Origin of the sequence: Streptomyces sp. NPDC048566 (genome assembly GCF_043199735.1) — a bacterium.
Taxonomy (GTDB): domain Bacteria; phylum Actinomycetota; class Actinomycetes; order Streptomycetales; family Streptomycetaceae; genus Streptomyces.
This window is the reverse complement of sequence record NZ_JBICWL010000010.1, coordinates 54,256-164,008: the sequence shown is the minus strand read 5'-3', so window position 1 is coordinate 164,008 and position 109,753 is coordinate 54,256. Positions and strand designations below refer to the sequence as shown.

Sequence of the window (109,753 nt, the reverse complement as noted above, 5' to 3'; positions counted from 1 at the left end):
GTGAACTCGTCCACGGGGTCGGAGAAGACGTCGTCGACGACGAGAAGCCCGCCCTCCGCGACATGGGTGCCCGGCCCCGGCTCCGGGAGCGCAGTCCGCGCCCTCTGGGGGAGCGGACGTGGCGCACGGCCGGACGCGGGCGGACCGGGCACAGCGTATCCGCTCCGTCACCGCCGCGTCACAGCCCGGTCCGGGCGAGAACCGCGTTGGCGCGGGCGTCCTCTGTAGGGGTGCGTGCCGGCGCGTGACCGGCAGTGGGTCGAGGTATCGGGGGATTCCATGCGCACCACAACGCTGTTCGCGGCGGGCACCCGCCGGGCCGCCGGGACGGCCGTCGCCGTGTCGGCCGCCGCGCTGCTCGCGACCGCCTGCGGGCCGGACGTCGCCGGGGCCGGCGCGTCGCCGCCCGCCGGCACCCCGTCGCCCACCGCTTCGGCTGCGGCCACGCCCGGCTCCTCGGCGGGCGGCGCGGGAGCGTCGGGCGGGCCCTCGGCCGCCGCGTCCTCGGCCGGACCGGGCACCGCCTCCGCCTCCTCGGCCCCCGAGGTCCCGCCGTGCCCGGGATCGGCGCTGGAGGTCTCCCTGCGCCAGGCCGACGTCCGGCCGCAGGGCACCGGCACGGGTGCCGCGCTCGTCGCCCTCGCCAACACGTCCGGCACCCCCTGCTCCCTCCAGGGTCACCCGATCGTGGCCGGTGCCGCCGCCGGCTCGCCGGGGAAGGGCCGTCCGCTGGCGGTGACCCCGGCGGGCACCGCCGCCCGCGTGGTGCTCGCGCCGGGGGCGAAGGGCTGGATCAAGCTGACGTTCGTGCAGGTCCAGGGCGAGGGGGACGGGTACTGCGTGTCCGGGACGGAGCCGGTCGCCTACCCCACCCTGGTGATCGGGCTGCCGGGCGCCGGTGCGCACCAGGTGGCGCTCGACGACGGGGTGGTGGCCGAGTGCGAGGACACGGTGACCGCCACCGCCGTCACCGCCTCGGTGCCCACCTGAGTCCCGCGGGTCCCGCGCCGGGCCGTGGGGGCGGCCGGGGCGGCCCCCACGGCCGGCGGGCATCCGGTGACCGGCGGCGTGCGACGTCACTGGCGCGGCGCCCGGGCGCCGCGCCGTGGCCGCGCTCGGCCGGGAGCGCGGCCTCGTCCGCGCAGTGTCGCGACGGTGCACGCCCCCGCGGGAATGCGGACGGGGGGTGTGCTGTTACAGCTCACGTAACTGATTGGCATGCGCGAGTCAAAGGCTCGGGTGTGGTGGGCGAAGGAGGACCTCATGGCACGCAGCACCGCGCGCCCCGTCGTCACGCTGAGGTCGACGGCCGGCACCGGCGTCACGTACGTGACGCGCAAGAACCGCGGGAACGACCCGGACCGGCTCGTCCTGCGCAAGTACGACCCCCGGGCGGGCCGGCACGTCGCGTTCCGCGAGCAGCGCTGACCGGGCGCCGGCGATGGCCCGCACGCCCGTACCCGCCCCGGCGAATCGAGGAGGACATCCCATGAGGCCCGGCATCCACCCCGTCTCCCGTCCGGTCGTCTTCCGGGACCGTGCCGCGGACGTCGCGTTCCTGACGCGCTCGACCGTGCGCTCGGACCGCACGATCGAGTGGGCGGACGGCACCGTGTACCCGCTGGTCGACGTCGAGATCTCGTCGGCGAGCCACCCGTTCCACACCGGGACCTCCCGGGTCCTGGACACCGCCGGCCGGGTGGAGCGCTTCGAGCGCCGCTACGGCCACGCCGCGAACCGGGCGTGAAGGGGCCCGGCGGGTGCCGGGAGGTCCCGGTTACCGTCGGCGCCCCGCGTCCCGCCCGGCAGTGAGGAGAATCCCGTGAAGGTACGCACGTCGCTTCGCTCGTTGAAGTCCAGGCCCGGCGCCCAGGTGGTGCGCCGGCGCGGCGTGGTCTTCGTCGTCAACCGCAAGGACCCGCGCCGCAAGGCCCGCCAGGGCTGAGGGGCTCCCCGCGACAGACGCGTCCGGCCCGGCCACCGCACCCGCGGCGGCCGGGCCGGACGCGTCCGCGTCCGCCGCCGAACCGTCCGACCGCCCCGCGGCCGTCCGGTCCCGGAGGCGGCCGGGAGTTACGATCACGCGTGTGACGCGTCCGCTCCACCGGTGCCCCGGTCACCCGCGGCGGCGGCGTGCCCGTGGAGGGAACCGGTGCGTGCGGTCGCACCGGTGGCAGAACCCCGAAGGGAGCCGTTCGTGACCACGGCGAAGGACCTGTTCATCGTCACGATGGACAGGGAGCCGGACCACCCGGTGGGGCAGGGAGACCTCTCGCTCGCCCTCGCGGGCGCGGAGGTGATCGACCTGGTCGGCACCGAGATCCTCGGGCTGGACGGCGACCGCATGGTGCCGCGGCCGGCCACGGCGACGGACGACCGACTGCTGGACGAGGCGGCGTCGGCGCTCGACCGGCGGGCACCGTACGAGCGGGTCGAGGACTGGCTGTGGCGCAGGGGCCGCGATCTGGCCGCCGTCTACCAGCGCGACCTCGAACAGTCGGGGCAGCTCGTCCGGCAGAAGCGCGGCCGGCTCTCGTTCAAGGGCGAGCGCATGGAACTCACCGACTCCCCGGCGCGTACGCGCGCGCTGCACCGCTGGGCGGCGGACGAGCCCGTCCTGCTCGCTCTGGCCGCGGTCGTCGGAATCCCCGCCGAGCAGGCGGAGGACACGCCCGCCGTGGCCGACGAGAGCGCCACCACCGTCCTGGTCGCCGTGCACGACGCGGTGATGGAACTGGAGGCGGTCCGCCAGCGGCGGTCCATCGAGAAGGCGGCGTTCGCCAACATCTGGCGCGGCTGAGGCGCCGCCGGCCGGCGGACCGGGCGAACCGGTCCCGAGGCGGGGCCGACCGCTTAGCCGGACGTCTCCCGGGCCCGCCGCAGGCTGTCGCGCGCCGCCTCCACCTGCGCCTCCACCCGGGGCGCGCGCCGGGCGCGCAGCGTGTCGGAGACGCGCTGGAGGGTCTTGGTGAGCGGGTTCCGGTCCTGCCCCTCGGCGGCGGCCCGCACGGCGGAGGCCGCGTCACGGAACTCCTCCATGTCGGCGAGCGCGGCGTGGGCCAGTTCCGTCGCCTCCCGGTACAGGTCGCGGGACCGGGTCATGGCCTCGAGGGCCTCGGCGTAGGAGGCCGCCTGGGCGCGCGCCCGGGCCAGCTCCTCCTCCAGTGTCAGCAGCCGCCACTCCTTCCGGAGCGCGGTGAGGGCCGCCGCCGCGTCGTCCGGCATCGGCCAGGGCAGGGCGGCGAACCGCGCGACCTTGTCCAGCAACTCCGTCGGTGCGGAGCCGTCGAGGAAGACGCTCCGGACGCTGTGGTCCTCCGGGTCGTAACCGACGCGGGCCGGGGTGCCGGGCAGGATCACGGCCCCGCCGCGCGGCACCGACGCGTCCAGGTCGCCGAGGGCCCAGTTGACCGCGTGATACTGCTCCGGCGAGGCCCGGTGCTCCACCACCCGGTGCCGCAGGGCGGGCGGCAGCAGCCGGACCAGCGGCAGCCGGCCCTCGCGGTCGGGCGTCATCGCCTCGTGGACGACGACGTGGATGCTCCAGCTGTGCCGGCCGCTGTCCTTGATCAGCCGGCGCAGCACGGCGTCGTCCTTCGGCAGAGGGTTGACGTCCCGCAGCCGCAGCCCGGTCGCCGCGTCGCGTTCCCAGTCCAGGCCGCCGTCCGCGGGCCAGAACACCTCGGCGGGGGACTGCCACGCCTCCTCCCAGGCCCGCTCGGCCTCGGCCGCCAGCGTCCAGCGGCGGTCGCCGCCGACCTCCTCCCGGGCGTCCGTGACGAGCCGCGCCCGGACCGTGACGCCGTCCGCGGCGAACCAGCGGGCCTCGAAGACGTGGCCGCCGGGGACCGTGGCGTCCCCCGTCTCCAGGAAGTCCTGGATGCGTTCACTGCTCTTGAGTTCCCGCAGCCGCTCGCGGACGGCGTTCTGCGGTGCGGGGCCGCTGTGGCGTCCGGCGGCCAGCCAGACGGTGTCCGGAGCGGTGGGACGGTCTGTGGAGGACTTCGGCATGAGTCACTTTGCTGGTGGGTGGTGGTGTGCAGTCCCAGTATGGTCACCTCGCGCCGCGATCCGGGGACGTGGCCCCCAGGAGGGTCACGGACGTCCGCCCTCGCGGGAGAAGCGAGCACTTCAAGGCCGTCTACGACGCTTTGTTCGCATCGGGCGAGTTCGTGGACGCCGGTGCCCGCCGCCTGCTGCGGTGATCGCCGCGGGCGCCTGTTCCGGGTATCGGCTTTTTCGCCCTTTTCGGGTTGTTTTCTGCGGAATTACCGGTCCTCGGTTGTTGACTTTTGGTCACCTTCGTTAGGAGGTCGGCTGCCTCCCCGGCCGTTCCGCCGGTTGGGGCGCCCGGTGTCGGTCACGTTTCGAGCACGTGAGGTGCGGGGTCTTGACGGCGGTCGGGTGATCCGGCTGTCATTACGCCCACGTTGTTCGGTCAAGTTGGTTTCTGATCGATTTTAGCGGCTTGCCTGCCGCTCATCCGCCTGGCCGAACCCTGCCCTCAGGAGCCGTCATGCCCCTTCACCACCCCGGTCCCTCCGTCCCCGCCCCCAGCCGTCGCACCCTGCTCCGCGCCATCGGTGGCGCGGCGGCGCTGGGCGCGGGCATACCCCTGCTCGGCGCCTGCGGCGGCAGCGGGAGTTCGGCCGACCCCAAGACGGTCACGCTCGGCTCCAACGCCTCCGACGCCGTGCCCAAGAAGGCGTTCGCCGACATCTACGCCGCCTTCAGGAAGCAGTCCGGCATCACGGTCGACGTGAACACGAAGGACCACAACACCTTCCAGGAGCAGATCAACTCCTACCTCCAGGGCACACCGGACGACGTGTTCAACTGGTTCGCCGGCTACCGCATGCAGTTCTTCGCCTCCAAGAAGCTCGCCTCTCCGATAGACGACGTGTGGGACGAGATCGGGGACGGGTTCCCCGACGCCATGAAGAAGCTCAGCAAGGGCGAGGACGGCAGGTACTACTTCGTGCCGCTCTACACGTACCCCTGGGGCGTCTTCTACCGTAAGAGCGTCTTCCGGCAGTACGGCTACGAGGTCCCCGCCACCTGGGACCGGCTGGTCGCCCTGTGCAAGCGGATGAAGAAGGACGGCTTGGTGCCGATCGCCTTCGCCGACAAGGACGCGTGGCCGGCGATGGGCACCTTCGACCAGATCAACTTCCGTCTCAACGGCTACGACTTCCATGTCGAGCTGATGGCCGGCAAGGCGTCCTGGACCGACCCGAGGGTCAAGGCCGTGTTCGACCACTGGGCGGAACTCCTTCCCTACCACCAGGACGGCTTCATGGGCCGCACCTGGCAGGACGCGGCGCAGGCCCTGGTGGCCAAGAAGGCCGGCATGTACCTCCTCGGCTCCTTCGTGGCGCAGCAGTTCACGGACCAGGCCGATCTCGACGACCTCGACTTCTTCGCCTTCCCCGAGATGGACCCCGCCCACGGCCAGGACACCGTGGAGGCGCCCACCGACGGCTTCATGGTCAGCAGGTCCCCGAAGAACCGCAGCGGTGTCGTCGAACTCCTCCGCTACCTCGGCACCCCCGCCGCCGAGCAGATCTACCTCCGGGCCGACTCCAGCGTCGTCGGCGCCTCCGCCAAGGCGGACACCTCGTCCTACAGCGCGCTCCAGAAGAAGGCCTACGACATGATCAGCGGCGCCAAGAGCCTCACCCAGTTCATGGACCGCGACTCCCGTCCGGACTTCACCTCCACGGTGATGCAGCCGGGCCTGCAGAAGTTCCTCCAGAATCCCCGGGGTGTCGACGATCTGCTGTCCTCGATCGAGCGCCAGAAGAAGACGATCTTCGCGTCCGCATGATCGCCGAGACCGACATGAAGACCCCGGAGGCCGCCGCCGCGCCGCCTCCCGGGCCCGCACCCGAGCGGACGGCGGCCCCGCGGGGCCGCCGGCGTCTGCTGACCCGACGCGACCGCGTCACGCTCGCCCTCATGGCCGGTGTTCCCACGGTCCTGCACGTGACCCTCGTCTGGGTCACCGCGCTCGCCTCGATCACCTTGGCCTTCACCACCTGGGACGGCATCGGATTCGACTCCATCACCTGGGTCGGTCTGCGCAACTTCCGGGAACTGTTCACCGACAACCCGCAGTTCTGGCCGGCGCTCCAGCACAACGTCATCTGGTTCGCCGCGCTCATCCTGGTCCCCACGCCGATGGGCCTGTTCCTCGCGGTACAGCTCGACAAGCACATCCGGTTCAGCCGCGTCTACCAGACGGCGTTCTTCCTGCCGGTCGTCGTCTCCCTCGCGGTCACCGGCTTCGTCTGGCAGCTCGTCTACAACCCCGACACCGGCCTGATCAACAGCCTGGCGGGCACGAACAGGCCGGGCCACTACATCGACTGGATCGGCGACCCGCACCTGAACCTGTGGGCCGTCCTCGTCGCCGCCTCCTGGCGGCACACCGGGTACATGATGATCCTCTACCTGGCGGGCCTCAAGGGAGTCGACCCCTCACTGCGCGAGGCGGCGGCGCTCGACGGAGCGGGCGAGTGGCAGACGTTCCGAAGTGTCGTCTTCCCGACCCTGCGGCCCACCAACACCGTCGTCCTCGTCGTCACGATCATCGAGGCGCTGCGCGCCTTCGACCTGGTCTTCGTCTTCAACAAGGGCGCGCAGGGCACCGAACTGCTGTCGATCCTGATCACCGACAACATCATCGGAGAGTCCAGCCGGATCGGCTACGGATCGGCGATCGCCGTCGTCCTGCTGGTCATCTCCCTCGCGGTCATCATCCCGTACCTGATCGCGACCTTCCGGAAGGAGCGGCGCGCATGAGCACTCCTACCACCGCACTCGGCCGCGGGCGCCCGCCGGTCCGCCCGGCCCGGCTGCTGCTGCACGTGTTCCTCGTCGTCACCTCGCTGGCCTGGCTCGCCCCGCTGCTGTGGGCGGTCCTCGCCGCCCTGCGCCCGTACGCCGAGACCAGCGACAGGGGCTACGTCTCGTGGCCGCACGCACTGAGCACGGACAACTTCACGACCGCCTTCCGGCAGTCCGACATGGCGCACTACCTCGGCAACACGCTCCTGATAGCGGTCCCCGCCGTCCTCCTGACACTGTTCCTGTCGTCGATGGTGGCCTTCTACGTCAGCCGCTTCGACTTCCGGCTCAACGTGTTCCTGCTGCTGGTGTTCACCGCGGGCAACCTGCTGCCCCAGCAGGTCATCATCACCCCGCTGTACCGGATGTACCTGCTCGTCGACCTGCCCGGCATCACGCAGAGCGGCAAGCTCTACGACTCCGCGCTCGGGCTCGTCCTCATCCACGTGGCCTTCCAGTCCGGCTTCTGCGCGTTCGTGCTCAGCAACTACATGCGCATGCTCCCCGTGGAACTGACGGAGGCCGCCCTGGTCGACGGCGCCTCGGTGTGGCGGATGTACTGGCAGATCGTGCTGCCCCTGTGCAGGCCGGCCATGGCGGCCCTGGCCACGCTGCTCTCCATCTGGATCTACAACGACTTCTTCTGGGCCATCGTGCTGATCTCGACCGGCGAGAACATGCCCATCACCTCAGCGCTGAACAACCTCTCCGGGCAGTACTTCACCGACCCCAACCTGGTGGCCGCCGGTGCCCTGCTCACCGCCGTGCCCACGCTCGTCGTGTACTTCGCCCTCCAGCGCCAGTTCGTCAGCGGCCTGACCCTCGGCGCCAACAAGGGCTGACGCCGGGGACACGACCGAAGGGGGCCCGCACCGCGGAGGTGCGCGCCCCCTTCGCGTCCCGTTCGCCGTGCTGCCGGCCGGGCGCTGTCAGCGTCCGGCCCAGCGCCGTACGCGGGATGTCGCCGTTCGGGTCATCTCCTGGGCCCTGCCGCGCAGTTGCTCCCGGCGTCCGGCCCGCTCGACCGCCGGGTCGCCCATGGCCCGGCCGACCGACTCCGTCACCCTGCCCTTGAGCTGTGTCACCTTCGGATTGCCCTTGAACCTCATCGCCGTCCTCCCGGGGGGACCTCCGGCGCCGCTTCGCGGCCTCCCTCACCGTCTGGCCCGCCGACGCCCCCGCAAACCGGCCGGACCGCCGCGAGCCGGATCGCGGCGGGTTTCCGCGCGCCGACTGCGGGGACCCGGAGGAAAGGAGCCCGGAGGCGCAGGGAAGCAGGTCCCGAACGGGCCGGACACAGAAGGAAGATGAAGCGTCGTGACCGCGGACACCAGCAGCAGGACCATCATCCGGACCGAGACGGAGTGGGCCGAGGCGCGCCGTCGGGGGAGTGGTCCGCGGACCTGTGTCCCCGCGACCATCGACCGGACGGCCCGCCCGGACCGGCCCGTCCCCGAGGGCAACATCGTCCGGGGCGAGGACTGAGCGCCCCCGCGGAGGACGACCGTCCGGGCGCCGGGGACGGGGGCGGGCGGGGGGGGGGGGCCCCGCGCCGCGGCCCCCCCCGGGGCGGGCCGCCCCCCCGCCCGGCCGCGGGGGGGGCCGGCCCCCCCCGGGGGCGCCCCCCCGCCGGGGGGCGGGGGCGGGCCCGGGCGGGCCCCCCCCCCCCCGGGGGCCCCCCCCGCCCGTTCCCGTCCCCACGCGCGGGCCCTGTCCGCGGCGGTCACCGGCGCACCGGATGGGGGCGCCCTCCCGCCTCGGGAGGGCGCCCCCATCCGGTGGGCTCGGCGGTCCGGGTCAGGCGGAGCGGGTCACGCGCCGCCGTCCGCCTCGGACCGCAGGCGCCGGACCTCGTCCTGCGGCGCCTGCCGGAGGCCGTCGTCCTGCGGCACCTCCGGCACGTCGTCGGGGACCAGATGGACCGCCGCCTCCTCGGCGGACGCCGCGGCACCGTCGATCCCGACGTCCTCGGCGAGCATGTCGTTCTCGGCGTCCTCCAGGGCGTCCCCGTCGTAGCCCACCAGACGCCCCGCGCGGTCCCCGCCCACCTCGCCGTCCAGCGGCTCGCCGGCACCGTCCTCCAGGTCGCCCACCCCGTCGTCGGCCGCGTCCGGTTCCTCCAGCGCGGGGTCCCGCCGCTCCTCGGCGAGCCGCTCGTCGAGGGTCTCGCCCTCGCGTTGCTCACGCTCCGTGATGCCCTGGTGTTCGACGCCCAGCGGGCGCTCGGGCGGTGACCATCCCTCGTCGTAGGGGTCGGCGCCCCGGTCCTCCAGGGTGTCCTCCGCGTCGAGGATGCCCTCGTCCTCGCGGTCGTCGAGGCCCTCCGGCTGGTAGACCTCGTCCCCCATGGCGTCGTCCTCGCTCTGGCTGCCCATGTCGTCAGCGACCTCCGGATGGTTCGAAACGTGTCATCGCCCCGCGTACCCAGGCTCGCCCGGCCCACCCGTTCCGGCACGCCGGGCGAGCCGTGCGCACCCACGGTGACCGTTCGCGGCGGGCGGTGATCCGCGGCCCGGATGTTTGGCCCCGGCCTGGACGGTCACCCGGGTTCCAGCAACCGATGTCGAGCCTGATGGGGAAGTGAGCAGTTGTGGCTGGCGACCAGAAGGCCAAGGCCAAGATGGAACAGGCCAAGGGCAAGGCCAAGGAGACCACCGGACGCGCGGTGGGCAACGAGCGGATGACCGCCGAGGGCCGCGCCGAGAAGGCCAAGGGCGACGCACGGCAGGCCAAGGAGAAGACGAAGGACTCCTTCAAGCACTGACGTCGCACGGCCTCGGGCCGTGCCGGGTGGGGCCCGTTCCCCGGAACGGGCCCCACCGGCCTGTCCGGGCACCGGTGCGCCCGGCGTCCGTGTTGCCGTCCGGCCGCGCGGGCCGAGGATGGTGGGGAGCGGCGGAGAGGAGCACCCGGCGTGGGAGCGGTGCACGCGCGGACAGGCGGGCGGGGCGACGGTGCGCGGGAGCCGGCCGAAGGAGCCGATCCGCGGCGCTGGCGCGCCCTGTGGGTGACCCTGGCCGCCGGGTTCATGAGTCTGCTCGACGTCACCATCGTCGCCGTCGCCCTGCCGTCCATGCAGCGTGACCTGCACGCCTCCGCCCCGGCCATCCAGTGGGTCGTCTCCGGATACGCCCTCACCTTCGCCCTGGTGCTGGTGACCGCCGGACGCCTCGGTGACGCGATGGGCCGGCGGAGGATCTTCCTGACGGCGCTCGCGGCCTTCGTCCTGTGCAGCGCGGCGGCGGGTGCCGCCGGGGGCATCGGCTGGCTCGTCGCCGCCCGGCTGGCGCAAGGGGTGGCCGCCGGATGCCTCGCCCCGCAGAACTCCGCCCTCATCCAGCAGATGTTCCGCGGCGCCGAGCGCGGACGGGCCTTCGGCCTCTTCGGGGCCACCGTCGGCATCTCCAGCGCCGTCGGCCCCGTCGTCGGCGGACTCATCCTGAACCTCGCCGACGGGCCCGGCGGATGGCGCTGGATCTTCTACGTGAACGTGCCCGTCGGGGCCGTCGCCCTCCTGCTGGGCCTGCGCCTGCTGCCCAGGGTCGCCCCGGGGCGCCGGGAGCGCCTCGACCTGCCCGGCGTTCTGCTCCTCGGGTGCGGGGTGCTCGCGCTGATGCTGCCGCTGGTGATGGCGGAGTCCGGCGGCGTCCGCGAACTGTGGTGGCTCTTCCCCGCGGGAATCGCTTTCCTCGGGGTGTTCGCCCGCTGGGAACGGCACCTCGCGGCGGCCGGCGGCCGCCCGCTGCTGGACCCCCGGCTGGTCACGAGCACCCGCGGCTACGCGGCCGGCGCGTCCATCGCCGCCCTGTACTTCGTGGGGTTCAGCGGGGTCTGGCTGGTGTTCGCCCTGTACTTCCAGGACGGTGAGGGGTTCTCCCCGCTGCGCTCGGGGCTCGCCGTGACACCGTTCGCGCTCGGCTCGGCCGCGGCGGCGGTGATCGCCGGACGGCTGGTGGAGCGGTTCGGACGGCTGCTGACGGTCTGGGGTCTCGGTGCCGTCGCACTCGGGCTCGGCGGCGCCGTCCTGGTGCTGCGCTCGGGAGCCTCCGGCGGCGCGGTCTGGTGGACGGCCCCCGCCCTGTTCGTGGGCGGGCTGGGCAGCGGGTGCGTCATCTCGCCCAACGTGACCATGACCTTGCGCGACGTCCCCGTGCGGATGGCGGGCGCGGCGGGCGGCGCGCTCCAGACGGCCCAGCGACTGGGCGGCGCGGTCGGCACGGCCGCGCTGCCGGGCCTGTTCTACCTGGTGCTCGGCACGGGACACCGCGACTACCGGTCGGCGGTGGCGGTCGCCGTCGGGACGGGAACCCTCGTCATCCTCCTGGCGTTCGCCCTCGCCGTGCGCGACTGGCTGCGCGACCGCCGCCCCGGCCGGCCGCCCGGCCCGCCGGAGTGGTCGCACGACCCGACGCACGCCAGTCACTCCTGAACCCGGACGGCCGCGCGCCCGCCCGGGGCTGCCGCGGCGGCGCCCGGGAGGCGCCGCCGTCACCGGCCCGCCGCGACTGCCCGCCCGGTCGGGGCGCCGGTCGCGCACCCGTGCGCCGGACACGGGCGGGGCCTTCGGCACCCCGGCTTCCGCGCCGTCACGGTATCGGGCGATTCGGGCGGCGCGACGCGTCCCGCATGCCCCACGATGGTGAGGTCGGTGCCCTTTCGGCAGGGGCCGGGGAGGACGGGGAGAACGGTATGGAGTACTACGATCTCGGCACCCACGGCCGGCCGGTCACGACCACGTCGCCCGAGGCCCAACGGTGGTTCGACCGCGGCCTGGTGTGGTCCTACGCCTTCCACCACGAGGAGGCCGTCCACTGCTTCGAGACCGCAGCCGCCGCCGACCCCGACTGCGCGATGGCCTACTGGGGCATCGCCTACGCGCTCGGCCCCAACTACAACAAGCCGTGGGAGTTCTTCGACGGCGACGACCTGGTCCGTACGGTCGAGCGGACGCACTCCGCGGCGCGGCTCGCCCGGGCCAAGGCGGCCACCGCCACCCCCGTCGAACAGGCACTGATCGGCGCGCTCGGACACCGCTATCCCCGGGCGGACCCGGTCGAGGACTGCTCGGTCTGGAACGCGGCCTACGCGGAGGGCATGCGCGCCGCCCACGCGAGCGCCCCCGACGACCTCGACGTCGCCGCCCTCTACGCCGACGCCCTCATGAACCTGACCCCCTGGCAGCTCTGGGACCTGCGGACCGGCGAACCCGCCGAGGGAGCCCGGACGTCCGAGGCCAAGGCGGTGCTGGAGCGGGCGCTGGCCACGGAGGAGGGGGAGCGGCACCCCGGTCTGCTGCACTTCTACATCCACCTGATGGAGATGTCCCCCACGCCGGAGGCGGCCCTGCCCGTCGCGGACCTGCTGCGCGGTCTGGTGCCCGACGCGGGCCATCTCCAGCACATGCCCACGCACCTGGACGTGCTGTGCGGCGACTACCGGCGGGTGGTGGCGGACAACGCCACCGCGATCGCCGCGGACGAGAAGTACCGCGCGCGGTCCGGCGCCATGAACTTCTACACCCTGTATCGGTCGCACGACTACCACTTCCGGATCTACGGGGCCATGTTCCTCGGCCGGGAGAGGATCGCGCTGGAGACCGCCGCACGCCTGGAGGACTCCATTCCCGAGGAACTGCTCCGGGTGGAAAGCCCGCCCATGGCGGACTGGCTGGAGAGCTTCCTCGCGATGCGGGTCCACGTGCTGATCCGGTTCGGCCGCTGGGAGGACATCCTGCGCCTGCCGCACCCCGCCGACCCGCGGCTGTACTGCGTGACGACCGCGATGCTCCACTACGCCCGCGGTGTCGCCCTGTCCGCGACCGGCCGCACCGACGAGGCGGGCGCGGAACGCGCGCTGTTCCGCGAGGCGGTGGCCCGCGTGCCCGCGACCCGCATGCTGTTCAACAACACGTGCGCCGACATCCTCGCGATCGCCTCGGAGATGCTCGACGGAGAACTGGCCTACCGCCGGGGCGACCACGCCACCGCCTTCGCCGCCCTGGAGCGGTCGATCGCGCTGGACGACGGCCTGCCCTACGACGAGCCCTGGGGCTGGATGCAGCCGACCCGGCACGCCTACGGCGCCCTGCTGCTGGAACAGGGCCGGGTGGCGGAGGCGGAGGCCGTCTACCGCGCCGACCTCGGCATCGACGACACCCTGCCCCGCCCCTCCCGGCACCCGGGCAACGTCTGGGCTCTGCACGGCTTCCACGAGTGCCTGGTCCGGCTCGGCAGGGCGGGCGAGGCGCAGATCGTGGCGCAGCAGCTCAAGCTGGCACTCGCCCAGGCGGACGTGCCGATCGAGGCGTCGTGCTTCTGCCGCCTGGAGACGTCGCGGTCCGCACCCGGCACCGGGGCCGCGCGGCACGACTGCTGCTGACGGCCGGCGCCGCGGCCCGGGGCCCGGGCCGCGGCGCGTCCCCCTCCGGCGGGCCGCGGCCGGGTGCCCGCGGCAGCCGCGCCTTCACGGTGTGAAGGAACCGTCCGGGGACCGCCGGGAGGTCCCGGCGGTCCCCGTCCAGGTCACGCCGCTCGCGGACACCCGCCATGACGCCCGCCATGACACCCCGCGGGACGGCGAGTTGAAGAAACTCGCGTCACGGCTCTTGCCACCCCAATGGTTCATTACTTAAATCAAACCGTGAACTAAGCGCGCCGGAAGGCTAGTTCACGCTCACGGGCCGCACGGGCAGAACTCGCTCCTGCGCCCCCTTCCCGTGCGCCCGCTCCGCTCGTCACCCCACCCGCATGGAGTCACGGCATGAAACTGAGAACGTTGGGTGTCGCGCTGGCCGCCATGGCCGCGCTCGTCACCCTGCCCCTGAACAGCCCGGCCGCGGCGGCCGATCTGCCGCTGTCCCAGGGCAGGACCGCCACGTCGTCCTCCGACGAGAACGGGGGCACCTCCGCCGCCAAGGCCGTCGACGGCGACACCTCGACCCGCTGGTCCTCCGCCGCCCTGGACACCCAGTGGCTCCAGGTCGACCTCGGCTCCTCGGCGACCATCACCAAGGTCGTCCTCGACTGGGAGACCGCGTACGGGAAGGACTACAAGATCCAGACGTCCCCCGACGGGACCACCTGGACCGACATCAAGACCGTGACCGGCGGAGACGGCGGCACCGACAGCCTCGACGTGTCCGGCCAGGGCCGCTACGTGCGGATGTACGGCGTGCACCGCGGAACGCAGTACGGCTACTCCCTCTGGGAGTTCCAGGTCTTCGGCACCGCCGGCACCACCCAGCCCGCGGGCTGCGACAGCGCCAACGCCGCCCAGGGCAAGCCGGCGAGCGCCTCCTCCACGGAGAACGCCGGTACCCCCGCCTCGGCCGCGTTCGACGGCAACACCGGGACCCGCTGGTCCAGCGCGGCCTCCGACCCGCAGTGGCTCCAGGTCGACCTCGGGTCCTCCATGTCCCTGTGCCGGGTGGACCTCGACTGGGAAGCGGCGTACGGCAAGGCCTTCAAGATCCAGTCCTCGGCCGACGGCCAGAGCTGGACCACGCTGAAGTCCGTGACCGACGGCTCCGCCGGCTCGACCTCCTACGACGTGTCCGGCCAGGGCCGCTACGTCCGGATCTACGGCACGACCCGCGGCACCGGATACGGGTACTCACTCTGGGAGGTGGCCGTCCACACCGGCTCCGGCGGAGGCGGCGGTCCCGTCCAGGGCGGCGGCGACCTCGGCCCCAACGTCATCGTCGTCGACCCCTCGACCCCCAACCTGCAGGCGAAGTTCGACCAGGTCTTCGCCCAGCAGGAGTCGAACCAGTTCGGCACCGGCCGCTACCAGTTCCTGATGAAGCCCGGCACCTACAACGGCATCAACGCGCAGGTGGGCTTCTACACCTCGGTCTCGGGCCTCGGCCTGAACCCGGACGACGTCCACATCAACGGTGACATCACCGTCGACGCGGGCTGGTTCAACGGCAACGCGACCCAGAACTTCTGGCGTTCGGCGGAGAACCTGTCGATCACCCCCTCCAACGGCACCGACCGCTGGGCGGTCGCCCAGGCCGCCCCCTTCCGCCGCATCCACGTGCAGGGCGGGCTCAACCTCGCGCCCAACGGCTACGGCTGGGCCTCCGGCGGCTACATCGCCGACTCCAAGATCGACGGCACGGTCGGCCCCTACTCGCAGCAGCAGTGGTACACCCGGGACAGCTCCGTCGGCGGCTGGACCAACGGCGTCTGGAACATGACGTTCTCCGGTGTGCAGGGCGCCCCGGCCACCAACTTCGACTCCGGTCCGTACACCACCCTCGACAACACCCCCGTCTCGCGCGAGAAGCCGTACCTCTACCTGGACGGCAACGCGTACAAGGTGTTCGTGCCCGCCAAGCGCACCAACGCGCGCGGCGTGTCTTGGCCCAACACGGCCGGGTCGTCGATTCCGCTTGACCAGTTCTACGTGGTCAAGCCCGGCGCGACCGCGGCGACCATCAACACCGCCCTCGCCCAGGGCCTGAACCTGCTCTTCACCCCGGGCGTCTACCACCTCGACCAGACCATCAACGTGACCCGGGCGAACACCGTCGTCCTCGGCCTCGGTCTGGCGACCATCATCCCGGACAACGGCGTCGACGCCATGCACGTGGCGGACGTCGACGGAGTCAGGCTCGCCGGGTTCCTGATTGACGCCGGCCGCTCCAACTCCGGCACCCTGCTGCAGATCGGCGCGCCCGGCAGCTCCGCCGACCACGCCGCGAACCCCACCACCATGCAGGACGTGTTCGTGCGCATCGGCGGCGCGGGCCCCGGCCTGGCCACCAACTCCGTCGTGATCAACAGCGACGACGTCGTCGTCGACCACACCTGGCTCTGGCGCGCCGACCACGGCCAGGGGGTCGGCTGGGACACCAATCGCGCCGACTACGGCCTCGTGGTCAACGGTGACGACGTCCTCGCCACCGGTCTGTTCGTCGAGCACTTCAACAAGTACGACGTGCTGTGGAACGGCGAGCGCGGACGCACGATCTTCTTCCAGAACGAGAAGGCGTACGACGTGCCGAACGCCGCCGCCGTCACCCATGACGGCATCGTCGGATACGCGGCCTACAAGGTCGCCGATTCCGTCAACGTCCACGAGGCGTGGGGGCTGGGAAGCTACTGCAACTTCACCTCGGACCCCTCGATCGTCCAGGCCCACGGCTTCCAGGTGCCGGTCAAGACGGGGATCAAACTGCACGACATCCAGGTGATCTCGCTGGGCGGCAAGGGCCAGTACGCCCACGTCGTCAACAACACCGGCGCCCCCACCTCGGGCACCGACACCATCCCCTCGAAGGTCACGCTCTTCCCGTGACCTGCGCACCCCTCCCCGGGGCCGTGACCGCGGCGGCGGCAACGGGCCCGGGGAGGTGGTGGCGCCGAGGGTGATCCCGCCGTCGGCGCCACCGGCACCCGTGCGCCGTTCCGCGGGGCGGCGCCGCGCCGTGCCCGGTCCGCCGGGCCCGGTTTGCCGGGCCCGGCGTTCTCAGGACACGGGGCGGCCGAGTCGCTCCGGCCGCCGCTCCCGCGGCGGCACGCCGTCCGGTCCGGGCGCGGCGAGCGGGCCGTCGTGGGTCCGCGCGCCCTCGTGGTCGGGTGGCCTCGCCGGCTCCACCAGCGCGGCGTGCGCGAGGAGTCGGCGGGCCAGCTCACGTGCCTCGGCCGGGGTGAGCGAGGCCCAGACCCCGTGCTCGTCGCCCTGATCGGGCCCCACGTCCAGGGTGACGCGCCCGACCGGGTGCTCCGGACAGAACAGCCGCAGTTCCTTCACGGCGATCCTCCGGCCGCAGGACGTCACCAGCGGTGCGTCGGCCGCCCTCGCTCCGCCCAGACCCTGTCCGGACCTCGTCATCGCTCTCACGCCCTTCCCTGGAAAGCATCGTCCGCCGGCGCCCCGTCCGGTGCGGGACCCGGTCGCCCCGGTCGCCGCCGGCTGTTCGGATCAGCGCCCGTGGGGCCGGATTTGTTCCCACCGTCCGCCCGCGGGCCGCACGGCCGTGCGGGCGGAGGGCGTCTCACACCGATGGCCCGTCCGAGTGGCGGCCCGCCCGCCGCGCCCCTAGTAATGGGCAGCGGGCCGCGAACGGATTCGGGGACCGGAGAGCGGTCGCACCGTGCGTCGCCTGCGCGGCCGCAGCCAGTATTTGGAGCAAAGAAGATGAGCACCCCCCTTTCCTCTCCCGCCCCGGACCGTTCCGGCACGACCCTCGACGCCCACGACACACCGCCCGCACCGCCGCACCCCGACCCGTTCCAGGGACTGGTGCACGCGGCTGTCGCCGACCGGTCCCTGGACGAGGTCATCCAGCTCATCAAGCTGCTGGAACAGTCACCGGACCACGCCCGCGCCGCCGTCGACGCACTCCGAGCCGCGGGGGTGGACCGTTCCGTCGACGACGTCGGCCGGCTGGTGGCCGAACTGGCCAGCCCGCCTCGCGATCCCGGCAGCGCGGACGAGGTGATCCGCTCGGCGGCCGAGTCCCGCCCCGTCGAGGACGTCAGCCGTCTGATGGCGCTGCTCCACCGGCCGTCCGTCGAGTCCCACTGCGCCGAGGAGGCCGTACGGGCCGTGGCGGCCGGCCGGCCGGTCGAGGAACTCGTCGAACTCATCGGCCGGTTGTCCGACGAGCGGGCCCGCGGGGACGGCACGGTCGCGGACGGCACCGGGCCGGACCCCTTCGACGGCGCGGAGCCGTCCGGAACTCGGCCCGCGGAGACCGGCACCGTCCGCGCGGCCGAGCCCGGCGGACCGGCGCCCGCCGCCTCACGCGGACCGGGCAGGCCCACACCCCGGGAGCGCGGCGCCGCCGCACCGCGGACGAGCGGGGAGCGCGATCCGGTGAGATCCGCGGCGCCTCCGGACTGGCCGCGCCGGCTCGCCGCCCTCGCCCTCGTCGCCTGCGGAGCGATGTTCCTGCCTCTGCGCCACGACGGCGCCACGCTGCCCGTCCAGGGCTTCGGCGTCGCGGTGTTCGCGCTGTGCCTGCTGCTCGGGGTCTGTCTGCTGCTGCGCGGCGCGGTCCCCCTGCTGGCCGGCGCGGTGCTGGTGCCGTCGGCCCTCGCGGTCCTCGAACTCGGGCGCGACAGCCTCCGATCGACGTCCCTGTCCCAGGCATTGGCCACCACGGCGGCACCACCGTGGGCCGCCGCGGCGGCGTCGGCGGTCACGGCTCTCCTGGCTCTGGCCGCGCTGCTCGCCGCCCTCGTCGCGGGCCGTGCAGCCCGCGGGCGTCCGGCACCGGCGACGGCGGAGGCGACGGCCGCCACGCCGGAGGGCACGCCGACCGGCTGACGGCGGCGGCGCGGAGCCGTCCGCCCGGCGAGCGGCGCGCCGACGGCGTGTCCGCTCCCCGGGCGGAAGCCGGGCGGAAGCCGGGCGGAAGCCGGGCGGGAGGGGAAACCGGTCCGGCGGTCGCCGGGCGGGAGGCGCCCGGGTCGCGGCGGACGCCCGGCCGATCAGCGGGTCGCGGAGCCCTTCTTGGTGCGCAGGGCCCCGAGTCGTTCCAGCAGCAGACCCTCCCGGGTGGACCACGGGGAGATCTCCACGCTCGTGGCACGGCAGGCGCTCATCAGCGCCTCCGCCACCAGGGCCCCGGCCAGGGACTGTCCGGCGCGGTGGCGTGAGATGCCGGGCAGCCGGCTCCGGCCCTGGGAGCCCTGCCCGGCCAGGACGCGCACCGCGGCCCGTACCTCGTCGATCGTCAGCCGCTGCCGGCCCGACGACCGGGGGCGGCCGGCGCTGGTGTAGCGGGCGAGCTGGGTGAACGTCTTGGAACAGGCGAGGACCCGCCCGTCCGGGTCGGCCCGCGGCAGGTCGCTCACCTCGGCCAGGCGGGCGCCGAGGTGGTCGCGGACCTCGGCCAGCCGCCGCTTGGAGGACACGGCCTCGTTCAGGCGCCACGCACGCGTGACCGTCCGGGCGCCCAGGGGGAGGGACAGCGTGGTGCGCGGCTGTCTCGCGCTGCCGGCCGCGATCTCGACCGTGCCGCCGCCGATGTCGAGGACCAGCAGCGACCCCGGCTCACCGCCCGCCCAGTGGCGCGCCGCCACGTAGGCGAGCCGCGCCTCCTCCTCGCCGGACAGCACCCGCAGCCGGGTGCCGGTGGCGCGGGCCACCTGGGCCAGCACTTCCTCCCGGTTGGGCGCGTCGCGGATGACGGAGGTGGCGAACGCGTACACGTCGGGCAGGCTCTCGCCGTCCTCGGCGAGGGTTTCGGCCACGGCGAGCTGCACGCTGCGCACGCCGGTCTTGTCCAGCCGGCCGTGGGCGTCGAGCGTCTCGTGCAACTGGAGCCGTACCTTGCGGGACAGCACCGGTTCCATGTCGGTTCCGCCGCGTCGGCGCGCCACGGTGAGCAACGCGCTGTGACACCCGACGTCGAGTACGCCTGCCTGCCGCACGTGGGGACCCCCGTATTCCTCGGATGAGAGAACATCGAACGCACCATTGTCGCGCACGGCGCGCCGGGAGTCCCGACAGGATGCCGCCACGATGGCCGGAACCGGTCGTCGTCCGGTCCGGAACCGACCGGGCACGAGGGAAAATGAGGGCGGTGCGTCCCGCCCGCCGGGAGGCTGTCCGCACGGCCCGGGGTCCGGACCCGGCGGTGCGGGGCCCGGACCCGGTCGTGCTGCGTGTGTGGTGCGGCGCTCCGTTCCGGCCGCGGGGGAGTGTCAGGCGGCGGACCGTGCCACGTCGCCGTCCGGGGCGTCGGCGAGCCCCACGACCGCGGTGATGCGCTTGCCGACCGGTTCGCGGTGCACCTCGAAGGCCTGGCACACGCCCATCACGATCTCCAGGCCGTGCTGCCCGACCCGGCCCACGTCGGCGGCGCGCGCGACCGGCAGCGTCGGGTCGGAGTCCCAGACGGTCGCCCGTACGGCGCCCTGCTCGACGCTCAGCGACAACAGGCAGGGCCCGCCCGCGTACTTGACCGCGTTCGTCACCAGTTCGCTGACGACCAGGGGAACCATGCCCATGACGCGCCCCGAGACGGGCAGACCCGCGACGGCCTGCACCTCGGCCAGGAAGTCGCGGGCGAACGCGCGCGCCCGCGCGATGCACGCGGAGTCCCCGTCGTACGCGACGGACGCCTCGATCAGCGCACCCCGTTGACTCCGCTGTTCCGCTTCACTCACCGACCGGCCCATGTGTCCCGTCCCGCTTCCGCCCGTTCCGACGTACGGGCGTCTGCCCCGAAAGCCGTGCTTCACTCCACCCGGTCGCGGGATCGTCCGCGACGCGCCGGACCACGGCCCCGCCGGCGTCATCGCCCGTTCAGCCGTCCGTGACCGTCGCCGTGACCGGGGTGCCGATCTCGACGGTGCGGCTGACCGTGCAGAGCCGGTCGTGCGAGGTACGGACCGCGCGCGGCAGGATGGCGCGGGCGCGCTCGGCGGACTCGCCGTCGGCGAACGCCACGTCGAAGGAGACCGCGAGGCCGGTCAGCCGGTTTCCCCGCTCGTCGGAGACCTTGTCGCCGGTCACGGTGACCGTGAACCGCTCGGGCTCCGCGTGCCGGGTCGTCGCCACGTCGACGTCGACCGCGCTGCACCCGCCGAGCGCGGCGAGCAGCAGTTCGACGGGTGTGAAGGAGTCGTCGCCCGCCGCGCCGGTGCCGAAGGACACGGTCCCGCCGCGTTCGTTCCTCGCGGTGAACCGCCCGGCCCCGGTCCGCTCGACGGTGACCCGCCGCTCGTTGTTGTCCGTCATGACCGCGACCCTACGGCGTCACGGTCCGGAGTGCCTCGCCGGGAAATCCGCTGGAGCGGCCCGGCCGTGCCGCCCATACTTCCCGCATGGAACCCGTGACCCTGACGACGGAGCGGCTCGTCCTGCGACCCTTCACCGGCGACGACGCCGACGCCGTGTACGCGGCCTGTCAGGACCCGGACATCCGGCACTACACTCCGGTACCCACTCCCTACCGGCGCGACGACGCCGCGGTCTTCGTCGGCGTCACCGCGCCGCGGGGGTGGGCGGAGAACCGGGACCACATCCTCGGGGCGTTCCGCGCCGACACCGGGGCGCTGGTCGGGTCGTTCTGCCTGACGAGGTTGTTCGAGGGGGTCTACGAGCTGGGGTACTGGGCGGCGGCGGAGCAGCGCGGCCAGGGCTACGCACGGGAAGCGGCGCGGGCCCTGTGCGACTGGGGCTTCCGCGCGCTCGGCGCCCACCGGCTCGAATGGTGGGCGATGGTCGGCAACGAGCCGTCGCGCGCGCTGGCGGAGCGGCTCGGCTTCACCCTGGAGGGGACGCTGCGCGGCCGCGACAAGGTCGACGGCGAGCCGCACGACTGGTGGGTGGGCGGACTCCTCGCAACCGGCCCGGCCCCGGCGCCCTGAACCGGCGGGCCGCCGCGCCGTCCGCCGGCCCACGACCGGCCGCCCTGGCTACGCCCTCCGCCGGTCGTCGGCCGACCACCCGCCCTATGTGGCAGGGGTGACAATTGACAGACCCGGCGCGGATGGTCAGGGTGGCTCCATGCCAGAGACGAGCCGGCCGCCCGGTCTGCGGGAGCGGAAGAAGGACGAGACCCGGCGCGGACTGCGCGAGGCCGCCGGGCGGCTCTTCGCCGAACAGGGCTTCGCGCAGACCACCGTGGCCGACATCGCGGCCGGGGCGAATGTCTCGGAGCGGACGTTCTTCCGCTACTTCGACAGCAAGGAAGCCCTCCTGCTGCCCGACGGGGCCGAACTGTACGCGCGGATCGAGCAGGCGTTCCTGGCCCGGCCGCGCGGCGAGGAGCCCCTCGCGGCGGCCTGCGGAGCCATCACCGATGCCGTCGCCTACTTCGCCTCCAGCAGTCTGACGGCGCTCGCGCACCCCCTCGGGGAGATCCGGGAGCAGGCCCGCGAGGGCCTGTCCCGGCAGTTCCAGCAGTTCGAGGAGCGCCTGACCGAACTCGTCCTGGAGCGCCTGCCGCAGGATGCGCCGGACGCCGATCTGCAGGCCGCCGTGATCGCCAACTGCGCCCTGTCCGCCGCCCGCGCCGTCCTGCGGACGCTGCGCAACCGCCGTACCGCCAACATTCCGGCGGAGCCCGACCGCCTGCTTCCGCAGGCGTTCGTGTTCCTCTCCATGATCGGAGCCACCAGGCCGTGAGCCGTCGCCGTCGAGTCGTCATCACCGCTCTGTGCCTCACAGCCGTTCTCGCCGCGGCCGGCACCGCCGACGTCGTCGTGGAGCACAGGGTGCGGGGGAGGGTCGCGGAGGCCGCCGCCTGCCGGCTCGGTGCGACCCGGGGGGTCCAGGTCGACCTGGACGGCACCCTCGCCGGACTCCGGGCGCTGACCGGCACGATCGGCACCGTCCACGTCGGCGCCGACGGTGTCCGCCGCCGGGGCGCGGACTTCGACGTGGACGTCTACCTGCGGGACGTGTCGACCGGCGGATCGTCATCCGGGGGTACCGCCACCGCCACCGTCGGGTACGCCGCCCTCGACCGGACCGCGGACGCGCGTGGCGCCGCGGACGGGCTGAAGACCGGGACGGACGGCACCCACCTCACGCTCAGCGGCACGGCGGGCGGTACCGGCATGCCCGTCACGGTCGTGACGAAGCTGACGACGACCGCGCACAGCCTCACCATCACCCCCGCCACCGTCCGCGTCCTCGGCCGGGACCTGCCGGTGTCGACGCTTTCCGCGCTGCCGGGGGCCGGGGCGTTCGCGGACCGACTGAAGCCGCGCACGATCGACATCGGCAAGCTCCCGGACGGTGCCACGCTGACCGGCGCCCACGCCGCGGAGGACGGCCTCGTCCTGGACTTCGACGTGGCCGCCGGGGGACTGAAGGCACGCGCCGGGGCGTCCGGGTCGGCGGCCTGCGGAGCCGGCGGGGGCCGGATCGACGGCTGACCGCCGCAGCGCCGCCCACGGGGCGCCGCGGTCCTCCGGGACCGCGGCGCCCCGCCGTGTTCCCCGGCCCGCCGGTGTCCCTACGGGCCCTCCGCCCCGCGGGGAACGGGTCTCCGCCGCCGGCCGGCCGGAATCCCGCAGGGCCCGGCACGCGGCCGCGTGCGCCGAGCGGCCTCGCACCCGCCAGTAAAGTGGCACAACTGACAATTGACGGCCATGCCACTTTGGCGCTTAGGTGGTGGCAGCCCTGTCACATGTCCTGGAGGCGTGGTGTCCCTTCCCCCTGCCCGGCGGCCGTCGCTTCTGCACCGGACCGGCGTCCTCTGCGCCCGCCATCCCGTCCGGGTGATCGCCGTATGGCTGCTGGTCCTGGCCGCCTCCTTCGCCGGCCGGCACGCCGTCGGAGCGTCCTACGGCGACGAGGTGAGCCTCCCGGGCAGCCAGACCGCCCTCGGCGCCGACCTGCTGGAGCGGTCCGACCCGGCGGCGGGCGCGCCGAACGGCAAGGTCGTCCTCCACGTCGGCTCCGGCACCGTGGCCGGCCACGGCGGCGGACTCGACGCCACGCTGGACCGCCTGCGCCGCCTGCCGCACGTCACCGCCGTCTCCGCCCCGGTGACCAGCACCGACGGCGCGACCGCGTACACGACCGTCTCCTTCGACGAGAAGACCAAGGCCCTCGGGCACGCCTACACCGAACGGCTCGACGCGGCGACCGCCCCCGCGCGGGACGCCGGGATATCCGTCGCCTACGGCGGCGATCTCCACGACGTCGTCCGCGCCCCCGCAGGCGACGCCACCGCCGAGGCCGTCGGTGTCGGTGCCGCCCTGATCGTGCTGCTGCTCGCCTTCGGCAGCGTCGCCGCGGCCCTGATGCCGCTGGCCACCGCCCTCGTCAGCGTGGGCGTCGGGCTGGGCGTCGTCGGCATCGTGGCGGGCACCCTCACCTTCGCCACCGCCGCACCCACCCTCGCGACGATGATCGGGCTCGGGGTCGGCATCGACTACGCGCTCTTCCTCGTCACGCGGTTCCGGCAGTACCTCATCGAGGGGGAGGACCCCCGGACCGCCGTCGGGCGGACGACCGCGGTCAGCGGCCGGGCCGTCCTGGTCGCCGCGGTCACCGTCGCCGTGGCCCTGCTCAGCCTGTACGCGTGCGGGCTGACCATGGTGGGACGGCTCGGTCTCGCCGCCACCATCGCCGTCGCCGTCACGGCCGCCGCCGCCCTCACCCTGGTGCCCGCCGCCATGGGCCTCGTCGGCGGACGGGTGGACGTGCTGCGGGTGCGCCGCACCCCGGTCGCCGAGAGCGCGGGACACCATGACGGCTGGCACCGCTACGCGCGGCTCGTCGCGCGCCGCCCGTGGACGTTCCTCACCGCCGGGTCCCTCCTCGTCGCCCTGTGCGCGGTCCCGCTGTTCTCCCTGCGCCTCGGGCACATCGACGACGGGGCGGACCCGGTCGGCAGCAGTACGCGCACCGCCTACGACTGGATCGCCGACGCGGAGGGCCCCGGCTTCGGCCCCGGCGTCAACGGCCCGTTCACCCTGGTCGTGGACCTGACGGGCGCGACCGCGCCGGCCGACGCGGTCGCCGGCCGGGTCACCGGCGCCCTCGCCCGGACCCCCGGCGTGGCCCGTGTCACCCCGCCCCGGACCAGCCACGACGGCAGCATCCTGGTCACCACCGTCGTCCCCTCCACGGGCCCGCAGTCCGCCGCCACCTCAGACCTGTTCGAGGACCTGACCGACACGGCCGTGCCCGGCGCGCTGGAGGGGACCGGCGCGGTCGGCCGCCTGACCGGCACCACCGCGGGGCAGCTCGAGTTCCGTGACACGGTCACCGAACGCCTGCCCCTCATCGTCGGCATCGTGCTGGTCGCCGCGTTCCTGCTGCTCATGGTCGTCTTCCGCAGCCTGGTGATCCCGCTGAAGGCGGTCGCCCTGAACGTGCTCACCACCGCCGCGTCGTACGGCGTCCTGGTCGCCGTCTTCCAGTGGGGCTGGGGCGACGGCCTGCTCGGGATGAGCGAGCCCGTGCCGATCGAGTCCTACGTGCCCATGATGATGTTCGCGATCGTCTTCGGGCTCTCGATGGACTACGAGATCTTCCTGCTGTCCCGCATCGCCGAGCAGTGGCACGCCGGCCACGACAACGAGCGTGCGGTCGGCACCGGCCTGGCGCTGACGGGGCGGGTCATCACCTGCGCGGCCCTCATCATGACGGCCGTGTTCCTCTCCTTCACCGGTTCACCCACCGTCGTGGTCAAGATGCTCGCGCTCGGCCTGGCCATCAGCGTCATCCTCGACGCCACCGTGGTGCGCCTGGTCCTGGTCCCGGCCCTGATGTTCCTGATGGGCCGGGCCAACTGGTGGCTCCCGCGCCCGCTGGACCGCATCCTCCCGCACACCACCGTCTGACCGCCGTCCCCGCCCGCACACGGCATCGCGGGCGGGCGGCGCGGCGGAACGCGCGGCCGGCGGCCCCCGGCAGTGCGGCGAGAACGGTCCTGCCGTCCGGACCGGCCGGCGCCCCCACCCGCGCTCCGGGCGAGCCCCGGTCCCCGGCCCACCGATGTCGGTAGGGCGCCACAGGTCGCTATCATCCGATAGAAGGCTTTCAGTCAGGTTCCCGCCGTGTTCCTCCTCCGGGGTGGCCGATGACCCACAAGCCCCCGACGGGCGACGACGACGAGTTGCTGGCCAGGCTCGGGTCGCTGACCGCGCAGGCGCGCGAACGCGCGGAGTTCCAGCGTTCGCAGGTGGAGCTGGCCATCGCCCTGCAACGCGGCATGCTGCCGGGAGACCTGCCGGACATCGCCGGGTACGAGCTGGCCGTCCAGTACGCCCCGGCCTGCTACGGCCTCAACGTGGGCGGCGACTGGTACGACGCCTTCGTCCTGCCCGACGGCCGCATCGGGCTGTCCATAGGCGACGTGCAGGGGCACAACATCGAGGCCGCCGCCTTCATGGGCCAGGTGCGGGTGGGCCTGCGGGCCCTCGCGTCGGTGACCAGCCAGCCCGGCGACCTGCTGGCCCGGACGAACGAACTCGTCCTCTCCCTGGGCGCCGACCTCTTCGCGACCTGCACCTTCATGCGGCTCGACCCCGCCACCGGACTGCTGGAGAGCGCGCGGGCCGGGCACATACCGTGCGTCTGGGCCACGGCGGACGGACGGTCCGGCATCACCGACGACGAGGGCGGACCGCCGCTCGGGATCGCGGCCGGGACGACGTACCCGGTGACCCGGCACCGGCTCACCACCGGCGGTGTCTTCGTCCTGCTCACCGACGGCGTCGTGGAGGGCCCGTCGATGAGCGTCGACGAGGGGCTGGACCAGGCGGTCCGGCTCGCGGGGGTCGCCGCCGTGGCGGGCCTGTCGGCCGGATCGCTCGCCGCCGCCGTGATCAGGGGAGCCGAGCGCGTGGGCCACGAGGACGACGCGGCGGTGCTCGTGGTCGGCCACGACAGTCCGGCCGACCACGCACGCTGAGCGCACCCTTTGCGCGCCGACCGGGTGCGCCCGTCGCCGCGAACCGGACACCGCACGTCGCCCGCCCGCGATCCGACCCGGTCGGCCCACGCCCCTGCCGCCGAACGCCCGCTCGCCTCGCCGCGCGGCCGGGACCGGTGTCTGATGGCACGTGTGGTGGGTACGCACGAGCTGCGCAGGCCGGCTGTCCTGGCGCTCCAGACGCTGGCGATCACCGCCTGCTACTTCGGAGCGGGACGGCTTGGACTCGTGCGGCAACTCTCCGTCGATGGGGCGGTCTTCACCCCCATCTGGCCGCCCACCGGCGTCGCCGTCGCCGCCCTGCTGCTCCTCGGCATGTGGGCCTGGCCCGGGATCGCGCTCGGCGCGTTCCTCGTCGTCCTCTCGATCTCCTCGTTCTCGTCGATCACGCCGTCCGTGGCCGGCATCGTCGCCGGCAACACCATCGCCCCCGTGTGCGCCTACCTCCTGCTGCGCGCGGTGGGTTTCCGCAACGACCTGGGCCGGCTGCGGGACGGCCTCGCCCTGGTCTTCCTGGCGGCCCTCGGCAGCATGGCCATCAGCGCGACGTCGGCCGTCGGTCTGCTCATCGCCACGGACAAGCTCGCCGCGGGCGGCTTCTGGCCCGTGTGGCTCGCCTGGTGGGTGGGGGACGCCGTGGGCGTCCTGATCGTCACCCCGGTCATCCTCATGGCGTACACGCTGCGCACCACACTGAGACCGTCCCGGTGGAAGGAGGCCGTGCTCCTGCTGGTCGCGGTCGCCGTGGTCGTGCCGTACGCCACCCGCAGCAACCTCAGCGTCCTCTACCTCGTGTACCCGCTGCTGATCTGGGCGGCGCTGCGCTTCGAACTGGTGGGCAGCATGGTGTGCGCCCTGTTCGCGTCCGTGATGGCCACCGTCGCCGCGACGGACGGGAGCGGTGCCTTCGCGAACCTGAGCGACACCTCGGTCATGATCAAACTCCAGGCGTTCAACGGGTCCATGGCCCTGACCGCGCTGCTGCTGTCCGCCGTGATCACCGAGCAGCGCAACACCCGGCGCTCGGTCGAACAGGCATGCCAGGAACTGGTCCAGGTGCTGGAGCACCTGACCGCGGGCAACCCTCCGCCGCCGCCCCGCTCGCCGCCTCCTCCGCCCGAGGACGACCCGCTGAGGTGACGGCGTCGCGTACTGCGCCCGCCGGGGCGGCCGGTGGCGCGGGCCGTCGTCCCGAGGCGCCGTGCCGCCCGGCCCGCCGGTGGGGAAAGATGAGTCGACACACGAAGAACCACCGATGTGGAGGTGCGGGCACATGCAGCACGAGCGAGCGGGTAAGCCGGCCGGCCCCGAGGATCTCGTCGACACAGCCCGGTTGGTCACCGCGTACTACGCGCTCCACCCCGACCCGGCCGACCCCGGCCAGCGCGTCGCCTTCGGTACGTCCGGGCACCGCGGCTCCTCCCTGGCGACCGCGTTCAACGAGGACCACATCGCCGCGACGAGCCAGGCCATCTGCGAGTACCGCGACCGCCAGGGCACCGACGGCCCGCTCTTCCTGGGGGCGGACAGCCACGCGCTCTCGGAGCCCGCGAAGGTCACCGCCCTGGAGGTGTTCGCGGCGCACGGTGTGACCGTGCTGCTCGACAGCGAGGACGGCTACACCCCGACTCCGGCGGTGTCGCACGCCATCCTCACCCACAACCGGGGCCGCACCACCGGCCTCGCGGACGGCGTCGTCGTCACCCCCTCGCACAATCCGCCGGGTGACGGCGGGTTCAAGTACAACCCGCCGAACGGCGGCCCCGCGGGCTCCGAGGCCACCTCGTGGATCCAGGACCGCGCCAACGAACTCGTCCGGGACGGCCTGAAGGACGTCCGGCGGGTCGGCTACACCCGGGCGCTGAGCGCCCCCGGCACCGGACGGTACGACTTCCTCGGCACGTACGTGTCGGACCTGCCGAGCGTGGTGGACCTCGACGCGATCCGTGACGCCGGTGTCCGGATCGGGGCCGACCCGCTCGGCGGGGCCTCGGTCGCCTACTGGGGCCGGATCGCCGAGCAGCACCGGCTCGACCTCACGGTGGTCAACCCGCTCACGGACCCCACCTGGCGTTTCATGACGCTGGACTGGGACGGCAAGATCCGCATGGACTGCTCCTCCCCGTACGCCATGGCCTCGCTGATCGCCCAGCGCGACCGCTACCGGATCGCCACCGGCAACGACGCCGACGCCGACCGCCACGGCATCGTCACCCCCGACGCCGGCCTGATGAACCCCAACCACTACCTCGCCGCCGCCATCGGCTACCTCTACACCCACCGGGAGCGGTGGCCGGCGGCCACCGGGATCGGCAAGACCCTCGTGTCCTCCGGGATGATCGACCGGGTCGCCGCAGACCTGGGCCGCGAGCTGGTCGAGGTGCCCGTCGGCTTCAAGTGGTTCGTCGACGGGCTGGTGGACGGCTCCATCGGCTTCGGCGGCGAGGAGTCGGCGGGCGCGTCCTTCCTGCGCCGGGACGGTTCGGTGTGGACCACCGACAAGGACGGGATCATCCTGGCCCTGCTCGCCTCCGAGATCACCGGCGCGACCGGCCGAACGCCCTCCGAGCACTACGCCGAGCTGACCGGACGCTTCGGCGAGCCCGCCTACGAGCGCATCGACGCCCCGGCGACCCGCGAGGAGAAGGCCCTCCTCGCCAAGCTCTCCCCGGCGCAGATCACCGCCGACACCCTCGCCGGAGAGGCGGTCACGGCCGTGCTCACCGAGGCGCCGGGCAACGGCGCGCCGATCGGCGGCATCAAGGTGACCACGGAGAACGCCTGGTTCGCGGCCCGCCCCTCGGGGACCGAGGACGTCTACAAGATCTACGCGGAGTCGTTCCGCGGGACCGACCACCTCCGCGAGGTGCAGGAGGAGGCCAAGGCCGTGGTGTCGGCCGCGCTGACCGGCTGACGTCGGCGTCCGCGACCGGGTGCCGGGCGCCGACGCGCCCGCGCACCCGGTGGCGGACGTCCTGCCGTTGGCCCTGCCGTCGTGCCGCTTCTTGGCGGGGGAGGGGCGTGCCCGGGCCCCGGCGGGAAGCGGCATGATGACGGGCATGCGCATCCGTATCGAGGCCGTCGACCTGCCCGGACGCTCCTGCTCCGATCCCGGGGGCCGCGCCGTGCCGGCGTACGGCAACGTGCACGTGGCCGTCCAGCGCCGCGACCGCCCCGCCGAGCTGCTCGACCCCCAGCCGGGCGACGCCGCCCGCGCCTGCTGGACCCTCGACTGCGTGGCGGAGACCTCGCCGGCGGGCATCGTCGTGACGGGGCCCCACGTGCAGCACCGGCTCGGCCACCGCTTCGTCTACCTGTCCTGGGGCACCGTCGACGACGCGGGCGTGTTCAGCATGTTCCGGCGGGCCAAGCTGATGCTCGACGCCGTTCCCGCCGACGTCCTGGCCGCCGCGGCGCGCGACGGCCTGCTCGTGGCACGGCTGGGCCTGACCGACGCCTTTGGCGCTCCGCGGTGCGGGCGCGTCGTGCCGCCGCAGATCGGCTGGACGGCGGAACGGGCCGGATAGCCGCCCCGCTCACTCCGCCGGGAGGGGACCGGGGCGGCGCCCGCCTGGGCCCGGTTCCGCTGTCGCTCCCGAGAAAGGGCCGCCGCGGTCGGTGCCGGGCACGCCCGCCTGGAGGGCCCCGGCCGTGCAGGGCGCCGACCACCTGCGGGTCCCGACGCGCCGGCCGGATCGGATCGGACCCCGCCGCGATCGTCGTCCCCACGGTCCGGCCGTCACGGCGCCCGTGCGTTAGACCCTGTCACGAAAGTTCTTGACCCTCTCGCCATAGAGTTATACCTTCTAACTATCGAGAGCAGTGCTCGCTATATCGGGCAGCGGAGATCAGTGGAGGTCGTCATGAGCGCCGAGACATGCGTCGAGGTCGTCCTGCCGGGCACGGTGGAGCCGGAGGGGCTGGAGTTCCGGCGCGGGGCCGTCCCCGAGGCGAGCGCCGGCGAGGTCGTGATCCGGATGGAGGCGACGGGCGTCTCCTTCGCCGAGCAGCAGATGCGGCGCGGCCGGTACTACGACCAGCCGCCGTTCCCCTTCGTGCCCGGCTACGACCTGGTCGGCACCGTCCTGTCGACGGGCCCGGGCGTCGACCCCGCGCTCGCGGGCACCCGGGTGGCCGCGCTGCTCAAGGTCGGCGGATGGGCCACCCACGTGCGCGTCGAGGCCGCGGACGTCGTCCCGGTGCCCGCGGGGATCGGCGCGGCGGAGGCGGAGACCCTGGTCGTCAACGGGATCACCGCCTGGCAGATGCTCCACCGCAAGGCGCGCGTCCGGGCCGGGCAGACCGTGCTGGTGCACGGCGCCAACGGCGGGGTCGGCACCGTCCTCGTCCAGCTGGCCCAGGCCGCGGGGGCGAAGGTGATCGGCACGGCCTCGGCCCGCCATCACGCCGCCCTCGCGGAGAGCGGCGTCATCCCCGTCGACTACCGCTCCGACGACGTTCCGGCCCGCGTCCGGGAGCTCGCCCCGCGCGGCGTCGACGCCGTCTTCGACCACGTCGGAGGACGCAGTGCCGTCGACTCCTGGCGTCTCCTCGCCCCCGGAGGCACCCTCGTCGCCTACGGCAGCGCCTCCACCCGCGACGCCACCGGGTCCAAGCAGTGGCCGGTCCTCAAACTGCTCGCCCGTGTGGCGGGATGGAACGCCCTGCCGAACGGGCGGCGCGCCTTCTTCTACAACGTCTGGGGCGGCCGGGCCCTGTCGAAAGGCCGGTTCCGGGCCCGGCTGCGCGCCGACCTGACCCAGGTCTTCACCGCCCTGCGGCGCGGTGAGGTGACGCCGCGGATCGCCGCCAGCCTGCCCCTCGCGGACGTGGCCGAGGCGCTGCGGCTCGCCGAGTCCGGCACCGTGGCCGGGAAGGTCGTCCTCACCCCCTGATCAGGTGCCCGGCGCGGCCACCCGCTCCGGCGGACGCGCTCCGGCGGACGGGCTCCGCCGAACCCGCTCCGGCGGACGCGCCCGGAGCCGGCCGGACGTCCCTGCCGGACGTCCGGCACGCGCCACGGCAGACACGGTCCGGCGTGCTCCCGGGGAGGCACGCCCGACGCGGTCGGCTACGCCTCGTCCTCGACGGCCATCTCGCCGAGGAGCGACCAGCCGTCCTGGGACAGCGTCGTGTTCACGATGCGCGGTGTCGCCGACAGATGAGGCGGAAGCGTCTGCTGGGCCGCCTTGAAGTGGGCGGACCCGACATGAGCCGCCCCGGCCTCCTCGTCCCGGAAGGTCTCGACCAGGACGTACTCCGTCGGGGTCTCGACACTGCGGGACCAGTCGAAGGACAGGCAGCCGGGCTCGGCGCGGGTGGCGGCGGTGAAGTCCGCGGTGATCTCCGGCCACCGGTCCGCGTACTCGGGGCGGACGTCGAACCGGGCGGTGATGAAGATCATCGGGCACTCCTTCGTTCTCGTCCGGCGCCGTCGGGTGACGGCCCGGTGCGATCCGTGGCGGCGCCGTTCCCGGACGCCGCCCCCCGCCGCGCGGCGGGGACCGGGCACGGGTGCCCGGAACACCAGGGTGTCAGTCCCGGCCGAGCGCGCCGCGGACGCACACCGTGTCTCCGCACCCGGGTCGGACGGCACGGTGCCCGACGGGCGCCGCGCGCGTCGACGAGCACGCCCCGGGGCGGCGAGCGGGCGGCCCGGTCGCGCGGTCCTCGAAGCCGCCCACGGGCATCCGAGACGGCGCCGAGACGGCGGGCGGACGAGCCGGTGCGGTGGATCGCGCGGGGACGTGCCGGGCGTGGGTCGACCACCGCTCGGTGCAGCGCCCCGCCGGGCTCTCCCGCGAGCGGCGCCTCCCCGGGGACGTCGGGGCCACGGCGCTGCGGACGCCGGCCCGGCGCCGTGCGCGGAGCCGCCCCGCTCGGGCGTGGGCGGATGCCGGAAGGGGTACCCGCAGCGCATGATCGACGAAGCAGAGACCTCCTTGGCCGCGTCCTCCTCCGGTCCGCTGTGGCTGATCGTGGCGGGAGTGGTGATCGTCGCGGCGCTCCTGGCCGCCTTCCTCGTGGGTGGCCGGCGTGCCGCCCGGCGGCGGATCTCCACGTCGGCGCAGGACCCCTCCCGGGTCGCGCACGGCACCGCCGACCCCGCGCGGCGCGGTGACGGCTGGCAGACCCCCGGCGACGACCCGGAGCACGGGCACCCGCACCGCTGACCTCCACCGACCGCAGGGGGGCCACCGCACGACGCCGTGGGGCGCCGGACGTCTCGTGTCCGGCGCCCCACGGCGTCGAGCGGTGCGGGCCGCCACCGGTGAAGTCCTCCCGGCGACGGGCCCGCGGAACGGTCCTATCCCCGGCGCGGCTCCGGTTCGGGGTGGGCCTGGGTGAGTTCGGGTTCCAGGCCCTCGGTCACGTCGGCGTGACCGCGGCCGGCGTCGGCGCGCCACGCCTCGAAGGCCCAGGCGGTGAGCGCGACCACGGCGAGCCCGAGGAGCCAGCCGCCCACCACGTCGCTGAACCAGTGGACGCCGAGGGCGATCCGGGTGAAGCCGACCCCCACCACCGACAGCCCCGCCACGCCCCAGCACAGCGGCCGCCAGGCCCGCGGCACCATCGGGAGCAGGACCAGCAGCAGGATGGCGAAGGAGGTGGTCGCGGTCATCGCGTGACCCGAGGGGAAGGAGAAGCCGGGGGCCCGTGCCACGGGATCCTCCAGCGACGGGCGGGCCCGCTCCACGATCACCTTGACCAGCAGCCCGATGATTCCGCCGGCCGTCGCCGTCACCGCGGACCAGGCGGCCAGCCGCCACGCCCGCCGGTACAGCAGCCACAGGGTCAGCAGGCCGACGACCAGCCGCAGGGTGAACGGGTCCCAGACCCGGTCGGACAGGAACCGCAGCGTGCTGGTCCACTCGGGGTGGTCCAGGGCGGTGGTGTGCAGCGAGTGGGCCGCTTCGGAGTCCAGCCGGCGCAGGGGCCGCCAGCGCCCCTCCACCAGGACGAGCAGCAGCCCGAACGGGACGGCGGCTACGGCGGCGACGGCGGCCGAGCCGAGCAGCCGGGCGCCGAACCTGCGGTCGGCCTCCCGGTGTCGGCGTTCTCGGAGGGTGCGGACGGCGAGACGCACGGGCATCAGACTCCCGGGTCGGGCTGGATCGGACCGGGGCGCCGGGCGCGTGAGGCCTCCAGCTGTGCGGCGAAGGACAGTCCGAGGAAGAGGGCGACGGAGGTCAGGTAGGCCCACAGCACCAGCGACATGAACGCGCTGAGCGGGCCGTAGATGGTGTCGAAGGAACCGCTGAGATCGAGGTACAGACTGAGTACCCAGGTCAGCGTGGTCCACAGCACCAGGTACACGGCGGCGCCGAAGGCGAGCCACGTGTAGCCCGGCTGCTGGCGGCGCGGCGAGCGGCGGAAGATGGCGCTCGCCGAGATGAGGGCGAGCAGCAGGCCGACCGGCCAGCGCATCACCTCCCAGGCGGTCTCGGCCGCCCCGTCCAGGTGGTACACCGCCACCACGGAGGTCGCCAGGTCGCCGCCGGCCACCATGATGACGAACCCGAGACCGAGCGGGAGGCCGGCGCTCAGGGACATCGCCAGGCCGCGCAGGTACTTCTGGTGGAAGACGCGGTCGCGTTCGTTGCCGTAGATCCGGTTGGCGCCGCGCTCTATCTGGCACATCGCGGTGGTGACGTTGACCATCGAGAACACCAGGCCGAACCAGAGGGCGACCTGTGCGCCGTCGCCGGCGGTGTGGCGGCTGCGGCGCATCGCGTCGTCGACCACGCCGGAGCTGGGCCCCGAGGCGAGCTGGTGGATCGTCAGTTCCGCGACCCTGCCGATGCTCTCGGTGTGCACGGCGGTGGACAGGCCCACGAAGGCGATGGCGAGCGGGATCACCGCCAGCACCATCTGCAGGGCGAGCGCCCGGGCGTGGCTGAACCCGTCGGCGTAGCGGAACCGGAGGAACGCGTCGCGCACCAGTCGCCAGCTCCCGTAGCGGCGCAGGGAGACCAGCGCGTCGTCCGCGGAGAGTTCCTCCCCGGCCATGTCCCGTGTCTCCGGGACTCTGGTGGCCGTCCCCATCACGTCTCCCGGGACGGCAGCAGCACGGTCAGCGCGCCCGGCCGGACCCGGACCGTGAGGCGCCGGCCGGCACCGACGGGGTCCCCGTCGAGCTCGCGCGACTGCGGTGTGTCGAAGGTGAGGTCGGCGCGTTCGAAGGTGAAGAACTCCACGGGCACGTCGGAGCCGGAGTCCTCGCCGGCCGCGGGGGTGCGCACGGTGTCCGGCCGGCTCGGCGCGGAGCCGCGGCGCGCCAGGGTCCGCAGCGCGCGCAGCCAGCCGGCCGGGCCGCGCGGGTCGAGGACGAGCAGGTCGAGCCGCCCGTCGTCGGGCCGTGCGTCCGGCAGCAGGGTCATCCCGCCCTGCACGGTGCCGACGTTGCCGACCAGCACCATGCGGGCCGTACGGCGCACGGCGGGCGCGTCGTCGAGCCGGAGCGTCAGCCGCATCCGGGGGGTGCGCAGGGTGCCGATGCCGGCGAGGATGTAGGCGGGCCAGCCGAGCCGGGCCTTGGCCCGCGGATCGGCGTGCTCCATCATCGCCGCGTCCAGTCCCGCTCCGGCCATGGCCGCGAAGCAGGCGGCGGGCAGGTCGTCGCCCTCGATGCTGCCGAGGTCCAGGGGCCGCGGGCGGCCGGTGAGCGCCGCGTCGAGGGCCTCGGTGGGGGACAGCGGCAGGCCGAGGTTGCGCGCGAGCAGGTTGCCGGTGCCGGCGGGGACGATCGCGAGCGGTACCCCGCTGCCGGCCATCGCGTCGGCGACGGCGCGCACGGTTCCGTCGCCGCCGCAGACCACGACGACGTCCGCGCCGTCGTCGATCGCGCGCCGGGCCTGACCGGCGCCCGGGTCGTCGGCGGTGGTCTCCAGGAAGACGGGCTCCCGGTGTCCGTGGCGTTCCAGCGTCTCGCGGAGCTTCTCCCGCGCGGCGGCGTCGGTGACGGTGGGGTTGAGGACGACGGCGGTGGTGCCGGGCCGGCGCTCCTGCCCGGGGGCGGTCTCGTCGGCGGTGCGTGCGGCGGGCACGGCGGCCCGGGAGGGCGCGGCGGTCACGGACCGGTCGACGAACAGGGCGCGGCCGACGATCAGCAGCGACAGTCCGCCGTTGGCCATGCCGCCGAGGACGTCGGTGGGGTGGTGCATCCCGCGGTAGAGGCGGGCGACCGCGACGATCAGCGGCAGGAGCAGCAGCAGTGCCCCCACGATCTTGCGCCAGGGTCCCCGCATCCGGGACAGGGCGAGCACGGCGAGACCCGCGTACAGGGCGGTCGCCGCGCCGGTGTGTCCGGAGGTGTAGCTGGAGGTGGGCGGCGAGGCGTCGAGGCGGTCGACCTCGGGCCGGTGGCGGTCCACCGACTCGGTGATCGCGAGGAAGACCAGGGACTGGAGGGAGACGCCGACGGCGAGGAAGACGGCCTCGCGCCACTTCGGCAGCCGCGGTATGAGGATCAGGCCCAGGCAGGACAGCAGGGTGACGGCGACGACCGTGATGGTGTTGCCCGCCTCCGAGGCGACGAACGACACCGTGTTCCACGTGCCGGTTCGGATGTGCTCGAAGCCCTCGTTGACGTCGTCCTCGGCGGTCAGCGGCCAGAGGGACTTGGCGGGGCCGGTGATGAGCAGGCCGATCCCCACCATCAGGGCCGCCTGGCAGACGGTCAGCACACCGATCCGGGCGGCCGTCCTGCCGGTTCCCCGGGGCGGCGTGAACGAGCGGCCGGAGCCGGTGTCCGCTGATCGGGCACCGGTGGTCGCGTCGGATCTGTCCGGCACGGTCGTAGGCATCAGTGACTCCCAGGGGCAGCGCTGGAACGGCTGGCTCGAACCCGGGCCGCGCTTTCCTCCCGGGTCCACCGCCGTTTGCCCCGGAACACCCCGAACAGACCTCTCACGCAGCGGAAAGACGTCGGGCGCCCCCGCCACGCCCCGCCGCGCCCCCGGTGCCCGTCCCCGGGTCCGGGGGCGGGCACCGGCTTCCGGCTCAGCCGTGGAAGGTGATGTAGCCGTTTCCGTCGCGGTCGTCGGCCGACTTGCCGTACCCGTGCACGTCGGCGCGCGCGCCGGACGCCTTGTACAGGTAGATGGTGTCCTTGTCGTTGTTCCAGAGGAAGTTGCAGTTCTGGCGGTAGACGACGTTCTTCGCGTCCGAGTCGGTGCCGTGCCCGCCGCGGAGCTTGATGTAGTCCCCGGGCTGGAGGTAGTGGTTCGACGGGAACCGGAAGACCGTGCCCGCGGCGTCCTTGACCACGTAGCCCTTCAGGTTCACCGTCGCGCTCGACGAGTAGTTCTTGATCGTCAGGTACTCGTCCCGGGTGTTGCCGGTGGAACAGCTGTTGGAGTCCCGGCCGGGCGCGTCGTACTGCACCCCTCTGACCTTGAGCGCGGACGAGTACTCGGCGGCCTGAGCCGGAGCTGCGGCGACGGCCGCGAACGTCCCGGCCGTGGCCGCGGTGACCGCCAGGGCAGCGCGGATACGCATGAGGATTCCCCCCTCGATGGTGCGGATGAAGCTTCAGGAGCATAGCGAGTACATGACCTTGAGGTGACGGAAAAGTGAGGGTGCCGTGAAGGGATGTGCCGTCGAGGTCGCGGCGACGTCCCGCTCCGGGCGCGCCCGGAGCGCTGTGACCTCCGGCACTTCCCCTTGTCCCCGCGAGGAAGGTCTCCCTAATTTGGTTCTCCATGGATCGAGACATCCCACCCACTTCGCACGATTCCGGACCGGTTCCCGCCGAGGACGCCGGGCGGTCGGCCGCCCGGGACCTGGTCGGCTTCACCGTCGACCTCACCGCGCACGAGGTCCTGAGGCAGGCCCAGGTGCTCGCGGCACTCGGTCCCGACTGGGACCCCGTCGAGGCCCTGCGCGGCGAGGAGGCCGCCCACGCGCTGCTCTACGGCGGGCTCGACGAGCACCAGCGGCGCGTGTACGACGACCTCGTCGCGGCCGGCGTGCTGCCCCGCCGCGGAGACGGCAGTGCTGCCGCTTGACCCGCAGGCCGACCCCGGGCGCCGGGCCTGGGCCGCCTGCCCGAACTGCGCCGACGCGCACGGCTGCACACCCTGCGGGCAGCGGCGGACCTGCCCCGAGCACTGGCGGTACCTGCTCCGCGCCGACGGCGGGCTGCTCCACCTCCAGTGCCCCGGCTGCGCCCACGTCTGGGCGCACGACAGCGGCTTCGGGGCCGGCCGCGCGGGGCGGGACGGCGCCCGCGGCACCCGGCCGCACCGCTGATCCGTCGCGGGACGTCACGGACCGGGGCCTCCCGGCCGGAGCCGCGTCGCGGCCGGGGATATCCTCCGAAGGCCGCAGGCGGGTCGAACGGGACCGCCGGGCCGCTGTGGGAAGATCGCACCCCCGCACGACGGACGTCCGGGCCCGCGCACGCGTCGTTCGCATATTCGAGGACGTTGGCGGTCCGCCGGTGGATGACGGACCGGTCCGCGCGGGTAAGGAACCTGTGCGCACCTGCGCGAAACCCCACTGCCGAAGGACTGCCGGTCTTGGACCTCCCACACTCCGAAAGCCCTGCCGCGCGCCGTCCGGGGCGGACATGGACCGTCCGCATCTCCGGCCACAGCGACCGCACGGCCTCCGTCACCTGCTCCTCTCCCTGCGCCATGCCGCCGCGCTCCCGCGATCTCGCCGCCCTGCGCCGCTTCGCCGAGGCCCACGTCGGCGCCCACGCGCGGGCCGCGACCGTGCACCCCGACGCGGCCTGCGCCTGCCGGCAGACGCAGTGCTCCGCCCACGAGGACAGCCAGGTCCACTGCGCGGGCAGCGTGCTGCTCGTGCTCCGGCACGACCCGGCCGTCGCCCAGGTGTGGACCCTGATGGAGGTCTGCGCCGCCTGCGCCCCCCTGATGACCCACACCCGTGTGCTCGGCAAGGCGCTCCCCCGTACCCGGACGCCCGCCCCGGCCGCGCCCGCCGCCGCGGCACCCGCCGCCGGCGCACCCGCCGTGCCCGCGGTCCCCGGCGGCTTCAGCGCTCCGAGCGGCCCCGGGTTCAACAGCGGTGACGCGCCCGCCGCTCCGTCGCGGCGCCGCTCCGGCGGCCGCGGACGCCCCCAGCAGCGCCAGGGCCGCGGTGGCCAGGGTCGCGGTGGCCAGGGCCGGTCCTCCCGCGGCTGACCCCGCCGAACCGCCCCGCCCCGCCGCGGCGGGGCACTCCACCCGCCGGCCGGAGCCGGCGGGTCCGCGATCGACGGCCGCCGGTGGCGGAGCGCTCGTCGGCTTCGCCGGGGCCCGCCTGCCGGAGCCCGACCTCACACGGCGGGCCGGTCCAGCGGGCGCAGCTCGTCCGCGTACGACACCGAGACACGGCGCATCAGGCCGTCCCCGGTGATGTCGTACTGCCCCAGCCGCCACAGCGGCGGCGAGTAGGCGTGCAGGGAGACCGCGTCGTCGGTGGCCCCGGTGAGGCGGTGGATGTGCTCGGGTCCGAAGCAGAAGGACTCGCCCGCCCCGACCGCCACCGACGGATGGCGGCCGCCGATCCGCGGGCTGGACTCGTTCAGCACCCCCTGCACGACGCGGACCGCGCCCGCCGAGATGTCGTGGTCGTGCCAGCCGGTGTCGTTCCGCCGGGTCCAGCACAGCAGCCAGACGTCGACGTGCGTGTCGCGGTGCAGCGACGCGTAGTGCCGCTCCTCGTGCGAGAAGGCGACCTGGCCGCGCCAGAGTTCGGGCCGGTCCGCCAGCGTGTCGACGAGGTGCCGGAGCTCGTGCTTGTCGAGCGTGCGGTCCGGCAGGGACGAGTAGGTCACGGTGGTGTTCCCTTCCAGGACGGGGCCCGCGGCACGGATCGGCCGCCGCCGTGCAGCAGGCGCGCGGGGTTGACGGAGCGCAGGGCGTGGACGACGGCGTCCGCGCCCGGATCGGTGACGACGGGCGCCGCCCAGGGGCGGTCGCTCCCGGCCACGACCACGTCGACACCGACGACCCGGACGAGGGCGTCCACGGCGCGCGTGCCGTACGAGGAGGTGTCGTAGAAGACGTCGAAGTCCACTTCTCCGCGCCCGCCGCCGCCGCGGGCCGCGAGCCGTTCCCCGTGCAGGGGCGCCAGTCCCGCGAGCGCGGCGAAGCAGACCCGCAGCGCCGGGTGGCGGGCGCGGCCGAAGGCCCGGAACGCGTACCACGCGCCGTGCAGTTGCTGGGGGTAGGGGACCAGCGCCGCCCACCAGGGCGGGGTGCCGGTGGCGGCGGCCGGCGCGGGACCGGGGTGCAGGAACAGCGGTTTGTCGAGACGTTCGAGGACGGACAGCAGCGGGGCGCAGGCGCGCAGCCCCTCGGAGTCGAGGATTGCCGTCGCGGGGAGTTGCAGGCCCGCGCAGCCCCGCCGCAGCGTCCGCTCCACCGCGCCCGGGTCCGGCGCGCTCAGGCAGGGCGAGGCCCAGAGGCCGAACGGCGCCGGCAGCGCGAGCGCGCCCGCGTGGAAGGCGTCGAGCAGCGGCAGGGACTCCTCGGGAGGCAGCTGCTCCACGCCGAGCGGGCTGGACAGCGACACCAGGGCGAGGTCCAGGCCGTCGGCGACCGCCAGCCGCCTGCGGCGCTCGATGTCGTGGTCCCGCGGATCGATCGTGTACGGCGGTTCGCCGTCCAGGTGCAGCGTCCATCCGTCGAGGCGGGGCGGCGCGGTGCGGGCGCGCAGCAGCTCGACGAAGGCCGCTGGCCAGATGTGCTGGTGGACGTCGACGGGCACCCTGAAATCCTCGTGGAGGGCGTGTGGCGGAGTGGGAACGGCGTGGGTTAAGCGCTTCAGTGATGCGGTTCACTGAAGCGCTTAACCATCCGGCGTGTCAAGGGTGCGCCCGCGATCCGGACGCGGGCCGGTAGGCTTCCCCGCATGGTCAGGCCCCCGAAGCGCACCACCCTCAGGGAGGTGGCCGAGGCCACCGGCCTCTCCACCGCCGCGGTCTCCTACGCCCTGCGCGGCAAGCACGTCTCCAAGGAGACCGAGGAGCGGGTGCGCAAGGCGGCGGCCGAACTCGGCTACGAGGCCGACCCGATCGCCCGCGCCCTCGCCAGTGGCCGCACCAGCATGGTCGGGGTGCTGGCCGGAGACCTCCAGGACCTGTGGCAGCAGCAGTTCATGGCGGCCATCGGCCGCGAACTCCTCGCGGGCGACCGCTACGCACTCATCCTCGACGCCGGCGGCGACCCCGACCGGGAGCTCGTCCTCGCCAAGCAGCTGCGCGACCAGCGCGTCGACGCGCTCGTCGTGTCCCCGGTCAACCCGGCGGCCGAGGAGTGGGCCGCGATCGCCGACGCGCTGCCCGTCGTCGCGGTCGGCGACTCGCTCAGCCGGGCGCGCACGGCCGGCCAGGTCATCTTCGACAACAGGGCCGGCATCGACGCCGTACTGGAGTACCTGCACGGCCTCGGCCACCGCCGGGTGACCGTCCTGACCCCCACGCGCCCGAGCACCCCGGACCGCCCGGCCGACGTGTACGTGCGCGAGGCCGCCGACCGGATCGGCCTGCGCGCCGAACTCGTCCCCTGTCCGCAGGAGTTGGGTGCGGCCACGTCCGTCGCCAAGGGGGTTCTGGACGGCGGCCGGCGGGCCACCGCCGTGTTCTGCTTCTCCGACTCCCTCGCCTACGGGGTGTACGCGGCCGCCGCCGAGGCCTCGCTGGTGGTGGGGCGCGACGTGTCCGTGGTCGGCTTCGACGACCACCCGGTCTCGCGCGTCCTCTCCCCGCCGCTGACCACCGTGGGCTGGGGGCTGACCCAGATCGCGGAGGAGGCCGCCCGGTTGACGGCCTCCGCGATCGAGGGCAGACGGGCGCGCCGCAAACGCATCCTGTGCGCCCCGGTGATGTGCGCCCGCGGTTCCGCCGTGGCACTCTGACCCGCCACGGCCGGGCCCCGGGTCACGGGCAGTGGTAGGCGAGCCGCGCGGCGGCGGTGCGCCGCACCGGTGACAGCAGGCGCAGCTCGGCCCGCGCCGCGTACCGGCCCTCACCCTGGAACGTCCACAACAGATGCAGCCGCGCGCGCTTCTGACCACGCGTCGTCTTCTCGCGCAGGACCTTCGACGCGGTGCCGTCGCTGCGCACCCAGCGATAGGCGAGCTCACCCGCCCGGCCGTCGGTGACGACGGTAGCGACCACGTCGGCCGTCTCGTCGCAGCCGGGGGAGCGGGGGACGGCGGCGACCGCGACGCCCTCGACACCCACGGACGGCTCGGCGCGGTGGCACAGCAGGAAGACCAGGACGGCCAGGAGCGCCACGACGGGCAGCGCGTGCCGCCGCCAGGTCCGCCGCGGCGCGGGAGGGGGAAGGGGCACGGCCGACGCGGTCGCCCGGCGCACGGTGTCGGCGCTCACCCCGGGGCCGAAGCGCAGCAGGGTCCCCTCGACCCGGTCGGGCGGGGTGTCCGGCACCGTGCGGTCCGGCGGCGTCCGCGGACGGCCGCCGAGCGCGACCGTGTCGGCGGTCGGGTGGTCCAGGGCCCGGGTGCCCGCGGTCTGTTCGCCGGGGCCGGGCCGCTGTATCCAGTGGCTGGCCAGCACGGTGGCGCTGTAGTCGTCGTCATCGACGGGGGCGCCGGGGTCCTTGTTCATCGCAGGGTGCACCGCCTTGTCAGCAGCTCCTGGGAGGCGCCGCCGTCCGCGGAGGCGGGCTGCGTCGAGGCCCGGACGTCCCAGTAGCACCCCGTTCCCTGGAAGGTGTGGTCGAGGGCGATGGTGTACTGCGTCGAGCCGCTGCGCCGGTAGGTGTCCGCGCCGCCGTCCCGGATGCCCGTCCCTCCGCTCGCCTCGGCCGTCGACCAGACGACGGTGACGGCGACCGGCCCGGTTCCGTCCGTGGTGACGGTGAGCGACGCCGTCGCGGTCGCCGTCCCCGTCTGCCGGAACCCGCCGAACACCACCGACGTGACCGCGACGTCGGGCGACGGGGGCGCCGTCGTCGGTTCGGCCGGCGAGGAGGCGGCCGTGGGAGGGGCCGCGACCGTGGGAGGTGCCGAGGGGGACGCGGTCGCCGGTGCCGAGGTGCCGGCGGTCGGGACGGTCGGTGTCGCGGACGCCGCCGGTGCCGACGGGGTTGCCGGCGCCGGAGCCGAGGGCGCCGGGGTGTCCGGGACGGCCGTCACCGGGAGAGCGCCGCCCGTCGCGCCCGGCTGCGCGCTCGTGGTGGCGAGGGCCTGCGCCGCCTCCCCCGGGGTGCCGAAGGCGGGCGCCTGCCGGTCGATGCCGTACGCCAGCAGCAGGGCGGCGGCGATCGCCGCCGCCGAGACGAGCAGCGAGCGGCCACCCGGCCGCCAGGCCCGCAGGACCCGCGGTGTCCTGGTAAGCACCGTGCGGGCCGTGTCCGTGACGCTGTTCCGGGGCCCGCCGGAGGAGGGCGGCACGAGCAGCAGACACAGCGCCGCGAGCGCAGCGAGGCGTCCGCGTCCGCGCTCCTCCCAGTCCGCCCCGTAGGCGCCGCCCGCCGCGGCCTCCAGCTCCGCCACGAAGTCCCCGGCGTGGGCGGGCCGCTGGTCCGGGGCTTTCGCCAGTCCGCGGCGCACGAGCGCGCGGACGGGTTCGGGTGCGGCGTCGGCGGGGATGGGGCCGTCCACGTGCTGGAGCGCCAGCTCGGCCAGGTTCTCGCCTGCGTACGGCTTCCGGCCGGTGAGGCACTCGAAGAAGGTGGCCGTCGCGGCGTACACGTCGGCGGCCGGCGAGGCGGGGGAGCCGGTCCACTGCTCGGGCGCCATGTACGAGGGGGTGCCGGCGATGCCGGCCGTTGTGCCGTCGGCGGCCGCGATGCCGAAGTCCACCAGCTTCGAGGTGCCGTCCGGGCGGACGAGGACGTTCTCCGGCTTGTAGTCGCGGTGCACGACGCCGATCCGGTGGGCGTCCGCGAGCCCGAGCAGGGAGCCTTTGAGCAGGACGAGCGCGGCCTCGGGGGCGAGCGGCGCCTGCCGGCTCAGCAGGGCCCGCAGACTGACGCCCTCGACCAGTTCCATGACGATGGCCGCACCGTCGGGGCCTTCCACGTACTCGTAGAGTCCCGCCACGTGCGCGCTGCGCAGCCCGCCCAGGAGGCGGGCCTCCGCCCTGAAGTCCCGGACGAAACCGGGGCGGGTGCGCAGCGACTCGCTCAGGTACTTCACCGCGACGGGCAGCCCCGACTCCTCGTGCACGGCCAGCGCGACGCGACCGCTCGCCCCGGACCCCAGCTCCCGTGACTCGGTGTAGCCCGGTACCGCCCATGTGCTCATGACTCGCCCCCCCCGACACCTGGGACCCGTCCGCCGGAGCGGGCCCTGGGGACGCGCGCTGCGTTCGCTCGGCCACGCGCTCCCCGCCGTGTGCTGTGAGACACGGTTCCGGCCGGAACGGTTCCCGCCGTCAGGAGGCGGAACACCAGGCCTGCCACGCCTCCTCGGCGCCGGCGTGGAACCGCACCCGCCGGTCACGGGCGAGCAGCGAGCGCCACGGCTCGCCGGCCATGACGTGGAAGACACGGGGGCCCTCGGGCAGGAACGCCCCGCGGGTCCCCTCCTCGGGGCCGCCGAGCAGGGCCTGCCGCAGGTCGAGGAAGACCTCGGGCTGCCGACCGCACCGCTCCAGCAGCACGGCCGAGAGATAGGGAGCCGCAGGCCGCGGCAGTTGCCCCTCCACCACGATCCAGCTGCGTCCGCCCGCCGACGCGATGAGCCGGGCACGAGCCGATGCGGCCATGGCCGTCCTCCCTCGGAGTCCTTCACTCTCATCCGTAGCCGAGGCCGTCGCGGATCGGCCCGCACACGCGGCGACCGCGGATCGGCCGCCGGCCCCTGGCGCCACCTGCCACGCGCAGCCGCCCCGGCCACCGGACGGGCCGCGCGGCGGACGGGGACGGGCCGCGCCCGCGGTGCCGGTGCCTTCCCGCCGACCGGTCAGGAGACGCCGAAGGCGGCGCTCACCCGGGCGGGTGAGCGGAACGCGTCGGGAGCGAAGGGGGAGCGCTCGACCAGGATGTCGACCGCCGGCCCCGGTCCCGTCGTGAGGTAGCTCCAGGCGGGTCCCCTGAGCGCCGGGCCGCACAGGCCCGCGGGACGTTCGGTCTCGTCCGTCCCGAGTGCGTAGGCGCTGCCGTGACGCCCGTCGAGCGGGCGCGCGTCCTGCGGTACGAGACCCGCTCGGTGCAGGAAGTCCGGTAACCGGTCGGTGAGGAAGGAGACCCGCGCCGTGCCCTCGCCGGTGACGTAGCGGACGTCCGAGGCGTCGGCGGGGAGCGGCACGCCGCCCGCTTCGATCACCTTCGGCAGCGCGGTCGTGCTGCCCGCGCAGGCCCTGGGGTCGCCGAAGGGCCGGAACACCTCGTCCCGGAGCAGCCACACGGTCCCGCCCGCGAGGAGGGCGAGGACGCCGGCGGTGACGCCCGCGCGTGCGGGCCACCTCCGGTGCCCGGTGCGGCCGGTCCCCGGCTGCTCCGGGGGACCGTCGCCCGCCTCGGTGCCGGGCGCCGGCTGTCCGTAGCCGTCCATCACTCCGTCCTCCCGTCTCCGCTCTCACGACGTCCTCGGCGCGGGGTTCCCCGGTGCGGGGCCCTCTGCCAGGGGAGTTCACGGGAGCCGCGCCGACGGCCCCCGCTTGTCATGATCATCACCGTAACCGCAGGGCCCGCCCGGTATCCAGCCTTCGGGAGGGCGCGGCGAGGACCGAGGAGGCGGACGGCGGTGCCGAGGCTCCGGGTTCGCGGCCGGCGCCGGCCGCCGGCCGCCGGCCGGCTCCGCGCGGACGGCGCGGGGGAGGAGCCGCACGGGGTCCCCGGCGGGCCCGCGGCCTCCGGGCCGCCCCGCGCCCTTCGGCTTCGGCGGGCTTCCTCACGGGAGGGCGCGGCTCCGCGCCGGGTCCGGGCCCGCACACGGGCGGTTCGGCTCACCCGGTGTCCCCGCGGCGCCACGACGAGAGGGCGGCGGGGACGTCAGGCGGCCGGGACGTCAGGCGGCCGGGCCGGGGAAGCCCCTCGTCCCGTCGAAGGCGAGCCGGGCGAACCGCTCGCCCATGAGGCGGTGGGTCGCGGCGTCCGGGTGGAGGGCGTCGGGAAGGGGCAGCGCGGCGGCGTCCGCCTCCCCGTACAACGCGCGTCCGTCGAGATAGTGCAGGTGGGGGTCGTCGGGAGCGCGGCGCGCCACGATCGAGGCGAGTTCCTCCCGGATGACGCCGAGGGTCAGCCTCCCGCTCGCACGCTCGGCCGGGTCGCCGCCGGCGCGGAACCGCAGCCGTCCCTCGGAGAGCGCGGCGGTGTCCGGCAGGCTCGGGCCCGGGGTGTCCTCGTGGATCGGGCACAGGATGGGGGAGACGAGGAGCAGGGGTGTGGTGGGGTGGCCCTCGCGGACGGTGTCCAGGAATCCGTGCACGGCGGGGGTGAAGGCCCGCAGCCGCATCAGATCGGTGTTGACGACGTTGATGCCCAGCTTGAGGCTGATCAGGTCGGCCGGAGTGTCGCGCAGGGTGCGTGCGGTGAAGGGGTCGAGCAGGGCGCTGCCGCCCAGTCCCAGGTTGATCAGGTCGACCCCGGCCCGTGACGCTGCGAGGGCGGGCCAGGTGGTGCTCGGGCTCGCCGCGTCGGAGCCCTGGCTGATGGAGCTGCCGTGGTGCAGCCACACCGAGCGGCCGCGGTCCGGCGCGGGTTCGACGGGGGCGTCGGTGCGCAGCGCCAGCAGTTCGGCGGTCTCGTTGTGCGGCAGCCATAGCGTGATGTCCTTCGGCCCGGTCGGCAGGACCGGGAACCGGACGGTCCCGGGCGGGCCGGGGGTGGTCGTCGCGGTGCCGGCGGTCATGTCGAGGGTGAGGGTGTTCCCGCCGGGAGCGCTCGCCTGTCCCAGCAGTTCCCCGCCGGCGACCAGGTCGTACAGACCGGCGGGTCGCGGCGGAGCCCCGGCGTAGATGCGCTTGGTCGCGAGGACGTCGAGTTCGACGACGGTGGCGCTGGTGTGGAAGACCAGCCGCACGCCGGAGGGCTGGGCCTCCGCCATGGCCAGTTGGCCGTCGGGGTACTGGGCGCGCGCCCATGCGGGCAGCCGGTGGGGCAGCAGGCCGCGGTCGGTGCGCTCCAGTTCGACGGCGCCCCGCAGCAGGTCGGCGGTGACGGGTGTGGTGATCCGGTGGTGCTCGGTCCGCATGGTGGTCTCGGCCTTGTCGGTCGGGGGTGGGTGGCGCGGGACGCCGGGCGCCGGCGGTCCCGCTGTCCTTCGTGGAGTGGGGCCGGTCGGCCGGGGCCGTCAGGGCGCGGGCCAGTTCCGCAGCAGGGAGTCCAGCGCGTCCAGTACCCGTGACCAGCTCTCCTGCGAGTCCGGGGCGCTGTGGCTGAAGCCGCCGGACAGTTCCAGGCTCACGTAGCCGTGGAACACGCTGCCGAGCAGGCGGACGGCGTGGGTCTGGTCGGGCTCCTCCAGGTCGTAGCCCCGCAGGATCGCCCGCGTCATCCGGGAGTGCCGGACACCGGCGCTGGCAGCGGCCGTCTCCGGGTCGAGCCGGAGCTGGGCGGCGGCGTAGCGGCCCGGGTGTTCGCGCGCGTAGTCCCGGTAGACGTCGGCGAAGGCGGTCAGCGCGTCCTTGCCCGCCCGCCCGGCGAGCGCCGCGGCTCCTCGGTCGGCGAGTTCGTCGAGGGCGAGCAGGGCGATCCGGGTCTTGAGGTCGTGTGAGCTCCGCACGTGGGAGTAGAGGCTCGCCACCTTCACGTCGAAGTGCCGGGCCAGCGCGGAGACCGTCACCTGGTCGAAGCCGACCTCGTCCGCCAGCTCCGCTCCGGCCCGTGCCAGCCGTTCCGTCGTCAGTCCCGCGCGAACCATAACCATCCTCTCCTGGGGCGTAACAGATTATGCATTTGCCTAATACCTTTAGGCAAATTAGCGTGGGAGTCATGAGACCGCTGACCGAGCAAGAGATCCGTGCCGCGTTCGTGAACTGCACCAAGGGAGAGGCCAAGCGCCTCGCCGTCCCCCGCGACCTGGCCGACCGGCCCTGGGACGACCTCGACTACCTCGGTTGGCGTGACCCTCAGTCGCCCGAACGGGCTTACATCGTGGCCGAGTTGGACGGCCGGCTACGGGGGCTCGTGCTGCGCTGTCCCGCCCCCGCGGCCGGGCACCTGCGGCGCAGCATGTGCTCGATGTGCGTGACCACCCACACGGGCGGCGTCTCCCTGATGGTCGCGCCCAAGGCCGGCCGGCCCGGCCAGCAGGGGAACTCCGTCGGCGCCTACCTGTGCAGCGATCTCGCCTGCTCGTTGTACGTCCGCGGCAAACGCGACGCGGGCGTCGGCGGACGCATGCACGAGTCGCTGACGCTGGAGGAGAAGATCCAGCGCACGGTGGCCAACCTCGCCGCCTTCGTCGCCCGGGTGAGCGCGTGAGGACGTCCCGCCGGGGGTACATCGGGTCAGCGTTGGTGCTGACGGTGCCTGTTCCAGACCTGGGCGGCGGCTTGCATCGGCTGCGCCCATTCGTCAGGGTGCTGGGCTGCGATGGAGTTCCACAAGCGCTCTTGGGTGCGGGCAAGGGCGTCAAGCCCCTGGCGTGGGGCGAGTTTCCACGCTGGGTGTGCGGATGCCGCGCCTTCGGCCCGGTCCGCGGTGTGTCCGTGGGCGATGAGCCACAGCAGCCAGAGTGCGGGGTCGATCCATGCCGCGCCGGTGGATGCCCACCCCCAGTCGACGAGCAGGGCGCCGGTATCGGTGATGAGGACGTTCTGCGGGTTCCATTCCGTGTGTAGGAGGCTGTCTCCCTCGAACCATGTCAGGTCGGCGGGGTCATCGACGTAGCCGCGGAGTCGGTGCGCCATCGCCTTCAGTTCGATGCCGGGGGAGGGGAGTTCGGCGAGCTGCGCCATGACCGAGGCGATGACCGGCAGGTCGGGGGATCCGTGCGTGAAGTCGGCGTGTCTTCCCTGAACGTGTTGGAAGCCGAGGAGGCTCCAGTTGTCGGCCTCGACGAACCAGTGCAGTTCGGGGGCGATGCCGCGTACGTACGGAGCGATGTCCGCCTCCCGTTGTTGCGTCCAGACACGAGGGTGGTCGAGCGGCAGGCCCTTGACGAACAGGGTGCGGTTGCTGGTCTGCACGGTGACGGCGATGGAGCTGTTGAGGCCTCCTTGGACGGTCCCGACGTCGGTAATCCGGCCGCTGGCCTTCTCGATCAGCGAGCGCACTTCGTCCGGCAGGTCGGTGATACGCGGAGTGGGCATCAGGTCTCCAGAAGTACGGGCGTGGGGCCGCGCGTGACGCGCGGCCCCAACTGGGCTGAACTACTTGTACGGGTTGTCGTCGTTGCAGCCGGACTCCACGCTCGCGGTGAGTTCGCTGATGTCGTCGACCAGGACGACCGCCTCGGGGGCGACGACGAGGGGTGCGGGCGTGATCTCTACCGTGACAGCAGTCATGACTACCTCATTCCGTGTTGGCAGTAGTTCTTGAGTGGTGCCTTCGCTTCCTGGAAGACCCGTGCCATCGGTCGGCACACGCGGCAGGTGGCTGAGAGCTTGCAGCCGCTGCATCCACCAGTGCGAAGCATGAGGGACTCGGCGATCTGGCCGAGTCGGGCAAGGCCTGGCACGCCTTCGGCGGTCAGGTCGATGTTCGGTTCTCGGCCCACCTTGCAGATCGAGGCCCGTCCGAACGGGTCGGCGTGGAAGAACGTCACGCCCGCCGGGCAGCCGGTGAAGGGCTTCCGGTCGGTGAGGTACTCGGGCGACTGCGACGGCAGGGTGTCCGCGGTGCCGTGGATCGTGGGCGAGATGTTGGCGTACTCGCGGAACGGCACCCCGAGGCCCTCGGCCCAGGCCCGCATGGCGTTGGCCTCGTGCGCGTTGGTCCGCACAATGATCAGACTCAGATCGATCCTGAGCCCGGCTTCAAGCGCCTTGTGCACGCCCTCGCGGAATCGGCCGAATCCGCCGCGCCGGCGGGTCACTGCGTCGTACGTGTCGGCCGTCGCGCCGTACAGGCTCAGCGTGAGCTTCGTCGGCGGGTAGGCGCAGAGCACGTCCAGGACACGCTGCCTGCGCAGTTGGGAGCCGTTGGACAGGATTTCGAGCTGCATGCCCAGCTCGTTGGCGAGCTGGTAGGACTCGAGGAAGTCGGGATCGATCAGGGGCTCTCCGCCTGTGATCTGGAGCCAGATCACCCCGGCGTCCCGCATCACCGTCAGCAAGGTGCGCTTGCCCGCCATGTCGAGGCCTTCGAACCGCTTCTCGCCGAGGTAGCACATCTCGCAGTCGTAGTCACAGCCGAGGTTGATCTCCCACGTCGCGCGGCTGTACTCGTACAGTCCCACCTCACGCAGGAGCAGGACGTCATCGAGTGCGCGGCCGGCGACGTCGATCTGCCACTGGGCGGCCACGGCATCGACGAGCCACCCGGGCACACGGTTGGGGGCCGTGCTGAGGGCGCGCAGCTCCTCGAACTTGGCGTGGGGGAGCTGTATCGCCTTCGGGCTTCCCCGCCGTAGGACGAGGCGGCGGTCTCCGAACGGGGTAGCAACGAGCTGATGCATGCTGTCATCCCTCATCTGGGCTGGCCAATGGGTACAGAGACCTGTCTGGCGCAGGCGGCCCTCGTGCACAGCCGCCCGAGAGTCTTGATCTGCTCGGTGACCGGGCGGGGAGTCTTCCGGCCACCGAGCGGAGGTCTAGGCGGCCGTGTCGAGGTCTTCGAGGAGTTCGTCGAGGCTGAGGACGCGGAAGCTCTTGATCCTGCGGACCATCTGCGAGGCGAGGAAGGTCGGCAGGTCTTGGTGCCCGTAGGAGACGGCGTGGTCAGGGCGCGCAACGACGTGCAGCTTCCCGGATGCGAGACGGCCGTAGAGGACGCCGGTCACGCCGTACATGGGAGCGCTCTGCGCAAGGAACACCATGGGCTGTGTCTCCATGTGGGGACACAGGGCCGCGACGGTACGCACGTGCTTGGCGCAGACCGGAGGCTGGTTGGTGAGGATCTCCGGCTGAGTGGGATCTTGGTCCTTCGGCCCGCCAAGGAAGATGAGGCCCTGCTTCGTCCTGGCGGGCTTCGTGCACACCTGGCACTGGAGGAGCTGCATCGTCATCATCTGACGGTGGGGGTGCATCATCTTCCAGATCGGAGCGCCGGTCGGCATGCCGCGTTCGTCGAGTTCGTTCCACCCGCACCGCGCGTACAACACGCCGCGCGCATCACGGTCCCGGAGATCTTCGTCGGCGTAGTAGAGCCGGTTCCGGTCGCCCCCCGCTTGACTTGATGACCAGATTGCCGGGCGCGGCGTCCTCACCTTCCCGTTGCGTGATGAACGGGATCAGGGCAGAGCCGGCGGAAGGCAAGGGCATGTCGCGGGTCGTCTCTCTCAGCGGCGTTCTCGGGCTGTACGGCAGTGGCGGGGTGAGCATCTTCAGGCCGCCTCTCGGATGCAGGCGATCTCACCGAGACGCTCATGGAGTTCGTTGACGGCCCATGCCATTCGACGCAGGTGTCCGAGGGCTTGGCGGCGGTCGCCGGGAAGGGCCTCGGCCCGCACCTGGCGGGCCCGTTCAACGAGCTGCGCCGCCTCCGCGTCCTTCTGGCCGGCCTCCGCCGCGGTGGCAATGGCGACGAGCTGCATCAGATGTCCGCGCAGTTGCAGGGCATGGACGTCGAGGTCGTCCTCGGCACGTACGACGTCGTCGAGTACGGCGCCGACGTCATCGAGAATGGTTTCCCCGTCGAGAGGGCGCCAGGCGCGGCAGGCGGCCAAGACCGATGCGAGTCCTTCGGCGTCCATGGGCGGCGCCCACGCTGTGACGGCGCGCTCTCTACGGCCGATTGCGCCGGGGGCGGTCATGCCGACTGTCCCGTCTCGGTGGGCAGGCTGCACCAGGTCGTAGCGCCTGCATCACGGATGCCCCACGCGCCGTGGCGGGCGGTGGCGAGGCGGTCGACGAGGAAGAGGCCGCGGCCGCGTTCGTCGTCGCGCCCTGCGAGGCGGAGCGCAGGCACCTCCCGGCGCTGTTCGTCGTGCACGGTGATGCTCAGTAGTCCACCTCGCAGGGCGAGAGTGAGCGCGACCTGAGTGCCACCGCTGTGCATGATCGCGTTGCGCACGAGTTCCGACACGACGAGCGTGACGTCGTCGATAAGTGACGTGAGGCCGCAGAAGCTCAGTCGTGCGGCCGTCACCCTTCGAGCCATCCGTACGCGGCGAGCGTCGCGCAGCGCGATGTCCGCCCCGGCGCGGCGAGGCGTCAAGGCGAAGCAGCCGCTCATCAATTCGCCCGTCCGGGCCGGGGGGCGGCACTCCCGGCGCTTGCTGAGGGGAGCGTCCCTCGTGTCGGGGACGCCACCGGCTGTGACTGGGGGTGCGCTGGTCACCGCTGCTCCAAGGGCCGAGATCGTTCGCTTTCTCGTAAGAGGTAATCGCGTGGTCACTGTCTGCGGGTACCGTTGGTGACAGGTGGGACCGTGAACACCGTGAACGCCATGGAGCTGTCGGGAGTTGAGGACATGGCCACGAGGAATCGCACGCCCAACCCTGATCTGGACAAGCTGCTTGAACAGGCACGATGGACGCGTACGCAGCTCGCCCAGCAGGTGAATCGTCTCGGCCCGCAGGCCGGATTAGATCTGACGTACGACCGGACTGCCGTGGCGCACTGGATCGCCGGCACTCCGCCAAAACCCCAGGTCAGGCCGCTGATTCTGGAGGCGCTGTCAGCCCGCTTGGGCAGGCCCGTCACGCATGCGGAGGCCGGTCTTCAGCCCGATCTGTCCGCCGGTGACTCGCTCCCGGTCGACACTGTGGAGGAGTTGATCGACCTCGGAAGGGCGGACATGGACCCATCCCGTCGGAGCCTCCTCGCCGCGACTCTGTTCACCGCAGCACTGTCCGTCCCTGTCTTCCAGCAAGGCGCCCGTGCTGCCGACGAACCGACATCGCCCGGGAAGGCCACGACCCGCATCGGCACGTTACAGGTTGCCTCGGTACGTTCCATGACGAAGCGCATCGCGGACATCCTCGACGAGTTCGGAGCAGGGCACGCGCGCCCGATGGCTGCCGCGTTCCTGGTCAACACGGTCGGCCCGTGGCTCCGGGCACAAGCGTCGGAGCCGGTGAAACGCGACATGCTCGCGGCCGCGTCGGATCTCACGTACCTGACGGGCTGGATGGCCATGTACGAGAAGGCCCACGGCCTAGGCCAGACGTACTACGTGAACGCGCTCAAGCTCGCGAACGAGGCAGAGGATCACGTCACGTACTGCCGGACGCTCCGTGGCATGTCCCTCCAGGCGTCGAACCTCGGGCGTGGCCGGATGTCACTGGAGCTTGCCGACTCCGCAGCCGAAGCGGCTCCTTCGGCCGGGCCACGCCTGGTGGCATTCCTGCGGGGGCAGCAGGCACACGCGGCCTCGATGGTCGGTGACCGACGTCAGGCCCACACCCGGCTCCGGGAAGCCGAGACCGCCCTGTCGAAGGCGGACAACCGGCGGGATGCGATCGGCGGGTACGACCAGACGGCATACCTGTTCCACGTCTCCCACGTCCTCAAGGAGGAGGGGGACCTAGAGGGCAGCATCGCCGCCATGCGACAGTCGATTCGGGCTCAGCCCGCCGAGGAGCGACAGGGCCGCACTCATGCCTACGCGGTGCTTGCGCAGCGCCAACTCCAGTTCGGGCACCTGGACGCATCATGCGCGTCGTGGGGCCGGTTCCTCGATGAGTACGAGCACGTCTCATCTGTCCGCGGTGACGACCACTTCGCCACGATGCGGAAGGACCTGGCCCCCTACGCTGCATCCCGCTCGGTGCGGGAACTCGCCGGCCGGGCCGGGGAGATAGCTGTCGCCAAGGGCTGACCCGAGGGCGCCCCCGGGTGAGCTGTCGAGGCACCCTGGAGGCACCACCCAAGACAGCGCCAATACAGCCACTGGCAGCGCACTACCCCGGAGCCGGCTGAGGTGGCCCGGGGGCGAGCGGACGCGGGGGGGCCGACGCGTCGCGGTGGCGTGGGAGGAACCGTTTCCGCGCGCTGCGGGTGAGACGTTTCGCCGGGGCGCGGACACGGTGTTCTCCTCGGGGTGTCCCCCTTCACGCGACCGGACATCGCGAGGCGGCCGGTCAGGCGGTGGGCGCCTCCACTGACGGAGCGGTGGCCGGCGCGGTCGCCGGCCCGGGGCCGTCCGTCGCGGTGTAGAAGACCGAGGTGCCCTGCTTGGTGCGGTGCGCATGGCTCCGCGCCACGAGGTTCTCCAGGGTGGTGCGCACGACGTTCGTCTTGATGCGGCGCTCGGGATGTGTCGTGCCGAGAGCGGCCGAGACCTCGGCGGCCGAACGCGGTTCGCCCTGCTCGGTGAGGTAGCCGCGGATCAGCTCGACGAGGGTGGGCTGACCGGAGGCGGGCGTGGCCGCGGCCTTCTTTCCGGCCGTCCCCCCGGCGGCGGCCTTCGCACCCCGCGGCGCCGAACCGCGCGCGGCTCCCGTACCGCCCTTCGCCGTGGCCGGCTTCCCGGCCCTCGACCGCGGGCGCTTGGCCTCCGTGGTCCTCGACGGCTTGGCGGCCCGCGCCGATCGCGCCGTCCGGCTCGCCCCGCCGGCGGTCTTCTGCCGCGGAACCGCGGACCCGGCGGGATCACCCGCGCCGACCTGCCCCGAGGCGCCGAGGGCCTGCTGAAGGCTGGTCAGAACCGCCTGGTCGCGCCGCAGCGCGTCCAACTGCTCCTGGAGTGCCTCGATCTCCGCCCCGACGCGCTCCTGTTCCTTGGCGTTGCGCTCCAGATCGCCGACGACCTGGGCGGTGTACTGAGATGTCAGCTCGGTGGAGGACGTGGTGTCGGTCATGGTGGAGACCTTTCCTCGGTGCACGGCCGCCGCGGGAACATCCGTGAAGCGGCAGGGGGGTGACGCGTGTCCTGTCGACCGCGCCGAAGGGGCGGGGCGGGCAGCCGCACCCGCTGCGTCGTGCCCCGGCCCACCGATAGTACGGACAGGTGACGCCCGTTGTTCCCGTCCGGCGGCGGTTGGCCCCGTGCGGGGGTGCGTTGCGGCGCGGGATTGACGTCCGCGCGCTCCGCTCCGCGGCCCGCCGATCGGGCCGGCCCGAGTGCGCGCACGCGTTGCGGGTATCCGGCCTCTGCGAGAACAGCAGGCCGGGACGTACCGGACGCAACGAGGAGCGGGGTCGGAGATGGCGGTCAAGGCGATGGGCTGGGCGCATGCGTTCCCGGTCTCCGGAGGCGTGAGCGCCGGACGGCGGTGGACCCGCGGGCATCTGGAGTCGCTGTCGTGGACGGCGGACGAGCCCGACACGGTCGACGCGGTCGTCCTGGCGGTGTCCGAATTGCTCACCAACGCCCACATCCACGCCCGCAGCGACGCGGCACTCGTCCTCACCTGGGACGGCGACTGCCTGCACGTGAGCGTCCACGACGAGGACCCGACCCTGCCGCGGCAGCGCGACCCCGAGCCGGGCGAGGTGTCCGGCCGGGGGGTGGGCATCGTGCGCATGCTCGCCGACGACTGGGGCATGAAGTGCCAGCGCCACGGGAAAACGGTGACGGCCTGCTTCCGTCCCGCCTCCGCACGGGCGGCGGGCGTCGAGGGCTGAGCGTCCGCGCTCCCCTCGGAGCCGCGCGTCCCCGGCCGGGACCGCGGCGGGTCCGGGGCCCGGACCCGGCGACGGGACCGGACGCCGGGGCGGATCAGGGGGCGAATCCCCTTACCAGCGCCGCGAGAGCGGCCGGGCCGGGGCGACGACGCGGCGGGCCGGACGGGCGCGATCAGCGCCACCGCGCCGGGATGTTGGCCAGCTGCCGCGACAACTGCCAGTCGGACGGCCGGGCCGCCGGCTCGAACCACGGTGCTCCGTCGGCGACCCACGACTCCCGGTAGCGGCGCACGGCGTCGAGACTGCCGTCGTCGCACCCGGACTCGCCACCGCAGCACTCGCACAGGACGAACAGGGGCAGCCCGCTCGCGTCGAAGCGCACCTCGTCCACGTCCAGCCCGCACGTCCGGCACACGGTCTCCAGCCTGTCCTCCATCGCACCAGCGTACGGACGGCCCGCGCCCGGACCCCGCGACGGTCCCGATCGTCGCGCCGCCCGCGGGTCGCGACGCCGTGCCTCCCGGCCGGGAGGCACTCGGCGGGCAGCGCGGGGGACCCGGTCCTATCGTGAAACGATGAGTGGCTCCCGAGTCCCGCCCGAGGGCGGTGGCCGCGCCCACCCGTGGCGGCCCGTTCCGCCCGCGGACGGGGAGCGCGCCCGTCGGCACGGTGCGCCGGCCGGCCCGCGCACCGACTACGCGGGCGCCATCTACGGCTCGATCCTCGCGGCCTCGGTCGTCGCCGCGGCCGGCGCGGGCGGGGTGCACACACGCCTGGACGTCATCCTGCTGCTGGTGGTGACCGGTCTGGTCTTCTGGGCCACGCACGTCTACGCCCACCTCGCCGGCGAGCGGATCGTCGGACAGTCCTGGTCCTGGCGGGAGATCCGGCGCAGCGGCGTGCACGAGTGGGCCATCGTCGAGGCGGCGGCCCTCCCGGCCGCGGCGGTGGCCGTCAGCGGGTTCGGGCTGAGCGTCAACACGGGGCTGTGGCTCGCACTGGGCGTCGCGGTGACCCAGCAGGTGCTGTGGGCCTGCCTCGGCGCCGTGCGCGCGGGAGCGGGGCGGGGCCAGGTCATCGCCGAGGGCGTCGTCAACCTGGCCCTCGGGTTGATCATCGTGGGCGCCAAGGTCGTCCTCAAGGAGTAGTGACGGGAGGCCCGACCCGGCTTCGCCCGCCGCGCCCCGCCCGGCCCCGACCCGGCTCCGCCCGCCCGGCCCCGACCCGGCTCCGCCCGCCCGGCCCCGACCCCGACTCCGCCCGCCCGGGCCCGGCGGGCGCCCGTCGGGCGCCGGCTCCGGCGGCCACCCGGGGCGATCCGCGGGGCCCCGGGCCCGCCCTGCGCCCCTGGGCGCGCGGCGGACGCCGGCGGCTGAAACCGCGCGATCGCCCGCGACTCGCTAGCCTGGAATGAGAGCACGGCTCGGGCGACGGCCCCCGGGAGGCCGGTATGGCGGACGCGATGCCCACAGCCCGGACGGGTGACGGGCCCCCGGGACCGGACGGCCTCCGCGGCGCGTCCCCGCGCTATCTGCCCATCGCGGAACACGGGCTGATCGGCGACCTGCGCAGCGCCGCGCTGGTCGGCACCGACGGGACCATCGACTGGTACTGCTGCGGGCGCTTCGACGCGCCCAGTGTCTTCGCCTCGATCCTGGACGCCGACCGCGGCGGCAGCTTCGAACTCGCCGCCGACGTCCCCGCGCGGACCAAGCAGTTCTACTTCCCCGACACCAACGTGCTCATCACCCGGTTCTTCGCGGACGGCGGCGTGGGCGAGATCCAGGACTTCATGCCGGTCGTGGACGACTCCCGCGAGGCCGACCGGCACCGCCTCATCCGCCGGGTGGTGTGCGTCCGCGGCACCCTGCCCTTCCGCGCGCGGATCGCCCCCCGCTTCTCGTACGGAACCGTGCCGCACACCCTGCGCCTGGAGGACGGCCAGGCCGTCTTCGACTCGCCCGTGCTGCGCCTCGCCCTCACCTCAACCGTGCCCCTGGAGGCGGACGGGCCGGACGTGTGGTCGCTGTTCAAGCTGAACGAGGGAGCGTCCGCGGTCTTCGCGGTCGACCGCGTCGACGACGAGGTACCGCCGCGCCGGTGCGCCGTCGCCGAAGCCGAGCGGGAGTTCAACGCCACCGTCGCCTACTGGCGGCGGTGGCTGTCCCGGTCGCGCTACCGCGGACGCTGGCGCGAGATGGTGCACCGGTCCGCCCTGACCCTGAAGCTCCTCACCTACGCCCCCACCGGCGCGATCGTCGCCGCGCCCACCACCAGCCTGCCCGAGCAGATCGGCGGCGAGCGCAACTGGGACTACCGCTACGTGTGGATCCGCGACGCCGCCTTCTGCGTGTACGCCATGCTGCGCCTCGGATTCACCGAGGAGGCCGAGGCGTTCATGACCTTCCTCTCCGAGCACGTCGGACTGGACGCCCCCGACACCACCGCCCGCGGCGGCCCGTTGCAGATCATGTACGGCATCGACGGCCGCCGTGACCTGACCGAACGGGAGCTGCCGCACCTGGAGGGCTACCGCGGCTCCGCGCCCGTCCGCGTCGGCAACGCCGCCGTCGGACAGCTCCAACTCGACATCTACGGAGCCCTCGTCGACTCCCTCTACCTCTACGACAAGTGGGGCCAGCCGCTCTCCAGCGCGCACTGGGACGGCATCAGCGCGCTCGTCGACTGGGTCTGCGACCACTGGGACCAGCCCGACGAGGGCGTCTGGGAGACCCGCGGCGGACGCAAGACGTTCCTCTACTCCCGGCTCATGTGCTGGGTCGCCGTCGAACGGGCCATGCGGCTGGCCCAGCGCCGCGGGCTGCCCGCCGACACCCTCCGGTGGGGCAGGGCCCGCGACGCGATCTACCGGCGCATCATGAGCCGAGGCTGGTCCGGTACGCGCAGGGCCTTCACCCAGTACGAGGACAGCGAGATCCTCGACGCGTCGGTGCTGATGATGCCGCTCGCCAAGTTCATCTCGCCCACCGACCCGAAATGGCTCGCCACCCTGGACGCGCTGCGCGAGGACCTGGTGTCCGACTCCCTGGTCTACCGCTACGACCCGCAGGCGAGCCCCGACGGCCTCCAGGGGGAGGAGGGCACCTTCTCCATCTGCTCCTTCTGGTACGTGGAGGCGCTCACCCGCGCCGGCCGGATCGACGAGGCCCGGCTCGCCTTCGAGAAGATGCTCACCTACGCGAACCACCTCGGCCTGTACGCGGAGGAGATCGGCCACACCGGGGAGCAGAGCGGCAACTTCCCCCAGGCCTTCACGCATCTGGCCCTGATCAGCGCGGCGTTCAACCTGGACCGCAGGCTCGGCTGAGGCGGAGCCGCCGACGGTCTTCCCTCAAGGGGCGGTGAACAGCCCGGGGAAGCGGGGCGCGAGCCACGGCCTGCGGCCGCGCACGAGGATGCGGCCGCGCAGGAGCGGGCCCACCTGCCCCTGCCGGCCGAGGGCCATCAGCAGGAACGTCACCGGCTCGATGTGGATCGTGCAGTCCGGCCGGTCCGAGGGCCGCGCCGCGACGGACAGCGCGCCGTCGGCGACGACCACCCCGAAGTCGCCGCCGCCCCACAGCCGTACGGCGTACCGGGCGTTCATCCCCTCGACGCGGGACGCCTCCGCCACCCGGGGCATCGCGCGGAGCAGGAAGGGCAGGGCCAGAGCGGCCCGGTCCCGGCCGACCATGTGCGGCCGGCGCAGGGCGCGGGCGAGGTCGTACCCGTGGCCGAGCATGTGGGTGAGCAGGTAGGAGCCGAGTTCCGGACGGCTCATCGGGCCGAGGGGCGAGACCACCGGCCCCGGGGGAGCGTCCTGCGTCTCCAGGGCCCGCACGCATGCCTCCGCCCCGTCGACGATCATGGCCGCCAGCGGGGCCGGCGCGCGCTCCGTGAACTCCGCGAGCGAGCGGGCGTTGGCCTCGGCCAGGCTCTGCGGTGTGCCGTCCCCGTAGGGCCGCGGCCGGCCCTCGGCGATGTCCGCCATCAGGACGTTCGCCGACGCCAGGTGTGCGGCCGCCTCTCCCACGTTCCACTCGGCACCGGGAATCCGGCGTCGTGTGTCGGTGCCCGGCTCCAGCAGCGCGGCGATGTCCGCGGCGGTCCCGCGTATCGCCGCCCCGAGCCCGTCGGGCAGAACCCCGCCCTTCTCCCGCCCCGTCACCGCGTCCACGTCGCCGCCCTTCCGTCCCGCCGTCGTCCCGCCCCGGCCCCAGGCCGCCGGATGCCCGGCGCCCACCGGGCGTACAGGAGACCAGCCCGTCGCCGCCGCGGCAAGCCCCGGGGCGCTTCATCGCAGGTGGTGGACCGGATTCCCGCGGTGGCGGGCACGGCGACGGGCCGCCGTTACCCCGGAGGTAATCGACCCCGCGCGGGCGGTGCTGCCAGGCTCGTGGAGCACGCGGCCCGACCGGACGGAAGGACGCCATGACCGCCTACGCCATCGCCCACCTGCGCGAGGCCGACCCCCACCCCGAGATCGCCGACTACATCGAGCGGATCGGCGCCACCTTCGCGCCGCACGGCGGCCGCTTCCTCGTGCACGCGAGCGGGCACGAGGTGATGGAGGGGGAGTGGCCCGGCCACGTCGTCGTCATCGGCCTTCCCGGGATGGCGGCGGCCCGCGCCTGGTGGAACTCCGCCGCGTACCGCGAGATCGCCCCGCTGCGCTCGCGCCACATCGAGGGCGACATCATCCTGGTCCAGGGCGTCCCCGAGGGATACGACGCGGCCGTCACGGCTCGGGCGATGCGCGAGGCGCTCCCGGCCGCAGGCGAACCGGCGGGCCGGGGCGAGACGCCGTGAGGGCGGCGTCACCGGTTGCGGAGGTGACGCCGCCCTTGGGGTGCGCTCGCGCCGAGGAGCCTCAGGCGGGGAGGTCCGCGGCGGTCGGCCGCGGGGGACGGGCCGCCCGCGGGAGGCGCAGGACCCGCCCGACGCCGGGACGAGGGGTCAGCAGGCGCCCTCGTCCTGCCACGGGCCCCAGTCGGAGGCGGTGGGCGTCTCGTTCTGGGTCCACCACTTGGCCTTCCAGTTGTGGTGGTTGTACGAGACCTCCTTGCCGGCCGTGTAGACCGCGGACGCACTCCACGCCGTCGTGCAGGCGCCGCCCGAGGGGGTCGGGGTCGGGGTGGGCGTCGGCGTGGGCGTGCCGGTGGGCGGCGTCGCGCCGGCGAACTTCACCGAGTACTTCGCGAAGTCCCAGGAGTTCTGGGCCACGCTGGAGCAGGTGCCCGAGGTGCGCCCGCCGTTGTCGGCGGGTGAGCACTGCCGGTCGCGGTTGAGGGACCAGAAGGTGAAGCGGTCCATCGCGTGCGTCGTGGCGAAGTCCAGCACGGTCTGGAAGTCGGCCTGCGTGAAGTACTCGCCGGTGTCGCTGCGGCCGTTCATACCGGAGAAGCCCTCGTGGGCGTACGCGGTCGCCTCGTTCCAGCCGAAGGTGGACTGGAGGATCGCGTTGAACTTGGTGAGCGCGCCGGTCTGGGACGCGGCGCCGTTGAAGCCGCCGTCGAAGGGCATGATGGAGAAGTTGTTCGGCGTGAAGCCCTGGGACTTCGCCTCCAGCAGCATCTGCTTGCCGAACCATCCGGTGCCGTCCGCCGTTCCGGCCGTGGTGACCGAGACGTACAGGCCGGGGTTGTTCTGCTGGAGGATCTTCGCGGCACCGATCTCGTTCCTGATGGCCGCCGTGTTCTCGTACTCCGGCTCCTCCAGGTCGAAGTCGATGGCGTGCAGGCCGTATTTGGTGATGACCTGCTGGTAGGCGGCGGCGGTGGACGCGGCGTCGGAGCACGTCTGGCCGAGCTTGGTGCCGCCGTAGCCGCCGATGGAGACGGACACGTCGCCGCCCTTGGCCCGGATGCCGTTGACGACCGACTGCACGGCGGTGTCCGAGGAGACGGGGGAGGTGCCGCCCCACGTGGGCGAACAGCCGCCTCCGTTGGGCGCGAGGACGAAGGCGAGCTGGAACGCCTTCAGGCCCGTCGCGTCCATGATGGCGCCCGCGTCCGGCGGGTCGTTGTCCGTCGGCATCAGGTAGGGGGCGGCGGCGTACCAGCGGTTGCCGAGCGCGGTGGTCGCGCCCGAGGCGTTGCCCGCGACCAGCGCGGTGGTGCCGACCGCGGCCAGGCTGACGGCGGCTGCCGCTCCCAGCGCTGCGCGAAGTCGTCTCACGGTGCCTCCAGAGGGGGTGGGGGAGTAGGCACAGCTTCTGGCCAATGTCGCGATCACGTCAATGAGTTGGACTAGACCAGAGGGGTCTTTGGACTAGACCATACGATCTCTTTACTTAAGTCCCGGTCGGAGGGCTCCTTTTGGGACGCCGTCACCCCAAGAGACTGTCGGGGCACGGTCGGTGGGGTGCCGTGGAGTCCGGCGGCACCGCGTGGCGCAGCAGCGGCCCGGAGCCCGGGCGGGGCGCCGTCGGGCGCGGGCCCCATCAACGTGGCGTTCCGTCCGGGTGCGCGCTCCCGAGTGCTCTCCCCCCGGTGCCGGCGTGCCGCCGCGGGAGGGGGTCAGAACTCCTCGTGCGTGTCCGGATCGCCCCCGAGGCGACGGCGCGGACGGTTGGCGACGGCCGTCATCTCGTCCGGCGTGAGCTCGAAGTCGAACACGTCCAGGTTCGTCCGGCGGCGGCCGGGGTCGGCGGACTTCGGGATGGGCACCGCGCCGAGCTGGACGTGCCAGCGCAGCACGACCTGTCCCGGCGTCACCCCGTGTGTCTCGGCGATCTTCCCGATCGCCGGATCGTCCAGTAGGCCGGAGCCGCGGCCCAGCGGGCTCCAGCTCTCGGTGAGGACGCCCTTGTCGGTGTGGAAGGCGCGCACGTCGTCCTGAGGGAGGGAGGGGTGGAGTTCGATCTGGTTCACCGCCGGCAGGACCCCCGTCTCCGCCTCCAGCCGGGTCAGGTGCTCCACGGTGAAGTTGGAGACGCCGATCGACCGCACGAGCCCCTCCTCGCGCAGTTTGATCATCGCCTTCCAGGAGTCCACGTACCGGTCCACCCGGGGCAGCGGCCAGTGGATGAGGTAGAGGTCCACGCGGTCCAGGCCGAGGCGCCTGCGCGACTCCTCGAACGAGGCGAGCGTCTCGTCGTGACCGTGGTGCCGCCCCGGAAGCTTGGTGGTGACGACGATCTCCTCGCGCGGGACGCCGCCGCGGGCGATGCCCCGACCCGTCCCGGTCTCGTTGCGGTAGTTGGCCGCCGTGTCGAGGAGCCGGTAGCCGTCGGCGAGTGCGCCGCTCACGGCCTCCTCGGCCTGCGCGTCGTCCATCGGCCAGGTGCCCAGGCCGATGGCCGGCAGTGTCGTTCCGTCGTGGGCGGTGAGCGTGGGGATGCCGGTCACGGTGAGCCTTCCGGGTGGTGGACGCCTACCCGCCCATCGTGCACGCCCGCCGCCGCCGTGGCGCGACGCGTGCTCCCGGCGTGCCGCGGGAGGACCCCGGTCGGGGGGACGCGGACGGGCGACCACGCGGACGGGTCGAATGGTGGCTTCCGGCCCCCGGACCGGCCCCCCCGGGCCGGCCCCCCGCACCGGTCCGCCCGCGACGGGGCGGACCGGCGGGCGGGGCCGGAGGGGAGGGGTCAGGCCGTGTGGAGCGTGAGCCCGTAGCGGTTCAGGATCTCGTTGACGGGCTGGTACCAGGTCTCGCCGCCGCTGCTGCAGTTGCCCCAGCCGCCGGAGGTGACGCCCTGGGCCTGGTCGCCGCTGATGAACGAGCCGCCCGAGTCGCCGGGTTCGGCGCAGACGCTCGTCTTGGTCATCTGGTGTACGGCGCCCTGGCTGTAGTTGACCGTCTCGTTCTTGGCGAGGACGTTGCCGCAGTGCCAGTGCGAGGTGGAGCCGGAGCGGCAGATCGACGCCCCGATGGGCGCCTCGGCCGAGCCGCGGACGAGCCGGTCGGAGACCGTGCCCCAGCCGAGCACGACCGGAACCGTCCACCAGCCGCTTCCGACGCTCACCCAGGCGTAGTCGTTGTCGGGGAACGACGACCCCTGGAAGGTGCCGATGTAGCTGTGGTCCCAGCCGCTGACCCCCGCCCCCGCCCGGCCGCAGTGGCCGGCGGTGACGAAGCCGCCGTACACGGAGAAGCCGATGGAGCAGCGGACGTTGCCGGTGTAGTACGGGTCGCCGCCCACGGTTCCCGCGGCGAACGTGCTCGGCGCCGCCGCGGTCTCCCGCACGGTCACCGGACCCGCCGCGCGGGCTCGCGCCACGAACGAGCGGACATCGTTGTCATTCTTGTGCGGGGAGACCACGCTGACGACGACCGAGCTCGACTTGGGGTCGACGTGCCAACTGCTCACCCCGGGCGGCGCGTCCAGCGTGTCGAGCTGCCTCATCGTCGCGTCGAGCCTGCGCGCGCTGTGGGCGACGAGGGTGACCCGGGCTCCGGTCGACTCGACGGCTTCGCGCGCGTTCGCCGACGTCACTGCGACGACCAGATCGCCGCTCTTGGCGTCGAACCACGAACCCCCGTACGCGGCGCCTGCCGTGGCGCGGGCCTTGCGCTCGACGGATCGTGCGGTGGTCTCCTGGGCGAGTCGGGCGGTCGCCTGCTTCTCGGTGAGGCCGAGGTCGTGCCGCATCGCCGCCAGCAGCGCCGGGGAGGCGGCGGTCCGGGACGTGGGGGAGGGAGTGGGAGGGGTCTCGGCGGCGGCGGTCTGGCCGAGCCCGACGGTCGCGGCGCCGACGAGCAGGCCGGCGGATACGGTTGCACGCAGAACTGTGGTGCGTCTCAAGGGAGTTGCCTTTCGTCGATCCGATGGTCGGTGAGTGGGGCGAAGGGCAGGAGAGAGCGCTCTCAGATGTGCTGCAACCGAGGATAGCCACCGAGCTTGAACAGGTCCATGCCAATGCAGGGTTCGTGTCCCGTGCGCCCGCTCCAGGGCGCTCGGTGCGGGGCGATCCGGTGGGTGCCGCCCCCCGTTTCCGGTTCGGCGAGCGCCGGCACGCCTGAACCGTCGCGCTCCCCGGCGAGGGGATGACGGATTCGGGCCCGCGTCCGGCCGGCGTGCATCGGGCGTGCGCGAACGGCCGGACGCCGCCTCGGGCGATCGGATACGGACACGTCACGGACCGGTTCTCCGCGATCTTCGGTGACGGCGGGGGAGGGGGCGCGAACAGGGCCTGACCACGGTCGTGTTGGCAGTAGGCTCACCCTGCTGCGGCGGCCACCTGTGCGGACCGGTTCCCCTACGGCCCGCGGCGACGAACGATCTCTACGGCGTGAGGATGACGTACAGGTGCTGATAGCGGGGCGGTATCGGCTGCACACCACACTCGGGCGGGGCGCGATGGGAGAGGTGTGGCGGGCGCGCGACGAGATGATCGGGCGGCCCGTCGCCGTGAAACTGCTGCTCTCCCAGGATGCCGATCCCACCGCCGCGGCCCGGTTCCGCCTGGAGGCGCAGACCGCGGGACGGCTGAACCATCCCCACGTGGTGGGCGTTCTGGACTTCGGGTCGTTCGAGGACCGGCTGTTCCTGGTCATGGAGTTGATCGAGGGGGACAGCCTGTCCCAGGTGCTCGCCGACTCCGGCACACTGCCCGCCGCCCGGGTGGCGCGGATCGCCGCCCAGGCCGCCGCCGGACTCGCCGCGGCGCACCAACAGGGCATCGTGCACCGGGACATCAAACCCGGCAATCTCATGCTGGACGCCGACGGAAGCCTCAAGATCGGCGACTTCGGCATCGCCCGCTTCCTGGACGATCCGGCGGGCGGGCTCACCGCGACCGGGCAGATCGTCGGCACCAGCCTCTACCTGGCCCCCGAGCGGGCTCTCGGGAAGACCGCGGGGCCGCCGTCCGACATGTACTCCCTCGGCTGCGTGCTCTACCAACTCCTCACCGGCCGGACCCCGTTCCAGGGAAGCAGCCCCGTGGCGATCCTCCATCAGCACCTCGACACCGCGCCGACGCCGCCCGGCAGGCTCGGCGCCGACCTGCCGCCCGCGTTCGAGAACCACCTGCTCGGCCTCCTGGCCAAGCGGCCGGAGGACCGTCCGACGGCCCGGCAGACGGCGGCCTGGTACGCGGAGGGCGCCTGGCAGGGACGGCCCGAACCGCTTCCGGCGGCGCGACCGGCGCAGCGCCCGCCCGCTCCGGACCGCTCCGCCACCGGCCCGGCCACGACCTACGCCCTGCCGTCCGCCGCCTCGTCCACCTCGACGGCCGCGGTACGCGGTGCGGCGGGCGACCGCCGCTCGCGCAGACGCAGACGGCCGGGTGTCGGCGACCTCCTGACACAGCGTCCACGCGTGGTGGGCGCGGCGGCCGGCGCGGTCGTCTTCGTTCTGGCGGTACTGGTGGGTGTGGCCTGGTTCTCCCCCGACAGCAGCTCCGCCGAGACGCCGCCCGGCCCGGGCGCCACGGTGACCTCTTCTCCCGCGGCCTCGGTGCCGTAGCGGCCGGCGGACCGGGTACGCCCCGACGCGGGTGCGCGGCACCTGTCCTGTCGCCACGCCGATGAGGGCCGATCCGCGCCGTCGTCCCGGACCGGGCGAAGGCCGGGCGGGCAAGGGTGCCGGCCGGCCCTCCGTGCCCGGACCGGGAACCGCCCGAGGGGCTCAGGGAGCCGACGCGGCCCGGGTCGAACCGGTCTCTCCGGCCCGGCGCTTGGCCAGCGCCGCTTCCAGCGCCACGCGCGTCTCCTCGGGAAGGGGCCCGCCCTGGGCGAAGTCCAGGATCTGCTCGGCGACCACCGACAGCTTGCGGTTGGTGTGCTGGGACGTCTCGCGCAGGACGTCCCAGCTGTCCTCCGGTCCGATCCGGCCGAGCACGAGCAGCGCGCCGATGGCCTGGTCCACCGTGGCGTGCGAGGTCACGGCACGGTGCAGATGGGCGCACTCCTGGTTGAGTTTGCCGTTCTCCCGCACCAGGTCCGTGGTGGAGAGCAGGCGCAGTGGATCGGACGGGGATATCGCGAAGAACGCCCTTGGTCCGGCGTAGCTCGGTTGGTCACTCATCAGCGATCTTCTGCCCCCGATCGGCGGCACAATCCCTGCCGGACCATGCCACTCCCGGCACTCCGGCCCGTGCCGCGGTGTTCCGGAGGTGGTCCCGGAGCCGGCGCGCGAAGCCCTGTCGCTCCCGGGCTCCGGGTGCCGCCCGGTGGTGCCGCGCCGGGCGTCGCCGATGCCGCTTGGTGGCCGGGGCCGCCTGGTCCGGCTCGGCCGCGGGCCCTCCGTGTCCACCACGAGGCGCGCCTGTCGTGAGGTGACCCTGCGGCGCGGTCGCGCGTTGTCGTGTCGGGCCGCCGGGTGTGCGGACCGCGGCATCTTGACGTCCTCGCCGGCGACCGTGCTCCGCCGGCGGATCCGATCCGTGCACACGGGTGCAGCGGATGGCCGGAGAGAGCGGGGCACACGCGACGAAGGGGTGGAACCGCCGCCGAAGCGTTCGGTCCCACCCCTGCCGATGCCGTGGCCCGGCCGTCTACCAGCGGTACCAGCGACCCCGCTTGCCCCCTCCCGACGTCGGACGGATCACGAAGCCCAGAGCCCAGACGATGAGCACGATGACCGCGACCCACCACAGGGCCTTCAGGGCGAAACCTGCACCGAACAGGATCAGCGCCAGCAGCAGAACAAGAAGAACAGGAACCATGATGATCAACCTCCGGCCCCACGGGTGCCCTGCGGACCGATCTCCATTCCTGCGGTTCTCCGGGGGCGCCGCGGAGTGTGTCCCGGGCCGGGGAATCCACAAGTCGACCCCGACATGAGTTCCCGAGGCCACGGGCGCCGGGTGCTCGCCGGCTTCGGGGTCGTCGAAAGCCGAAGCGCTGAGGGCCCTGTTTGGGGATCTGTTTCGGGGTGACACGGAGGACGTACGTCATCTTCGAGCGAGGCAGGGGTGAGTGGCTGTGGCTGCGGACGAGAAGACTCAGGCCGTCGGCGAGCAGGCCAGGGGCAAGGTCAAGAAGGCCGTCGGTGGCGCGGTCGCCAACGAGTCGATGAAGGCCGAGGGGCGCGCCGAGGAGTCCAAGGGCGATCTGCGCGCCTCCAAGGAGAAGGCGAAGGACGCCGTCCGGCCGAAGTAGCGCGTCGTCGATCGGACGGCGCATCCCGATCCCGGCAGCCTCGCGGCTGCCGGGATCACCGCTGTCCCGGCACCTGCCCCCGACGAACGCGCCGAGTGGAGGCGTGCCCGCCGCTCTGGCAGGCTTCTCGCGATGACAGCGGACAAGAGCCCCGACCGCACCCCCGACGGACGGTTCGTCATCGTGGACGGACGGCGCTGGCGCGCGACGGACCCGGACATCCCCGAGGAGGCCGCGGCGCGCCTTCGTTCCCACCTCATGGCGGCGCGTCGGGCCGTCGGGGCGGCCCGGCGTGCGGCGGACCCGGAAGCCGAACGGGCGGCGAGGGCGCGGGTGCACCAGGCCAAGGTGGCGCTGGGGGAGCGCGGCACGCTTTGGTGGGAGCAGAGCGACGCGGAGCGCCGTGCGCGCTGGCGCGAGGGTCTGGCGGCGCTCGACTGACCCTCCCCGTCGGCGATCGCGCAGCCGATCCCGGGGCCCCTTCAGGGGCACTCGACTGCCGACTGCCGACTGCCGACTGCCGACTGCCGACTGCCGCGGTCAGCGGCGGCGGATGCGGACGGGTCCGTGGGGGTGCGACGTCCGCACGGGGCGGCCGGCCTGCGTGATCTCCACCTCGCCGGCGGCGGCGAGCCGACGGGCCGCGCGCCGGGCCGGTTCCATGAGCGCGCGCCATCCGTCGTCGTCGCCCGTGTAGACGGCGCGCGCGGCGTCGGAGGGGCAGATCGTGGCGGTCGGGGCCCGCCGGTCCAGAAGGTCCAGGATGGCCCGCTCCAGCAGCCGGCCCTGTCGCTCCGCGTCGCTGTCCTCGCGCGGATGCCGGTCTTCCCGGTCCTCGGTGCGGTCGTCGTGGTGCGGCACCCGGCCAGTATCGCGCGGAAGGGGCCGAACGCGCCCGTCGTGCGAGCGGCGGACACCTCCTGGCCGGCGCATCTTCCGTCCCGGCCACTCGGCACGCACCGCCCGAAGCCCCACCGGGCGGCGGTCGCTCGGCGGGGTCCGCGGCAGTACGGGACCGGCCGTTCGTCCCCGACCGCGTGAACCGCCCGCACCGCTCAGAGCGCTCGTCGACGGGCGGGATACGCGGCGGGCGCGGCTGTGGCGGGACTCCCGCGCCATGCCCTCCCGCGCCGCGTCTCCTCCGTGTGCGTCACGGCCCGGAGGCCGGGTCAGACCTCGTGGGTGCGGTCGGCGCGCAGGACGGAGTACATGACCATGTCGCGCCACACGCCGGCCCGGTAGCAGGCCCCGCGCAGTACGCCCTCGCGGGTGAAGCCCGCCCACTCCAGCGCCCGCTGCTCCGCGATGTTCTCCGCCTCGGTGCTCGCCTCCACCCTGTTGGCCTTGGTGTGGTCGAACAGGTAGGCGACCAACTGGCGTTGGGCCTCCTTGCCGTAGCCCTTGCCGCGCTCGGCGGTCAGCAGGGACACCCCGATGTTCCAGCACGGCGACGCAGGCCCCTGGAGGACCTCACGCCACTGCACTTCCCCGACGAACCGGTCGTCCTCGCCGGCGATCACCAGCCGCCCGGCCCGGTCGGACAGGAATCCGTCGGGCCACATGCGCCGGAGCTGACCGGGGTTGCGGAATCCGAAGAAGCCGTGGTCCCCGGCCTCGGCCGGGTCCTCATAGAGGCGTTCGAGCTGGTCGAGGTCCCGCTCGGCGACGGGGCGCAGGCGCACATGATCACGAGATGGCATGGTCGTCAGAGTACGAGGTCGGACGGCGTGCGCCGGTACCCCCTCCTGTGCCCGGTGACGGCGACGCGGCGGCGAGGGCGACGGTTGCGGATGGCCCGACGGCTACCGGTGCGAGTGGCGCGGCGGCTACGGCGACGGGTGGCGCGACGACCGTGGGGGCCGCACCGGGGACGTGGCGGCGCGGGACAATCAGGGGGTGACGCTCACCGCGCGGCAGCTCGCCCTGGCCACCCTCGACCGACAGTTCCTGCTCGAACGGCGGGAGCTCGACGTGGCGGAGGCGGTGCGCCGGCTCTGCGCGTTGCAGGCGCAGAGCCCCGCCTCGCCGTATCTGGCGCTGTGGAACCGTGTGGCGGACTTCGCCCCCGGGGATCTGGACGCCGCGTTCGCGGACGGTCGGATCGTGAAGGCGCCGCTGATGCGCATCACGCTGCACGCGGTCCACGCGGACGACTACGCGCCGTTCCGTGCCGCCCTGTTGAGCACGCTGCGTGCCGCGCGGCTGCACGACGGCCGCTTCACCGCGACCGGGCTGACCGCGGCCGACGCCGACGCGGTGCTGCCGGAACTGGCCGAGCTGCTCGAAGAACCCCGTACCGGGCCTGAGATGGAGAGCGAGCTGGCGGAGAGGTTCGCCGAGCACGCGCACCGTGTGTGGTGGGCGCTGCGCACGTACGCGCCCGTGCGTCACGTGCCGACGGCCGGGCCGTGGTCGTTCGGGCAGCGGAACAGCTACCGCACGGCTGCCGCCGCGCCCGCGGCCGATCCGGGGGAGGAGGACGCCGGAGTCCGCCTGCTGCTGCTCTCCTACCTGCGGGCGTTCGGCCCGGCCACCGCACAGGACATCGCCCGCTTCACCCTGCTGACGCGGAGCGCGGTCACCCGGGCTCTCGACGGGCTGCGCGGTCGGGTGGTGCAGGTCCCCGCCCCCGGGCGTGCCGCCACGTTCGACCTGGCCGACGCGACCGTGCCCGCCGAGGACACCGCCGCGCCGCCCCGACTGCTGCCCATGTGGGACAGCACCCTGCTGTCCCACGTCGCACCCGGGCGGCTCCTCCCCGCCGCGTACCGACCTCTGGTGGTGCGCCGGAACGGCGACGTGCTGCCCTGCCTGCTGGTCGACGGGCAGGTCGCCGGAGTCTGGCGGACCGTCGGGCACGGCGTCGAACTCACCGCCTTCCGGGACGTCGGAGAGGAGGCCCGGCGCCGCCTCACGGAGGAGGCGGAGCGGCTGTGGACCTTCCTCGCCGACCGCGACCCGGCGGTCTACCGGCGCTACGGACACTGGTGGGACAAGGGCTTCCCGCCCGCGGCCCCGGGGCGGACGTGGACGGTCGCTTCGTAGGCCGGACGTGGGACGGTCCGGACGGGGCGGGGCCCGCGGGCGGGAAGCCCGCGGCCTCCTGGAAACGGAGCACGGCCCACCGCCGGCTGCCCGGCGCCTGTCTCCTGTTCGCCGATCGTCCACGACCGGGCCTGCTCGGACGGCACATGCCGCCCGCACCGCGACGCCCACGGCCCGTCACTCGCGCGGCACGCGCCGCCCACACCGCAACACTGGCTCGCGTCACGCGCCGCCCGCACCGCGCCCCCGCTCACACGGCACCGTCCCCACCGCAGACGGCGGTATTCGCGTGTTCGCGCACCGCACCGTGGAGCGGGTCGGCGCTACCGGGGGACCGCCTCGCGAGGTGGCCGTGCTCCCGAAAGGGCGACCGCTGCCGCCGTCCCCGGAGCCGCGGTAAGCGGCTTCGACGCGGCCGGAGGGCGGATGCCCGGCGGAGCGCCCGCTCTTAAGCGCGGCTTAAACGGCCCTTAACGCTCCCGGATTAGTTCGCGGTTCATCAAGTAAGCCCAGGTCAAAGGGATGTGGCCACACGGCCGGATGGTTGGCCTCGCCGTACGCCGTGCGTAGCATCGGGGTCCATCGCCGGCGTCCGACACGGTCGAGAGAGCGCTCTCAGTGAGAGTTCGCGACCGCCTGCCGCCTCGATGCCCCCTGTGAGGAACAACCGAACAGCCCATCGGCGGGGCGTGTTCAGGCGCGCCCGGCTCTCCCCGAGGCCCCCCACGGCCGCGCCCCCGGGCGCAAGCACCAAGGAGCACCACCCATGACGCCTCGTCACCAGCGTGACCTCACTCGCCGCAAGCTCCTCTTCGCCCTCGGCGGAGCCGCCGTGGCCGTCCCCGCGATCGCCACCGTCGCGCCGCACGCCCTCGCCGGCACCAGCGGCGCCTCCGCCGACGCCTCCACCGGCTCGCTCCCGCTGACGATCGTCAACGACAGCGGCTCCTTCGACAACGCGTCGGTGCACGTCTACGTCGTCGGGAACAAGGACGGCCGGCAGGTCCGCATCACCCAGGACGGCCGGCTCGCCCCGATATCCCTCGCCGACAACGGCGCCGACGGGTTCACCGACTACGCGCTCACGCTGTCCGGCAGCGGGGAGACGCGGCTCGCGCTTCCCCCGATGTCGGGCCGCATCTACGTGTCGCTGGGCGCGAAGCTCAAGTTCAAGGCCGTCGCGGACGGCAACGGCGACCCCGCGCTCCAGTACCCCGCCGGCTGGGTCGCCTCCGACCCCAACTACGCGGTGCTGCACGACTGCGCCGAGTTCACCTACAACGCCGCCGGCATGTTCTGCAACACGACCATGGTGGACATGTTCAGCGTGCCCATGAGTATCCGGCTGAGCGGCGACAAGGAGCAGACCACCGGTACCGTCCGCGACGGCGGGCGCGCCGCCGCCTTCGCCGCGGTGAAGGGTGTCGACGCCTTCGCGCCCCTCGTCGTGGACGACCTCCGGATCATCGCCCCCGGCCACGGTCTGGACGCCGGCCTCTTCGCGCGGGACTACTACGCCCCGTACATCGACGAGGTGTGGAGCACCTTCACCGGCAAGGACCTGGCGATCACCACCAACGCCGGCACCTTCACCGGGCGGGTGCGCGCCGACCGGTTCACCTTCGACGGCCCCGCCGCCGTCTCCTTCGCCAAGCCCTCGACCCGCGACGTGCTGTTCTGCGACGGCAACCTCGCCGCGCCCAACGACGGTACGACCGGACCGGTGGCCGCGGTGCTCGGCGCGGGCTTCAACCGCTCGACCCTGCTCGCCGACTCCGCCCAGCCGAGCGCCTCGGCGGGCGACTTCTACCGGACCGAGGTCACCAACCACTACGCCAAGGCGGTCCACGCGGCGACCGAGGACGGCAAGGCATACGGCTTCGCCTTCGACGACGTGGCCGACTTCGCCTCCTACATCCAGGACACCGCTCCGACCGGTATCCGCCTGACGCTCACGGCGTTCTAGAGCACCGAACTCCCGTCCCGGGTGAGGAGACAAGGGGGTCGCCGGGGCCCGCCGCGGCGACCCCTCCCCGTCCCGGCCGGTCGTCCGTCGAGAGGCGGGCCGCTCCAGGTCCCGCGCGAGCCCGGGCCACGCGCCTCCCGCCGTACCGTCCGCCGCCTCCGCGCCGCGTGCCCTCCCGGGACCGCTCGCCTGCCGGCCTCGTCGGCCTCGCCCGCCATCGAGGCCCCGCGGTGCCGGGCGGCGGCCTGCGGCGCGTTCCCGCCGGGACGGCCGGGGCCGGTGGGCGCGTGGGCGGACGCTCCCGCTCGCGGCCACGGACCGGCCGCCGGCCCCGCGCGCCGGTCCGTGCCCGTGTCGCCGCCCGCCGCGCGGGTGGCGGTCCGTTACGCTCGCGGCGTCACACCGGGTCCGAGTTCACGGAGGACAGCACGGCGGCGATCCCTCGCGAACGCGTCGTCAGGACGCTGACGTTCTGGCTGCGCCCCACGTTCGCGCTGCGCGTGGTCAACCGGTTCCAGAAGATCGTCGGCTTCGACCGCTCGATGGCGCTGGCCTCCAGCGCGCTGACCGCCGTGATCCCGCTGACCCTCCTGTTCGGCGCCGTCCTGAGCAGGTTCTCCGACTACGACGCCGCCCAGCGGATCATCAGCCGGTACGGTCTCACCGGACAGGGAGCGGAAGCGGTCACGTCGCTCCTCGCCCCCGCCGGCGGAGCCGGTGCCGGCATCGGCATCTTCGGCACCCTGTTCCTCGTCATCTCCGTGCTGAGCTTCGCGCGGGCCACCCAGCGCCTCTTCGAGCAGACCTGGCAGCTGACCCCGCTCAGTGTCCGGAACACGCGCAACGGACTGTGGTGGATTCTCGCGCTGGCCGGCTACACGGCGGTCACCGGCTGGCTGCACGCGACGCTCGGCGGCAGGCCGCTGGGCCTGGTCGCCTCGGTCTGCGAGATCCCGGTGAGCATCGTCTTCCTCGTCTGGAGCGGCACCGTGCTGTCCGCCGGGCGGATCGCCTGGCGCGACCTGGTGCCCTTCGGCGTCACGGCCGCCGTGCTCACCGCCCTCTACTCGATGGGCGCCTCGATCTACCTCCCGCGCCTGTTCAACTCCTACGCGGCGCGCTACGGAGCCGTCGGCGCCGTCTTCGCGATGATCTCCGCCCTCTTCGCCGCGATGTTCGTCGTCGTCGCGTCGGCCGCGCTCGGGCGGGAGATGCGGGACGAACTGATCCGCATCCGGGCGGGCGACCGCCCATCCGACGACGAGGTCCGGCGGCAGTGGGACGCCGTGGTCGAGCAGGCCCGCTCCGGCTGGCGCGTCACCCGCGAGCAGATGTCCCAGCTGCGGGCCAAGGACGAGAAGAGGCACGAGGAGAGGCACGGGAGGCGGAAGAAGGGGAGCCGGGAGGGAGACGCGGACCGCGGCGAGGGCGGCAGCCCGGAGCGGTAGGGCCGGCCGCCTCACGGTCGTCGCACGTGTGCCCGGCCGGGGGCCGCAGGGGGACGTCGGACGCGCTGCCAGGGGCCGTCAGACGGCCCGTGCGACGAGCAGGGCCACGTCGTCGTGGTCGTCGGAGTGGCGCAGGCCGTACAGCAGCAGGTCGCAGATCTCCTCCAGTGGGCGGCCCGGCTCGTCGAGGAAGCTCAGCAGGACGTTCAGCCGGTCGTCGATGGGGTGCAGCCGGGTCTCGACCAGGCCGTCCGTGTAGAGCACCAGGACGTCGCCGGCGGTCAGTTCGACCGTGGTGGTCTCGAACGGGACGCCGCCCACGCCGAGCGGCGCGCCGGGAGGCAGGTCGAGCAGCCGGGGTGCGCTGCCGGGGCGGGCCAGCGCGGGCGGCATGTGGCCGGCGTTCGCCACCCGGCACACTCCGGTGTGCGGGTCGTACACCGCGTACAGGCAGGTCACGATGTAGTGCTCCAGATCGCAGGTGATCTTGTCCAGGTGCTGGAGCACCTCGCCCGGGTCGAGTTCGAGGTCGGCGTAGGCACAGGTGGCGGTGCGCAGCCGGCCCATGGTGGCGGCGGCGTCGATCCCGTTGCCCATGACGTCGCCGACCACGAGGGCGGTCCGGTCGCCCGACAGGGGGATGACGTCGTACCAGTCGCCGCCGACCTCGCTGGTGGCCTGCGCGGGCTGGTAGCGCGAGGCGACCTCCAGCCCGTGCAGGCTCGGCGGGTGTTCCGGCAGCAGGCTGCGCTGGAGGGTGACCGCGGTGTTGCGCACGCTCTGGAACCAGCGGGCGTTGTCGATGGCGACCGCCGCACGGCTGGCCAGTTCCGTCGCGAGCACGACGTCGTCGTCGTCGAACGGAACCGGGTTGCGGGTGCGCTTGAGGTCCAGGGCGCCGAGCACCTCACCGTGCGCGATGAGCGGGACGGCGAGGTAGGAGTGCACGCCGGCGCGTGAGAGCAGCGAACTCGCCTGCGCGTCCCGGGCGATGCGGGGCAGATCCTGCTCGCCGACGTGCCGTACCAGGACCGGGCGGCCGGTGTGCACGCACAGGGTCACCATCCGGTCGCCCTCGTAGGCGGCGAGGTCGCCCGGGGGGTCGGCGGCACGCAGCGCCACCGTGGGATGGGACGCCTTGAGCGCGAGCGCGCGGAAGAACTCCGGGCCGTTGTCCGGGCGGCGCATCCGGCGGCAGGCCAGCGCGGAGTCCAGGATGTCGACGGCGACCACGTCGGCCAGTTCCGGCACGGCGATGTCCGCCAGCTCGCGGGCGGTCTGCTCCACTTCGAGCGTGGTGCCGACGCGGGTCGAGGCGTCGGCGACGAGCGCCAGGCGCCGGCGTGCCCGGTCGGCCTCGGCCGCCGCGCGGTGCCGTTCGGTGACGTCCACGACGGACGCCGCCGCTCCCAGCACGCGCCCGCCCGGGTCCTCCAGGCGGTAGAACGACAGCGACCACGCGTGCTCGTGGTCGGGATCCACGGGCGGCCGGCCCACGTGGTACTGGTCGAGCAGCGGCGTGCCGGTGGTGAGCACCTGGCGCAGCGCGGACTCGACGGTGTCGACGTCGGGGAAGGGCAGCGTCTCGCGCAGCCGCCGTCCGATGTGCTCCTCGGCGGGAATCCCGTCGATCCGTTCGAGCGCCGGGTTGACCATCAGATAGCGCAGGTCCGGGTCCATCAGGGCCAGGCCGATGGGGGACTGGTTGATGAGCTGCTCGCACAGCGCGAGGTCGGTCTCCACCCGTTGCAGCAGGGTGTGGTCGGCGGCGATCCCGAGGGCGTAGACGTCCCCGAGGTCGTCCAGGAGCCGCATGTTGCGGAACTCCATCAGGCGGGTGCTGCCGTCCTTGTGCCGGATCGGGAACGCCCCGGCCCAGCTCCGGCCGGTGGCGAGCACCTCGGCGAACAGCTTGGAGACGGACTGGAGGTGTTCGGGGTGGATGATCAGACGCGCCGCGTACTTGCCCAGGACCTCCTCCGCCTTGTAGCCGATCAGATCCTCGGCCTGCGGGGTCCAGAACACGATCCGGCCCTCCGCGTCGAGCACCATCGCGGCGACGCTCAGGACGTCGAGCAGCCCGGTCGGCCGGTTCGCGTCGGGGTCGTGGCCGCCGCTCTCGGACTGCAAGGAATCGGCTGTCATCCCTGGCCCTCCTCCGCCGGCCGGCCCGGGGGCCGGCTCCGTCGCCGAGGGTGGCACACGACGGCGCCCACCCCGGCCCCTCCATGCTGCGCCCTGATGACGGTCATGCCCACTCCAGAGCAGTTCTTGGCATGTACTGATCCGCCGCGCGGGCGGGTGGGGCGCCCGGCGGAGCGGTGCCCGCGGGGCCGGCCGACCCGGGGTGACCGTGCGCCACCGCCGTCGCGCCGGGGTGCGGCTTCGCGGCGGCCCGCCTGCCGTCCCGGGCCGGGCCGACCGCCGGGCCGTGCGCATCGGCCGGACTAGCAGGACCATGGCTGTGGAGGAGGAGTGCATGGACCCCGCTGCAGAAGAATCCGGTGCGTCCGTGTCCGCGCGACCGGACGCTCCGCTGGACGCCGCGGCCGACGCCACCGTGCTGGTGTCCGGCGACGGCCTCGTGATCGGCTGGACCCGGGCCGCCGAAGCGCTCCTCGGATATCCCGCGGCCGAGATGGCCGGCACGTCCGCCGGCCGCCTGCTCGCCCTGCCCTGCGACCCGGACCGCGTCGCCGCCGTCGCGCGCCGGTGCCGCGCCGGCAACGCGTGGAGCGGGTCGGTCCCGGTCCGCCGCCGGGACGGCCGGCCGGTCGAGGTGGAGCTGCGGGTGTCCGCGGCCTTCGGCGTGGACGGCCGCGAGTGCTTCCTGCTCTCGGCACGGGACCAACGGCGCCGGTGGACGGCGGACCCCGCCTTCCTCGACCGGTTCGTGACCCGCTCGCCGGTCGGCATGGCCGTGCTCGACCCGGAGCTGCGCTACGTCTGGATGAACGACACCCTGGAGCGGCTCGGCGGCGTCCCCCGCGACGAGCGCCTCGGCCGTCGCCTCTCGGAACTGCTGCCCGGCATCCTGTCGGAGACCATCGAGGACCTGATGCGCGGGGTGCTCGCCTCCGGCGAACCCGTCATCGACTACGAGTACCTGGGGTGGAGCAACGTCGACCCGCAGCGTCGGCGCGCCTACTCCACGTCGTTCTTCCCGCTGATCGGAGCGGACCACTCCTTCACCGGCGTGTGCTACACGGTCCTCGACATCACCGAGCGGTGGAACGCCCGCGAACTGCTCTCCCTGGTCAACGAGGCGGGGACCAGCATCGGCGGAACCCTCGACGTGCTGCGGACGGCCCAGGAACTCGCCGACTTCGCCGTGCCCCGGTTCGCCGACTTCGTCGTCGTCGACCTGCTGGAGTCGGTGCTCAGCACCGAGGGGCACGGAGCCTGGCTGTCCGACGCCGGCCCGGCCTCGGTCGCACCGCAGATGCGGCGGGCCGGAATGAGGTCGGTGCGCGAAGGCTGCCCGGAGGCCGTCGCCCGGATCGGGGACCGCGCCGACTTCCTCCCCCCGCCGCACGACATCCGCCTGCTCACGGTGGGAGAGCCGGTCCTGCTGCCCGTCCTCGACCCGTCCGACGCGCGATGGCTCGCCGAGGAGCCCGAACGGGCGGACAGCATCCGCCGCTTCGGGCTGCACTCGCTGATCGCCGTGCCGATGCGGGCCCGCGACACCGTCCTCGGCCTCGCCACGTTCGTCCGCTCCCTCAACCCCGTCTCGTTCCTGCCCGACGACGTCCTGCTGGCCCGCGAGATCGTGGCCCGCGCCGCCCTGTGCGTGGACAACGCCCGCCGCTACACCCGGGAACACACGGCCGCGGTCACCCTCCAGCACAGCCTGCTGCCGCATCCCCTGACCGGCGGGACGGCGCTGGAGGTCGCCTCCGCCTACCTGCCCGCCGACCCCTCGGGCGGGGTCGGCGGCGACTGGTTCGACGTGATCCCGCTGTCCGGCGCCCGGGTGGGACTGGTCATCGGGGACGTGGTCGGCCACGGCATCACCGCCGCCGCCACGATGGGCCGGCTGCGCACCGCCGTGCAGACCCTCGCCGACATGGAGTTGCCGCCCGACGAACTCCTCGCCCACCTCGACGACCTCGTCCTGCGCCTCAGCGAGGAGCGGACCCACGACGACCGGGCCGGACGGGACACGTCCTCGTCCTCGTTCCTCGGGGCGACCTGCCTCTACGCCGTCTACGACCCCGTCACCCGGCGCTGCACGATGGCGCGGGCCGGGCATCCGCCGCCCGTCGTCGTCGGACCCGACGGGCGCGTCCACTTCCCCGAACTCCCCGCCGGCCCGCCCCTCGGGCTCGGCGGGATGGCGTTCGAGGCCCACGAGATCGAACTCGCGGAGAACAGCCTGGTCGGCCTGTACACGGACGGTCTCGTCGAGGGCGACCACGACATGGAGCGGGGGATGGCCCGGCTCGGCGAGCTGCTCGCCGAGCCGAACCCGAACCTCGACACCCTCTGCTCGGCGGCGGTGCGGCAGATGGTGCCGGTGCCGCAGCCCGACGACATCGCCCTGCTCCTCGCCCGCACGCACACCCTGGGCGCCGACCGGGTCGTCTCGTGGGACGTCCCCGTGGACCCCGCCGCCGTGTCGGACCTGCGCGGCCGGGCGACCCGCCGGGTCGAGGAGTGGGGCCTGGGCGACCTGGCCATGACGACCGAACTCATCGTGAGCGAGCTGGTCACCAACGCGATCCGCTACGCCGAACCGCCCATCCGCCTGCGGTTGCTGCTGGACGCGCGGCTGACCTGCGAGGTCGTCGACTCCAGCAGTACCGCGCCGCGGCTGCGGCATGCCCGCAGCACCGACGAGGGGGGCCGCGGGCTCTTCCTCGTGGCGCAGCTCTCCCTTCGCTGGGGAGCCCGCCACACGCCCGAGGGGAAGGTCATCTGGGCGGAGCAGGCTCTCGCGTGAGCGTGCCCCGGCCCGGTCCGGCGGCGCGTCGCCGGACCGGGTGGCGGGCAGGCTTGCCCGGCTCTGCTCAGCCGAGGGCCTTGACCGCCTGGTAGTACGTCCAGGCCGTGCTGGTGCAGGCGGTCTTCGTGGCGCCGCCGTAGGAGTTGCAGACGCGCTTGAGGTCCTCGTAGAAGGCGCTGTCCAGGCGGGACTTGTTCGCGGAGAAGGTACCGGCGGCCTTGTAGTTGCGGTAGCCGAAGTCGTGGCGGGCGCAGGAGGTGGCGAACGGGAAGCCGAACGGGTTGTCCGGCGAGGAGGAGCAGTAGTCGGTGGACCAGTCGAACGAGTAGGCCGACCAGGCCGCCCGGTTGGCGCGTGCGGCCACCCAGAGGTTGTAGCTCGACGCGCTCGTCTGCGTCCAGCTCGCCAGAACCTGGGGCTTGTCGGCGGGAGCGGCGGCGGCCGTGCCGGCAGTCGCGGTGACGGCGGCCAAGGCCATGGCCGAGGCGGCAAGTCCGGTGGCGAGTCTACGGTGCATCCCACACCTCCATGAGGCTGCCGCCCCGGTCGGGCAGCAGGTTCATGACAAGATGATGTGGACCGAGGCACCGCTTGCCTAGGTGCCGCGGCTCGGCAATCCGTGGACTCGAGCGGTAATCGAGCGGCCGGCGGGACCGGTGCGCCGCCCGAACCGAACCGCCGCCGCCCCGGCCGGAGTTGGGCACTCGGGTGTGCGCAGGTCGGCATGGCCTCCCGTCCCCGCGTCCCGGCACCGCGGGGTCGAGGCCGGGGCGCCGGAGGCCACGGAGGGCCGCGGGCGGCGCCGGGCCCGCCGGGGCGTGGAGGACTCGGGCTCACCCGCTCCCCTACATCCCTCCCACGTTGACCGGATCGGTCCGCACCGGGACCCGATGGAGCCTGTCCCCGGTGCGCCCGCGCCGGTCAGGGTGGAGTCGTGAACCGAGCACTCGTCGTCATCGACGTCCAGGAATCCTTCCGAGCGCACCCGCTGTGGGAGACCGTCTCCGACCCCGCGATCGCCCAGCGGGTGGACCGGCTCGTCCGGCTCGCCCGCGGCCGGGGCGACACCGTGGTGTGGGTGCTGCACTCCGAACCCGGCAGCCACGGCGTCTTCGACCCAGCGCTCGGCCACGTCCGGCTCATGGACGAACTCCGGCGCGAGGAAGGCGAGCCGCTCCTGCACAAGACCTCGCACAACGCCTTCACCACCACCAACCTCCAGCAACTCCTCGCCGAACGCGGCGTCCGGGACCTCGTCGTCTGCGGCATCCGCACCGAGCAGTGCGTCGAGACCACCGCCCGCGTCGCCTCCGACCTCGGCTACCGGGTCACCTTCGTCAGCGACGCCACCGCGACCCACCCCCTCGGGCACCGGGACGCCCCGGCCGGCCGGAGCGTGGCCGACCTGCTGTCCGACCCGCGCACGCTGAGCGCCGAGGAGGTCATCCGGCGCACCGAGTACGCCCTGGCGGGACGCTTCGCCACCATCGCCACGGTCGCCGAACTGGAGACGGCGGCGGCCTCTCGGGCATGATGACCGGATCGTGAGCCGCATCGTCTTCTTCCTGGTGCCCGGAGTCCATCTGCTGGACCTGGCGGGACCCGCGCAGGCCTTCTCCACGGCCGCCGACCTCGGGCACCCCTACACGCTGCACTACGTCGCCGAGCACCCGCGGATCGCCACCGCGCAGGGCCTGCCCCTGGTGACCCTGACCGACTGGCCGGAACTCGGACCCGAGGACCTGGTCGTCGTCCCCGGCTGGCGCGCTCCGGCCCTCGCCGACGGCCCCGAGATCGGCGAGGCCGTCCTGCGGAGACTGCGCGGCCACCACGCCCGGGGCGGCACCGTCGCCAGCGTCTGCGCGGGAGCCGACGCACTGGGCCGCGCCGGGCTGCTGGACGGCCGGCGCTGCACCACCCACCACGACGTGCAGGACGAACTCGCCCGCCGTCACCCCCGGGCCTCGGTCGTCCGGGACGTGCTCTACACCGCCGACGACCGGGTGGTCACCTCCGCGGGCATCGCCAGCGGCATCGACCTCGCCCTTTATCTGATCGCCACCCGGCACGGTCCCGCCGCCGCCGCGCGGGTGGCCCGCGACATGGTGGTCTACGCCCGCCGCAACGGCAGCGAACCGCAGGCCAGCGCCATGCTGCGGCACCGGTCCCACCTCGACGACACCGTCCACCGGGCCCAGGACCTGCTGGACGCCGGCTTCGACCGGCCGCTGCGGCTGCCCGACCTGGCCGCCGTGCTGGGGGTGAGCGAGCGCACCCTGACCCGCCTGTTCTCCCGTGCCACCGGGGGCCTCACCCCGCTGCGCTACCAGCAGGCGCTGCGGCTGGAGCGCGCCGAACACCTCATCGGCCACGGCCACACCGTCGACGCGGCCGCCCGCGCCGTCGGCTTCGAGGACGCCCGGATGCTGCGCCGCCTGAGAGCACGCGCCGCCTGACGAAGCGGCGGCGCGGGACCGGCCGGGGACGGGACACGGGTTCCTCAGGCGTCGTGGCCCGCCTCCGCCAGCGACGCCCGCTGGCGCGCCGCGCGCACCGCCGCCGTCAGCGAGGCGATGTCGTACGCGCCGTGGTGGCGGCGGCCGTTGACGAAGAACGTCGGCGTCCCGGAGACACCGCTCAGGTCGGCGGACTCGACGTCCGCGGCCACCCGCGCCGCGCCCGCGCCGGTCCGCAGGTCGGCGTGGAAGCGCTCGCCGTCCAGGCCGATCTCGGCGGCGTAGGCCATCAGGTCCGCGGGGAGCAGATCGCCCTGGTGCGCCATGAGGAGGTCGTGCATCTGCCAGTACCGGCCCTGGCGGGCCGCCGCCTCGGCCGCCTCCGCCGCGAGCTGGGCGTTGGGGTGGACGTCGGTGAGCGGCAGGTGGCGCCACACGTAGCGGACGTCGCCCGAGCCGGCGAGGAGTTCGCGCACGACGGGCTCGGCGAGACCGCAGTACGGGCACTCGAAGTCGCCGTACTCGACGAGCGTCACCGGTGCGTCGGGCCGGCCGCGCAGGTGGTCCCGCTCCACGTCCACGGGATCGCTCAGGTCGACGATGGCCTCGCTCGTGCCGAGCAGGGCGCGGGCGCGGGACCGCGCGTCCAGCGCGCCGATCAGCAGCGTGACGATCCAGGTGAGCAGGAACGAGCACGCGACGGCCGCCAGGATGCCGATCTTGGCCTGCTCCAGCCGGTCCCCCTCGAAGGCCAGCGAGGCGATCAGCAGGGCGACGGTGAAGCCCACGCCGGCCAGCGTGCCGCCCGCGGTGAGGGCACCCCATCCCACGGGAGGCCGCAGCCGGCCCCGGCTCGCCCGTGCGGTGAGCCAGGCCCCGCCGATGATGCCGGCCGGCTTGCCCAGCACGTAGCCGCACAGGATGCCCAGGGTGACGGGCGAGGTGAAGGCGTCGGCGAGCCGGTCCGCGCCGAGCGGGATGCCGGCGTTGGCCAGCGCGAAGAGCGGCACGATGACGTAGCTCGTCCAGGGATGGAACACCTGCTGGAGGCGCTCGTTCGGCGAGAGCGTCGAGGCGAGCCCGCGCCGCACCGTCCGTTCGAGCTCCGGGGTGGGCTGCTCCCGGAAGCGCCGGAAGAGCGTGCTGGCGTACTCCAGATCGCCCCGGTCCGCGGTGTGGGCGTAGGTCAGCAGGCCCATCGCGAGCCCCGTGACCACCGGGTCGATCCCCGACTTCAGCAGCGCCACCCACAGGGCGGCGCCCAGCAGGCCGTACAGGGCGGGGACGCGCCTGCCGACCGTGCGGCGCAGCAGCAGGACCACCGCGAAGAGGCCGACGGCCGTCAGCAGGGCGGGCAGCGCCACGGCGTCGCTGTAGGCGACGACGATGACGGCGAGCGCGAGGAAGTCGTCCACCACGGCCACGGTCAGCATGAAGACGCGGAGATTGCCGGGCAGCCGTGAGCCGAAGACGGCGAGCATGCCGAGGGCGAAGGCGGTGTCCGTGGACATGGCCGCACCCCAGCCGTGCGCGTCGGAGCCACGGCCCGCCGTCACGGCCAGATAGACGGCCACCGGCACGACCATGCCGCAGACCCCGGCCACCAGGGGCAGCGCCACCCTGCGGCGCTCACGCAGTTCGCCCAGGTCGAACTCGCGGCGCGCCTCCAGGCCGACGACGAGGAAGAACAACGTCATCAGACCGCTGTTGACCCACTCGCGCAGGTTCAGCGACACCCCGGCGGACCCGATCCGGACCGACAGTTCGGTGTCCCACACGGACGTGTACGAGCCGGGAGCGGCGTTGGCCCAGACGAGCGCCGCCACGGTGGCCGCGAGCAGGACGGCGGCGCTGCCGGTCTCCGTCCGCAGGAAGGCACGCAGCGGGCTGCGCGCCTGCGTGCCGCACAGACTCTGGCCCGACAGGGACGGCGACTCGGATGGCATGGTCACCCCTCGATTCTCGCCCCCGACCGGACGGGTCCACACGCCGCCACCCGGCAGCGGGCCTCCCTGGGTGCCCCGGGCTTCCGATCGTGCGATCCCCGGCCGCCCGCGGGAGAATCGCAGGGAGCCCATTCCCGGACAGGAAGGGACGTGGCAGCGTGGTGACCTTCTCACCCGGCTTCCGGGGACGGCCCCGGTCCACCGACGGACGGCTGCCGCCCGGACAGTACGAGGCCCGCGACTTCCCCGTGCTCTCCGCCGGACCCACGCCCCGGGTCGACCGGGACACCTGGCGCTTCACCGTGACCACGGAGACCGGCGCCGAGCACTCCTGGTCCTGGGCGGACCTGACGGGCCTGCCCTCCGAACGGCCGACCGTGGACCTGCACTGCGTCACCAAGTGGTCCAAGTTCGACACCCACTGGCAGGGTGTCTCGCTGGACGTCCTGCTCGCGGACGTCGAGACGGCCGCCGACTACGCCCTGGTCCACGCCTACGGCGGCTACACCACCAACCTCCCGCTGGCCGACCTGCTCGACGGGCAGGCATGGATCGCCTACGGCTACGACGGCGAGGACGTGCCGCCCGAGCACGGCGGCCCGGCCCGGCTGCTGGTGCCCCATCTGTACCTGTGGAAGTCCGCCAAGTGGGTGCGCGGCATCCGGCTGCTCCCGGAGGACGAACCGGGGTTCTGGGAGAGCGCCGGCTACCACGACTACGGAGACCCATGGCGCGAACAGCGGTACCGCGGCGACTAGGCGAACGGCTGCGCTGGCGTGCCGCCACGCTGACCGGGCGGCACCGGCAGACACCGGCCGCGAGCACCCTCGTCCTGGACGTCCCCGGCTGGCCCGGCCATCTGGCCGGCCAGCACGTGGACGTACGGCTCACCGCCGCCGACGGCTACAGCACCCAGCGCAGCTACTCGATCGCCTCCGCGCCGGGGGCCGAGCGGGTGGAACTGACGGTCCAGCGGGTGGCGGACGGGGAGGTGTCGCCCTATCTCGTCGACGCGTTCGGTATCGGTGACGCGGTCGAGGTGCGCGGACCGGTCGGCGGCTGGTTCGTGTGGCGCCCGGAGCAGACCGAGCCGGTGCTCCTCGTCGCGGGGGGCTCCGGACTGGTCCCCCTGATGGCGATGATCCGGACCCGCCGGGCCGCCGCCCGCCGGCCGTTCCGGCTGGTCTGCTCGGTGCGCACGCCCGAGGACCTGCTCTACCGGGACGAACTGCGGCGCACCGACCCCGGACTGGACGTCGCCTACGTGTACACGCGCGCCGCACCCGAGGGCGCCCGTCGTCCGCCGGGCCGGCTGCGCGCCGAGGACCTCGTGGCGGCGGGGTGGCCGCCCGACTTCGAACCGACCGTCTACGTCTGCGGGCCCACCGGGTTCGTCGAGTACGCCGCCGACCTGCTCGTCGGACTCGGCCACGACCCCGGACGCGTCCGCACCGAGCGCTTCGGCCCCAGCGGAGGCTGACATGACCACGTTCCCCGTCGACGCACCGTACGACTCCTGGGACGACGACGCCCACGAGGACGGCAACGCCCTCGCCGGACCGCTCCGCGAGATCTTCACGGTCGACGTGACCGCGGCGGTCACGACCTGCACCGGCTGCGGCCGGTCGGGGCCCGTCGCCCGCCTGCGGCTCTACGGCCGCGGGCCCGGCCTGGTCGCCCGCTGCCCGGACTGCGCCCATGTCGTGCTCCGGCTGGTCCGCGGCCCCGACGCCGCCTGGCTGGACCTGCGGGGAACCGTCAGCCTGCGCCTCCCCCTCCCCGACATCCCGCCCGACCGGCCGTGATCCGGCAGGTCCGCTCCCCGGTCGGCGCACGACCGGGGAGCGGACCGGCGGCGTCCACCCGTCCCCGGCGGGACCCGCCGGGGACGGGCCGTCACATCACGCGCGCCCGGCGCGTCAGGGTGGTGGACGCCGTGCGCCGCCGGCCTCGCGGGGCGAACCGGCGCGACGGTGCCCGGCGTCCCGGCCGGAACTGGTTGGATCGACCCGGCGACGCCGACCCCAGACCGCACACGCGGCAGTTCGAGAGATGGAGACACGATGAGCAGGTCCACGAGGACGGAACCGCAGCCGCCCGCGCCGCACGGCGCAGACAGCCACGATCTGATCCGCGTCCTGGGCGCGCGGGAGAACAACCTCAAGGACGTCAGCATCGAGATCCCCAAGCGCCGGCTGACGGTCTTCACCGGGGTGTCCGGCTCCGGCAAGAGCTCGCTGGTGTTCAACACGATCGCCGCCGAGTCGCAGCGCCTCATCAACGAGACCTACAGCGCGTTCGTACAGGGCTTCATGCCGACCCTCGCCCGGCCCGAGGTCGACGTCCTCGAAGGGCTCACCACCGCGATCATCGTCGACCAGCAGCGGATGGGCGCCGACCCCCGCTCCACGGTCGGCACCGCCACCGACGCCAACGCGATGCTGCGCATCCTCTTCAGCCGGCTCGGCACCCCGCACATCGGCCCCCCGAGCGCGTACGCCTTCAACGTCCCCTCGGTCCGGGCGAGCGGCGCCATCACCGTCGAACGCGGCAACAAGAAGGCCGTGAAAGCCACCTTCCAGCGCACCGGTGGCATGTGTCCGCGCTGCGAGGGCCGCGGCACCGTCTCCGACCTCGACCTGACCGAGCTGTACGACGACGCCAAGTCCCTCAACGAGGGCGCGATCACCATCCCCGGCTACGGCTCCGAGGGCTGGAACATGCGCCTCTACAAGGAGTCCGGCTTCGTCGACCCCGACAAGCCGATCCGCCGGTACACCAAGAAGGAACTGCGCGACTTCCTCCACCACGAGCCCGTCCGGATGAAGATCGCCGGCATCAACATGACCTACGAGGGGCTCATCCCCCGGGTGCAGAAGTCGATGCTCTCCAAGGACAGGGAGGCGATGCAGCCGCACATCCGGGCCTTCGTGGACCGCGCGGTGGCCTTCACCACCTGCCCCGACTGCGACGGGACACGGCTCAGCGAGGGCGCCCGGTCCTCCACGATCGACGGCGTCAGCATCGCCGACGCCTGCGCCCTGCAGATCAGCGACCTCGCCGCCTGGGTCCGCGCCCTCGACGAACCCTCGGTGGCGCCGCTGCTCACCGCGCTCCAGCAGACCCTCGACTCGTTCGTGGAGATCGGCCTCGGCTACCTCGCCCTCGACCGTCCCGCCGGCACGCTCTCCGGCGGCGAGGCCCAGCGCGTCAAGATGATCCGCCACCTCGGCTCGTCCCTCACCGACGTCACCTACGTCTTCGACGAACCGACCGCGGGGCTGCACCCCCACGACATCCAGCGCATGAACGAACTGCTGCTGCGTCTGCGGGACAAGGGCAACACGGTCCTCGTCGTGGAGCACAAACCGGAGACGATCGCGATCGCCGACCACGTCGTCGACCTCGGGCCAGGCGCCGGCACCGGCGGCGGCTCGGTCTGCTTCGAGGGGACCGTCGAGGGCCTTCGGGCGGGGGACACCGTCACCGGCCGCCACTTCGACGACCGGGCCGGCGTCAAGGAGAACCCGCGCGAGCCCACCGGCACGCTGGAGATCCGCGGCGCCCGCGCGAACAACCTGCGCGAGGTGGACGTGGACATCCCGCTCGGCGTCCTCGTCGCCGTCACCGGTGTCGCCGGTTCCGGCAAGAGTTCGCTCGTGCACGGCTCGATCCCCGCGGGCGAGGGCGTGGTGTCCGTCGACCAGAGTCCGATCCGCGGCTCCCGGCGGAGCAATCCCGCGACCTACACGGGGCTCCTCGACCCCATCCGCAAGGCGTTCGCCAAGGCCAACGGCGTGAAGCCGGCCCTGTTCAGCGCCAACTCCGAGGGTGCCTGCCCCACCTGCAACGGCGCGGGCGTCATCTACTCGGACCTCGCGATGATGGCCGGTGTCGCGAGCCCCTGCGAGGACTGCGAGGGCAAGCGGTACCAGGCGTCGGTGCTGGAGTACCGCCTCGGCGGACGCGACATCAGCGAGGTGCTCGCGATGTCCGTGGACGAGGCGGGAGAGTTCTTCGACGCGGGCGAGGCGGCCACCCCCGCGGCCCGGCGCGTCCTCTCCCGGCTGTCGGACGTCGGGCTCGGCTACCTCACGCTCGGCCAGCCGCTCACCACCCTGTCCGGAGGCGAACGCCAGCGCCTCAAACTGGCCACGCACATGGCCGACAAGGGCGGCGTCTACGTCCTGGACGAGCCGACCACCGGACTCCACCTGGCCGACGTCGAGCAGCTGCTCGGGCTCCTCGACCGGCTCGTCGACTCCGGCAAGTCGGTCATCGTCGTCGAGCACCACCAGGCCGTCATGGCGCACGCCGACTGGATCATCGACCTGGGGCCCGGCGCCGGGCACGACGGCGGGCGGCTCGTCTTCGAGGGGACCCCCGCCGCCCTCGTCGCCGCCCGCTCCACCCTCACCGGCGAGCATCTCGCGGCCTACGTCGGCGCCTGAGCACGAGCAGAGGGGAGGGCCGGAATCCTCCGGCCCTCCTCTCGGATCCCGTCCGTGTCAGGCCGCCGCCCGGCGGAAGGGCCGGAAGAACTCCCTGAGTTCCCGCGCGTACAGCTCCGGCTGCTCGAAGGGGGCGAAGTGGCCGCCGCGCTCCGGCCGGGTCAGCCGGGCCAGGCGCGTCGTCCGCTCCAGCCAGGCGCGCGGCGGGCGGACCAGATCGCCGGGGAACAGCGAGAAACCGGACGGCACCTCGACGCGGCGGGCGAGTTGGGCGGGCGGGATCGCCGCGTTCGCGCTGTACATGCGCATCGACGACCCGATCGTCCCCGTCAGCCAGTACAGCGTGACGTTCGTGAGGATCTCGTCCTTGGTGAAGCACCGCTCGACGTCGCCGCCGCAGTCGCTCCACGCCCGCAGCTTCTCGACGATCCAGGCGGCGAGTCCGGCCGGCGAGTCGGTCAGTCCTACGGCGGCCGTCTGGGGCTTGGTGCGCTGGAGCGCGGCGTACGCGCCCTCCGATCCGCCCCAGGCCGCGGCCTCCTCCCGCCACGCGCGCTCCTCGGGCGTCAGTTCGCCGGGATCGCCGGCGAACACGGGCAGCCCGCCGTCCATGCGGTGGACGGCGACGACGCGGTCGGGGTGGTCCAGCGCGAGATAGCGGCTCACGTGGCTGCCGATGTCCCCGCCGGCCGCGCCGAAACGCCCGTAGCCCAGCACGCTCATCAGCTCGGCCCACAGGCCGGCCACGGCGACGGAGTCGAGCGGGGCGGCGGGCCGGTCCGAGTGGCCGAAGCCCGGCATGTCGGGCACGACCACGTCGAAGGCGTCGGCCGGATCGGCCCCGTGGGCCCCCGGGTCCGTCAGGAGGGGCACCACCTTCGTGTACCGCCAGAAGGAGTCGGGCCAGCCGTGGCTGAGGACCAGCGGCAGCACCGGACCGGCCGGCGCGACCGCCCGCGCGTGCACGAAGTGGATACCGAGACCGCCGACGGGGACGCGGAAGCGGGGGAGCCGGGCGAGGTCCGCCTCCCGGGCCGGCCAGTCGAAGCCGTCCGCCCAGTATCCGACGAGTTCCCGGAGGTATCCGAGGTCGGTGCCCAGCGCCCATCCGGCGTCCTCCGGAGCATCCGGCCACCTGGTCGCGCGCAGCCGTGCGCGCAGGTCCTCCAGCGCGGCCGGCGGTGTCCGCTCGGTGAACGGCCGGGGGAGAGGGGCGTCGTGGGGCATGAGCGGCATCCTACGGAGCGCCACGGCCCCGAAACGGGGATCACCGACGCCGTGTCCGGCGGCCCCCGCCGGCGGAAGCGAAAAGGGGCGGGAGCCCGGCGCACGGCCGGCCCCCGCCCCTCTCCTCGCGCCGACCGTCAGGTGCGGTAGGCGTAGTACGCGGCGTTCGGGTACGACGCGATGATGCTCGCCACCGACCTGTTGTAGGTGTTGGTGGAGTGGTACGACAGGTACGGCACGCCCTGCGGGCTGCGGTACGTGACGATCATGCTGTGGTCCTTGGACCCGTCCTTGTTGAAGTCCATCTGCAGCACGTCGCCGAGGTCCATCTGGTAGACGTTGGCGAGGCTGGTGACACGCTTCGAGGACAGCGCGAACCACGAGAACTCGTTGACACCGATGAACGAGTCCGACTGGATGTCCGCGGTGCCGAACCAGTTGTGGAAGTCGTTCGTGTAACCGGGAACGTGCTTCCAGCCGCCGGCCTTCAGGGACTGGCTGACGAAGTTGGTGCAGTCACCGCCCGCACCCTCCCCGTTGAAGTCCGGGTAGGCCGGGTTGTAGTTCTTCCAGTACTTGGCCGCGTAGGCGACCATCGCCTGGTAGTCGTAGCCGGTGCCCGACAGGGCCTTCGGCTTCGCCGCCGGGTTCTTCGTGATCGCCGAGCGCGGCGCGCTGGGCGGCCCGTCGTCCGCGGTCTTCGGAGCGGTCACGAGCGGCGTGGTGGCGACCTGGTTGACCGCGACCCCGTCGTCGGTGTCCCGGACACCCGTCAGCTGCCAGTCGCCCTTGCGGTCGGCCTTGAACGTCAGCGTGTGGTGCGCCTGGAAGCCGGTGGTCTTCGGCTCGGTGCCCTTGCTCTTGTCGTACGTGAGCGTCGTCGTCTCGGTGACGGTGACGGTCGCGTGACGGCCCTTCACCCGCGTCCGGTCCAGCGAGACGCTGGTGTTGCCCGCGCGGTACTTCTCGCCCAGCTGCGCCAGACGGGCCTTGCGGCCCTTCAGCTGCGACAGCGCGGACTTCTCGGCGCGGGACTGGGTGGAGGACAGGCGCACATCGCCCGAGAAGCGCGAGGTCTTGCGCTTGCCGGTCCCCTTGTCCACCAGCGCGTCGGTACGGTCGGTGAAGACCGCGTCCGCCAGCCGCTGGAAGGTGGCCTTCGTCGCAGCGTCCACGGTGGGGTCGGCGGCCACACCCGCCGCCCCCGCGGACCAGTTGGGCAGCAGCGCCGCGCCGGCGACGACCGAGGCGGCCGCCGCCGTGACTATGGTCGCGCGCTGCCGCTTACGGCTCAGTTTCCTTGATTTCAATGGTGTTCCCCTCTACGCCGGTATTCGATACCGGAGGCCGCATCCTCGCACGCCGTGTGGGGCTCTCGTGAAGGGGGTTGTCGAAGTGATATAGCCGTAATCCGCGCACCGCGTGCCGCCGTTGGGTCCGGCGCCCTCGCCGGCCGCCTCCTCCGGCACCCGCAGCGGCCCCGCCACGGCGCCCTGCCGAACGGCCCGCCGCCCGCGCGCCCCGTACGCTTTCCCCGTGTCAGCAAGCCGCCTGCATCGCGTCGCCGTCCTCGTGCTCGAAGGGGCCAAACCGCTCGATGTCGGAATTGCCGCCCAGGTGTTCACGACCCGCGCGAGCATGCCCTACGAGGTACGGGTGTGCGGTGCGGAACCGGGACTCGTGACGGGGGGTGACGGACTGTCGTACCACGTCGCCCACGGGCTCGACGCGCTCGCCTGGGCCGACATCGTCTTCGTCCCCGGCTACCGCAACCCCGACCGGGAGGACCCGCCGGGCGCCGTCGTCGACGCGCTCGTCACCGCCCACGAGCGGGGCGCGCGGCTCGCGGCCATCTCGACGGGCGCCTTCGCGCTCGCCGCGACGGGACTGCTCGACGGCCGGCGCGCCACCACGCACTGGCACTACACCCGGGCCCTCGCGGCCAAGCACCCGCTCGTGCACGTCGACGAGAACGTCCTGTTCATCGACGAGGGCAGCGTGCTGACCTCGGCGGGTGCCGCCTCGGGCATCGACCTCTGCCTGCACATCCTGCGCCGCGACCTCGGAGTGGCGGCGTCCAACCACGCGGCCCGGCGCCTGGTGGCCGCCCCCTACCGCAGCGGCGGTCAGGCGCAGTACGTGCCGCGCAGCGTGCCGGAGCCGCTGGGCGAACGGTTCGCCGCCACCCGGGAGTGGGCACTGCACCGGCTCGGCGAACCCCTCTCCCTCGACATCCTCGCCGAGCACGCGGCGGTCTCCCCGCGCACCTTCTCGCGCCGCTTCGCCGACGACACCGGCTACACGCCGATGCAATGGGTCATGCGGGCCCGCATCGACAGGGCGCGCGAGCTGCTGGAGCGCTCGCAGTGGAGTATCGAGCAGATCGCCGCCGGCGTGGGACTGGGCACCGCGGCCAACCTGCGGCTCCACTTCCAGCACATCCTCGGCACCAGCCCGAGCGAGTACCGGCGCACCTTCACCCGGGGCGCATAGCCCTCCCCGATCGCCCCGCCCGCCGCCGGCGGACGCCTGCCCCGTCCGCCGGTCTCCCCGGCCCCGGCGCCTGTGCGCCGCCGTGCCTGCCGCCTCCGCCCGCCGGGTACGCCGGGGAGGCCTCCGCCGCCGCCCGTACACCGGGTCCGAACGTCCCGAACGCCGCCCGTTCACCCGGCGCGGGAGCCGGGCCGCCGGTTGGCGTGATCCTTGCGGACCATGGCGTTCTCGCCGCTGTCACCGGCGCGCACCCCGAGCGAACCTGGGAGGGAAGCCGCAGGGACCGGAGGGACACCACCCATGACTCGCATCGCCATCAACGGATTCGGCCGCATCGGACGCAACGTGCTGCGCGCGCTGCTCGAACGCGACACCAAGCTGGAGGTCGTCGCCGTCAACGACCTCACCGAGCCCGCCGCGCTCGCACGGCTCCTCGCGTTCGACTCGACGTCCGGCAGGCTCGGCCGCCCGGTGACCGTCGACGGCGACACCCTCGTCGTCGACGGCCGCCGCATCAAGGTGCTCGCCGAACGCGAACCCGCCCGGCTCCCCTGGGCCGAGCTGGGCGTGGACGTCGTCCTGGAGTCGACCGGCCGCTTCACCTCCGCCGAGGCGGCCCGCGCCCACCTCGCCGCGGGCGCGCGGAAGGTCCTGGTCAGCGCGCCGTCGAGCGGCGCCGACGTCACCCTCGCCTTCGGCGTCAACAACGACGCCTACGACCCGGCCGCGCACACGATCGTCTCGAACGCGTCGTGCACCACCAACGCGCTCGCCCCGCTGGCCGCCGTCCTGGACGAACTCGCCGGGATCGAGCACGGGTTCATGACCACGGTGCACGCCTACACCCAGGAGCAGAACCTCCAGGACGGCCCGCACCGCGACGCCCGCCGGGCCCGTGCCGCCGGCGTGAACATCGTGCCGACCACCACCGGCGCCGCCAAGGCGATCGGTCTGGTGCTGCCGAACCTGGAGGGCAAGCTGTCCGGCGACTCGATCCGGGTGCCCGTGCCGGTCGGCTCGATCGTCGAACTCAACACCACCGTCGCCCGTGACGTGACCCGCGAGGACGTCCTGGCCGCCTACCGCGCCGCGGCCGAGGGCCCGCTCGCCGGCGTCCTGGAGTACTCCGAGGACGCCCTGGTCTCGTCGGACATCACGGGCAACCCGGCCTCGTCGATCTTCGACTCCGCCCTCACCCGCGTCGACGGCCGCCACATCAAGGTCGTCGCCTGGTACGACAACGAGTGGGGCTTCTCGCACCGCGTGATCGACACGCTCCAGCTGCTCGCGGCGAGCTGACACCGGGCGGGGGCGGGTCGTCCTCTCGGGGACCCGCCCGGCCCCGGGCGCGTCACCCCCCTCCGCCGCCCGGGCGGGCGGCGGAGGCCCGCGGTCAGTCCACCGGCCAGGTGTGCACCGGGGCGTTGAGGTGCATGTAGTCGATGTACTGCCGCGTCATGAGCCGGAGCGCCTCGTGCCGGTCGGGGTGGCCCGAGTCCTCCAGCCGGTGCAGCATCTCCTTCTGCCACACCGCGCCGTTGCGCGCCGTGACGCACCGCTGCTCGATGACGCCGAGCAGCGGCTCCCGCCACGCCGCGTCCATGCCGGAGCGCTCCAGGCCCCGGTGCGCCAGCGGCAGCAGCCTGCGCAGGACGAGTTCGGGCGCCGGCACCTCGCCCGCTCCGGGCCAGTACAGGCGGGCGTCGATACCGTGCCGGGCCGCCGCGTGGAGGTTGTCCTGCGCCGCGGAGAAGGACATCCGCGACCAGACCGGTCGGTCCTCGTCCACCAGGGCCCGGGTGAGCCCGTAGTAGAACGCCCCGTTGGCGAGCGTGTCGGCGACCGTCGGGCCGGCGGGCAGCACGCGGTTCTCCACCCGCAGGTGGGGTGTGCCGTCGACGACCGCGTACACCGGCCGGTTCCACCGGTAGATCGTGCCGTTGTGCAGGGTCAGTTCGGCCAGGTCCGGGATGCCGCCCTGCTCCAGTGTCCGGGTGGGGTCCTCGTCCTCGCACAGCGGAAGCAGCGCGGGGAAGTACCGCAGGTTCTCCTCGAAGAGATCGAAGACGCTGGTGATCCACCGCTCCCCGAACCAGACCCGGGGCCGGACGCCCTGCGCCTTGATCTCCTGCGGACGGGTGTCCGTCGCCTGCTCGAACAGCGGGATGCGCGTCTCGTGGGCCAGTTCCCTGCCGAAGAGGAACGGGGAGTTGGCGGCGAGGGCGACCTGGACCCCGGCGATGGCCTGCGCCGCGTTCCAGTAGTCGGCGAACTCCTCCGGCGACACCTGGAGGTGGAACTGCGTGCTCGTGCAGGCGGCCTCCGGCGTGATGGTGTCGGCGTAGGTCCGCAGCCGCTCGACGCCGTCCACCTCGATCAGCAGGTCCTCGCCCCGGGCCGCGAAGACCTGCTCGTTGATGAGCCGGTAGCGGGCGTTCTCCGACAGGGCGTTCGGCCCGACGTCGGTCTCGCGCAGGGTGGGCAGGATGCCGACCATGATCAGATGGACGCCGACGCTCCGGGCGCGCTCGTCCGCGTGGTTCAGCGCGGCGCGGATCTCCTCCTCCCAGGCGTCGGGACCGCCCGCGGTCAGCCGCCGGGGCGGAATGTTGATCTCCAGGTTGAAGCGTCCCAGCTCGGTGTCCCAGGCGGGATCGGCGATGGCGTCCAGGACGTCGCTGTTGCGCATCGCGGGATCGGCCCGGCCGTCGGTCAGGTTCAGCTCTATCTCCAGGCCGACCTGCGGGCGCTCCGCGTCGAACCGGGACTCGCGCAGCATCTGCGCGAACGCGTCGAGACATTCCTGCATCTTGATCCGGTAGCGGCGGCGGTCCTCACGGGTGAAGACCCGCGCCGGAACATCCCGTCCCATCGGTCCTCCCGGGTCGCCTCACCCCACGGACACCCCCTTCCAGCGTCGCACCACCGGACGGGTCCGACCATGCGGGGCGGCGCGAGCGGGCGCCCGCGCCGAGGCCGACGGCCCGCCCGCGCGGTGGCCCCGCACCGCCGTCGGCCGCCCGACCCGCCCCGCGTGGGCGGTCGCCCGGCGCGAGAGGCGCGGCCGGCGGCGAGGCCGTCAGAACCACGAGGTGACGCGTCCGCCGGGTCTCATCCACCGGCGGACCAGGCGGACGGCCTGGACGACGGTCAGCGGCCACAGCACGGCGAAGCACCACAGCACCGCCGGTGCGGACGTGCGGAAGCCGACGACCGCCAGGAACACCGAGCCGAGCAGCATCAGCACCACCGACATGGCGAGCCACGGCCGCCGCGTCGTGGCGGCGGGAGGTTCCGCGTCGACATGGTCGTGCCGCAGCCCTTCCTCGATCTCCGCGAGTGCGGCGCGTTCGAGCGGGGACAGCCGGACGCCGTCCCTGTGGTCCCTCTCGTCCACGGCGACCCACCTCCTGAGGATTCCTCGTCCGCAGCGGGCTCCCGGGGTACCGGACCCGGGCCCGGCCCCGACGCGGTGCGGCCTCCGCCGGAAGGGGCGGCCACGCCCGTGCGGCTATCGTCACACAATCGGAGTAAACCAGGCCATACGGGGGCGAAGGTGCGCGGCACGTGAGGGTGTGTCCCGAGGCTGCGGCGGCCGATCCGCCAGGCGCTTGCCCTACCTCAAGTAACAAGATCAAAATACGGGTGGGCGCCTAGGGCAACCATGCGCGGCGCTCCCCCCTCCGTGCGCCCGCGGCGATCGGCGCGGCGCACGCTCCCCCCTCGCGTCAGGAGCGCACCATGCAGACCCCGAACGACTCGCTCGACGAAGCACGCGCGGCGTACGAGGCCCACCTCCACACCTGCCGACAGTGCGCCGCGGACCAGGCGCCGTGCGCCGTCGCCAAGCTCCTCAGACGCGCCTACAACAGCCTCGCCCTGGCCGCCCGGCGTGGCGCTCCGAGCGGTCCGGCCACCCGCCCGCGCTGATCCGGCGGCCCCGGCGCGCCCGCCCGCAGGACCCCTCCGCGGCGGTTCACCGCGGTGCGGCAGGATGGGGTCATGAGCGTAGTGAAGATCAACGTACTGACCGTCCCGGCGGAGCAGCGGGAGACGCTGGAGAAGCGCTTCGCGTCGCGGGCCCACGCGGTGGAGGGCTCCGACGGGTTCGAGTGGTTCGAACTGCTCCGGCCCGTCGAAGGGACCGACAGCTACCTCGTCTACACCCGGTGGCGTGACGAGGAGTCCTTCCAGGCGTGGATGCAGGGTCCCATGCAGGCCGCGCACCAGGGTGGGGCCGCGTCGGGCGGCGAGCGTCAGCGGCCCGCCGCGGCGGGTTCGACGCTGTGGTCCTTCGACGTGGTGCAGCAGGCGTCGCCGAAGGCTCCGTAGCCGCGTCCCGGCCGCACGCCACCTCCGCGCGTGCCCCCGTCGGCGGGGTGGCGCGGGCGGGGCGCCCTGCCGGTCAGAGGGTGCCGCGCATGTGCCGGGTGAGGGCGTCGCGCTGGTCGTTGAAGGCGACGCGGGCGTGCTGCACCTCGTCCGACGCGAACGGGGCGCCCCGGGCCACCGCGTCGCGGTACGTGCGCAGCAGGACGACCGTCCGCTCGGCCAGCCGGACGATCTGCTCGTCGGCCACCAAAGACAGTTCGAGTCTGCGGGACAGCACGCTGCTGTCCCGCAGCACGGTCGCCGCGCGGGCGAGCGCCGTCGCGTCCGCGTCGTGGCCGCGGGCGATGCCGACCAGGGTCTCGCCGGCCTCCGCGATGGCGTTCAGGAAGGCGACGTAGGCGGCGCGCCGGTCGTCCAGGGTGCGCCGCTCGCTCTCCCGCAGCCAGCGGCGGCGTTCGGTCAGGGCGGACGCGGTGAGGGCGATGAGGGCACCCACGGAGGTGCCGAGCAGGCTGGTCCATTCCACGTCCGTACTCTGCTCGGTCGCGGCGGCGTCCAACCCGGCTTCGACGGGCTATCGGCGCCCCGCACGGCGCGCAACCGTTCCGCCCCGCCCCGGTGGTCCGTTGACGCGCCGGCGGGCCCGTCCCGGACCTCCGGGGCGGGCCCGCCGAGACCGCGATGCGGCGGGGTGGTCGGCCCGGTCAGGAGGCCGGGACGTCGTCCACGAACGCGGTGCCCGCCGTGCGGTAGGCGGCCACCTTCGCGGCCACCTGGGCCGGGCTCAGAACCTGGTCCTTGACGTGCAGGACGTAGTCGACCTGCTCGTCGTAGGCCCGCGGGGTCGTGGACGCCTGCCCGGCCAGGTCGATCAGCCACTGGTTGAAGTTGATCGACATGGGGCGCTCGGGCAGGTACTGGGCGTCGTGCGTGCCGAACAGCTGCCCGTCGATGTAGTACGCGATGCCGCTGTTGTCGATGGTGAGCACCAGGTCGTGCCACCCCGCATAACTCCGGCGCGCCTCGGTGTGCTGGTTGACCGCCTGCCAGGGATCGGGGTTGTACGTCTCCCAGGAGGTCGTGTAGAGGATGTTGCCCGACTCGCCCCAGCCGCCGTTGGGCAGGTACTCGAAGTCGTACTCGGCGTAGTCGTCGGCCATCGGCGCGGTGAGGTCGTTGATGGTGAAGAAGGTCTGGACGACGTGGTCCCCGTCGGGACCCGACGTCGGGGCGTCGGAGAACTTCACCCGCGCCGCGTAGGTCCCGTTCTTGAACTTCATGCTTTTGGACACGACTTCGGTCTGCCGGGTCGATCCGGCGGTGCCGGCGGTCGACGTCTCCAGGTTCATCACCTTGTTCCCGGACACGGTGGGGAAGGTGACCTTGGAGGGGTCCCAGGTGGCGCCGGGTACGCCGGGGCCGCCCGAGTTGGAGCGGACGTTCCAGCCGTGGGCGGAGATCGCCGGATCGCCGGACGACGAGTAGCTGAAGTCGTCGAACAGTGTCCGTCCGTCTCCGGGCGGGTCGGTGGGATCGGTGGGGTCGGTCGGATCGTTGCCGTCCGGGGCGGTCCCCCAGACGGTCGCGCCCGCGAGCTGCGCGGTGACCTTGTTCCAGTCCGCGTAGGCGGTCTGCGCTCCGTTGAAGGAGTAGTCGTCCGCCTGGTTCAGGGTCTGCCAGTTCGCCTGGTAGAAGCGCAGCTGCATGTCGCCGGTGTCCGCGCCGGGGGCCAGGGTGCCGGCCGCCGAGGTGAAGCCGATCTCCAGGTAGCGGTCCGCGGTCGCGGTGGGGTGGGGCAGGGTTTTGAAGGTGCCCGTGATGTTCGCGCAGCCCTTGACGGCCCAGGAGCAGGCGAAGCGGTAGGCGGTCGTGGCCGAGTCGGCCTTGAAGTAGTAGCGGATCTTCACCTGGCTCAACTGCACGGGCGACGAGCCCGTGTTGCGCACCTTGAACCACGGTTCGCTCTGGTCGGCGGTGGCGCCGGTCGCGCTGGTGCGGTACTGGACGGCGACACCGCCGTCCGCGGCCCCGGCGGGCGCGGGGAGGGCGACGAGGGCGCCGCTGCCGAGGAGGGCGGAGAGGGCGAGTGCGAGGCGGCGGCGGCCGGTCGGCGGGCGGTTGCTCATGGGGGTTCCTTTCGGGGGCTCCCGTTCGGCACGGAAGGCTGGAGGCGCTCAGGAACGCGGACGGGGAGAACTGCGGTGCGCACTTGACCAGTTGACTCACTGGCTTTACCAGTTGACGTCGCCTGAAGGTGGCATAGACCATTGCGTGCGTCAACCCCGTGGAGCAAAGGGGGAGTTGGCCGGAAGGCGCCCGCGGGTGCCGAGCGGGCAGCGGAGCCGGTCGATGCGTCCCCGGAGGCGGACGGTGGCCTGCGGACCAGTTATGGTCGGGAGCCATACCAGTTGGACCGGCGTCCCCGACGAACGAGAGCCCCGTATGGAGATCGATCCCGCCGCCTCCCGCGCGGTACTCAAACGTGAGAGGGTCCGCGACACGATCCTCGAACTCATCGAGGAGCGACGCCCCGGCGACGCCATCCCCTCTGAGCGCGCGCTCTGCGCCGAACTGGGCGTGTCCCGACCGACGTTGCGGGCGGCCGTGGACCAACTCGTCGTCGCGGGACTGCTCGTGCGCGAACACGGCCGCGGCATGTTCGTCGCCGCCGAGAAGATCACCCAGGAACTGGTGTCGGACCGGCAGACCTTCAGCCTGCCCCCGGCGGCCGGCACGTGGACCAGCAGACTCCTGGAGTTCAGCACGCTGCCCGCGGGCGCCCGCGTCGGCCGCAGACTGCGCGTCTCGCCCGCGGCGGGCATCCGCTACGTCGCGCGGCTGCGGCTCGTGGACGGCTCGCCGATGGCCATCGAGTACCTGCACGTCCCCGTCGACCTGGTCCCCGACCTGACCAGTGACGAACTGGAGAACGGCGACCTCTACGAGCACCTCGGGGAGCGGCACGGCATCCAGGTCGGCGAGGCGGTCCAGTCGATCGAGCCGACCGTCGTGAGTCCCGACGAGGCCGGCCTGCTCGACGTGCCGGAGCTGTCCCCGGCCCTGCTCTTCGAGCGCCTCACCACGGACGCCGCAGGCCGGCCCGTGGAGTACGTGCACTCGATCTACCGCGGCGACCGCTACCGCATCGTCTCCCGGCTGGCGCTCGGACCCCGCTCCGGACAGGTGTCCTCGAAAGACGGCCACCACCCCGGCATCCCGCCCGGCGACTTCCTGCCCGGGGAGCCCGTCACGTTCTCGACGCGGGGTGTGGTCGCCGGCGACCTCTTCGGACACGCCGGCCGGGGCGACGAAGGGCCGTTCGCCTGAGCGGGCCGACCCCCGCGACGCGATCCCGGGACCGCCGCGACCGGCGCGACCGCGCCACTGCTCCACCGCTCCGTGCGGCCGGGCCGGGCGGCACCCGCGACACGCTCGTCCGGACCCCGGCCGAGCGTGTCCCCGCCCCGCCGTCTCGACGGGCTGATGTGCGGGCCCTCGGCTAGGCTGATGACGACGACGTGCCCGCAACGGTCGCCTTCGCCGCCGACCTCGCCGTCGAACTCCCACGCGCCCGCAGCCGTTTGAGATGGCGTCGCCGCGCATCCGCCCGGCACGGGACCCGCGTGGTCCGCGGAGTTCCGATCACCCGTACCGAGAGGAAAACCGACATGCCCTTCGCCACCGCCAAGGACGGAACGCAGATCTTCTACAAGGACTGGGGTTCGGGCCAACCCGTCGTGTTCTCCCACGGCTGGCCACTGACCGCGGACGCCTGGGACCCGCAGATGAAGCTGATGGCGGACAACGGATTCCGCGCCATCGCCCACGACCGGCGCGGCGGCGGGCGCTCCGGCCAGCCCTGGGAGGGCAACGACCTCGACACGTACGCCGACGACCTGGCGGCCGTCATCGAGGCGGAGGACCTCCGTGACGTCATCCTCGTCGGCCACTCCACCGGCGGCGGCGAGGTCACCCGCTACATCGGCCGGCACGGCAACGACCGGGTCGCCAAACTGGTGCTGCTCGGCGCGATCCCGCCGCTGATGCTCAAGACGGACGCCAACCCCGAGGGCCTGCCCATGGAGGCGTTCGACGAGATCCGCAAGGGCGTCGAGACGGACCGCTCGCAGTTCTACCGCGACCTCAGCGCCCCGTTCTACGGAGCCAACCGGGACGACTCCACCGTCACACAGGGAACCCGTGACGAGTTCTGGCTCTGGAGCATGACCGTCGGCATCAAGGGCGCCTACGACTGCGTCAAGGCGTTCTCCGAGTCCGACACCACCGAGGACCTCAAGAAGGTCGAGGTGCCGACCCTGATCGTGCACGGCGACGACGACCAGATCGTGCCCAAGGTGGCGTCCGGCGACAAGTCGTCGAAGCTCGTCAAGGACGCGGTGTACAAGGTGTACCCGGGGGCTCCGCACGGGCTCGCGATGGTTCCGAAGTTCGCCGAGATCTTCAACGCGGACCTCCTCGACTTCGCCCGGAGCTGACCGCCACCGCCCCGACCGGCGGCCGGGCCACCGCGCAGGTGCCCGGCCGCCGGCCCGTGTTCGGCCCGCGGTCCGACCGCCGGGTGCGCCCCCGCACCGGGCGGACGGCGGCGTGACGGGGGCGTGCCCACCCCGCGGCGCGGTGTCCACCGGCGGAGCCCCGTGGAACCGGGAACGCTCGCCGGCCTCGCGAGGACGACCCGGCCCACCGGGAGACCGCGGGCCCGGCCGATTCCGATCGCGGCGGTCAGGGGAGCGGCACCCGGACCTCCGGCCGCGCGAGCGGTCCGCCCCGTTCGGCGGACGGTGTGCCCCGGTGGTCCCGGATGGCGGGGGAGGCGGGCCGGACGCCCTGCCCGCCCGGGACCGCGGCCGGAGCACGGCGGCGCGACCGAGGCGGGACCGGGCACCCGTCCGCGGCCCGGGTTGCGGCTCCGCGTCCGCGACCCCACGCTGACCTGGACACCACCTGACCGAGGAGCCGGTTCCCTGCCGCCCGGCCCGGGAGGCCCGGGGTGTCTGTCCCGACGGCGCGAGGGCGGAGGCACACAGGTGAACGCCGGACCACGTGGTCCGCACCGGCGCCCGGCCCCGCCCCGCACGGGGCACGGCGGACGCCGGCTGCGTTCGGTCGTCCTGGGCAGCCGCTCCGCCCGCGGAGCACGCTCCGTCGCCCACGCCCGCACGGCCGCCGCGCGGCCGGCGACCACCCGAGCCCGCGACGGGCAGACCGAGGTGGGTCCCGGGCTCCGCGTCGCCGCCGCGTACGCCTGGCGGCTGCTGGTCGTCGGTGTCGTCGGCTACACGGTCTTCTCCTTCCTGGGCCGGCTGCAACTGGTGGCCGTGGCCCTCTTCCTCGCTCTCGTCATCACCGCCATGCTGCGCCCGCTCGCCGATCTGCTGGCCCGTCACCTGCCGCGGACCGCGGCCGCGGTGCTGGCGGTCGGCGGCAGCGTGCTCCTCGTCCTCGGGCTGATGGCGCTGATCGGCGGGCTGGTCGCGGGCGAGTCGGGACGGCTCGGCCACGAGTTCGCCGGAGGACTGGGGCGCATCGAGCGGTGGCTGGAGGGCTCGCCCTTCCACGTGAGCCACTCGGTCCTGTCCAACCTCCAGGACAAGGTCGCCCATCTGCTCTCGGAGAACCGCTCCGTGGTCATCAGCAGCGCGCTCAGCGGGGCGGGACGGGTCGTCGAGGTCGTCACCGGCCTGGTCCTCGCCCTGTTCTGCTCACTGTTCTTCGTCCGCTCCGGGGACCGGTTCTGGCGGTGGTTCGAGAACCTGCTGCCCTACGCCGCCCGCGACCCGTGGGACCGGGCGGGGCGCGCCGCCTGGCGGACGTTCGCCGGGTACACGCGCGGCATCGTCATCGTGGCCGCGACCAACGCGGTGCTGGTGGGCATCGCCCTCTACGCGCTGGGGGTGCCCCTCGCGCTGCCGCTCACCCTGCTGGAGTTCTTCGCGGCGTTCGTCCCGCTGGTCGGCTCGCCCGTCGCACTGGGCGTGGCCACCGTCGTCGCGCTGGCCACCCGCGGGCCGGTCATCGCGATCGTGGTGCTCTGCCTGATCGTGGTCATCGGCCAGTTGGAGGGGCACGTACTGCACCCGCTCGTCCTGAGCTGGGCGGTGCGCCTGCATCCGGTCGTGGTGGCGGTCTCCGTCATCGGCGGCAGCATCCTCGCCGGAGTGATCGGAGCCGTCGTCGCGGTACCGATGGTCTCGGTCGCGTGGTCCGTGATCGGTGAACTGCGCCCCCGCCCCGAGCCGGCCGGCCGCTCGCCGGACAGCCCGCCCGCGCCTCCCTGAGCGCGATCCGACCGGGTGCGGGCCCGCGGGACGCCCGTCAGGAGGATTCCACCGCCGTCTTGATGCGTTGGCCGAACGCCGGTGCGTCCTTGCGCGCGGCGCCCAGGGCGAGGCCGACCAGCAGCTTGCCGATGCCGTGGCCGGTCAGGACGTTGTAGATGCGGACGCCGGTCGTGCCGTCGCCGGTGGACGTCAGGTCGTACCCGCCCTCGTCGGCCGTCACGGAGTTCTTCGAGACCTCCGTCCAGCGGATGCGGTGAGGCGGCTCGAACTCGGTGATCCGGAACCGGCGGGCCGACTTCATTCCGGCGTCCTTCACCGTGCTGGTGAAGACCGTGCCCACGGCCGTCGGACCCTCGGGCGTCTTGGTGATCTCCTGGACCCTGGGACTGAACTTCGGGTCGTTCGTTCCCGCGGCGAGAAAGGCGAACACCTCCTCGATGGGGCGGTCGACCTCGGTTGTCGCCTCGAACTGACCGGACACGGCGCCTCCTGTGGTGCGATCACGTTCGCCGCGGACGGCACGCGGACCGCCCGCGCCCTTCCAGCGTAGGGGCCCGGGCCCCGCTCGTCGCGTCGCACGGCGGGGTCCGCGGGAACCGGCACCTGCTTCTCCCCTGTGGACCGCACATGCGGCCGGTGGGCATGCGGAGCGGTCGGCACCCGGGTCCTCGACCCTCCCACCGGCCCGGGACGTGGTGCCCGCGTCCCGTCGCGTCAGCCGTCGAGCGTCTCGGTCAGACGCACCGTGTAGCCGTCCTCCTCCATCAGGAGGACCGTCACACCGAAGGGGTTGGGGTGGTCCATGTCCATCGGGGTGAACGCGTAGTCCACCGCCGCGCGGACGGGTGCGACGAGTTCGCCTCCGGGCCGGGGGGCCGGGGCCGGTGTCCAGTCGATGCGCGTGCTCTGCGGGGAGGAGCCGTCGGGGCCGTCGGAAAGCACCTCGGTGTAGGGGAACCGGTGCAGCACATGACCGTCGGCCGTGGCGTGAACCATCGTGAGGCAGGGGGTCGCCTCGCTCGTCGGCACCTCGCACAGGGCGGCGACGGCTCGGGACTCCCAGGCGAGGACGACCTCGTCCGCGCCCGCCGCCGCCGCGATGTTCGACAGCGCGGCGATGCCGGTGAGCGCGTCCGTGCCGGGGCGGACCGGGCGGAGCCACACCAGACCCACCAACGCGCCGCGCACCAGCGGCATGATGACCGGCACGGGCGCCGCGCCCTCGCTCACGCCGGTGGCGTAGCTGTCCTTCATCGCATCGACCAGCGCGTCCCACGTCCGGCTGTCCACAGGACTCCCCTCTCCGTATCGCCGTCCTCGATCACCGCAGACCCTGTCACGCCGGGAGGTGCCGTGTCAGCGCGGTGCCCGGCGTGCGCCCTCCTTCGACGCCGTGCGCCGGTGACGCGGAACCGCGGGGCGGCACGCGCGCCGAGGACGCGAGGGTCGCCGGACCACCGCGGACGCCGGCCGAGCGGACCCCGGGAGCCGCCCGGCGCGGCCCGTTCCGCCGTGCTGCCTGCGGGGCCGGGCCTGCCGGGGCCGCCGGCGTCCCGCCCGTGCGGGTGACCCGGCGGCCCCGGTCGCCTAGTCTCGGCCGGGTGCAGCAAGTCGAGATCGTTCAGTTGCTGGTGTCGGGCGTGCACCGCTTCGAGGGGCGGCCCCGCGACGGGGCGCCCGAGCTGCCGGACGCGGAGCTGGTCCAGACCGTGCGGGTGCGCGCGGGCCTCGGCGTCGTCGGCGACCGCCACTTCAACCGTCCGGCCCACCGCGAGGCGTCGATCACCCTCATGACGGCCGAGCGCTTTCCGGAGGGCCTCGGCGGGACGGCTGACCTGCGGCGGACGCGCCGCAACATCCTGCTGAGCGGAGTCGACGTCGAGGCCCATCTCGGCGCGACCGTCTCCCTGGACTCCGGCACCGGGCCGGTCCTGCTGGCGGTCCGCAGCGCCGCGCGCCCCTGCGCGTGGATGGACACGATGTTCGGCCCGGGCGCCCAGCGCGCGCTGCGCGGCCGGGCGGGGGTCCGCTGCCGTCCGCTGTCCGACGGGACACTCACCCTGGGACCGGCCGTGTTCACCGTCGTGGAGCCCGCCCCCGTGAAGGGCTGAGCGGGCCGGACGCCGCACGGCGGCACCCGAGCGGCGGGATCTCGCGGGCGCGCATCGGCCGGCCGGGGTCCGCGTGCCCGGCCGTCGTGGTCCGCGTTCTCTCAGGTCATGGCCCAGGTCTGCCGCACCCACGGGCCGCGGGCAGCGCGGTCCCCGTCCGCTCGCGTCCGCAGGCGCGTCCGGCCGCGAACGGCCCTTGTCTTGCTGCTGCGAGCCGTTGCCGGAGCGGGGGCGAGATCCGGTCCCGGGCAGGCGCCGCCGCATGCTCTCCCTGCCCGTCCTGGGTGTTCAACCGACCGGTGGACAACAGGGGCCGCCGGTCGTACGGTGTATTCAACCGCTAGGTTGAATACGGGAGGTGGGGAGTGGCCGACGACCGGCTGTCCCGGGTGTTCTCCGCGCTGGCCGACCCGACCCGGCGGGACATCGTCGCGCGTCTCGCCGACGGCGACGCCACGGTGAACGAACTGGCCGAGCCTTACGACGTGACCGTCCAGGCCGTGTCCAAGCACATCAAGGTCCTGGAGGACGCCGGTCTCGTCAGCCGCACCCGGGACGCCCAGCGGCGCCCGTGTCATCTGGAAGGCGAGGTGCTCGACCTGATGACGCGATGGATCGAGCGGTACCGCCGCGAGGCGGAGGACCGCTTCCGCCGCTTGGACGCCGTACTGGAGCAGATGGGCGAGCGGCCCGCGCCGCACCCGAGGCACGAGGAGGAAGCATCATGAGCACCACAGGGAACGACGGCCGGCCCGAGACGCGGATCGAGGCCGATCCGGCGCTGCCGACCATCGTCATCACCCGGGAGTTCGACGCCCCGCCGGACCGCGTGTTCCGGGCCTACACCGACCCCGACCTGGTCGTGCAGTGGCTGGGGCCGCGCCGGCTCACCATGCGGATCGACACCTACGACGCCCGCAGCGGCGGCGCCTACCGCTACGTCCACAGCGACGACGAGGGTACCGAGTACGGCTTCCGCGGCGTCTTCCACGAGGTGCGCCCGTCCGAGCGCATCGTGCAGACCTTCGCCTACGACGGCTTCCCGGACAGCGTCAGCCTGGAGACCGCCGTCTTCGAGGACCTCGGAGGCCGTACCCGTGTCACCGCGACGTCGGTCACGGAGTCGATCGCTGCCCGTGACGCCATGATCAAGAGCGGTATGGAGGACGGGGTCCGCCAGGGGCACGAGAGGCTCGACGACCTGCTCGCCGGCAGCGACGCCGTCGACGGAGCCGCGCAGGGGCGCGGCACTGAAGAAGGCGGGCAGCGGCCGTGACGAGCGCGGCCGACGAACACCGCGTCGTGGCAGCGGACTTCACCCGGCACGTGCGGAGCATGGCCCCGGGGGACTGGGGCAACCCCGCACCGTGCGAGGGGTGGGTCGCCCGGGACGTGGTGCGCCACCTCGTCACGTGGTTCCCCGCCTTCGTGGCCTCCGGCGCCGGGGTCGAACTGCCGCGGGGCCCGTCGGTGGACGTGGACCCGGTCGCGGCGTGGACGGTGCACGCCGACGGGGTGCAGGCCCTGCTGGACGATCCGGGCACGGCGGACAGGGTCCTCGAGAACCCGCACATCGGTGTGCTGCCGCTCGACCAGGCCGTGGACCGCTTCTACACCGTGGACGTCTTCCTGCACACCTGGGACCTCGCGCGGGCCGGCGGCCTTGCGGAGACGCTGGACGCCGGCCGGTGTGCCCGGCTGCTGGACGCGATGCTGCCGCTCGACGACGTGCTCCGCGCGAGCGGGGAGTACGGCCCCCGGGTCGAGGTCCCCGAGACCGCCGACGTGCAGACGCGGCTGCTCGCCTTCATCGGCCGCGCCCCCTGATCCGTGACGGGCCGGCCGCCGGCGCGCGGCCGGCCCGTCACGCGGGCCGCACCACGGCGTACGGGCCGTGGCGTGGTGCCACGGCCCGTACGGTGCCCGCGCCGGCGGGCCGACCGGTGGGGGTCAGCCGGCCTTGTTCACCTTGGCGAGGGCCTTCGCCAGACCGTTGGCCCACAGCTGGTTGACGCGGGAGCGCTCGGTCGAGTTCGGGTAGCGGTTGGTGCAGGACGGGCCGGGGCCTCCGCCCGACATCAACTCGCTGCACGGGCCGCTGTAGTGATCCGGGAGCCCCAGGACGTGCCCGGTCTCGTGGGCCGCGACCCGGACGGAGTCGTACTGCTGGTTCTGGGCGTAGTCGAGGAAGATGTAGCCGCTTCCGTGGCCGTTGGTGGACGCGTACGAGCCGCGTGAGTCGCTGCCCTCGTAGTACCTGAAGTCCGCGCTGCCCGTGGTCGACCGGAGCTTGACGTTCGACACCGAGCTGTTCCAGATCGAGGCCGAGCTCGATATCTGCGAGCGGAAGCTCGGCGCCTGGGTGGCGTTGTAGTACACGGTCACCGAGGCGAGGGACGGGTTGGCCGCCTGCCTCTTGGCGACGGACTTCAGCACGGCGTCGAAGAACGCCTTGTCGCCGGCGGCGTCGTCGGCTCCGCCCACGTAGCGGGCGTTCGCGGTGACGGCGGAGCCGGCGGGGGAGACGGGGGCCGGCTGGGCGCTCGCCGGGACCGCCGTGCCCAGCGCGGCGGACACCAGGCCGGCGCCGAGTGCGAGGGCCAGCAGTCCGCGGGGCGTCTTCGCGTGCGTGCGCGAGGAGTGCATGGGGGGTGCTCCTACTCGTTCGTGTGGGGTGTGAACGATGGGTTCAGCAGGAGTGTCGGGCAGGCGAAGGGTCCCGCGGATGATGGCAACAGGGGATAGCACCGTGCTATCGGGGCCAACTCGTGAGCGTTCGTCGCGATTTGAACATCTGGTGCGAGGCTCCGTGCCGCCCTAACCTTCCGGGCATGGATCTGGAGGTGCGGCACCTGCGTGCCCTGTGCGCCATCGCCGACGCGGGCAGCCTGCACAAGGCCGCTCGCGAACTCGGCGTGGCGCAGCCTTCGTTGAGTACCCAGTTGCGACGCATCGAGCAGACGCTCGGCGGGCAGTTGTTCGTCCGCGCGGGCACCGGCTGCCGTCCGACGCCGCTCGGCCAGGCGGTACTGAGCAGGGCGCGACCGCTGGTAGCCGAGTTCACGGCGATGGTCACGGAGACGCGGGCGGCGGTGGCGCGGGACGCCGACGAGCGCAGGCTGCGGATCGGCGCGACGGCCAGCCGGGCGCTGCCCGGCTGGCTGCGCAGGCTGCGCGCCCGCGTCCCGCGGACGGACCCCACCCTGCGGATGGACGTGTCGGCCAACTCGCTGCTGCGCATGGTCGCCGGGGGCTGGCTGGAGCTGGCCTTCGTGCACGAGGTCGAGGGGAGTCCGCTGTCCGTCCCGCCGGAGCTGTGCCTGCGCGTGCTCGTCGAGCGTGAGCCGCAGTTCGTCACCCTCGCCCCGGACCATCCGGCGGCCCGCCGGCCCGAGGTCCCGCTCGCCGAACTGGCCGACGAGCAGTGGATGGTGGACTCCACCGTCGACGGCGAGTGGGACGGGGTCTGCCGCGTGCTGCGGGGCGCGGGTCTGGACCCCGCCATGCTGCACGGCGACTACCTCACCGCGTACTCCCTGGCCGCCACCGGCGAGGTGGTCACGGTCAGCCAGCCCACCGCACGCCCCCGCTCCGATGTCGCCATCCGCCCGCTCCAGGGCGACCCGATCGGTGTGCGGCTGCTGCTCGCGGCCCGCACCGAGGCCGAACTGGACAACGGATACGCCGAGTTGGAGGAGGCGTACTGGGAGGCGGCGCACCAGGCGCCGGCCTACCGGGCGTGGCTCGTCCGCAACGGGACCCGGCGGGGCGCGGCAGCTCGCGGGACCGCGTTCGGGGAGGCGCGGCGGGAGGGGCCCGGACGGGTCCTCGTCGCGGAGGCGGGGCGGACGGGAGGGCCTCCGCGTCTCATGGCGCGCGACTGACGAGGCCGCGGGGGCGCCGCGGGGAGGGCCGCGCGGCGGCTGCTCCCGCGCGGGGGTGCCCGCCGCCGTCCGGGACCACCGCGCCGAGGCGCCGCGCCGGGGTGTGCTCCGTCAGCGGACGACGTCGAGGATGTTCAGCTGGAGGCCGTTGGAGTACACCGCGTGCTCGACGAGCTTCAGCTGCTGCGCGTCCTTGTCCGTGGCGGGGAACAGCCGCTTGCCCGCACCGAGCAGCAGAGGGAAGACGAGCAGGTGGTACCGGTCGACCAGGCCCGCGTCCGCGAGGCCGTGGTTCAGTGCGGCGCTGCCGTGCACGATGATCGGGCCGCCCTCGGTCTTCTTCAGTGCGGCGACCTCGTCCAGGTCGCGCAGGACGGTGGTCTCGCCCCAGTTGGAGACGAGGTCGTCCTCGGTGAGTGAGCCGGACACGACGTACTTGGGCATCTCCTTGTACCGGGCGAACTCCGGCATGTCGGGCCATACGGGGCTGAAGGCCTCGTAGCTGGTCCGGCCCATGAGGATCGCGGTGGACTCCTCCTGCTCCCGGCCTTTGATCTCGTAGGCCTCGGGGACGAACGCGATGTCCTTGAAGGTCCATCCGGAGTTGCGGTACCCGGGTTCGCCGCCCGGGGCCTCCATGACGCCGTCGAGCGAGACGAACGCGGAACTGATCAGAGTGCGCATGCTGGGTTCCTTGCCTGTCCGGTGTGCGTGGCTTCGCCTGCTCTCCGCCCGGTCGGGCGCGAGCCGCCGTTCGGCGTGCCTCCACTATCCGACCGACAAAAAAAATTGTCAAGAAGAAAAGATGTGTCGGATGGTGAGGCGGCGGTCGGATCGGGCGGAGCAGGGTGAGCCGCAGGGGTGGGCGCCGGCGCCGATCGGGGGCCCTCGCTCACCTGTCCCCGGGGGCGGGGGAGTTCGGCGCGGCGGCCTCCAGGTCCGCGATCGTGCCCGCCATGATGGTGCGCACGTGTTCCGTGATGTGAGCGGCGGGCCAGTCCCACCAGGCCACGTCGAGCAGCCGCGCGATCTCCTCCTCGCTGTAGCGGGTGCGGATGAGCCGGGCGGGATTGCCGCCGACGACGCCGTAGTCGGGAACGTCCGAGGTGACCACGGAGGCCGAGGCGATGATCGCTCCGTGACCGATGCGCACACCGGGCATGACAGTCGTGCCGTGTCCGAACCAGACGTCGTTGCCGACCACGGTGTCGCCGCGGTTCGGCAGGCCGGTGAGCAGGTCGGCGTGGTCGGACCAGGAGCCGCCCATGATCGGGAAGGGGAAGGTCGACGGCCCGTCCATACGGTGGTTGGCGCCGTTCATGATGAAGCGGATGCCGGTGCCCAGCGCGCAGAACCTGCCGATGACCAGCTTCTCGGGGCCGTAGTGGTGGAGCACGTTGCGCGTCTCGAACGCGGTCGCGTCGTCGGGGTCGTCGTAGTACGAGTACGCGCCGACCTCGATCAGCGGGGACGTCACGAGCGGCTTGAGCAGCACCACGCGCGGCCGGTCGGGCATCGGGTGCAGGGTCGAGGGGTCGGGTACGGGCATGGCGGTGCGTCCTTCCGGGCGGGTGTCGCGGTCCGTTCCATGATCGTGCCGCGGCCCCCGTCCGGGGACGGTATGCCGGAAGGCGGATGCCGGCGGGTCGCCGGGTGGCGACGCGGCCCGCCCCGGCAGCGCTCGGCGGGCGGGCTCGGCCGTCTGTTCCGCGCCGCGCGCCGTCGGCCGCGCGGGAGCAGTGGTCCACGACGGGTCGGGGTGCGGTCGGGTGCGGGAGGAGCCGCGGTCGGAGGCGTACCGCACCGTCGTCCCGGCCGGTCCCCGGACGCGCCGGCACCGGGACGCGGTCGGCGGACCGCCGGCCGGCCCGCACGGTCGGCGCTCGCCGCCGCCGGCGGCGGCGCGGCTCAGCCGGCCGAGGACGGGTCCGTCGCATCGCCCGGCACTCGGCCGGAGAGGCCGGACCCGCGCGTTCCGGGCTCCGTCCCGCGATCGGCGGGCCGGGGCGGCTCGTCGCCGGCCCGTCCGCCGACGGCCGCCAGTTCCGCCGCGAGGGTCCGCAGCCAGCTGTCGATGTCGACGAGCGTGGGACGAACCGGCGCGGGGGCGGCCGTGATCACCTCGGCGGGCAGGGGTGCCGGTCGTGCCCGCACCCCGCCGGGGGGAAGGAGGGCGGCCCGGTCCATCGCCGTCACCAGTTCGGCGGCCGACGCGCGCGCCCACCGGGCCGCGTCGGGCGGAGCGGGGCCGACGTCCTGGAGCGGCAGCCAGTGCGCCCCGACCATCGCGTGGGAACCGCAGTTGAGCGCCGCGAGCCAGTCCGGGTCCTCCGCGGACGCC

110 protein-coding genes and 1 pseudogene (2 of these 111 running past the window's edge) are annotated in these 109,753 nt (G+C 73.5%); 59 read left to right on the top strand and 52 right to left on the bottom strand.

Annotated features, from left to right (window positions below; genetic code table 11):
- A pseudogene (locus ACGFS9_RS18195) lies at window positions 1-77 on the bottom strand (class I SAM-dependent methyltransferase) (its annotated part extends 106 nt beyond the left edge of the window); the annotation flags it as partial.
- Window positions 78-279: 202 nt separating this feature from the next.
- On the opposite strand from ACGFS9_RS18195, the gene ACGFS9_RS18190 reads away from it, so the two are divergent.
- From ACGFS9_RS18190 to ACGFS9_RS18170, 5 genes are all read left to right on the top strand, one after another.
- Entirely contained in the window at window positions 280-990 is a 711-nt protein-coding gene (locus ACGFS9_RS18190; RefSeq protein ID WP_393254290.1) for a DUF4232 domain-containing protein, read from the top strand.
- A 273-nt stretch (window positions 991-1,263) separates the two neighbouring features.
- A complete protein-coding gene (gene rpmG / locus ACGFS9_RS18185) occupies window positions 1,264-1,428 on the top strand; it encodes a 50S ribosomal protein L33 (RefSeq protein WP_393254289.1) in 165 nt (54 codons plus the stop codon).
- A 61-nt stretch (window positions 1,429-1,489) separates the two neighbouring features.
- Window positions 1,490-1,747 (top strand): type B 50S ribosomal protein L31, encoded by a 258-nt coding sequence (locus tag ACGFS9_RS18180; protein WP_393254288.1) that lies wholly within the window; start codon window positions 1,490-1,492, stop codon window positions 1,745-1,747.
- A gap of 75 nt (window positions 1,748-1,822) precedes the next feature.
- Entirely contained in the window at window positions 1,823-1,945 is a 123-nt protein-coding gene (locus tag ACGFS9_RS18175) for a 50S ribosomal protein L36 (RefSeq protein ID WP_393254286.1), read from the top strand.
- A 252-nt stretch (window positions 1,946-2,197) separates the two neighbouring features.
- Entirely contained in the window at window positions 2,198-2,800 is a 603-nt protein-coding gene (locus tag ACGFS9_RS18170; RefSeq protein WP_393254284.1) for a GPP34 family phosphoprotein, read from the top strand.
- A gap of 53 nt (window positions 2,801-2,853) precedes the next feature.
- On the opposite strand, the gene ACGFS9_RS18165 is transcribed toward ACGFS9_RS18170, so the two are convergent.
- On the bottom strand, window positions 2,854-4,011 hold the full coding sequence (locus ACGFS9_RS18165; RefSeq protein ID WP_393254282.1) for a hypothetical protein: 1,158 nt from the start codon (window positions 4,009-4,011) through the stop codon (window positions 2,854-2,856).
- A 505-nt stretch (window positions 4,012-4,516) separates the two neighbouring features.
- Here ACGFS9_RS18165 and ACGFS9_RS18160 point away from each other — a divergent pair.
- Genes ACGFS9_RS18160 through ACGFS9_RS18150 form a run of 3 tightly spaced genes read left to right on the top strand, consistent with a single transcriptional unit; the run spans window position 4,517 to window position 7,691 of the window.
- Window positions 4,517-5,827 (top strand): ABC transporter substrate-binding protein, encoded by a 1,311-nt coding sequence (locus tag ACGFS9_RS18160; RefSeq protein WP_393254281.1) that lies wholly within the window; start codon window positions 4,517-4,519, stop codon window positions 5,825-5,827.
- A complete protein-coding gene (locus ACGFS9_RS18155) occupies window positions 5,824-6,804 on the top strand; it encodes a carbohydrate ABC transporter permease (RefSeq protein WP_393254279.1) in 981 nt (326 codons plus the stop codon). Before ACGFS9_RS18160 ends, ACGFS9_RS18155 begins: the two co-directional genes overlap by 4 nt.
- Window positions 6,801-7,691 (top strand): carbohydrate ABC transporter permease, encoded by an 891-nt coding sequence (locus ACGFS9_RS18150; protein ID WP_393254278.1) that lies wholly within the window; start codon window positions 6,801-6,803, stop codon window positions 7,689-7,691. Before ACGFS9_RS18155 ends, ACGFS9_RS18150 begins: the two co-directional genes overlap by 4 nt.
- 87 nt (window positions 7,692-7,778) lie before the next feature.
- On the opposite strand, the gene ACGFS9_RS18145 is transcribed toward ACGFS9_RS18150, so the two are convergent.
- A complete protein-coding gene (locus ACGFS9_RS18145) occupies window positions 7,779-7,958 on the bottom strand; it encodes a CsbD family protein (protein WP_393254277.1) in 180 nt (59 codons plus the stop codon).
- Window positions 7,959-8,166: 208 nt separating this feature from the next.
- Here ACGFS9_RS18145 and ACGFS9_RS18140 point away from each other — a divergent pair, with 208 nt between their 5' ends.
- Window positions 8,167-8,334, top strand: a complete 168-nt coding sequence (locus ACGFS9_RS18140; protein WP_393254276.1) for a hypothetical protein — start codon at window positions 8,167-8,169, stop codon at window positions 8,332-8,334.
- 326 nt (window positions 8,335-8,660) lie between these two features.
- On the opposite strand, the gene ACGFS9_RS18135 is transcribed toward ACGFS9_RS18140, so the two are convergent.
- Window positions 8,661-9,224, bottom strand: a complete 564-nt coding sequence (locus ACGFS9_RS18135) for a DUF5709 domain-containing protein (RefSeq protein WP_393254275.1) — start codon at window positions 9,222-9,224, stop codon at window positions 8,661-8,663.
- A gap of 215 nt (window positions 9,225-9,439) precedes the next feature.
- Between ACGFS9_RS18135 and ACGFS9_RS18130 the strand changes: the two genes are divergently transcribed.
- From ACGFS9_RS18130 to ACGFS9_RS18115, 4 genes are all read left to right on the top strand, one after another.
- On the top strand, window positions 9,440-9,613 hold the full coding sequence (locus ACGFS9_RS18130; RefSeq protein WP_393254274.1) for a CsbD family protein: 174 nt from the start codon (window positions 9,440-9,442) through the stop codon (window positions 9,611-9,613).
- A gap of 159 nt (window positions 9,614-9,772) precedes the next feature.
- Window positions 9,773-11,278, top strand: coding sequence for an MFS transporter (locus tag ACGFS9_RS18125; RefSeq protein WP_393254381.1), 1,506 nt, complete (start codon window positions 9,773-9,775; stop codon window positions 11,276-11,278).
- Window positions 11,279-11,538: 260 nt separating this feature from the next.
- Complete coding sequence (locus ACGFS9_RS18120; protein ID WP_393254273.1) at window positions 11,539-13,227, top strand: tetratricopeptide repeat protein; 1,689 nt, start codon at window positions 11,539-11,541, stop codon at window positions 13,225-13,227.
- Between the two features lie 381 nt (window positions 13,228-13,608).
- Window positions 13,609-16,152, top strand: a complete 2,544-nt coding sequence (locus ACGFS9_RS18115; RefSeq protein ID WP_393254271.1) for a discoidin domain-containing protein — start codon at window positions 13,609-13,611, stop codon at window positions 16,150-16,152.
- 171 nt (window positions 16,153-16,323) lie between these two features.
- Here ACGFS9_RS18115 and ACGFS9_RS18110 read toward each other — a convergent pair whose 3' ends face one another.
- Window positions 16,324-16,689: a hypothetical protein gene (locus tag ACGFS9_RS18110; RefSeq protein WP_393254270.1), complete on the bottom strand. Its 366-nt coding sequence runs from the start codon at window positions 16,687-16,689 to the stop codon at window positions 16,324-16,326.
- Between the two features lie 306 nt (window positions 16,690-16,995).
- On the opposite strand from ACGFS9_RS18110, the gene ACGFS9_RS18105 reads away from it, so the two are divergent.
- The gene (locus tag ACGFS9_RS18105) at window positions 16,996-18,129 is read left to right on the top strand and encodes a hypothetical protein (RefSeq protein WP_393254268.1); all 1,134 of its coding nucleotides are present in this window, start codon (window positions 16,996-16,998) and stop codon (window positions 18,127-18,129) included.
- A 164-nt stretch (window positions 18,130-18,293) separates the two neighbouring features.
- Here the strand turns inward: ACGFS9_RS18105 and ACGFS9_RS18100 are convergent, their stop codons facing one another.
- The 3 genes from ACGFS9_RS18100 to ACGFS9_RS18090 all read right to left on the bottom strand — a co-directional run bounded on the left by ACGFS9_RS18100 (window position 18,294) and on the right by ACGFS9_RS18090 (window position 20,550).
- Complete coding sequence (locus ACGFS9_RS18100) at window positions 18,294-19,187, bottom strand: Ppx/GppA phosphatase family protein (protein ID WP_393254267.1); 894 nt, start codon at window positions 19,185-19,187, stop codon at window positions 18,294-18,296.
- Window positions 19,188-19,511: 324 nt separating this feature from the next.
- On the bottom strand, window positions 19,512-19,988 hold the full coding sequence (locus tag ACGFS9_RS18095; RefSeq protein WP_393254265.1) for an ATP-binding protein: 477 nt from the start codon (window positions 19,986-19,988) through the stop codon (window positions 19,512-19,514).
- Window positions 19,989-20,115: 127 nt separating this feature from the next.
- Entirely contained in the window at window positions 20,116-20,550 is a 435-nt protein-coding gene (locus ACGFS9_RS18090; RefSeq protein ID WP_393254264.1) for an OsmC family protein, read from the bottom strand.
- An 86-nt stretch (window positions 20,551-20,636) separates the two neighbouring features.
- Here ACGFS9_RS18090 and ACGFS9_RS18085 point away from each other — a divergent pair, with 86 nt between their 5' ends.
- From ACGFS9_RS18085 to ACGFS9_RS18045, 9 genes are all read left to right on the top strand, one after another.
- On the top strand, window positions 20,637-21,182 hold the full coding sequence (locus ACGFS9_RS18085) for a GNAT family N-acetyltransferase (RefSeq protein WP_393254262.1): 546 nt from the start codon (window positions 20,637-20,639) through the stop codon (window positions 21,180-21,182).
- Between the two features lie 139 nt (window positions 21,183-21,321).
- Window positions 21,322-21,942 carry a TetR/AcrR family transcriptional regulator gene (locus ACGFS9_RS18080; protein ID WP_393254261.1) on the top strand — a complete coding sequence of 207 codons (621 nt, stop codon included), beginning with the start codon at window positions 21,322-21,324 and terminating at the stop codon, window positions 21,940-21,942.
- On the top strand, window positions 21,939-22,697 hold the full coding sequence (locus ACGFS9_RS18075) for an LmeA family phospholipid-binding protein (RefSeq protein WP_393254259.1): 759 nt from the start codon (window positions 21,939-21,941) through the stop codon (window positions 22,695-22,697). Before ACGFS9_RS18080 ends, ACGFS9_RS18075 begins: the two co-directional genes overlap by 4 nt.
- A gap of 270 nt (window positions 22,698-22,967) precedes the next feature.
- Window positions 22,968-25,118: an MMPL family transporter gene (locus tag ACGFS9_RS18070; protein ID WP_393254257.1), complete on the top strand. Its 2,151-nt coding sequence runs from the start codon at window positions 22,968-22,970 to the stop codon at window positions 25,116-25,118.
- 239 nt (window positions 25,119-25,357) lie between these two features.
- Window positions 25,358-26,191: a PP2C family protein-serine/threonine phosphatase gene (locus tag ACGFS9_RS18065; RefSeq protein WP_393254256.1), complete on the top strand. Its 834-nt coding sequence runs from the start codon at window positions 25,358-25,360 to the stop codon at window positions 26,189-26,191.
- A gap of 144 nt (window positions 26,192-26,335) precedes the next feature.
- Complete coding sequence (locus ACGFS9_RS18060) at window positions 26,336-27,352, top strand: MASE1 domain-containing protein (protein WP_393254254.1); 1,017 nt, start codon at window positions 26,336-26,338, stop codon at window positions 27,350-27,352.
- A 133-nt stretch (window positions 27,353-27,485) separates the two neighbouring features.
- Window positions 27,486-29,126 carry a phosphoglucomutase (alpha-D-glucose-1,6-bisphosphate-dependent) gene (gene pgm, locus ACGFS9_RS18055; RefSeq protein WP_393254252.1) on the top strand — a complete coding sequence of 547 codons (1,641 nt, stop codon included), beginning with the start codon at window positions 27,486-27,488 and terminating at the stop codon, window positions 29,124-29,126.
- Window positions 29,127-29,271: 145 nt separating this feature from the next.
- Window positions 29,272-29,739, top strand: a complete 468-nt coding sequence (locus tag ACGFS9_RS18050) for a DUF5990 family protein (RefSeq protein WP_393254250.1) — start codon at window positions 29,272-29,274, stop codon at window positions 29,737-29,739.
- 336 nt (window positions 29,740-30,075) lie between these two features.
- Entirely contained in the window at window positions 30,076-31,107 is a 1,032-nt protein-coding gene (locus ACGFS9_RS18045) for a medium chain dehydrogenase/reductase family protein (RefSeq protein WP_393254249.1), read from the top strand.
- Window positions 31,108-31,283: 176 nt separating this feature from the next.
- On the opposite strand, the gene ACGFS9_RS18040 is transcribed toward ACGFS9_RS18045, so the two are convergent.
- Window positions 31,284-31,616, bottom strand: coding sequence for a putative quinol monooxygenase (locus ACGFS9_RS18040; protein ID WP_393254247.1), 333 nt, complete (start codon window positions 31,614-31,616; stop codon window positions 31,284-31,286).
- A gap of 514 nt (window positions 31,617-32,130) precedes the next feature.
- Here ACGFS9_RS18040 and ACGFS9_RS18035 point away from each other — a divergent pair.
- Entirely contained in the window at window positions 32,131-32,385 is a 255-nt protein-coding gene (locus ACGFS9_RS18035; protein WP_393254246.1) for a hypothetical protein, read from the top strand.
- A gap of 134 nt (window positions 32,386-32,519) precedes the next feature.
- On the opposite strand, the gene ACGFS9_RS18030 is transcribed toward ACGFS9_RS18035, so the two are convergent.
- The 4 genes from ACGFS9_RS18030 to ACGFS9_RS18015 all read right to left on the bottom strand — a co-directional run bounded on the left by ACGFS9_RS18030 (window position 32,520) and on the right by ACGFS9_RS18015 (window position 36,712).
- Window positions 32,520-33,305, bottom strand: a complete 786-nt coding sequence (locus ACGFS9_RS18030; RefSeq protein ID WP_393254245.1) for a phosphatase PAP2 family protein — start codon at window positions 33,303-33,305, stop codon at window positions 32,520-32,522.
- Window positions 33,305-34,258, bottom strand: a complete 954-nt coding sequence (locus tag ACGFS9_RS18025; RefSeq protein ID WP_393254243.1) for a YihY/virulence factor BrkB family protein — start codon at window positions 34,256-34,258, stop codon at window positions 33,305-33,307. The genes ACGFS9_RS18030 and ACGFS9_RS18025 overlap by 1 nt, the downstream gene beginning before the upstream one ends.
- Window positions 34,258-36,018, bottom strand: coding sequence for a diacylglycerol kinase family protein (locus ACGFS9_RS18020; RefSeq protein ID WP_393254241.1), 1,761 nt, complete (start codon window positions 36,016-36,018; stop codon window positions 34,258-34,260). The genes ACGFS9_RS18025 and ACGFS9_RS18020 overlap by 1 nt, the downstream gene beginning before the upstream one ends.
- A gap of 196 nt (window positions 36,019-36,214) precedes the next feature.
- Window positions 36,215-36,712: a lamin tail domain-containing protein gene (locus ACGFS9_RS18015; protein ID WP_393254240.1), complete on the bottom strand. Its 498-nt coding sequence runs from the start codon at window positions 36,710-36,712 to the stop codon at window positions 36,215-36,217.
- A gap of 203 nt (window positions 36,713-36,915) precedes the next feature.
- Here ACGFS9_RS18015 and ACGFS9_RS18010 point away from each other — a divergent pair, with 203 nt between their 5' ends.
- The 3 genes from ACGFS9_RS18010 to ACGFS9_RS18000 all read left to right on the top strand — a co-directional run bounded on the left by ACGFS9_RS18010 (window position 36,916) and on the right by ACGFS9_RS18000 (window position 38,364).
- Window positions 36,916-37,221: a DUF6400 family protein gene (locus tag ACGFS9_RS18010; RefSeq protein WP_393254239.1), complete on the top strand. Its 306-nt coding sequence runs from the start codon at window positions 36,916-36,918 to the stop codon at window positions 37,219-37,221.
- Window positions 37,208-37,465 (top strand): hypothetical protein, encoded by a 258-nt coding sequence (locus tag ACGFS9_RS18005; protein WP_393254237.1) that lies wholly within the window; start codon window positions 37,208-37,210, stop codon window positions 37,463-37,465. Before ACGFS9_RS18010 ends, ACGFS9_RS18005 begins: the two co-directional genes overlap by 14 nt.
- 269 nt (window positions 37,466-37,734) lie before the next feature.
- Complete coding sequence (locus ACGFS9_RS18000; protein WP_393254235.1) at window positions 37,735-38,364, top strand: hypothetical protein; 630 nt, start codon at window positions 37,735-37,737, stop codon at window positions 38,362-38,364.
- A 134-nt stretch (window positions 38,365-38,498) separates the two neighbouring features.
- Here the strand turns inward: ACGFS9_RS18000 and ACGFS9_RS17995 are convergent, their stop codons facing one another.
- Both ACGFS9_RS17995 and ACGFS9_RS17990 read right to left on the bottom strand, forming a co-directional pair.
- Window positions 38,499-38,999: a cysteine dioxygenase gene (locus ACGFS9_RS17995; RefSeq protein WP_393254233.1), complete on the bottom strand. Its 501-nt coding sequence runs from the start codon at window positions 38,997-38,999 to the stop codon at window positions 38,499-38,501.
- Window positions 38,996-39,934: an amidohydrolase gene (locus tag ACGFS9_RS17990; protein ID WP_393254232.1), complete on the bottom strand. Its 939-nt coding sequence runs from the start codon at window positions 39,932-39,934 to the stop codon at window positions 38,996-38,998. The genes ACGFS9_RS17995 and ACGFS9_RS17990 overlap by 4 nt, the downstream gene beginning before the upstream one ends.
- A 144-nt stretch (window positions 39,935-40,078) precedes the next feature.
- Between ACGFS9_RS17990 and ACGFS9_RS17985 the strand changes: the two genes are divergently transcribed.
- Entirely contained in the window at window positions 40,079-41,083 is a 1,005-nt protein-coding gene (locus ACGFS9_RS17985; protein WP_393254231.1) for a LacI family DNA-binding transcriptional regulator, read from the top strand.
- 22 nt (window positions 41,084-41,105) lie between these two features.
- Here the strand turns inward: ACGFS9_RS17985 and ACGFS9_RS17980 are convergent, their stop codons facing one another.
- The 6 genes from ACGFS9_RS17980 to ACGFS9_RS17955 all read right to left on the bottom strand — a co-directional run bounded on the left by ACGFS9_RS17980 (window position 41,106) and on the right by ACGFS9_RS17955 (window position 47,002).
- Complete coding sequence (locus tag ACGFS9_RS17980) at window positions 41,106-41,798, bottom strand: hypothetical protein (protein ID WP_393254230.1); 693 nt, start codon at window positions 41,796-41,798, stop codon at window positions 41,106-41,108.
- A complete protein-coding gene (locus ACGFS9_RS17975; protein WP_393254229.1) occupies window positions 41,795-43,441 on the bottom strand; it encodes a protein kinase in 1,647 nt (548 codons plus the stop codon). Before ACGFS9_RS17975 ends, ACGFS9_RS17980 begins: the two co-directional genes overlap by 4 nt.
- A 130-nt stretch (window positions 43,442-43,571) precedes the next feature.
- Window positions 43,572-43,904, bottom strand: coding sequence for a hypothetical protein (locus ACGFS9_RS17970; protein ID WP_393254227.1), 333 nt, complete (start codon window positions 43,902-43,904; stop codon window positions 43,572-43,574).
- Between the two features lie 197 nt (window positions 43,905-44,101).
- On the bottom strand, window positions 44,102-44,692 hold the full coding sequence (locus ACGFS9_RS17965; RefSeq protein WP_393254225.1) for a hypothetical protein: 591 nt from the start codon (window positions 44,690-44,692) through the stop codon (window positions 44,102-44,104).
- Window positions 44,693-45,148: 456 nt separating this feature from the next.
- The gene (locus ACGFS9_RS17960) at window positions 45,149-46,333 is read right to left on the bottom strand and encodes a GDSL-type esterase/lipase family protein (protein ID WP_393254223.1); all 1,185 of its coding nucleotides are present in this window, start codon (window positions 46,331-46,333) and stop codon (window positions 45,149-45,151) included.
- A 99-nt stretch (window positions 46,334-46,432) separates the two neighbouring features.
- The gene (locus ACGFS9_RS17955; RefSeq protein WP_393254380.1) at window positions 46,433-47,002 is read right to left on the bottom strand and encodes a TetR/AcrR family transcriptional regulator; all 570 of its coding nucleotides are present in this window, start codon (window positions 47,000-47,002) and stop codon (window positions 46,433-46,435) included.
- A gap of 71 nt (window positions 47,003-47,073) precedes the next feature.
- Here ACGFS9_RS17955 and ACGFS9_RS17950 point away from each other — a divergent pair, with 71 nt between their 5' ends.
- Window positions 47,074-47,565: an FBP domain-containing protein gene (locus tag ACGFS9_RS17950; protein ID WP_393254222.1), complete on the top strand. Its 492-nt coding sequence runs from the start codon at window positions 47,074-47,076 to the stop codon at window positions 47,563-47,565.
- Window positions 47,566-47,591: 26 nt separating this feature from the next.
- Here the strand turns inward: ACGFS9_RS17950 and ACGFS9_RS17945 are convergent, their stop codons facing one another.
- From ACGFS9_RS17945 to ACGFS9_RS17920, 6 genes are all read right to left on the bottom strand, one after another.
- Window positions 47,592-48,395: an aminoglycoside phosphotransferase gene (locus ACGFS9_RS17945; protein ID WP_393254220.1), complete on the bottom strand. Its 804-nt coding sequence runs from the start codon at window positions 48,393-48,395 to the stop codon at window positions 47,592-47,594.
- 60 nt (window positions 48,396-48,455) lie between these two features.
- Window positions 48,456-48,590: a hypothetical protein gene (locus ACGFS9_RS17940; RefSeq protein WP_393254218.1), complete on the bottom strand. Its 135-nt coding sequence runs from the start codon at window positions 48,588-48,590 to the stop codon at window positions 48,456-48,458.
- Window positions 48,591-48,592: 2 nt separating this feature from the next.
- Entirely contained in the window at window positions 48,593-49,702 is a 1,110-nt protein-coding gene (locus ACGFS9_RS17935; RefSeq protein WP_393254217.1) for a radical SAM protein, read from the bottom strand.
- Window positions 49,703-49,837: 135 nt separating this feature from the next.
- A complete protein-coding gene (locus ACGFS9_RS17930; protein ID WP_393254216.1) occupies window positions 49,838-50,302 on the bottom strand; it encodes a hypothetical protein in 465 nt (154 codons plus the stop codon).
- A 267-nt stretch (window positions 50,303-50,569) separates the two neighbouring features.
- Window positions 50,570-50,938, bottom strand: coding sequence for a DUF6415 family natural product biosynthesis protein (locus ACGFS9_RS17925; RefSeq protein ID WP_393254214.1), 369 nt, complete (start codon window positions 50,936-50,938; stop codon window positions 50,570-50,572).
- Between the two features lie 56 nt (window positions 50,939-50,994).
- On the bottom strand, window positions 50,995-51,420 hold the full coding sequence (locus tag ACGFS9_RS17920; RefSeq protein ID WP_393254212.1) for an ATP-binding protein: 426 nt from the start codon (window positions 51,418-51,420) through the stop codon (window positions 50,995-50,997).
- Window positions 51,421-51,657: 237 nt separating this feature from the next.
- On the opposite strand from ACGFS9_RS17920, the gene ACGFS9_RS17915 reads away from it, so the two are divergent.
- Window positions 51,658-53,007 (top strand): hypothetical protein, encoded by a 1,350-nt coding sequence (locus ACGFS9_RS17915; RefSeq protein ID WP_393254378.1) that lies wholly within the window; start codon window positions 51,658-51,660, stop codon window positions 53,005-53,007.
- Between the two features lie 262 nt (window positions 53,008-53,269).
- On the opposite strand, the gene ACGFS9_RS17910 is transcribed toward ACGFS9_RS17915, so the two are convergent.
- Complete coding sequence (locus tag ACGFS9_RS17910) at window positions 53,270-53,989, bottom strand: hypothetical protein (RefSeq protein WP_393254211.1); 720 nt, start codon at window positions 53,987-53,989, stop codon at window positions 53,270-53,272.
- Between the two features lie 346 nt (window positions 53,990-54,335).
- Here ACGFS9_RS17910 and ACGFS9_RS17905 point away from each other — a divergent pair, with 346 nt between their 5' ends.
- Window positions 54,336-54,755 carry an ATP-binding protein gene (locus tag ACGFS9_RS17905; RefSeq protein WP_393254210.1) on the top strand — a complete coding sequence of 140 codons (420 nt, stop codon included), beginning with the start codon at window positions 54,336-54,338 and terminating at the stop codon, window positions 54,753-54,755.
- A 172-nt stretch (window positions 54,756-54,927) separates the two neighbouring features.
- On the opposite strand, the gene ACGFS9_RS17900 is transcribed toward ACGFS9_RS17905, so the two are convergent.
- A complete protein-coding gene (locus ACGFS9_RS17900) occupies window positions 54,928-55,191 on the bottom strand; it encodes a hypothetical protein (RefSeq protein WP_393254209.1) in 264 nt (87 codons plus the stop codon).
- A 139-nt stretch (window positions 55,192-55,330) separates the two neighbouring features.
- On the opposite strand from ACGFS9_RS17900, the gene ACGFS9_RS17895 reads away from it, so the two are divergent.
- Window positions 55,331-55,903, top strand: a complete 573-nt coding sequence (locus tag ACGFS9_RS17895; protein WP_393254208.1) for a hypothetical protein — start codon at window positions 55,331-55,333, stop codon at window positions 55,901-55,903.
- A 314-nt stretch (window positions 55,904-56,217) separates the two neighbouring features.
- Window positions 56,218-58,083 (top strand): glycoside hydrolase family 15 protein, encoded by a 1,866-nt coding sequence (locus tag ACGFS9_RS17890; RefSeq protein ID WP_393254206.1) that lies wholly within the window; start codon window positions 56,218-56,220, stop codon window positions 58,081-58,083.
- Between the two features lie 24 nt (window positions 58,084-58,107).
- Here ACGFS9_RS17890 and ACGFS9_RS17885 read toward each other — a convergent pair whose 3' ends face one another.
- A complete protein-coding gene (locus tag ACGFS9_RS17885) occupies window positions 58,108-58,932 on the bottom strand; it encodes a maleylpyruvate isomerase family mycothiol-dependent enzyme (RefSeq protein WP_393254204.1) in 825 nt (274 codons plus the stop codon).
- A 254-nt stretch (window positions 58,933-59,186) separates the two neighbouring features.
- Between ACGFS9_RS17885 and ACGFS9_RS17880 the strand changes: the two genes are divergently transcribed.
- A complete protein-coding gene (locus ACGFS9_RS17880) occupies window positions 59,187-59,564 on the top strand; it encodes a DUF1330 domain-containing protein (RefSeq protein WP_393254203.1) in 378 nt (125 codons plus the stop codon).
- Between the two features lie 147 nt (window positions 59,565-59,711).
- On the opposite strand, the gene ACGFS9_RS17875 is transcribed toward ACGFS9_RS17880, so the two are convergent.
- The 3 genes from ACGFS9_RS17875 to ACGFS9_RS17865 form a co-directional block, all read right to left on the bottom strand.
- Window positions 59,712-60,932, bottom strand: a complete 1,221-nt coding sequence (locus ACGFS9_RS17875) for a carbohydrate-binding protein (protein WP_393254201.1) — start codon at window positions 60,930-60,932, stop codon at window positions 59,712-59,714.
- 341 nt (window positions 60,933-61,273) lie between these two features.
- On the bottom strand, window positions 61,274-62,104 hold the full coding sequence (locus ACGFS9_RS17870; protein WP_393254199.1) for an aldo/keto reductase: 831 nt from the start codon (window positions 62,102-62,104) through the stop codon (window positions 61,274-61,276).
- A gap of 239 nt (window positions 62,105-62,343) precedes the next feature.
- A complete protein-coding gene (locus tag ACGFS9_RS17865; protein WP_393254197.1) occupies window positions 62,344-63,501 on the bottom strand; it encodes a S1 family peptidase in 1,158 nt (385 codons plus the stop codon).
- Between the two features lie 504 nt (window positions 63,502-64,005).
- Between ACGFS9_RS17865 and ACGFS9_RS17860 the strand changes: the two genes are divergently transcribed.
- A complete protein-coding gene (locus ACGFS9_RS17860) occupies window positions 64,006-65,166 on the top strand; it encodes a serine/threonine-protein kinase (protein WP_393254195.1) in 1,161 nt (386 codons plus the stop codon).
- A 162-nt stretch (window positions 65,167-65,328) separates the two neighbouring features.
- On the opposite strand, the gene ACGFS9_RS17855 is transcribed toward ACGFS9_RS17860, so the two are convergent.
- A complete protein-coding gene (locus tag ACGFS9_RS17855) occupies window positions 65,329-65,727 on the bottom strand; it encodes an ANTAR domain-containing protein (RefSeq protein ID WP_393254193.1) in 399 nt (132 codons plus the stop codon).
- A 469-nt stretch (window positions 65,728-66,196) separates the two neighbouring features.
- The gene (locus tag ACGFS9_RS17850) at window positions 66,197-66,367 is read right to left on the bottom strand and encodes a hydrophobic protein (protein ID WP_393254192.1); all 171 of its coding nucleotides are present in this window, start codon (window positions 66,365-66,367) and stop codon (window positions 66,197-66,199) included.
- Between the two features lie 259 nt (window positions 66,368-66,626).
- On the opposite strand from ACGFS9_RS17850, the gene ACGFS9_RS17845 reads away from it, so the two are divergent.
- A complete protein-coding gene (locus tag ACGFS9_RS17845; protein WP_393254190.1) occupies window positions 66,627-66,803 on the top strand; it encodes a CsbD family protein in 177 nt (58 codons plus the stop codon).
- A 132-nt stretch (window positions 66,804-66,935) separates the two neighbouring features.
- Window positions 66,936-67,244: a hypothetical protein gene (locus ACGFS9_RS17840; protein WP_393254189.1), complete on the top strand. Its 309-nt coding sequence runs from the start codon at window positions 66,936-66,938 to the stop codon at window positions 67,242-67,244.
- A gap of 99 nt (window positions 67,245-67,343) precedes the next feature.
- On the opposite strand, the gene ACGFS9_RS17835 is transcribed toward ACGFS9_RS17840, so the two are convergent.
- A complete protein-coding gene (locus ACGFS9_RS17835) occupies window positions 67,344-67,583 on the bottom strand; it encodes a DUF3253 domain-containing protein (RefSeq protein WP_393254376.1) in 240 nt (79 codons plus the stop codon).
- Between the two features lie 389 nt (window positions 67,584-67,972).
- Window positions 67,973-68,503 (bottom strand): GNAT family N-acetyltransferase, encoded by a 531-nt coding sequence (locus tag ACGFS9_RS17830; protein WP_393254187.1) that lies wholly within the window; start codon window positions 68,501-68,503, stop codon window positions 67,973-67,975.
- Between the two features lie 196 nt (window positions 68,504-68,699).
- On the opposite strand from ACGFS9_RS17830, the gene ACGFS9_RS17825 reads away from it, so the two are divergent.
- From ACGFS9_RS17825 to ACGFS9_RS17815, 3 genes are all read left to right on the top strand, one after another.
- The gene (locus ACGFS9_RS17825) at window positions 68,700-69,848 is read left to right on the top strand and encodes a winged helix DNA-binding domain-containing protein (RefSeq protein ID WP_393254186.1); all 1,149 of its coding nucleotides are present in this window, start codon (window positions 68,700-68,702) and stop codon (window positions 69,846-69,848) included.
- Between the two features lie 766 nt (window positions 69,849-70,614).
- Window positions 70,615-71,814 carry a beta-1,3-glucanase family protein gene (locus ACGFS9_RS17820; protein ID WP_393254185.1) on the top strand — a complete coding sequence of 400 codons (1,200 nt, stop codon included), beginning with the start codon at window positions 70,615-70,617 and terminating at the stop codon, window positions 71,812-71,814.
- A 500-nt stretch (window positions 71,815-72,314) separates the two neighbouring features.
- Window positions 72,315-73,262: a hypothetical protein gene (locus tag ACGFS9_RS17815; RefSeq protein WP_393254183.1), complete on the top strand. Its 948-nt coding sequence runs from the start codon at window positions 72,315-72,317 to the stop codon at window positions 73,260-73,262.
- 78 nt (window positions 73,263-73,340) lie between these two features.
- On the opposite strand, the gene ACGFS9_RS17810 is transcribed toward ACGFS9_RS17815, so the two are convergent.
- Entirely contained in the window at window positions 73,341-75,407 is a 2,067-nt protein-coding gene (locus ACGFS9_RS17810; protein ID WP_393254182.1) for a SpoIIE family protein phosphatase, read from the bottom strand.
- A gap of 334 nt (window positions 75,408-75,741) precedes the next feature.
- Here ACGFS9_RS17810 and ACGFS9_RS17805 point away from each other — a divergent pair, with 334 nt between their 5' ends.
- On the top strand, window positions 75,742-78,207 hold the full coding sequence (locus ACGFS9_RS17805) for a SpoIIE family protein phosphatase (protein ID WP_393254180.1): 2,466 nt from the start codon (window positions 75,742-75,744) through the stop codon (window positions 78,205-78,207).
- Window positions 78,208-78,274: 67 nt separating this feature from the next.
- Here the strand turns inward: ACGFS9_RS17805 and ACGFS9_RS17800 are convergent, their stop codons facing one another.
- On the bottom strand, window positions 78,275-78,727 hold the full coding sequence (locus ACGFS9_RS17800; protein WP_393254179.1) for a phospholipase: 453 nt from the start codon (window positions 78,725-78,727) through the stop codon (window positions 78,275-78,277).
- 417 nt (window positions 78,728-79,144) lie between these two features.
- Here ACGFS9_RS17800 and ACGFS9_RS17795 point away from each other — a divergent pair, with 417 nt between their 5' ends.
- Window positions 79,145-79,744 carry a cysteine hydrolase family protein gene (locus ACGFS9_RS17795; RefSeq protein ID WP_393254178.1) on the top strand — a complete coding sequence of 200 codons (600 nt, stop codon included), beginning with the start codon at window positions 79,145-79,147 and terminating at the stop codon, window positions 79,742-79,744.
- A gap of 10 nt (window positions 79,745-79,754) precedes the next feature.
- The gene (locus tag ACGFS9_RS17790) at window positions 79,755-80,666 is read left to right on the top strand and encodes a GlxA family transcriptional regulator (RefSeq protein ID WP_393254177.1); all 912 of its coding nucleotides are present in this window, start codon (window positions 79,755-79,757) and stop codon (window positions 80,664-80,666) included.
- A gap of 44 nt (window positions 80,667-80,710) precedes the next feature.
- On the opposite strand, the gene nhaA is transcribed toward ACGFS9_RS17790, so the two are convergent.
- Window positions 80,711-82,612, bottom strand: coding sequence for a Na+/H+ antiporter NhaA (gene nhaA, locus ACGFS9_RS17785; RefSeq protein WP_393254374.1), 1,902 nt, complete (start codon window positions 82,610-82,612; stop codon window positions 80,711-80,713).
- Window positions 82,613-82,770: 158 nt separating this feature from the next.
- Here nhaA and ACGFS9_RS17780 point away from each other — a divergent pair, with 158 nt between their 5' ends.
- The 4 genes from ACGFS9_RS17780 to ACGFS9_RS17765 all read left to right on the top strand — a co-directional run bounded on the left by ACGFS9_RS17780 (window position 82,771) and on the right by ACGFS9_RS17765 (window position 87,063).
- Entirely contained in the window at window positions 82,771-83,370 is a 600-nt protein-coding gene (locus tag ACGFS9_RS17780; protein ID WP_393254176.1) for a sulfite oxidase-like oxidoreductase, read from the top strand.
- On the top strand, window positions 83,340-84,092 hold the full coding sequence (locus ACGFS9_RS17775) for a ferredoxin reductase (protein WP_393254174.1): 753 nt from the start codon (window positions 83,340-83,342) through the stop codon (window positions 84,090-84,092). The genes ACGFS9_RS17780 and ACGFS9_RS17775 overlap by 31 nt, the downstream gene beginning before the upstream one ends.
- A 1-nt stretch (window position 84,093) precedes the next feature.
- Entirely contained in the window at window positions 84,094-84,417 is a 324-nt protein-coding gene (locus ACGFS9_RS17770; RefSeq protein ID WP_393254173.1) for a DUF6510 family protein, read from the top strand.
- 258 nt (window positions 84,418-84,675) lie between these two features.
- The gene (locus ACGFS9_RS17765; RefSeq protein ID WP_393254172.1) at window positions 84,676-87,063 is read left to right on the top strand and encodes an ATP-binding cassette domain-containing protein; all 2,388 of its coding nucleotides are present in this window, start codon (window positions 84,676-84,678) and stop codon (window positions 87,061-87,063) included.
- 57 nt (window positions 87,064-87,120) lie between these two features.
- Here the strand turns inward: ACGFS9_RS17765 and ACGFS9_RS17760 are convergent, their stop codons facing one another.
- Together ACGFS9_RS17760 and ACGFS9_RS17755 are read right to left on the bottom strand one after the other, a co-directional pair.
- Window positions 87,121-88,290: an epoxide hydrolase family protein gene (locus tag ACGFS9_RS17760; protein WP_393254170.1), complete on the bottom strand. Its 1,170-nt coding sequence runs from the start codon at window positions 88,288-88,290 to the stop codon at window positions 87,121-87,123.
- Between the two features lie 137 nt (window positions 88,291-88,427).
- Window positions 88,428-89,600, bottom strand: coding sequence for an amidase domain-containing protein (locus tag ACGFS9_RS17755; RefSeq protein WP_393254169.1), 1,173 nt, complete (start codon window positions 89,598-89,600; stop codon window positions 88,428-88,430).
- Window positions 89,601-89,826: 226 nt separating this feature from the next.
- On the opposite strand from ACGFS9_RS17755, the gene ACGFS9_RS17750 reads away from it, so the two are divergent.
- Both ACGFS9_RS17750 and gap read left to right on the top strand, forming a co-directional pair.
- Window positions 89,827-90,783: a GlxA family transcriptional regulator gene (locus ACGFS9_RS17750; protein ID WP_393254167.1), complete on the top strand. Its 957-nt coding sequence runs from the start codon at window positions 89,827-89,829 to the stop codon at window positions 90,781-90,783.
- Window positions 90,784-91,083: 300 nt separating this feature from the next.
- Entirely contained in the window at window positions 91,084-92,082 is a 999-nt protein-coding gene (gap, locus tag ACGFS9_RS17745) for a type I glyceraldehyde-3-phosphate dehydrogenase (RefSeq protein ID WP_393254166.1), read from the top strand.
- A 94-nt stretch (window positions 92,083-92,176) separates the two neighbouring features.
- On the opposite strand, the gene ACGFS9_RS17740 is transcribed toward gap, so the two are convergent.
- Complete coding sequence (locus ACGFS9_RS17740) at window positions 92,177-93,655, bottom strand: glutamate--cysteine ligase (protein ID WP_393254164.1); 1,479 nt, start codon at window positions 93,653-93,655, stop codon at window positions 92,177-92,179.
- Window positions 93,656-93,862: 207 nt separating this feature from the next.
- On the bottom strand, window positions 93,863-94,180 hold the full coding sequence (locus ACGFS9_RS17735) for a DUF3040 domain-containing protein (RefSeq protein ID WP_393254162.1): 318 nt from the start codon (window positions 94,178-94,180) through the stop codon (window positions 93,863-93,865).
- Between the two features lie 344 nt (window positions 94,181-94,524).
- Here ACGFS9_RS17735 and ACGFS9_RS17730 point away from each other — a divergent pair, with 344 nt between their 5' ends.
- Together ACGFS9_RS17730 and ACGFS9_RS17725 are read left to right on the top strand one after the other, a co-directional pair.
- Entirely contained in the window at window positions 94,525-94,713 is a 189-nt protein-coding gene (locus ACGFS9_RS17730) for a hypothetical protein (protein WP_393254161.1), read from the top strand.
- A gap of 72 nt (window positions 94,714-94,785) precedes the next feature.
- Window positions 94,786-95,115 (top strand): antibiotic biosynthesis monooxygenase family protein, encoded by a 330-nt coding sequence (locus tag ACGFS9_RS17725; protein WP_393254159.1) that lies wholly within the window; start codon window positions 94,786-94,788, stop codon window positions 95,113-95,115.
- A 73-nt stretch (window positions 95,116-95,188) separates the two neighbouring features.
- Here the strand turns inward: ACGFS9_RS17725 and ACGFS9_RS17720 are convergent, their stop codons facing one another.
- Window positions 95,189-95,641, bottom strand: a complete 453-nt coding sequence (locus tag ACGFS9_RS17720) for a hypothetical protein (RefSeq protein WP_393254157.1) — start codon at window positions 95,639-95,641, stop codon at window positions 95,189-95,191.
- A gap of 178 nt (window positions 95,642-95,819) precedes the next feature.
- Window positions 95,820-97,241 carry a cellulose binding domain-containing protein gene (locus ACGFS9_RS17715; RefSeq protein WP_393254155.1) on the bottom strand — a complete coding sequence of 474 codons (1,422 nt, stop codon included), beginning with the start codon at window positions 97,239-97,241 and terminating at the stop codon, window positions 95,820-95,822.
- A gap of 316 nt (window positions 97,242-97,557) precedes the next feature.
- Here ACGFS9_RS17715 and ACGFS9_RS17710 point away from each other — a divergent pair, with 316 nt between their 5' ends.
- The 3 genes from ACGFS9_RS17710 (at window position 97,558) to ACGFS9_RS17700 (ending at window position 101,414) form a co-directional block, all read left to right on the top strand.
- Window positions 97,558-98,442 (top strand): GntR family transcriptional regulator, encoded by an 885-nt coding sequence (locus ACGFS9_RS17710; RefSeq protein ID WP_393254153.1) that lies wholly within the window; start codon window positions 97,558-97,560, stop codon window positions 98,440-98,442.
- Window positions 98,443-98,783: 341 nt separating this feature from the next.
- Window positions 98,784-99,611, top strand: a complete 828-nt coding sequence (locus ACGFS9_RS17705; RefSeq protein ID WP_393254152.1) for an alpha/beta fold hydrolase — start codon at window positions 98,784-98,786, stop codon at window positions 99,609-99,611.
- Window positions 99,612-100,163: 552 nt separating this feature from the next.
- On the top strand, window positions 100,164-101,414 hold the full coding sequence (locus ACGFS9_RS17700; RefSeq protein ID WP_393254150.1) for an AI-2E family transporter: 1,251 nt from the start codon (window positions 100,164-100,166) through the stop codon (window positions 101,412-101,414).
- 37 nt (window positions 101,415-101,451) lie between these two features.
- Here the strand turns inward: ACGFS9_RS17700 and ACGFS9_RS17695 are convergent, their stop codons facing one another.
- Together ACGFS9_RS17695 and ACGFS9_RS17690 are read right to left on the bottom strand one after the other, a co-directional pair.
- A complete protein-coding gene (locus tag ACGFS9_RS17695; RefSeq protein WP_393254148.1) occupies window positions 101,452-101,898 on the bottom strand; it encodes an SRPBCC family protein in 447 nt (148 codons plus the stop codon).
- A 233-nt stretch (window positions 101,899-102,131) separates the two neighbouring features.
- Complete coding sequence (locus ACGFS9_RS17690; RefSeq protein ID WP_393254147.1) at window positions 102,132-102,707, bottom strand: hypothetical protein; 576 nt, start codon at window positions 102,705-102,707, stop codon at window positions 102,132-102,134.
- A gap of 311 nt (window positions 102,708-103,018) precedes the next feature.
- Between ACGFS9_RS17690 and ACGFS9_RS17685 the strand changes: the two genes are divergently transcribed.
- The 4 genes from ACGFS9_RS17685 (at window position 103,019) to ACGFS9_RS17670 (ending at window position 105,355) form a co-directional block, all read left to right on the top strand.
- Complete coding sequence (locus ACGFS9_RS17685) at window positions 103,019-103,528, top strand: molybdenum cofactor biosysynthesis protein (protein WP_393254146.1); 510 nt, start codon at window positions 103,019-103,021, stop codon at window positions 103,526-103,528.
- 365 nt (window positions 103,529-103,893) lie between these two features.
- A complete protein-coding gene (locus tag ACGFS9_RS17680; protein WP_393254144.1) occupies window positions 103,894-104,256 on the top strand; it encodes an ArsR/SmtB family transcription factor in 363 nt (120 codons plus the stop codon).
- Window positions 104,253-104,804 (top strand): SRPBCC family protein, encoded by a 552-nt coding sequence (locus ACGFS9_RS17675; protein WP_393254143.1) that lies wholly within the window; start codon window positions 104,253-104,255, stop codon window positions 104,802-104,804. Before ACGFS9_RS17680 ends, ACGFS9_RS17675 begins: the two co-directional genes overlap by 4 nt.
- On the top strand, window positions 104,801-105,355 hold the full coding sequence (locus ACGFS9_RS17670) for a TIGR03086 family metal-binding protein (RefSeq protein WP_393254142.1): 555 nt from the start codon (window positions 104,801-104,803) through the stop codon (window positions 105,353-105,355). The genes ACGFS9_RS17675 and ACGFS9_RS17670 overlap by 4 nt, the downstream gene beginning before the upstream one ends.
- Window positions 105,356-105,478: 123 nt before the next feature.
- On the opposite strand, the gene snpA is transcribed toward ACGFS9_RS17670, so the two are convergent.
- Window positions 105,479-106,174, bottom strand: coding sequence for a snapalysin (snpA, locus tag ACGFS9_RS17665; RefSeq protein ID WP_393254141.1), 696 nt, complete (start codon window positions 106,172-106,174; stop codon window positions 105,479-105,481).
- 185 nt (window positions 106,175-106,359) lie between these two features.
- On the opposite strand from snpA, the gene ACGFS9_RS17660 reads away from it, so the two are divergent.
- A complete protein-coding gene (locus ACGFS9_RS17660) occupies window positions 106,360-107,412 on the top strand; it encodes a LysR family transcriptional regulator (RefSeq protein WP_393254139.1) in 1,053 nt (350 codons plus the stop codon).
- A 111-nt stretch (window positions 107,413-107,523) separates the two neighbouring features.
- Here the strand turns inward: ACGFS9_RS17660 and ACGFS9_RS17655 are convergent, their stop codons facing one another.
- From ACGFS9_RS17655 to ACGFS9_RS17645, 3 genes are all read right to left on the bottom strand, one after another.
- Window positions 107,524-108,096 (bottom strand): dihydrofolate reductase family protein, encoded by a 573-nt coding sequence (locus ACGFS9_RS17655; protein WP_393254138.1) that lies wholly within the window; start codon window positions 108,094-108,096, stop codon window positions 107,524-107,526.
- Window positions 108,097-108,304: 208 nt separating this feature from the next.
- Window positions 108,305-108,961, bottom strand: coding sequence for a CatB-related O-acetyltransferase (locus tag ACGFS9_RS17650; protein WP_393254136.1), 657 nt, complete (start codon window positions 108,959-108,961; stop codon window positions 108,305-108,307).
- Window positions 108,962-109,320: 359 nt separating this feature from the next.
- A protein-coding gene (locus ACGFS9_RS17645; RefSeq protein WP_393254134.1) for an FUSC family protein crosses the window boundary here: on the bottom strand, window positions 109,321-109,753 show its end. It continues 1,775 nt past the right edge of the window; 433 of the gene's 2,208 nt are visible here — the last part of the coding sequence; its start codon lies off the right edge, out of view — the gene reads right to left on this strand; the stop codon is at window positions 109,321-109,323.

Bases quoted from the DNA above. Each gene is read 5' to 3' on its own strand.
- ACGFS9_RS18025 (WP_393254243.1), bottom strand. From the start codon at position 34,258: ATGGGGACGGCCACCAGAGTCCCGGAGACACGGGACATGGCCGGGGAG.
- pgm (WP_393254252.1), top strand. From the start codon at position 27,486: ATGCAGCACGAGCGAGCGGGTAAGCCGGCCGGCCCCGAGGATCTCGTC.
- ACGFS9_RS18160 (WP_393254281.1), top strand. From the start codon at position 4,517: ATGCCCCTTCACCACCCCGGTCCCTCCGTCCCCGCCCCCAGCCGTCGC.
- ACGFS9_RS17715 (WP_393254155.1), bottom strand. From the start codon at position 97,241: ATGAGCAACCGCCCGCCGACCGGCCGCCGCCGCCTCGCACTCGCCCTC.
- ACGFS9_RS17900 (WP_393254209.1), bottom strand. From the start codon at position 55,191: ATGGAGGACAGGCTGGAGACCGTGTGCCGGACGTGCGGGCTGGACGTG.
- ACGFS9_RS17675 (WP_393254143.1), top strand. From the start codon at position 104,253: ATGAGCACCACAGGGAACGACGGCCGGCCCGAGACGCGGATCGAGGCC.
- ACGFS9_RS18190 (WP_393254290.1), top strand. From the start codon at position 280: ATGCGCACCACAACGCTGTTCGCGGCGGGCACCCGCCGGGCCGCCGGG.
- ACGFS9_RS18105 (WP_393254268.1), top strand. From the start codon at position 16,996: ATGAGCACCCCCCTTTCCTCTCCCGCCCCGGACCGTTCCGGCACGACC.
- ACGFS9_RS17730 (WP_393254161.1), top strand. From the start codon at position 94,525: ATGCAGACCCCGAACGACTCGCTCGACGAAGCACGCGCGGCGTACGAG.
- ACGFS9_RS18085 (WP_393254262.1), top strand. From the start codon at position 20,637: ATGGAACCCGTGACCCTGACGACGGAGCGGCTCGTCCTGCGACCCTTC.
- ACGFS9_RS18110 (WP_393254270.1), bottom strand. From the start codon at position 16,689: ATGACGAGGTCCGGACAGGGTCTGGGCGGAGCGAGGGCGGCCGACGCA.
- ACGFS9_RS17940 (WP_393254218.1), bottom strand. From the start codon at position 48,590: ATGACTGCTGTCACGGTAGAGATCACGCCCGCACCCCTCGTCGTCGCC.
- ACGFS9_RS17770 (WP_393254173.1), top strand. From the start codon at position 84,094: ATGACCACGTTCCCCGTCGACGCACCGTACGACTCCTGGGACGACGAC.
- ACGFS9_RS17650 (WP_393254136.1), bottom strand. From the start codon at position 108,961: ATGCCCGTACCCGACCCCTCGACCCTGCACCCGATGCCCGACCGGCCG.
- ACGFS9_RS17725 (WP_393254159.1), top strand. From the start codon at position 94,786: ATGAGCGTAGTGAAGATCAACGTACTGACCGTCCCGGCGGAGCAGCGG.
- ACGFS9_RS17975 (WP_393254229.1), bottom strand. From the start codon at position 43,441: ATGAGCACATGGGCGGTACCGGGCTACACCGAGTCACGGGAGCTGGGG.
- ACGFS9_RS17880 (WP_393254203.1), top strand. From the start codon at position 59,187: ATGACCGCCTACGCCATCGCCCACCTGCGCGAGGCCGACCCCCACCCC.
- ACGFS9_RS18165 (WP_393254282.1), bottom strand. From the start codon at position 4,011: ATGCCGAAGTCCTCCACAGACCGTCCCACCGCTCCGGACACCGTCTGG.
- ACGFS9_RS17810 (WP_393254182.1), bottom strand. From the start codon at position 75,407: ATGACAGCCGATTCCTTGCAGTCCGAGAGCGGCGGCCACGACCCCGAC.
- ACGFS9_RS18030 (WP_393254245.1), bottom strand. From the start codon at position 33,305: ATGCCCGTGCGTCTCGCCGTCCGCACCCTCCGAGAACGCCGACACCGG.
- ACGFS9_RS18035 (WP_393254246.1), top strand. From the start codon at position 32,131: ATGATCGACGAAGCAGAGACCTCCTTGGCCGCGTCCTCCTCCGGTCCG.
- ACGFS9_RS17855 (WP_393254193.1), bottom strand. From the start codon at position 65,727: ATGAGTGACCAACCGAGCTACGCCGGACCAAGGGCGTTCTTCGCGATA.
- ACGFS9_RS17655 (WP_393254138.1), bottom strand. From the start codon at position 108,096: ATGCGCACTCTGATCAGTTCCGCGTTCGTCTCGCTCGACGGCGTCATG.
- ACGFS9_RS17805 (WP_393254180.1), top strand. From the start codon at position 75,742: ATGGACCCCGCTGCAGAAGAATCCGGTGCGTCCGTGTCCGCGCGACCG.
- ACGFS9_RS18080 (WP_393254261.1), top strand. From the start codon at position 21,322: ATGCCAGAGACGAGCCGGCCGCCCGGTCTGCGGGAGCGGAAGAAGGAC.
- gap (WP_393254166.1), top strand. From the start codon at position 91,084: ATGACTCGCATCGCCATCAACGGATTCGGCCGCATCGGACGCAACGTG.
- ACGFS9_RS17660 (WP_393254139.1), top strand. From the start codon at position 106,360: ATGGATCTGGAGGTGCGGCACCTGCGTGCCCTGTGCGCCATCGCCGAC.
- ACGFS9_RS17895 (WP_393254208.1), top strand. From the start codon at position 55,331: ATGAGTGGCTCCCGAGTCCCGCCCGAGGGCGGTGGCCGCGCCCACCCG.
- ACGFS9_RS18145 (WP_393254277.1), bottom strand. From the start codon at position 7,958: ATGAGGTTCAAGGGCAATCCGAAGGTGACACAGCTCAAGGGCAGGGTG.
- ACGFS9_RS17955 (WP_393254380.1), bottom strand. From the start codon at position 47,002: ATGGTTCGCGCGGGACTGACGACGGAACGGCTGGCACGGGCCGGAGCG.
- ACGFS9_RS17910 (WP_393254211.1), bottom strand. From the start codon at position 53,989: ATGACCGACACCACGTCCTCCACCGAGCTGACATCTCAGTACACCGCC.
- ACGFS9_RS17985 (WP_393254231.1), top strand. From the start codon at position 40,079: ATGGTCAGGCCCCCGAAGCGCACCACCCTCAGGGAGGTGGCCGAGGCC.
- ACGFS9_RS17800 (WP_393254179.1), bottom strand. From the start codon at position 78,727: ATGCACCGTAGACTCGCCACCGGACTTGCCGCCTCGGCCATGGCCTTG.
- ACGFS9_RS17965 (WP_393254225.1), bottom strand. From the start codon at position 44,692: ATGGACGGCTACGGACAGCCGGCGCCCGGCACCGAGGCGGGCGACGGT.
- ACGFS9_RS18010 (WP_393254239.1), top strand. From the start codon at position 36,916: ATGGATCGAGACATCCCACCCACTTCGCACGATTCCGGACCGGTTCCC.
- ACGFS9_RS17925 (WP_393254214.1), bottom strand. From the start codon at position 50,938: ATGGACGCCGAAGGACTCGCATCGGTCTTGGCCGCCTGCCGCGCCTGG.
- ACGFS9_RS17830 (WP_393254187.1), bottom strand. From the start codon at position 68,503: ATGCCATCTCGTGATCATGTGCGCCTGCGCCCCGTCGCCGAGCGGGAC.
- ACGFS9_RS17740 (WP_393254164.1), bottom strand. From the start codon at position 93,655: ATGGGACGGGATGTTCCGGCGCGGGTCTTCACCCGTGAGGACCGCCGC.
- ACGFS9_RS17930 (WP_393254216.1), bottom strand. From the start codon at position 50,302: ATGCCGACCGGCGCTCCGATCTGGAAGATGATGCACCCCCACCGTCAG.
- ACGFS9_RS17705 (WP_393254152.1), top strand. From the start codon at position 98,784: ATGCCCTTCGCCACCGCCAAGGACGGAACGCAGATCTTCTACAAGGAC.
- ACGFS9_RS18150 (WP_393254278.1), top strand. From the start codon at position 6,801: ATGAGCACTCCTACCACCGCACTCGGCCGCGGGCGCCCGCCGGTCCGC.
- ACGFS9_RS18135 (WP_393254275.1), bottom strand. From the start codon at position 9,224: ATGGGCAGCCAGAGCGAGGACGACGCCATGGGGGACGAGGTCTACCAG.
- ACGFS9_RS17920 (WP_393254212.1), bottom strand. From the start codon at position 51,420: ATGAGCGGCTGCTTCGCCTTGACGCCTCGCCGCGCCGGGGCGGACATC.
- ACGFS9_RS17945 (WP_393254220.1), bottom strand. From the start codon at position 48,395: ATGCCCACTCCGCGTATCACCGACCTGCCGGACGAAGTGCGCTCGCTG.
- ACGFS9_RS17840 (WP_393254189.1), top strand. From the start codon at position 66,936: ATGACAGCGGACAAGAGCCCCGACCGCACCCCCGACGGACGGTTCGTC.
- ACGFS9_RS18090 (WP_393254264.1), bottom strand. From the start codon at position 20,550: ATGACGGACAACAACGAGCGGCGGGTCACCGTCGAGCGGACCGGGGCC.
- ACGFS9_RS17710 (WP_393254153.1), top strand. From the start codon at position 97,558: ATGGAGATCGATCCCGCCGCCTCCCGCGCGGTACTCAAACGTGAGAGG.
- ACGFS9_RS17890 (WP_393254206.1), top strand. From the start codon at position 56,218: ATGCCCACAGCCCGGACGGGTGACGGGCCCCCGGGACCGGACGGCCTC.
- ACGFS9_RS18115 (WP_393254271.1), top strand. From the start codon at position 13,609: ATGAAACTGAGAACGTTGGGTGTCGCGCTGGCCGCCATGGCCGCGCTC.
- ACGFS9_RS17960 (WP_393254223.1), bottom strand. From the start codon at position 46,333: ATGCGGACCGAGCACCACCGGATCACCACACCCGTCACCGCCGACCTG.
- ACGFS9_RS17850 (WP_393254192.1), bottom strand. From the start codon at position 66,367: ATGGTTCCTGTTCTTCTTGTTCTGCTGCTGGCGCTGATCCTGTTCGGT.
- ACGFS9_RS18060 (WP_393254254.1), top strand. From the start codon at position 26,336: ATGGCACGTGTGGTGGGTACGCACGAGCTGCGCAGGCCGGCTGTCCTG.
- ACGFS9_RS17915 (WP_393254378.1), top strand. From the start codon at position 51,658: ATGGCCACGAGGAATCGCACGCCCAACCCTGATCTGGACAAGCTGCTT.
- ACGFS9_RS18095 (WP_393254265.1), bottom strand. From the start codon at position 19,988: ATGGGCCGGTCGGTGAGTGAAGCGGAACAGCGGAGTCAACGGGGTGCG.
- ACGFS9_RS17970 (WP_393254227.1), bottom strand. From the start codon at position 43,904: ATGGCCGCATCGGCTCGTGCCCGGCTCATCGCGTCGGCGGGCGGACGC.
- ACGFS9_RS17980 (WP_393254230.1), bottom strand. From the start codon at position 41,798: ATGAACAAGGACCCCGGCGCCCCCGTCGATGACGACGACTACAGCGCC.
- snpA (WP_393254141.1), bottom strand. From the start codon at position 106,174: ATGCACTCCTCGCGCACGCACGCGAAGACGCCCCGCGGACTGCTGGCC.
- ACGFS9_RS17775 (WP_393254174.1), top strand. From the start codon at position 83,340: ATGGCGCGAACAGCGGTACCGCGGCGACTAGGCGAACGGCTGCGCTGG.
- nhaA (WP_393254374.1), bottom strand. From the start codon at position 82,612: ATGCCATCCGAGTCGCCGTCCCTGTCGGGCCAGAGTCTGTGCGGCACG.
- ACGFS9_RS17760 (WP_393254170.1), bottom strand. From the start codon at position 88,290: ATGCCCCACGACGCCCCTCTCCCCCGGCCGTTCACCGAGCGGACACCG.
- ACGFS9_RS18040 (WP_393254247.1), bottom strand. From the start codon at position 31,616: ATGATCTTCATCACCGCCCGGTTCGACGTCCGCCCCGAGTACGCGGAC.
- ACGFS9_RS18015 (WP_393254240.1), bottom strand. From the start codon at position 36,712: ATGCGTATCCGCGCTGCCCTGGCGGTCACCGCGGCCACGGCCGGGACG.
- ACGFS9_RS17935 (WP_393254217.1), bottom strand. From the start codon at position 49,702: ATGCATCAGCTCGTTGCTACCCCGTTCGGAGACCGCCGCCTCGTCCTA.
- rpmG (WP_393254289.1), top strand. From the start codon at position 1,264: ATGGCACGCAGCACCGCGCGCCCCGTCGTCACGCTGAGGTCGACGGCC.
- ACGFS9_RS18045 (WP_393254249.1), top strand. From the start codon at position 30,076: ATGAGCGCCGAGACATGCGTCGAGGTCGTCCTGCCGGGCACGGTGGAG.
- ACGFS9_RS18050 (WP_393254250.1), top strand. From the start codon at position 29,272: ATGCGCATCCGTATCGAGGCCGTCGACCTGCCCGGACGCTCCTGCTCC.
- ACGFS9_RS17820 (WP_393254185.1), top strand. From the start codon at position 70,615: ATGACGCCTCGTCACCAGCGTGACCTCACTCGCCGCAAGCTCCTCTTC.
- ACGFS9_RS18065 (WP_393254256.1), top strand. From the start codon at position 25,358: ATGACCCACAAGCCCCCGACGGGCGACGACGACGAGTTGCTGGCCAGG.
- ACGFS9_RS18120 (WP_393254273.1), top strand. From the start codon at position 11,539: ATGGAGTACTACGATCTCGGCACCCACGGCCGGCCGGTCACGACCACG.
- ACGFS9_RS17950 (WP_393254222.1), top strand. From the start codon at position 47,074: ATGAGACCGCTGACCGAGCAAGAGATCCGTGCCGCGTTCGTGAACTGC.
- ACGFS9_RS17905 (WP_393254210.1), top strand. From the start codon at position 54,336: ATGGCGGTCAAGGCGATGGGCTGGGCGCATGCGTTCCCGGTCTCCGGA.
- ACGFS9_RS18180 (WP_393254288.1), top strand. From the start codon at position 1,490: ATGAGGCCCGGCATCCACCCCGTCTCCCGTCCGGTCGTCTTCCGGGAC.
- ACGFS9_RS18020 (WP_393254241.1), bottom strand. From the start codon at position 36,018: ATGCCTACGACCGTGCCGGACAGATCCGACGCGACCACCGGTGCCCGA.
- ACGFS9_RS17765 (WP_393254172.1), top strand. From the start codon at position 84,676: ATGAGCAGGTCCACGAGGACGGAACCGCAGCCGCCCGCGCCGCACGGC.
- ACGFS9_RS18155 (WP_393254279.1), top strand. From the start codon at position 5,824: ATGATCGCCGAGACCGACATGAAGACCCCGGAGGCCGCCGCCGCGCCG.